The sequence below is a fragment of the Dongia deserti genome (genome assembly GCF_003574735.1).
Taxonomy (GTDB): Bacteria; Pseudomonadota; Alphaproteobacteria; order Dongiales; family Dongiaceae; genus Dongia_A; species Dongia_A deserti.
The window spans coordinates 1-115,343 of record NZ_QORW01000002.1; the positions used below are offsets into that span (position 1 = coordinate 1).

Here is a 115,343-nt window from a genome sequence, read left to right on the forward strand (position 1 = left end):
AACTCGTCCTGTCGATGCCGTGACTTGCAAGGAAAGGAGTAGATGGTGGGATCGATCGATCCGGGACGAAAGACAATCCGTGCCATCCACCGGCGCTTCGACGCCGCACTCGTGAACGAACTTTCCTCGCGGAAACCATCTTGGCCCGCGATCAGTCACGATCGCACCAACAGGCCGGACATATGGACGCAAGCGATCGGACCTGCTCAACCAATCAACCTTGCAGGCAAAGGGCCGTCCACATATGGATGGTCGCACCAAGTGCAACCATGACGAAGGGAGAACGACGGCGCGAATCATGCGTCAGTGCTTATGCGTTTCCGCGAACGCCTTCTTCTGCTCGCCGCTGGCTTCCTTCTGGTGCTTCGCCTTCCACTCCTCGTACGGCATGCCGTAGACGATCTCGCGCGCTTCCGGGTCGCTGAGCGTCACACCTTTTTCCTCGGCGGCGGCGCGGTACCACTTCGACAGGCAGTTCCGGCAGAAGCCGGCAAGGTTCATCAGGTCGATATTCTGCACGTCGGTGCGCTCGCGCAGATGCTGAACCAAGCGCCGGAACGCGGCGGCTTCGAGTTCAGTGCGGGTCTTGTCATCCATCTTGCGCCTCATTCGAAATCTTGGTCTCTGCGATCAGCTGATCCACCACCATGCGCAGCGCCTGCGCGCGCTCGATCCCGTCATCGATCGCCCGGTTATAGAGTGCCACCTGGCGGTGGGCGGAGGTGCCGCGTGCGATGATGGTACGGGCATGCAGCACTTCCTTCTCGCACCCGAAGAATTGGGCATCGGGCGCCACCAGTTCAATGATCTCCTCGATCAGTGCCGGGACCGGCACGATCTCCCCCTTGCCGAAATCCACCAGCCCCTCGTCGATGCCGTAGCGCTGCGCGCGCCAGCGATTCTCGTTGATCAGCATCGCGGCATAGCGCCGCCAACGCTGGTTGGAGTGGCGCAGGCGGTAGAGCATCCGGACGATGCAACGATAGATCGCTGCGACGCACAGCGTATCCTCGAGCAGCGTGCAGGCATCGGTGACGCGCAACTCCAAGGTCGGGAACCGCGCGCTCGGGCGCAGATCCCACCAAAGCTTGGTGCCGTCCTCGATCAATCCAGCCTTGATCAGCACTTTCAGATGCCGTTCGTACTCGCCCCAGGAATCGAAGATCTCCGGCAAGCCAGTGCGCGGCAATTCGTCGAACACCGCCAGGCGAAAGCTCTTGAGCCCGGTATCCTCTCCTTGCCAGAACGGCGAGGAGGTCGACAGCGCCAGCAGATGCGGCAGGAAATACGAAGCCTGGCTCATCAGATCGATGCGCAGCTCTGGATCTTCCAATCCCACATGCACATGCATGCCGCAGATCAGCAAGCGGCGCCCCAGCGCCTGCAGATCGCGCGCCAGCATGTTATAGCGCTCCTTGTCGGTGTGCATCTGCCGCGCCCAGTTGGCAAAGGGATGCGTCGAGGCGGCGATCGGCGCCAGGCCGAAACGCCCGGCCAGCTCCCCCACCACTGAGCGGAACTCGCGAAGCTGCTGGCGCGCCTCATCGAGTGTTTGACAGATCGACGTTCCAACCTCGATCTGCGAGCGCAGGAACTCCGGTGTCACGCGTTCGCCCAGCGCGATCTTGGCGGCCTCGAACAGTTCCGGCGGCGGATTAGCGACCAGATCGCGGGTCTCGCGATCCACCAGCAGATACTCCTCCTCGATGCCCAGTGTGAAGCCAGGCTCCTTGATCATGACGCTGCCCCCGATTGCAGGCGCATTTCGTGCAAGGCCGGATTGTCCAGCACATCCTTGAGCACGCGATGCAGGATGCCGGCCCATTTCTCCTGCCCGCTGTCATCGGCGATCAGGTCCTGCCGGATCTCCAGCAGGGCATGCGCAAGCCCGAGCGCCTCCGCATGCGCCTTGATCGAGTAGCCGTGCCCATCGCGCCCCGAGTAAGGCTCGTTGTCCCCGACCACTAGATCCGGCTCCTCCGCCAGGCGACGCATCAGCGGCACCGGCATGCGCGCATCGTTGTTCCACAAGACCCCGACATGCCACGGTCGCTGGAACCCATTCATCACCGGCGTGAAGGAGTGCAGCGAGATGATGACGGGAGTGCGCCCCGACGCGATGCGTCCCTGGATCTCTTCAGCCAAGCCCCTGTGATACGGCAGGAAGATCTCCTCCTGCCGCCGATGCCGGTCGGCCGCACTCAGCCCGCGATTGCCCGGCACCGGCACCCGGTCGCTTTCCTGGGCGATCGAGGTCGGATCATCCAGATGACGATTGCAATCGATCACCAGTCGCGAATAGCCGGTCATGAAAAACGGCGCATCGAGCGAGTGGGCGAGCCGCCGCCCCAGTCCCGCGATCCCGATGTCCCAGGCGATGTGCTGATCGAGTTCACGCTGGCCGAGGCCCAGCGTGCCCAGCGCTCTGGGAAAGGCACGGCCGGCATGGTCGCAGAACATCACCAGTTCCGCGCGTCCTTCGCGATGAAACACGGAGAATGGCGGCGGATCGTCCGGACCCAGCAATGTGGATGGCGCTGATGTGGGCTGAGCGTCCTGCATGACCGCAAGATTGACCGATCTACGGCGGCAAGCATAGAAGATGCGCACCGCCTTGTCGATCCGACCCGCCCCTTCCTGGATGAATGCTCAGCAACCCCTCGCCGATCGGCCCCTTACCGATCAACTGGCGCTGCCAATTCTGCTGCTTGGCGCGGTCTCGATCTCGTTCTCGGGCATTTTCGTCAAGCTGTCGGAGGTCGAACCGATTTCGACCGCCTTTTTCCGCATGGCTCTGCCGTTGCCCGTGATGGCGATCGGGCTCTGGATGTCCGCGCGCCAGCGCCCTGATGGCAGGCTGCCGCGCATCGGCTGGCGCGGCTGGGCGGGCATCCACGTCGCGGCATTCTTCCTCGCTTTCGATCTCATCGTCTGGCACTGGTCGCTCAAGCTGATCGGCGTGGGGATCGCGACCTTGCTCGGCAACACGGCGCCGATCTGGGTTGCGCTCGCCGGCGTCGTCTTCTTCAAGGAGCGGTTCTCGTCGCACTTCCTGATCGGTCTTGCCGTCGCGCTGGGCGGCGTCTTGCTGCTGGTGCTGGGCGGCGATCGACCGCTGGCGATCGGCGACTGGCTTGGCCTGATGCTGGCGACGGCAGGGGCGATCGGCTACGCGGGCTACTTGCGCGGCGTGAAGGCGGCGCGCAACACAGTCGGTCTGGCCCAGGTGATGTTCTGGACCTCGGCCTGCACGGCGCTCTGGCTGTTGCCGGCCGCCCTGCTCACCGAAGACAGGATCGTGCCGCAAACCGTGGATGGCTGGCTCGCCGTCGCCGGCCTTGCCTTCATCAGCCAGACTCTCGGGCAGGGCCTGATCTCCTGGGCGCTCGGCCATCTGCCCGCCGCCTTCTCCTCGGTCAGCCTATTGCTGAATCCGGTGGCCTCCGGCATCTTCGCCTGGATCATCCTGGGCGAGGCTCTGACTGCGGCCCAGATCGGCGGCGGTTTCGCCGTCCTGCTGGGCATTTTCGTCGCGCGGCCGCGCCCGCAGAGCCGCGCGCCGGAAACCGTCCAGGGCGCACCGCCGCCCAAACCTGTCGCTCCTTCGACTTGACCAGATAGCCTGCACCCATAGAGTGCCGGACGCAGACGAAGGGGAGCAGTCGTGACCGACGATCGGGACATTTTGCGGCGCTTGTTCGAAGCGGCGATCGGGGCGGTTGACCCGCTGAAGATCCTGGCGCCCCATCTGCCCCCTCCGCCCAAGGGTCGCACCATCGTGCTCGGTGCCGGCAAGGCGGCCGCCGCCATGGCCAAGGCCGTGGAGGATCATTGGCCCGGCCCTTTGTCGGGCCTTGTCGTCACGCGCTACGGCCACGGACTGCCCTGCCAACGGATCGAGGTGGTGGAAGCCTCCCATCCGGTGCCCGACGCGGCGGGCCAGCAGGCCGCACGGCGCATCTTGGCGATGGCCGAGGGCCTCCGCGAAGATGACCTCGTTCTGTGCCTGATCTCAGGCGGCGCATCCGCTCTACTCGCCATCCCGGGCGAAGGGCTGACGCTCGCCGACAAACAGGCAGTCAACAAAGCCCTGCTGAAATCCGGCGCCAACATCGGCGAGATGAATTGCGTGCGCAAGCATCTGAGCGCGATCAAGGGTGGCCGGCTCGCCGCCGCGGCGCACCCGGCAAAGGTCGTCAGTCTCCTGATCTCCGACGTGCCCGGCGACGACCCGTCCGTCATCGGTTCTGGCCCGACGGTCGCGGACCCGTCGACGCGGCTCGATGCCCTGGCCATCATGCACAAACACGGCATCGACAATGCGGCTGCGCTGCGGCTCCTGTCATCGCCCGCTTCGGAGACGCCAAAGCCGGATGATCCGCGCCTCGCGCGCTGCGAGACCCGGATGCTTGGCACCATGCAGGCGGCGCTGCAAGCCGCTGCCGAACTGGCCCGCAAGGAAGGCCTCACACCGATCGTCCTTGGGGATCTGGAGGGTGAGGCGCGCGACGTGGCGCTGGTCCATGCCGGCATCGCGCGGCAGGTCGCACGCTTTGGTCAGCCCATGCCCGCCCCCGCTGTGATCCTCTCCGGCGGGGAAACCACTGTGACGGTTCGGGGTCAGGGCCGCGGAGGGCGCAACGCAGAGTTCCTGCTCGCTTTGGCGGTCGCGCTTGACGGTCATCCCGACATCTCTGCAGTGGCCGGAGACACCGATGGCATCGACGGGACTGAAGACAATGCCGGCGCCCTGCTCACCCCCGACAGCCTGCCGCGCGCTGCGGCAAATGGAATTAACGCAAAGGCAATGCTTGCCAACAACGATGGCTATGGGTTCTTCTCCCAATTGGGGGACCTGATCGTTACCGGGCCGACGCGGACCAATGTCAACGACTTCCGCGCCATTCTGGTTCGGTCATAGGCACAAGAACTGGGCAGCAGTCAGCAATGAGACGACAACGCAAAGCTAAGATCGTGGCCACACTGGGACCGGCCAGCTCGACGCGCGAGCAGATTGCCGCACTGTTTCGTGCCGGCGCCGACGTCTTCCGTCTCAATTTCAGCCACGGAACGCACGAGGATCATCAGAAACGCTACGAGGTGATCCGCGAAGTGGAAGAGGAAATGGGCCGCCCGATCGGCATCCTGATGGATATGCAGGGGCCCAAGCTGCGGGTCGGAACCTTCACGGACGGCTCGGTAGAGCTCAAGAGCGGCTCCACCTACCGCCTGGACCTCGACGAGGCCAAAGGCAACGCCAAGCGCGCACAACTGCCGCATCCGGAGATCTTCGAGGCCGTCCAGCCTGGCACCAACCTGCTGATCGATGACGGGCGGCTGCGCCTGCGCGTGAAAAAGGCCGGAAGCGATTATGCCGAGTGCGAGGTCGTGGTCGGCGGCAAGCTCAGCGATCGCAAGGGCGTCAATGTGCCCGATGTCGTGCTACCGCTCTCGCCCCTCACACAGAAGGATCGCGTCGACCTGCATTTCGGCATCGACCTCGGCTGCGACTGGGTGGCGATGTCGTTCGTGCAGCGGCCGGAAGATGTCGCCGAATTGCGCAAGCTGATCGGCGGCCGCGCCAAAGTGATCACCAAGCTGGAGAAGCCTGCCGCCATTGACCGGCTGGAGGAGATCGTCGACCTCTCCGATGCGGTCATGGTCGCGCGCGGCGATCTCGGCGTCGAGATGCCGCCCGAGGATGTGCCGGCCATCCAGAAGCGCATCGTCGCAGCATGCCGCAAGTCGGGCAAACCGGTGGTAGTGGCGACCCAGATGCTGGATTCCATGGTGCATTCGCCAGCGCCGACGCGCGCCGAAGCCTCTGACGTGGCGACCGCGGTCTATGACGGCGCCGATGCGGTGATGCTGTCCGCGGAAACGGCCTCAGGCCAATATCCGGTCGAAGCCGTTGCGATGATGAACCGCATCATCGAGCGCGTGGAGCGCGACCCGACCTATCGCCGCATCATCGAGGCGCAGCATCCGGATCCGCAGGCTACGGGCCATGATGCGATCAGCGCCGCGGCAGCCCAGGTGGCGCACACTCTGTCGGTTTCGGCCATTGTCACCTATTCGACCTCCGGATCGACCGTGCTGCGCGTGGCGCGCGAGCGGCCGGAAGTGCCGATCCTTGCCCTCACGGCGTCGCTTTCGACCGCACGGGCCCTGTGCCTCGCCTGGGGCGCGCATTGCGTGCTGATCTCCGACCTCAAGCGTTTCTCCGAGATGGTCGACAAGGCGTGCAGCATCGCGCTGAAACAGGAAATGGCGCGGCTGGGCGACCGGGTGGTGATCACCGCCGGTGTGCCCTTCGGGACGCCCGGCTCCACCAACATCCTGCGCGTCGCCTGGGTCGAGGAATAAACCAGGCGTGCTCAGGGTCGCTGTCTTCAATGATACCGCTCCCTCCCGCCATTTCGGATGCGAAGCGGTCATGGCGGCGATCGAGGCCAACGTCGCCGTCCGTGGTGCCCAGATTTGCTTTCGCAATCCCGTGAACACGGCCTGGCAGTCGGATCCCGCCGCACTCGCAGCCATCGAAGAGGCCGATCTGATCCTGGTGAATGGCGAAGGCACGATCCACCATGGCAAGCACGCGGCCGTGAACCTCGCGCAGCTGGGCCCGCATTGTAGGGCTCGTGGCAAACCCTGTTTCCTGATCAATGCAACGCTGCAGGCCAACAACCAGGCGATCGTGACCGATCTGGCCGCCTTCGACGCAATCTGGGTGCGTGAAGGACGATCGGCCCAGGATGCGAAGAGCTGGGGCCTCACGGCCGAGGTCTGCGGCGATCTCTCCTTTTTTCATGACCTGCCGCATCATGAGGGCGGAGAAGATCGCGGGCTCGTGCTCGATTCCGCCGATCCTCGGATCACGGCTGAGCTGGCTGGGGTCGCAGCCAGGCTCAAGGCCGATTTCGTCGCCATGCGTCATAATAGGAGGGGCATGAAGGCTTACAAGAAACAGCCGCTGCGCTGGCGCTATGAGACCAGCAAGCCGACGGCGACTTTTCCCGGCATCGTCACGTTCCGGCAATTCGCCGCCCATCTCGCGCGCCGCCCATTCCTGGTGACTGGCCGCTTCCATGGTCTCTGCTTTGCAGTGAACAGCCGCATTCCCTTTTCGGCGGTGTCTCTGGGTGTTTGGAAGAGCGATGCGGTGCTCGCAGACATAGGCCTCCATCCGGCTCGGCTCTTCCAGCCTGGTGCCATTCCGCAGCCTTTCACGTCAAGCGAACTGGATCAGTTGGACGCTTATCTCAGCGATGTCCGCGGTCGTATTGCGGCAATGTTCGATCGCATCCTGCCGAGCGGGGAACAGGTTCGATGAAGCTTCCCTTTGACTGGAAAGACTGGCTTGCCGATCATCGGCCGCAGCGGGCGATCGCGCCACTTCTGGAATATTTGGACGGCAAATCCATCGCCATCGTTGGAAATGCCTCAAGTTTGATCGGACACTCGTTTGGCGAGTTGATCGACGAGCACGAGATCGTGGTGCGAATGAATCTTGGCTTCCCGATAAATCCGCGTGCACAAGGCCGGCGCTTCGACCTCTGGTGCTTCTCTCATTATCGGGTTTTGTGTCAGGTGCCGGAAGGTTTCGTAGCACCTCGTTCGGTCTGGATGTCACCCAAGTTCCGCGAGAACCAGGCCGGCATTGATTGCCATTTCTACCCCCAGTCCTGCTGGCGTACGCTGTACAAGCGCCTTGGAGCACGCCCCTCTGTAGGCGCGATGACCATCGATCTCGTCGCGCAAGCTCAGCCGCGCGCGGTCACCGTCGTCGGCTTCGACTTCAAGCGGACCGGCACGTACTACCTGAGAGACAACCATATCGGCCCACACGATTTTCAGGCCGAAGCACGCCACATCATGGACCTTACTGCGCGCCGCTCCTGGCGGTTCATCGCTACATGAGCTTGCTCGGCTGACTTTGCGGCGGCAGATCCAGGCTCGCCAGCGGCGCGAGGTCGAGGGCCTGCGGACGACCCCGAAGGCGCCCGTTCTCACCCTCAGCCTTCCGCGCGCCGCAGCATGCGCTGGTAGAGATAGCCGAGCGCGACCAACGTGAGGCCGAGCCCAAAAAACGACGCGAAGCGATAGAGCCCGGTCAGGCCGCTGGTATCGCCCAGAAACACCTTGAATACGACCAGCACGACGATGCCGGCCGCCGCGTGGCGCAGGGCCGCCAGCCGCCGCCAGATCGCGAGGGCGAGGATCAGCCCGCCATAGATCAGCCACGCGACCGAGTAGCCATAGAACTCGGCATCGCTCCACAACGGATAGCCCCGGTTGAGATCGATGATCTCGCCCTGGAAGAGATGGCGATTGAGCGCGGCGACGCCAATCAGGCCATCAATCAAGGCGATCCCAGCGGCCACGCCCATCGTGGTATTCCTTTGCGCAACATCGAGCTTCGAGCGGCCCACCATGGCCGCCATCGCCATGAACAGCGCGAACCCGCTGCCGAACACGTAGAGGGCGGTGTTGAGGATGGGCAGGCCGTAGACCGGGATGGGATTAAGGAGCGGGTTGGCGAAGCCCCACACCACGATCACCGTAAGCACTGCGGACAGCGCGGCCAAGCCATAGGCGATCCAACGCAGCCGCGCTTCGCCCCGGCGCTGCGCAACGCGCCAGGTGCCGAGCGCCAGCACACCCCACAGCAGGACCAACGTGCCCGCCTCCGCAAATCCGAACGCCGCAGTCTTGAACGCCGCGCCGTGGAACAGATGGCGGATCTCCAGTGTGACCAGCAGGAACCCGAGCAATAGCGCGCCTGCCTGCAGCATCAGCATGAGCCGAAGGTCGCTCGCCCGGCGCGCCAACCAAGCCGTCGCGGCGAAGCAGAGGGTCGGCACGCCGAGCCCATAAGCCAGCCAGTTGAAGATCGGCCGGTCACCCGCCGGGAATCCCGAGTCCAGCACCGCGATGAGGATGGCAGGGGCTGCCACCCAGAGGCCACGCCGCAGCCATGGCTCGTCAATCTTGTTGGCGACCCATGCGATCAGGGGCATCAGCAACGACCACAGGGCCGGCAGCCATTCTCGCTCCACCCACAGCGGCACAGCGGCAGCCAGGAAGCCTGCGCAGGCCAGCACGTGGACACCGAACGCACGGCGATGAAGCCGGTCTTTGAACCGCCAGTGCCGCAGCCGCTCCGCGAAAGCGAGATGCACGGCCGAGAGAATGAGGCAGATGATCGACCAGGGCAACAGCAGGTCGATATCGCGCAAGCGCCAATACGCGATGGCGAGGACTGCTGCCCCATAGATCGCGGAAAGGAGCGACCAGCGTTCGGGATTGCGCGCGCCCCACAACAGGACATAGCCGCCGCCGGTTCCCAGCGCGCCGATGATGACAGCCATCCACAGATAGAGATCAGGATCGAAGGCTGGCTGGAACTGGGCATTCCACGCCAGCAACCCGAGCGCCGGCACTGAGGCCAGAGCGAAGGCCGCGATCTCGTGCACCGGCCGCAGCCGGCCGCTCACCGCGCCGACAATCGCCAATAGGAGAACGAACGCCCAGTCACCCGCCTGGAAGCCCTCGTTCGACAACCAGAGCAGCATCAGCAGCGCAGCGGCAACCGCGCTGCCCAGTCCGACGATCCGTGATTGTGGCCAATCGGTCTCTGTTGACACGCGTGGTGAGAGCCAGAACACGCTCGCCGCTACGACGATCAGATAGACGGGAGCAGCCAGTTGGTCGATGCCACCCATGAGCGCCGCGTCCGATAGCGACACCACCAGGAACGCCCAGCCAAGCCCACCGGCATTTGCGATCGCCGGCAAGTACCACCATGCTCGCTGCCCTTCCAGCCACAGCGCGCCCAACTGCAGCAGATAGAGATAGCTCAACAGAATCGCCGGATGAGGTTCACCGGTCGAAACCACTGCTGGCGTGATGAAGCCGCCCGCCAGCCCGACCAGACCGACGAACGGTCCATGCCGCAGGGCCAAGCCGATCGCAACGAACGTGAGTGCCGCGAGGATCACGAACGCCAAGGCCGGCGCAATCAGCTGGTAGAGCGCTACCGCAGCGAAGAGGCTGGCATAGAGGGCCGCGATACCGGCCGCCGTCAAAGCCTGCCCGATCGTGCCAGATTTGCGGCGCATGAAATCGCCGGCAACCAGCAGCGCAATGCCAAGCAGGATACCGAGCACGACGCGCAGACCCGGCCCCAGCAGGCCCTCTTCGATCGAGTATTTGACCAGAAAGAAGCTTGCCAGCGCGATGCAGATACCGCCAAGCCAGACGAAGCCACGCGCGCCCAGCCGCTGCTCGAGCCCGCGCGCTTCAGGTTCGGCGGGAGGCAGCGGGATGTCAGGCGCCGTTGGTTCCGGCGGCACCGAAGGAGCAGCCTTGAAGGCAGGTTCGGGCGCAATCGGTACTTCGGGTGCGGGCGGCTGCGTGGGTGCCGGTGGAGCCGGCTGCGGCGGTTCTTCTACCGGATGCGATGGGCGATGCGGCATGTAATCCGCTGTCGCTTGCCGGTCGCGCAGGTTTCGCAACTCGTGGCGCAGCAGGGCGATTTCGCGCTCCAGGCGCTGAGTCGCGCGAAAAGCGAGGACGCTGAGCGCCGGCACCACGAGCACAAAGAAGATCGCGCCCCCGACCAGGATCAATCCCCACAAGGACTCGAAGATCACCACTGATTGCGCCCCCATGATCTTCGGGCGACTCGCCACCACCCCGGCGGCAGCCCGGCTCAATCATGGCGCGGCGGGCGGCACTTGCGCAACCGTCGCCTGCGAGTGCCACTCACAGGCGGCACGGTCGATCGCTACTTGTTGTTGCCTTGCCGAGCCGGCGCAGAGCCGCCACCTTCCTGCTGCGCGATCAGCGTCGGGACAGTCAAACCGGATGGGATGGTCACGCGCGGATCGCGCTTGTAGACGTCGTTGCGGAAATTGGCAACGCCCTGCTCGTCCACCCAGGCCGTCATGTAGACAATGTGCAGCGGGATCGGCCGCGCCAACTTGGCATACGTAGTCTTGCCGCCTTTCACGATGTCTTCGACGCGCTCGCGGTTCCAGCTGGAATCGTCCTGCAACAGGAAGGTCGCGAGGCCAAGCGGATCGTCCACCCGCACGCAGCCGGAGGAGAAGAACCGGTCCTGCTTCGCGAACAGCTTGGGCGCCGAAGTGCCGTGGATGAACACCGAATGGTCGTTCTGGAAATCCAGCTTCATCGGGCCTAGCGCATTCTCCGGGCCGGCATCCTGCTTCAGGCGATAGGGGAAATGGCCGCCCTGCTTCACCTCTTTCCAATTCACGGTGCGCGGATCGATCTGGCGACCGTCGGAAGTATAGACGCGCACATTCTTGCTGGCGAAATAGCCCGGCTCATCGAGCTCGTGCTTCAGCATATCGATGGCGGCAATCTTCGCCGGCACCGACCAATCGGGGTTCAGCTTCGCCTGGAAGATGACGCTCCTCAGCAGCGGCGTCTTGCGCGACTGCTTCCCGACGATCGCATTGGCGTGATAGGTCGTCACGCCGTTCTCGATGACCCGCAGTTCCGTGCTGGGAACATTGACGAATACGAAGCGGTCTTCCATGTCCGGGCTTTCGGCACGCATGCGCTCGAGATTCAGCAGCACCATCTTCAGCCGCTGCTCGGCCGAGACATTCATCTCCTCGATGGTGCGCTTGCCGATCACGCCGTCGTCGTTCAGTCCATGCGCCTTCTGGAAGACCCTCACCGCCACCTCAAGCGCCGGGTCGTAGAGCTCCGGATCGGTGCCAAGCGTCCGCAACTCGCCTGTTGCCAGCAGCCGCTCAGCGACTTGGCGCACCCGCGGCCCCTTGTCGCCCGGCTCGATCTTTTCGGTACCCGATACCGTCGGCCAGCCACCGCGCTGGTAATAATCGACGTAGGTCGGCAAGACGGCATGCAGCCGCCAAAACATGTGGAAGCTCGGGAACTGCATTGCGACCGCACGCGCAGGATCCTTGGCATTGCGCAGGCTGCCGAGGAGCTCGACGCCAGGATTGGGCTGGTTGCCGAGTACGCTCGTCGCGTCATAGGCGCCGGCGATGTAGAGCGCACTCATCATCGCCTCGATGTCGGCTGCACGCTCGACCGGCGCGACCGGCGAAAGCAGCGGTGGCAGCCCGGCCCATGCCGCCTGGATGTCAGCCGGTACCGGCATGCCGGCGGCGAGCGCCTTCGGCACCTGCTGCTGCAGCTGGGAGCCAAGCGCGCTATAGCCCGTCGGCCCGACCCACAGGGCCGGTGCGCCGGCTGCGTAGAAGGATTTCAAACCCGGCCAATCAATTGAGAGCCCAGCCAGACGTTGACTCTGCTGCAGGCGGTCGACCGCCGCTTCAATTCCGGAGATCGCAGGCGCGACAGCAGCGGGGGGCGGTGTCGACATTCCCTGCCGTCCCGGCACAGGGACATTGCGCTCGTCCTTATCGGCTAGGGCCGCGTCGGAAAGACTCGCCGCAACGAAGGCCAGGCAAAATGTACTGACTATCAGACCTCCCCAATGTGAACGCAGCATTCAGCCCTCTGCTATCTTATTGAAATTCAGCTCAAAACCGCCCGATACCTGACTCGTAAACAGACAGGTCGGGAAAATAATAGGTGGCGGTTACGGAATTGTCACCGGAACGGCCCCGATATCCGGTGGAACTGTGCCCGGGGTCACACTATCAGACCGTCAGGCCGGGCCGCCCGAATGCAGTGGCCGCGATCGTGGATTCGATGAAGATTCTGAGGCCGGTCGGCTCCTCGAACACCTTGTCAGCACGCTCGGTCTTGACCTGGATCTCCACCGCGCCGGCCCGACTCGCCATATGCGCGGCTTCCACCCCGACCAGTTCGGTGCAATAGCGCGCCGCCTCCTCCAGATCGACGAAGTCCTTGATGCCCGTCGCGTGGTGCGCGCGGAACAATCCTTCCTGCGGTTGCGTGATGGTTGCCGTCGCGCGCTGCAGCACGCCGCCTGCCACTGCGCCGACGGCGTTGGAGACATCGGCATGTGGCGGGATGACGAGACGCGTACGCAGCCGCTTGGCGATCTCGGGATAGTAGCTCGCGACCGGCGCGCCGATCGCCGCCAGCGGCGCATTCAGCCTCAACTCGGACACGATGAGCGCATCGGCTGGTTGGCTCGGCGACAGCGACCGGCGGATCAGATCACGCCCGAGCTGTCCCCAGTGATGGGGATCGACGCCGCTGGTCTCGCGGATCGCGGCGTCGAGGATGACTTCGCCCGACTGGCGCACCACCTGCTCGATGACGTCGCTGCACAGCTGCTCGTGATCGGCCGGTGGCTTCCAGATCGGATTGGCCGGGCGGCGCAGGAACTGTCGCGCAGCAAGCTCTGCTGCCTCACGGTTCCAATGGTTCTGCAACCCGAGCACATGCGCCGCGTCGCTGGGCGTGAAGCCGCTGATTGCCACCAAGCCGCGATCCAGCAGACGTCCCAGGTGCCGCTGCGTCGCGGGGCTGTAGAGCAGATCAGCAAGCGCGACCGGTCCCGCTTCCAGCTTGTCCCACAACTCGAGCTGCCCAGCGCTCAAGCTGCTGCGGCCCGCATCAAGCGGACGCTGGCGGAGCGCGAACTGTCCGCGATGAGGCACGATCTCCTCGGTCGCATCCTGCGCTTTCAGCACGAGCAGAACGGAGGGAAACTGCGTCGCCAGCAGGCTAACCGGAACGGCGCGGCGCGGGCCCACCACGAAGCCATGATGATCGTCGATGCGGACCTCGCTGTCGCCACCGAGGCCATAGGTATGGACGGCCACCGCTTCGACCATGGTCTTCCAGCCGCCGACCGTTGCCCCCTCTTTGTTCAGCACGGGGCGACCGCCGCGCAGCATTGCGATATCCGTCGTGGTCCCGCCCATGTCTGCGACCAGGATGTCGTCCTCGTGCGCCAGATGCCGTGCACCGACTAGGCTCGCGGCGGGTCCGGAGAGGATGGTCTCGACTGGGCAGGTGAGCGCGAGATCCGACTTGATGAGCGAGCCATCGCCCTTCACCACCATCAGCGGCGCCTTGATGCCCTTGCGTGCCAGCAACTGCTCGACTGCCTGGATCAGTTGCTGTAGCTGGGGAATGAGGCGTGCATTCAGCGCGGCGGTGAGTGCACGACGCGGCGCATCGAGCTTGGAGGTGAGTTCATGGCCGCACGTAACCGGCTCGCCCGTCAGCTCGCGCACCAGGGCGCGCACCGCGATTTCGTGCGCCGGGTTGCGGACGGAAAAGTAGCCGCTGACCGCGAAGGCTGCGACCTTTGGCGCATGCTCCAGGATCGCGGCGCGCACCGCCGCCACATCCAGCTCGGCCTGCTGCTCGCCCGTCGGCTTATGGCCACCGGCAACCATGACAACGGGATCGCTGCCCATTGCCTGGCGCAGGCCGGCCCGCTCCAGCGCCTTGGCATCGTAGCCCACGAGGATGAGGCAGATCGGCGCACCATGCTTTTCCACGATCGCGTTGGTGGCGAGTGTGGTGGAGATCGAGACCATCGCGATATCGGCAACGCCGTGGTCCTGCGGCAAATGCGGCAGGATCGCTTCGACGGCACCGGTGAGGCCGATGGAAAGGTCGTGCTTGGTGGTGAGCGCCTTGGCTTTGGCGATCACGCCACCATCCTGGTCCCCGCGCGCGGAATCGAACAGGACCGCATCGGTATAAGTTCCGCCCGTATCGAGCCCCAGCAGGATTGGCAAGTTTCGCTCCAAAGGACATGGCCCCGCTGTTCCTATCCGGCTTGCGGAGCCGGCGCAACATGGCGGAACAGCGCATCGGCTGGCTTGCCCAAAAAACGCCGCGCAGCTGCTCGAATTGTGCAAGAGCGGGGTGTCGTCGACCAACTGCCTACAGTTGTTTCACGGTCTCTGCCGTCTCCGCGTCCGCCGGAAAGAACGACTCCAGCGCCAGCTCCGACAGCGTGATGTCCACGGGGGTTCCGAACACGGTTGTGGTGCTGAGGAAGCTCAGCACGCGATCGCCGTGGCGGAATCGGAAGGGTACTGCAATGGCCGCGCCGTTCACGTGCGCAGTGCCCGGCGACGACGGGCTAGAATAGGACCGCAGTTCCTTCAGCAACTCCACCAGCACAGTATCGGCGCTGACGTCGATCTGCTGGCGCAGCCGCTGCAGCAGATGGGCGCGCCATTCGGCCAGGTTGACGATGCGCGGGGCTAGACCCCCGGGATGCAGGCTGAGGCGCAGGACGTTGATCGGCGGCTTCAGCAGCGCGGCGTCCACACCCGCCAGCAGCGGCGCCACGCTGCGATTGGCCGCGATCAGGCTCCAATGGCGATCGATCGCGATCGCCGGATTCGGTGCGTGTGCTGCCAGCACCTGTTCCATGGTTGCCCGCGCCGCCTTGAGCTCGGGATCATCGATGGACCGCTCCCGGAAGACTGGTGCGTAGCCCGCCGCGACCAGCAGCTGGTTGCGCGCGCGCAGCGGAACGTCCAGCCGATCTGCCAGATGCAGCACCATGTCGCGGCTGGGCAGAGCGCGGCCGGTCTCGAGAAAACTGAGATGGCGGGTTGAAACCTCCGCCTCGGTCGCGAGCGCGAGCTGGCTGAGGCGCCGGCGCTGGCGCCATTCGCGCAGCAATGCGCCGATTGGCTGAACCATCTGTGTCATATGCCGACCATAGCGCAGCCGCCTGAACGGCTCCAATTACCTCCGACGTAATCGACCAGCTGCCGGAATCGCGCGAGCATCCGGCCGCGCCGCACCGATGCGGTTCGAAAGAACGGAGGATACGATGTCAAGCTCTACAAACTGGTCCTTGCTGCGTCTGGCACTACTGGCGGACGCGATTGCCAGCGGCGCCATGGGCGTACTGTTGGCGGCCGCCGCAGCGCCGCTAGCCGACTGGCTCGGCCTCCCGCTCGTGCTATTGCGGCTGGTCGGCCTGATCCTCATCCCCTACGCCGGCCTGCTCGCCTATCTCGGCACGCGGCAAGCGACATCGCGCCTGCCCGCGCAGTTGATCGTCGCAGGCAACGTGCTGTGGGTTGCGGGCAGCATACTGTTGCTCGTGACGGACCTTTTCTCACCGACCACGCTTGGCATGGCCTTCGTGATCGCGCAGGCCCTGGTCGTGGCGATTCTCGCGGAGGCGCAGTTCATCGGCTTGCGGCGGCAGCACCGCCTCGCCGCCGGCTGAGCGGTCACGGCAGCGGACGCGGTGTCGCCACGCTCCTGCCGTCGTAGGTGCCGGTGAGCGTCATTGCGTCCGTCGTCGTGTTATGTCGGTATGTGATCTGCCCGTGGTGCGATCCGCTGATCGCGAGATCGAGCGTCAGCCCGACATCTTCCGCGCCGTCTTCGATTCGCGTCGCGCTGCCATCCACGATCAGGCCCGGCCACCAAGCACACTTGCTGAAGGTATAAGCGGCGCCCTCTTCCGCCGCGCTCGCCTCTAGCGAGCCGCCGAAATCGCAGCCGATCGCGAGCGGCTCGTTGCCGTCCCAGCCGGCGAGTTCCGGCGAGCGTTCGATCTCCGTCTCCACGGCTCGGGCCACCTCAAACGCATCGCTTGCAGCGGACAGCTCTCGTAGTGTGAGCGGCGTGTAGCCGCCGATCAGGTCCTGGCTGCAGACCTGCTCTTTGGCTTCGGGCAGGGTGCCGTGGAACATCAGACCGAACACGATCTCATCCGGGCAGGCCAGCGCGCGGCCCCAGATGACATGCGGGCCGTTCTTCATCGAAACCATGTAGGTGTCCTGCGCTTTGTCGAGGACCGCATAGGACATGGTGATCGGCGTGATCGGATCGGCATCGGCGTTGAGGATCAGGGTCGGGAACGCGCCGCCGACATATGGCTTCGGCCGCTCCTTGGGGCCGCGCTTCGGCCAGAAGGCACAGGCAAGCCTTTCTGCGAAATAGGCCCGCAGCAGTCGCGGTGCCTGCGGCGCGAAGGCCTTGGCACGCTCGATGACCTCGCGCGCCGCCGCTTCACCGTCTTCCGGACCTTCGCCGTAGTCGCTGCACGTGATGGCGTAATAGGCGGCGCCGAACCAGGCCGGGTCAGGCGCGCCCTGCTCGGTGGCGGGATCGATGGCGAGATTCGAATAGGCCAGCCGCAACATGGGCAGGTACTGTCCCCGGGACGCCGCCGCCAATGCGCGCAGGAAGGAAGCGCGATCGTCCGGGCCGTACAGCGCATAGAACGCATCGGCCTCCAGCATCGCTGCGGTCAACTGGCGCTTGGCGATCGTCCCATTGCCCAAGGGGAAATCGACGTCGATAGGTAATTTCGCTGCGAGCGCGTCGTAGGCCGCTGCGGCATCGCCCTGCATGTCTTCGCGGCAGGCGATGGTCTCGGCGCACGCCTTGAGAACGCGCGCCAGGATCTTCTCCGCGGCATCGGTATAGGCGGCATAATAGCCGTCCAGATCCAGCGCCAGGTCGACCACGCCGTCAACCACGACGCCTTTGATCGCCGTCGGATAGAGCATCGCATATTGCTGGACGAGCTGCGTGCCGTAGCTTTCGCCATAGACCCACACCTTCGGCGCGCCGATCTTCTGGCGAAAGATCTCAAGGTCGCGGACCGCCTGCTCGGTATCGACAAAATCGAGCAGAGCGCGCGATTTCAGCTCCGTCACGCAGTTGGTCGCGAAGGTCCTGGCGGCCGCAATCGCCGCATCGGGGCGATCGACACTGACCTCCGCCAGATCGAACACGGCCTGCGCGTTCGGGCATGCCATGCCATGATCCGGCCCGACGCCGCGCTGGTCGAAGAACACAATGTCCATGTTCTGAGCCAGACGCTCATCGAAGGCGGCAAGGTAATCGTCCGCGACCTGGATGCCGCTGCCGCCCGGCCCGCCGACCGCGTAGAAGAGAATGCCTTTGCTCTCTACGCTGGCGAAGCTGATGGCATATTCGATCTTGATCGTGGGGCCGATGTTCGCGCGGTGATCGACCGGCACTTCCACCGACACGCAGGTCAGGTTGCTGACTCGGCAAGGCTGGCCGCCCATGTTCTCTATAGTGGTTTTCAGCGTGTCGGCGGCTTCCGCCGCGCCGCCGAGCCATGAGATGACCGACGCGACCAGAATCGCCAGCTTGCTGCCGTGCATGATGTCCCCTAAACCCCAGATCCCGCTGTCTTCAAACCTATCCTGCAACCGGAATGGTCGCAACGCAGGCTTGCACCAAAGGGCATTTCATGGCTCAACTTCTGACCTGCGTTCGCAGCCGCCCCGCCCCGATCGTTCCCTAGCCCACTCACGGAGTCCTGCCCTGTTCCAGTTCGATCGCGACTATAGCCAGCCGCGCCGATCCGCAGTCATCGCGGAGCGTGGCGCTGCGGCTACCGCCCATCCGCTTGCCACCCTGGTTGCGATCGACACGCTGCGCGCCGGCGGCAATGCAGTGGATGCCGCCATTGCCGCAGCCGCCGTCCTCGGCGTGGTCGAGCCGGCCATGACCGGGATCGGCGGCGATTGTTTCGTGCTGATCGCGCCCAAGGGCAGCGATCGCGTCATCGCCTACAACGGCGCCGGCCGTGCGCCCGCCGCCGCCAGCGCCGATTGGTTCCTGGAGCGCGGCATCACCGCCATCTCGCCCGACAGCGTGCATTCAATCACCGTGCCCGGTGCCGTGGAGGCTTGGTGCCGCCTCGCGGAAGATCATGGCAAGCTCGGCATAGACCGGCTGCTGCAGCCTGCGATCCAGCTTGCGGCCAAAGGCTTCACCGTTGCGCCCAAGGTCGCAGCCGACTGGCGCCGCAGTGCCGAGCGGCTGCGCGCCGACCCGGTTGCGCGCGCAACGCTGCTGCCCAAGGGCAAGGCGCCCAATGTCGGCGATCGCATCGCGTTCCCCGCCTTGGCCAAGGCGATGAAAGCGATCGCCCGCGACGGCGCCGATGCCTTCTATCGCGGCTGGATTGCCGAGGACATCGTGCGCAGGCTGAAGGCCGAAGGCGGCTTCCATACACCGGAGGATTTCGCGCGTCATCGCGGCGACTACGCCGCACCGATTTCGACCAGCTATCGCGGCGCGCGGGTCTGGGAATGCCCGCCGCCCGGCCAGGGCCTGACCGCGCTGCTGCTGCTCAACATCCTCAGCGAATGCGCTCAGGCTGATGGCCCGTTTTCCGTCGCGCGCTTTCACATGCAGATCGAGGCGAGCAAGCTGGCCTACGCCGAGCGGGACCGGCACATCGCCGATCCGCAGCACGTCGATGTGCCCGTGAAGCGCCTGCTGTCGCGCGCGCATGCCAAGCGCCTCGCTGCGGCGATTGATCCCATGGGCGCGATGTCGACAGTGCCGTCAAACGCATTGCTGCCGCACCCGGACACAACCTATCTCACGGTTATAGACAAGGACCGCACCGCGGTCAGCTTCATCAACTCGATCTACTGGTCCTTCGGCAGCGCACGCATGGCGCCGAAGAGTGGGGTCGTGCTGCAGAATCGCGGCGCCTGCTTCGTGGTTCAGCCGGGTCATCCCAACTGCATCGCGCCCGGCAAGCGGTCGATGCACACCATCATCCCGGCGATGGTGACCAAGGGCGGCCGGGCGCTCATCTCCTTCGCCGTCATGGGCGGTCATTATCAGCCGGTCGGTCAGGCCCATGTGCTCGGCAACATGCTGGATTTCGGCATGGACCCGCAGGCCGCCTTGGATTGCCCGCGTCTCTTTTTCGAGGATGGCGGAGTGACCGTAGAGTCCGGCATTGCCGATAGCCTGCGCAGGGAGCTGGCGAGCCGCGGCCATATCATCGTGCCTGCGGAGCCGGACGATCCATTGGGCGGTGGCCAGGTCATTGCCATCGACTGGAAGCGGGGGGTGCTGATCGCCGGGTCCGAGCCGCGCAAGGATGGGCTGGCCCTCGGCTATTGAGCCTTCGCCGTCAGGTTCGGCTGTCCGTGAACCGCGCCACGCTTCGTTAACCAGACCATAGGCTTTTTTAGGTTGTAATGGTGCCAGGCCTATGGCACGGTTCGTGAACGAGAACGCCGGAGGCGCATTCTCCAGTTGAACCAAAAGGTTAGGCTCCGATCCTGAAAAGGGTTCGAGCTGTGGTCGCAAAGTCGGGGGACGTTTTGCGGCCGGGCCATCCGATCTTCACACACTGCTTCGGAGCCAGGCGAGCGGCACCGGGGCCGAGGGAGAATGGGACGTATGACCGACCACACTCTGATCCCCGATTCCGAGGATTCGACTCTGTCCAAGGCGCTGGTGGGACGCCGGCGTGTATTGGCCTTTGGCCTTGGCACCGCTGCGCTGGTCATCGCGAGTCCGCTGAAGGGCGCCCTGGCTGCCCTGCCCCAGAGCGGCACGCGCACCTTGGGTCTGGTCAGCACACACACCAACGAAAAGATCATGGCGACCTATTGGCGCGACGGCGTCTACGACAAGGGCGCGCTGAAGGACATCAATTACGTGCTGCGCGATTTTCGCACCGGCGACGTCGCCGTGATGGATCCGCAGCTTCTCGATCTCCTGGTCGAACTGCATCGCCGCACCGGCAGCCGCAAGGCGTTCCAGGTCATCTCGGGCTACCGTTCGCCGAAGACCAACGCCATGCTGGCCTCAGGCAGCGGCGGCGTCGCCAAGCGCAGCCTGCATATGGAAGCCAAGGCGATTGATATCCGGCTCTACGACGTGGCTCTGAGCGACCTGCGCCAGACTGCCATTGCGATGAAGGCCGGCGGCGTTGGCTACTACAAGAAGTCGGACTTCGTGCACGTCGATACCGGGCGCGTTCGGCAGTGGTGATCGGCCCCTGGTTGCGCTCCGGCGGTAACAGGCTGATTTTCCGCGCGCTCGCGTTGCATCGTTAAGACATTAACGATCTTTTCACCATGCCCTGCCATGATTCCACTGGGATTCCAGGGATTTCAGAGGCAAGGTTGCGTTCATGGATGATCTGACGGAACTCCAATCGCGGGTGGCCGCGGCACAGGAGCGCCTACAGCAAAGCGCCGAGGAAGAGCGCCGTTATGGCTTGCGCCTAAACGACATCGTCTCGATCGTCGAAGGCTCGCTCTCCCGTCAGCGTGAGGAAGTCGACAAGCTGAAAGCGGAAGTCACGGAGCTCCGCACGATCGTGGGCAAGCTTAGCTCCGAGCGCGACGAAGCGAAGGGTGCCCTCATCCAGGCCCACGCCGCCTTGAGCGCCGCGCAAGCGCGCCTTGGCCAGCGCGAAATGCAGAACGAGCAGCTGCGCCGCATGCTGATGGAACTGCTGGCCGTGGTCGAGGGACGCCAGGCCAGCGCCGTGCACGATGTGGTGCGCCGCCTCGAAGGCGGCATCCAAACCCTGATCAAGCAGGAGCACGCCCAGCAGCCGGAAATGGCGGCCGCCGCACCGGATGCGATCCCGCCGCGCACTTCAACCGCAACGACGGCGCCGCGCCGCTTGACTGTGGTGGCCACCGTCACAAAGCCGAACGAGACGACGGGACAACTCGCCCTCGCGCAACAGCCGATCAACGAAGAAGCGCAGATCGCCCACGAAGTGGCGCAGGAAAATTTCGAGGAGCCGGCTGCCGAGACCGAGAGCGAGCCCGAATCCCTGTCCGAGGTCGTCATGAGCGAAGCCGGCGACATCGTCGCCGATCCGGATGCCGAACAGGCCAAGGTCAAGAGCGAAGCGAACCCGCAGGAACAGCAGCTGGTCAACGCCTTGCTCGATGCTGAGCGCAAGCTGATCGAAGCCGAGGCGCTAGGCGCGACAAGCGCCAGTTCTCCCGTCGCGGAAATCATACGCCGCATCAGCCAGCGCACGCGCGAGATCAACGAGCAGGCGCCGCAGGGCTGAGCACCGGCCCGCAGCCGGAACATCCGTTCTTCCGATGCGTTGACCAAGGCTATCGCGCCTGATGCTGCATTTGCGCGCGCGACCGCGTAGAGTCGCGTCCGTGATCTGGACGAAAGGATTCGACGATGCTGTGGAAAGGCCGCAGGCAGAGCCGCAACATCGAAGACCGCCGTGGCATGGGCGGCATGCGTTTCCCCGGCGGGCTTGGGGGCGGGCTAGGCGGCGGCTATCGACGCGGCGGGATGCGCGGCGGTGGGCTTGGGCTCGGCGGCATCATCATTCTCTTCATCATCGCCTGGGCGCTCGGCATCAATCCGCTCGCGCTGCTGTCCGGCGATTTCGGTTCCGGCAGCTATATCGAACAGCAGACGGCAGGCGGTGGCACGTTCTCGAGCCCGCAAGAGGAGGACCTGAAGCAGTTCGTCGCCGTTGTGCTCGCCGATACCGAAGACACGTGGCATCACCTTCTGCCCGAGATCGGCGCGCAATATCGCGAACCCAAGCTCGTACTGTTCTCCGGCGGCGCACAGTCCGGGTGCGGCTTCGCGCAATCGGCAGTCGGACCCTTCTATTGTCCAGCGGATGAGAAGGTCTATCTCGACTTGACGTTCTTTGATGAGCTGTCGCGGCGCTTCGGCGCGCCCGGCGACTTTGCACAGGCCTACGTGATCGCGCACGAGGTTGGCCATCATGTGCAGACGGTACTTGGCATCGAGGAGCAGGTGAGCCGAGCTCGCGCCGGTATGAGCCAAAGTGAAAGCAATGCCCTTTCCGTGCGCGTCGAGCTGCAGGCCGACTGCTTCGCCGGCGTATGGGCCAATCGCGCCCATCAGGAACGCGGTCTGATCGAGCGGGGCGACATCGAGGAAGCGCTCACCGCAGCGAGCGCCGTTGGCGACGACACGCTGCAGAAGCGATCCAGCGGCCGGGTGGTGCCCGACAGCTTCACCCACGGTTCTGCCGCGCAGCGCGTGCGCTGGTTCGAGACTGGATATCGCAGCGGCAACATCACCGACTGCGATACCTTCAGGGCAAAGACTCTCTAGGCTGTCGCCGCGTCCGGGAAGGCGCGGATCTTAGTCATTGTCAGCGTCACCAGCTTGTCGGGAGCGATCAGTTCCCCGGCGGGCGAGCCATGCGGCACTTCCGCTTCGAGCATTTCGCCGTTGGCCAGCAATGCCAGCTCCACCCGGATCGCGGGGCCGGCAACGAAGATCTGACGTACCCGGGCTTCCAATCCTTCCGCGCGCGCATCACCGATGATGAGGTCGTGCGGCCGCACGAATGCAACACCCGTCGCATCGCGCAGCTCAGGATGCTCCGGCGCGGGCAGAACAAGCGATCCGACCATCGCTCGGCCCCGGTCGATTCTGCATGGCAGCCGGTTTGCATTACCGAGGAACTCGTACACGAACGCGGTCGCCGGACGCTGGTAGACCTCAGCAGGCGTGCCGATCTGCTCGATCCGGCCATCGCTCATGACCGCGATGCGATCGGCCAGCTCGAGCGCCTCCTCCTGGTCGTGCGTGACGAACAGCGAGGTCAGCTGCATGTCGTCATGCAGCCGCCGCAGCCAGCGCCGCAATTCCTTTCGCACCTTGGCGTCGAGCGCGCCGAACGGCTCGTCCAGCAGTAGCACGGCCGGCTGGATCGCGAGGGCGCGGGCCAGAGCCACGCGCTGGCGCTGACCGCCCGACAACTGGCTGGGATAGCGGTCGCCCAAGCGGTCGAGCTGGACCAGGCGCAGCAACTCATTCACTTGCTTGTCGATCACGGCCTTAGGCGGCCGCTTGTCGCGCGGCTTCACGCGCAGGCCGAAGCTGACATTCTCGGCGACGGTCATGTGCTTGAACAGAGCATAGTGCTGGAACACGAAGCCCACGTTGCGCTCGCCGGCACCCTGCGAAGCCACGTCCCGGCCGTTGAACAGCAGGCGCCCGCTGTCGGCGAACTCCAGCCCCGCCAGGATCCGCAGCAATGTGGTTTTGCCCGAACCTGATGGGCCGAGCAGAGCGACGAACTCGCCACGCGAAGCGGAGAGATTGACGCCGCGCAGAGCCGGGAATCCATTGAAGCTCTTGTAGATACCGTCGGCAGTGATGGTCATCCTTCGCTCCCTCTAGTGCTTGCGTCCGCCGGCAAGCCGGTCGCCATAGCGCCATTCCAGCAACGACTTCGCCACCAATGTCACGATCGCGAGCCCCGCCAGGAGCGATGCAACCGCGAAGGCGCCGACGAAGTCGTATTCGTTGTAGAGAATCTCCACATGCAGCGGCATGGTGTTGGTGAGGCCACGGATATGGCCCGACACGACCGACACGGCGCCGAACTCGCCCATCGCACGCGCATTGCACAGCAGCACGCCGTAGAGCAGGCCCCATGCCACATTCGGCAGGGTCACATACCAGAAGGTCCTCCAGCCGCTCGCCCCCAACGAAATCGCGGCTTCTTCCTCGTCCCTGCCCTGCTCCTGCATCAGCGGGATCAGCTCACGCGCGACGAACGGGAACGTGACGAAGACCGTCGCCAGCACAAGGCCGGTAACGTTGAAGATGATCTTGATGTCCAGTTCCTTCAGGGCCGGTCCGAACCAGCCGTTCGCGCCATAGAGCAGCACGTAGATGAGGCCGGAGATCACGGGCGACACTGAGAACGGCAGGTCGATCAGGGTCACCAGCAGGCTCTTGCCGCGGAAATCGAACTTCGCGACGGCCCAGGCTGCCGCCAGTCCGAACACCACGTTGAGCGGTACGGCAATGGCGGCGACCAACAACGTCAGCCGCACGGCCTGCCAGGTATCCGCATTGCCGACGGCCTGGAAGAAGGTCGCGAAGCCGCCGCTCAGCGCCTCCATGAAAACGGAGATCAGCGGCAGCACCAGAACCAGCGCGATGAACAGCATGCCCGTTGCGATCAGCGCCCAGCGCACCAGTGGCGACTCAGTGGTTGCACGGCGCACTTTCGCGGCCGTGGCCGGTCCAGCCGTTTGGGTTTCCATGCTTAGTGCTCTTCGTGCCTGCGCGACCATCTCTGCACCAGATTGATGAGGAGGAGGATGAGGAACGATGCCGCCAGCATGATGACGCCGATGGCGGCTGCACCGGCATAATCGAACTGTTCCAATTTGATGACGATGAGCAGCGGCGCGATCTCCGACACCAGCGGCATGTTGCCGGCGATGAAGATGACCGAGCCGTATTCGCCGACCGCCCGCGCGAACGCGAGGGCGAAGCCGGTCAACAGTGCCGGCAGGATGGCCGGCAGGATGACGAGGCGAAAGGTCTGCCAGCGGCTCGCGCCGAGGCTGACCGCGGCCTCTTCGACCTCTTTATCAAGATCCTGCAGCACCGGTTGCAGGCTGCGCACGACGAAGGGCAGCCCGATGAAGATGAGAGCTACCAGCACACCCAGCGGCGTGAACGCAATCTCGATGCCAAGCGGTTTGAACAGGCTACCAACCCAGCCGTTGGGCGCATAGATCGTGGCAAGGGAGATGCCCGCCACCGCGGTCGGCAGCGCGAACGGCAGATCGACCAGAGCGTCCACGATGCGCTTGAAGGGGAAATCGTACCGCACCAGGACCCAGGCGACGATCAAGCCGAAAAAGGCGTTGACGACGGCCGCGATGAAGGCCGCGCCAAAGCTCAGCCTCAGCGCGGCCAGGACGCGGCTGTCCATCAGGACTCCGAGGAAGCCCGAAATCCCCAGCGTCGCCGGCCGCAGCACCAAGGCGGAAAGCGGCAGCAGCACGATGATGCTGAGATAGGCGACGGCGAAGCCGAGCGTGAGACCGAACCCCGGCAGAACGCTCGGCCGCTTGAAGCCGCCGCTCAAAGAAGTGGCGAGTGCAGTCATCTATCGGCCTATGCTTACTGACCGGGTCGATAGATCTGGTCGAAGATTCCGCCGTCGGCGAAATGCTTCTTCTGCGCTTCCTGCCAGCCGCCGAACGTATCGGCGATCGTCACCAACGGAATCTCCGGAAACTGGCTCTTGTATTTCGTGGCGACTGCCTGATCGGTCGGGCGATAGAAGTTCTTCGCCGCGATTTCCTGGGCCTCCGGGGAATAGAGATATTCGAGATAGGCTTCCGCAACCTTGCGCGTTTCGTGATCGTCGACATTGCTGTCGACCAATGCAACGGGCGGTTCGGCTAGGATGCTCGCGCTCGGCACCACGATCTCGATTTTGTCGGCGCCAAGCTGCTTGACCGCGAGATGGGCTTCGTTCTCCCAGGTCAGCAGAACGTCGCCAAGGCCGCGCTGAGCGAAGGTCGTCGTGCTGCCCCGCGCGCCGGTATCGAGCACGGGCACACGGCTATAGAGATTGCCGACGAACTGCTTGGCCTTGGCTTCGTCGCCGCCGGATTGCTGCAAGGCATAGGCCCAGGCCGCCAGATAGTTCCAGCGCGCACCACCCGAGGTCTTCGGGTTCGGCGTAATGACCTGGATGTCCTCCTTCAGGAGATCCGGCCAGTCCTTGATGTTCTTGGGATTGCCCTTGCGCACCAGGAACACGATGGTCGAGGTGTACGGAGATGAATTGTGCGGCAGTCGCTTCTGCCAGTCCTTGTCGATGAGGTCCGAATTCTGCGCGATGGCGTCGATGTCATAGGCGAGCGCCAGGGTTACCACGTCCGCTTCGAGGCCGTCGATCACCGCGCGGGCCTGCTTGCCGGAGCCGCCATGGGATTGTTCGATGGTGACGTCCTCGCCGGTCTCCGCTTTCCACTTGGCGGCGAAGCCTTCATTGATTGCCTTGTAGAATTCCCGCGTGGGGTCGTAGCTGACATTCAGCAATGTGGTATCGGCGCGAGCTGCGCTCACTCCGGCAAAGAGTCCAATCGCAAAGGCGCCGCCGCAGACAAGGCGGTTCAGTCGGTTTGCCATCGTTGCTCTCCCTTAGTTTCAGCACATCCCGTTCGAATTATTCATTCATTCCAATGATCGCCTCGGCCGACCGCGCCGAAGTCTGACACCTCCTTAGATTCCTGCGCCAATGTCTATTCGGTGATGAGGCCGGCGGATGGCCTCCGCCAGGGTTGAACTGTCCAGGACGCGCGCAACCGCGTCGCGGGTCTTGCGCATGGTGTCCCGGATGGAGCACTCCGATTCGCTCAGGCAATCCTCGCACCGTCGGTACGCCGTCTTGCTTGCACATGGTACCAGCGCCAACGGCCCGTCGATGTAGCGCACGACCTGGCCAAACGTGATGGATTCAGGCGACTTGGCGAGTGTGTAGCCGCCATGCTTGCCTCTGATGCTCCGAACCACCCCATGACGTTTGAGTTCCAAGAGGATCAGCTCCAGAAACTTGCGCGGCATATGCTGGCTCTCGGCGATCTCCGCAATCTGCGTCGGCTCGCCGACTGGCTGGTCCGCCAGATAAAGCAGCGCATGCAACGCGTATTTGGCTTTCTGCGAGAGCATCATTACTCCGTAAACTCGATAGACATTATCGGTTTACGGCCCCCTGTCAAGCCAGGGCCCCATTCTGAAGGATAGCCACACGGGCGCCATGGAATTGCCAACTTATTGAATCCGCATTCAATTTGTCTGTTAAGGCGCTTATACTGATGGTGGGTCGGCGCATTTATTATGCTGTTTTTAACCAGACTGATCCTACAAAGCCCGCCATGCTTGCGCGTCCTCCCGCTTTCGGACTGAAGGTCAAGATCGTCGTTGCGCTGTCCGTCGCAGTGCTGGCGATCCTGGCGGCGTTCGTCTCTTACGAAATGGAACGCTTCCGGGTCGAGCGGATGGGCGAGCTGCGCGCCACCGCCCAGAACCTGGCCAACCTCTATTCCGGTGCGGTCGCCAGTTCGGTCTGGGAGTTCGACAAGGACAATACCCGCTCCCAGCTGGAAGCTTTGAGGGTCGTCGAGGGCTTTCAGCGGGCCGTGATCTGGGAGACTAACGGCCCCGAGTTCGTCGCCGTCTCGAACCGCATCGCCGACGGCCCGCATGTCGAGGGCAAGGCCAAGATCTTCGTGAACGGCAAGGAGATCGCCTGGATCCTGGTGCGCCTGTCGCGCAATGTCGTGGTTGCTGCGGAAGAGCGCCACCTGCAGCAGATCCTGTATACCGTGGGCGCGTTGGCAGTCGCCCTGCTCACCAGCGTCTTCGCCGCGCTGCATTTCCTGACACGTCCGCTCGACCGCATGACAAACCTGATGCAGCGCTTTGCGACCGGTCAGTTGGGCGGCCAGATCCCCTTCGTGTCGCGCCATGACGAGGTCGGCCGCATGGCGCAAGCGCTCGCTGTCTTCCGCGATCATGCCATCGAGCGCCGCAATGCCGAGCTGGCGCTGCAGCGGCGCACCGAAGAGCTCGATGCGCTCAACAAGGACCTGCTGAAGGCGCGCGACGCCGCCGAATCCGCGAACCGCATCAAGTCCGAGTTTCTGGCGTCCATGAGCCACGAGATCCGCACGCCGATGAACGGCATCGTCGGCATGGTGCATGTGTTGATGTCGACGCTGCTGCAGCCGGACCAGCGCGAGAAGCTGAGCACACTTGCGAGCGCGGCCTCCACCCTGCTCAGCATACTCAACGACATCCTCGACATCTCCAAGATCGAGGCGGGCCGGCTGGAGCTTGACGTCGCGCCGTTCCGGCCGCGGCGCATGCTCGACGACATGATGGCCTTGTGGCGCCCATCGGCCCTCAACAAAGGGCTGGGATTGAAGAGCCATGTCGATCCCGGCGTCCCGCCGCTCCTGATGGGCGACGCCAACCGCATCGGGCAGATCGTCGCCAACTACCTGGGCAATGCCATCAAGTTCACCGAGCGCGGGACCGTCACGGTGCACCTGTCCGGCGAGCCACGCGGCGAAAGGCTGTATCGCCTGCGTGTCTCCGTCACGGACACCGGCATCGGCATCGACCCCGATACGATGCCGCGGCTGTTCCAGAAATTCAGCCAAGCCGACACGTCCACCACGCGCAAGTTCGGCGGCACGGGCCTCGGCCTGGCGATCTGCCGGGAACTGGCACAACTGATGGGCGGTCAGGTCGGCGTCGACAGCGCGCCCGGCAAAGGCTCGACCTTCTGGTTCGCAATGGACAGCCCCATCGCCGATGCCACGGTCCTGCCGATGCCGGAGGCGGGTACGCGCTCGCGCCTGCTGGCGCTGCCCGGCGAGCGCAGGCTCAATCTACTGGTGGTCGAGGACAATCACGTCAATCAGGTCGTCATCGCCTCCATGCTGCGTACCGCCGGCCACGAATGCGACATCGCAAAGGACGGCGCCGAGGCGATCGCGTCCGTGCAGAACAGCCGCTATGACGGCGTCCTGATGGACATCCAGATGCCGGTGATCGACGGCGTCGAAGCGACCCGGAGTATTCGCAAGCTCGGCGGCAAGTATATGACGCTGCCGATCATCGCCCTGACTGCGAACGCGATGGCGGGCGATGAGGAGCGTTACCTCGGCCTCGGTATGAACGACTACGTGCCGAAGCCGATCGACCCCGATCGCTTGACCCTCGCGCTGCGCCGCTCCATTGCGACCGATGCCGCCCCCATCCGCCGCGCCGACCTGCGAACAGTGCCGGAACCCGCTGCAAGCAGCGAAGATGACGAAGACCTGAAACGGCTGCTCGGCTCGCTGTAACACCTACATCCTGAGACGCTTGCCGTCCGGATCATAGGGCGCATCCTTCAGCATGCGCGCCGCGCGCCGTTCGCCAAGGATCTCGATCTCCAACGCGCGAGAGTCATTGGCGAATTCGCTGCGGATGTAACCGAGACCGATGGCATGTTCCACGTGGAACGCAAAGCCGCCGGAGGTCAGCCGGCCTACGACTTCGCCGTCCGCCAGGATCGGCTCATTGCCCATCGGATCGACGTCGCCCTCAGCGAGCGCGAAAATCGCGAGGCGGCGCTTCGACGGCTCCCCTAGAACGCGTTTCGCGGCGTCATGCCCGATGAAATCGCCCTTGTCGAGCCGCACGAAGCGGCCGAGACCCGCCTCCGCCGGCGTATAGTCGACGCTGTATTCGCGGCCCCAGGAGCCGTAGCCCTTCTCCAGGCGCAACGCGTTGAGCGCGCGCATGCCGCAGAGCCTGAGCCCGTGCGGCTTGCCGGCTGCACGAAGCCGCTCCAGCACATGCAGCTGCAATTCCGGCGCGGTGTAGATCTCGTAACCCAATTCGCCCGTGAAACTGACGCGGATCACGATCGCGTCCGCCAAGCCCGCCTTCATGCGCCGCGCCGACAGGAACGGGAAGGCCTGCTGCGAGATATCTTCGCTGACAAGCTCGGCCAGAACGTCACGCGCCTTCGGCCCCGTGAGCGAGAAGCCGGTCCAATCAGCCGTCACGTCACGGATCGTCACGTCCTTGCCACCCCGATTCCGGTCGAACCAGCGCTGGTAGTAGACGATGGCAGTCGGCGATCCGATCATCAGGTAATGGTCTGCCGCAAGACGCGTAACCGTCAGGTCGCCGAACACCTGGCCTTTGGGCGTGAGCAACGGCGCCAGCGCCGTCTTGCCGTCCGCTTGCGGCAGCCTGTTGCATATCAGGCGATCGAGAAACGCCGTGGCGCCGGGCCCCGCCACATCGAACTTGGCGTAGCAGGAGGATTCGAACAGGCCGACTGCTTGGCGCACGGCCTTCGCTTCCTCGCCGACCCGCGCAAAAGCATCGGATCGGCGGAAGGCCGGCGTCTCTTTCGCCTGCTTGCCCTTGCCCGCGAACCACAGCGGGTATTCCCAGCCATAGAGCGCGCCGAAGGCGGCACCCGCCTGCTGGAAGGCGCCATAGGCCGGCGTGGTCTTGAGCGGACGCGCGGCCGGCAATTCTTCGTTCGGGCAGGTGATGGTGAAGCGGCGGCGATAATTCTCCGTCGTCTTCTCGAGCACGTACGCAGCGTTTACGTGTTCGCCGTAGCGCGCGACATCCATGGCAAACACGTCCATGCCCGGCTCGCCCTCGACGATCCATTGCGCCACGGCGAGACCGACGCCGCCACCCTGGCTGAAACCGGCCATGACACCGCACGCGAGGAAGTAGTTATGTAAGCCGCGTACCGGGCCGATGATCGGGTTGCCGTCCGGCGAGAAAACCATGCCGCCATTGATGACGCGCTTGATCCCGCCGTCGGCGAGGCAGGGATAACGCTCCATGGCGATTTCGAGCGCGCTCCAGATCCGGTCGACATCATTGGGCAGCAGCTCGTGGGCGAAGTCCTGCGGCGTGCCGCCGACCGCCCAGTGCTTGCAGCCATGCTCATAGGTACCGATCAGCAGGCCTTTGCCTTCCTGCCGCAGATAGGATTCGCCGTCGAAATCGATCGACATCGGCAGTTCGCGGTCAAGCGCAGCGACGGCGGGAATGTCGTTGGTGACGATATACTGGTGCTCCATCGGAATGATGGGCAGCTCCACGCCGGCCATCCGCCCGACCTCGCGCGCCCACAGGCCACCGGCATTCACGACATAGTCGGCTTCGATGGTGCCTTCCTTGGTGACGACCAGCCAGCCGCCCTTCGCCGTCTGTTTTAGCTCGACGACCGGGTTGCGCAGATAGATCTCTGCGCCTTTCGCTTTCGCCGCCTTCGCATAGGCGTTGGTAACGCCGGAGGGATCGACATGGCCATCATTGGGGTCGAAGAGCGCGCCGATGAAGCGCGACGTGTCGATCAACGGATTGAGCTTTTTCACTTCGTCCAATGAAACGAAGTCGAGATCGAGGCCGAGATGGCGCGCTCGCCCCCGCTCCATCCGAAAGTAATCCATACACGTCTCATTCGCGGCGACATAGAGGCAGCCCACGCGATGCATGCCGCAGACCTGTCCCGACTCCTTCTCCAGTTCGTCATAGAGGCGCACCGTATAGGCCTGCAGTGCCGACATGTTGGTATCGCCGTTGATGGTGTGCATGCCGCCTGCCGCATGCCAGGTCGAGCCGGAGGTCAGCTCCGAGCGCTCGATCAATACGACATCGCTCCAGCCGAGCTTGGTGAGATGATAGAGCACGCTGACGCCGACCACGCCGCCGCCGACCACCGCCACGCGTACATGCGATTTCATGAGAACGAGTCCTTCGCGAATTCGGAAAGCCTCGCGAACTCTGCCAAGCACACCGGAGCCCGGCAACGCGCCAAATGGTCAGTAGCCCCGTGAGATTTAGTCATGTTCGCTGCCGGACTTTGCCGCCAGGTCCGCGGCGCTGCGCCAGCGATAGCCGGCGAGCACCAGCCGCCCATCACGATCGGTTTCCACCAGCACCGACGACAGCCTGGCGCCGATCCGCTCATAGAACGACCGCGCCGATCCGTTGCTCGCCAGCGACCAGAGCGCAACTTCGCCCGCACCGTGCCGGGCCATCGCGTCGCCCAGCGCATGCATCAGCTTTCGCCCCAGGCCGCGGCGCAGATGCGACTGCAGGACGTAGAGGACGGGCACCTTGAAAGCCGGGCCGAACATCACGGGCCTGGCGCGCACGCCGCCGACGAAGCCGACGATCCCGGCAGCCGGGTCGATCGCGACGAAGGTCCAGCGGCTGCCGGGCGGATCCTTCAGCAGCCCGGCCCACATCCGCAAACGCGTCGGCACGGACTGCCGGTCCAGCACGTGCTGCGGCAACTGCCCGACATAGGCCTCCTGCCAGCCCTTCACGTGGACCTTTGCGATCCCTTCCGCATCGTCCGGAATGGCCGGCCGGACAAACGGCTCGATGGGCGTTTCGGTGTTCATGACTTCCTAGCCCATAGCCGGCCGGGACGCAGCTCGCCCCTATCGAGAACGACCGTCATCATGCGCCAATCTTCGATGAAATGGTCACGCATCTCCGCGCCCAAGCTTTGCGTCATGAGGTCAAAAAGCTCGCCCCACATCCGAGCCAGCTCCCGCTTGGCGAGATCGCAATACCAGGCGTTTGTATCAACCAGCTTCACGTCCTCGAAGCCGAATTCGTGCAGCATTAGCCCGTAGTCCGTGAGCGTGGTCGGATGATAGGGAATACCCTCCAACTCGATGAAATAGAGCATGTCGGCGCTGAAGGGCCCCGGCCCCTTCATCCAGTCGCCGCCCGCGAGGCGACCGCCCGGCTTCAGCACGCGGTGCACCTCGCGCAGCAGAGCCCGTTTGTCGATCACATGCAGCCAGGCATCTTTGGTAAAGACGATATCGAAGCTGGCATCGGCAAAGGGCAGCGGCTTCTCCGGCGCGATCACCTTGAAGGAAATCCGGTCGTCTGTGACGCGCTGTCGCGCCCGTGCGATCAAAGGCGCTCCGACATCAACCCCCATCACATTCGCAGCGCCGAGTTCCACCAGCACCTGATCGAGCCCGCCGATGCCGCAGCCGATGTCGAGCACGCGCTTTCCGGAGAGGTCGATACCTCCCATGATCTCGCGCACTGCCTGCGGACCGCCGGGCGACAGGCACCCCTCGCCCCAGATGATCTGGAGCATGTCCAGCATCGCGGTGTCGTAGTCGTGAGAGATCTGGTCAACCATGGCCCTATCAGAGCCCAGAGCCCGGCCTTTGACCAGAGGGTGCCGGCTACGCCTTGATCCGCGTCATCTTCGGATCGTAGAGCGGCTCTAGGCTGACTTTGGCGGGATAGCGCGCGCAGGCGATTTCCAGCTCGTACGAACCGGAGAGCACGTCCTCCAGCGTCACGCCGTTCTCCTTGTCGCGCACATAGCCGATGCCGATATTGGTCTCGAGCGTATAGCCGTACCCGCCGGAGGAAAGCCAGCCGACTTGGCGGCCGTTGCGGAAGATGGTCTCGCGCCCAAGCAGCACGATCGACGGATCGTCGACCGTGAAGCAGGCAAGCAGCTTGGGCAGTTTCTTCATCGCTTGCCTGGTCAGCGCCTCGCGCCCCAGGAACGGGATGTTCTTCTTCAGCTTCACCGCCCAGCCCATGCCTGCTTCCAGTGGCGAATGATCTGGTGTGATGTCGCTGGACCAGGCGCGATAGAATTTCTCCAGGCGCAGGCTTTCGATCGCGCGATAGCCCGCGTTGCGGATGCCGTGCACCACACCTGCCTGCATCAGCGCGTCATAGACGCTGGCGAGCGAGTCCAGCGGCATGTGGAGTTCCCAGCCCAGCTCGCCCACGTAGGTGACGCGCAAGGCGCGCACCGGCACGCCGGCGATCGTGATCTCGCGATGCTGGCCGAAAGGGAAAGCAGCGTTGCTCACGTCCGCCTCGGTGACAGCAGAGAGAACGTCGCGCGCCCTCGGTCCCATCAGGCTCAATACCCCGTTGGACGAGGTCATGTCGATCAGCCGCGCATCGAGGCCCTCCGGGATGTGGCTGCGGATCCAGTGAAAATCGTGGATCGCGAAGCCTGTTCCGGTCACGATGTAGTAGCAATCGTCATCGAGCCGCGAGACAGTGAGGTCGCATTCGATGCCGCCACGCTCGTTCAGCATCTGGGTATAGACGAGGCGCCCTGGCCTCACCGCCACATCATTTGCGCAGATCCAGGAGAGCGCCGCCTCCGCGTCCTTGCCGACCATCAGGAATTTGGCGAAAGACGTCTGGTCGATCACCACCGCGTTTTCGCGACAAGCATTGTGCTCTGCGCCCACATGGGGGAACCAGTTCTGCCGGCTGTAGGTGTAGACGTCTTTCGGCTCCACTCCTCTCGGCGCGAACCAGTTCGGCCGTTCCCATCCCAGCTTCCACCCGAACACTGCGCCCTGTTCCTTCAGGCGACGGTAGAGTGGCGAGGTGCGGACCGGTCGCGCGCTTTCCAGCTCCTCATGTGGCCATGCCATGGAATAATGGTGCGCATAGGCTTCGAGCGTGCGGGTGCTCACCCAAGTGCGGTCGCGATGCACCTGGCCGAAGCGGCGGATGTCGACCGGCCACAGATCCATCGGCGCCTCGCCTTCCGCCACCCACTCGGCGAGCGCGCGGCCGGCGCCTCCGCCTGACGCGATGCCGAAGGCGTTGAACCCGGCGCCGACATAGAAGTTCTCCAGCTCCGGTGCCTCGCCCAGGATGAAATTGCCATCGGGCGTGAAGCTCTCCGGGCCGTTGATCATCTGCTTGATACCGGCCGTGCTGAGCGCCGGCACACGTGCGAGCGCCTGTTCCATCAGCGGCTCGAAATGGTCTGTGTCGGTGTCGAGCAGCTGGAATGCGAAATCCTCCGGCAATGGATGGGCTTGCCAGGGCTTCGGGTTGTGCTCATAGCCACCCATGACGAGCCCACCGACCTCCTCCTTGAAATAGATCAGGCGGTCGGGATCGCGTAGAGTCGGCAGATTCTTCGGCACGCCGGCGATCGGCTCCGTCACGAGATACTGGTGCTGCACCGAAGTGAGCGGCACGCTGACACCGGCGAGCTCGCCAATGCGCCGCGCCCACTGGCCGGCACAGTTCACAATCACCTCGGCCTTGATCGTGCCTTGGCTGGTCTCGACACCAACGGCACGGCCTTTCTCGATCAAGATGCCGGTGACCGCAACATCTTCGATGATCTTGACGCCGCCCTGCCGCGCCCCTTTCGCGAGCGACTGCGTCAGATCGGCGGGATTGACCTGTCCATCGGTCGGCAAGAAGGCCGCACCAACCACGTCAGAAATGTCCATGACCGGCCAAAGCTTCTGCGCCTCCTGCGGCGAGAGCAGATGCATCTCCAGCCCAAAGGAGTGCGCGGTGGTCGCCTGGCGCTTGATCTCTGTCATGCGCTCCGCATTGCAGGCGAGCCGCAGGCCGCCATTGCGCTTCCACCCCGTCGCGAGGCCGGTCTCCTGCTCCAGCGTGTCGTAGAGCTCGACCGAGTATTTCAACAGTTGGGTGATGTTGGCCGAGGTGCGCAGCTGTCCCACCAACCCCGCCGCATGCCACGTGCTGCCGGAAGTCAGCTTGTTCCGCTCGATCAGCACGACATCCTTCCAGCCCAGCTTGGCCAGATGATAGGCCGTCGAGCAGCCGATAATGCCGCCGCCAATGATGATAGCGCGGGCTTGGGTGGGAAGTGTGGTCATGCGTGGAGCCTGTTGTTCGAAAGGGGCATGGAGCCCCCGCTCGCTTCCACCGCCCCGACCCTCCCCCATGCTGGGGGTAGAGGAAGGTAGCTGAGTTCAGAGCTGCGATCCCCTCCCCCGACACCGGGAGAGGCTAGGGAGGGAGAACCCGCCGTACAGTCGTCAGCCATTGCGCACCGCCTGCAGATGCTTGCCGAACTCGGCGCTGCCCATGAGCGTCTTGCAGCGTTCGAAGCGGTTGACGGCGTAGGCCCAGAAATCGTCGGCAGGATTCTGATTCACATGCTGGATGATGCCCCAGAGCGTCCAGAGCAAGTCGCACATCGCCTTGTAGAGCACCATGCGGCCACGATCAGCGGCGGGCGGCTTGCCGCCGAAATAGGCTTCCAACAGCGCCTCGTCCTGCTCCGGTCCGAACGCCGCTTCGACCGAAACATCACCAAGATCCCACATCGGATCGTTGTTGCCGGCATATTCCCAGTCGATGACATAGGCGCGGGCACCGGTATCCAGAAAATTCTCCGCCAGCGGATCGCAATGGCACGGCCTGATCGGCAACGGGCGCGTACCCAGAGCCGCGCGCACGGCTTCGGCCTCGCGCTTCACATCGTGATAGCCGTCGGGCAGCGGCGCGTTCTTCTTGGCGAGGATGTCCAGATACTCGTCCACCATCTGGAACAGCTCGAACCGATTCAGGAACGGCGCTGCTTGCTCATGCACGCGCTTCAACGCCAACGCGGAGCGCTGGACGGAGCCGAGGTCCTTGAAGCGGTCGGCATTCAGGGTGACGCCGCCATCGATATAGCGGCACAGCATGACGCCTGTGACTTCGTCGAAATGCACGACCTCGGCATTGACACCGACCGCCGCCGCCGATTTGGCGGCGTGCGCCTCGTTCCTGCGGTTGATGTATTCGCTGGTGCCGGCACCGGGGATGCGCAAGACATGACGGCCGAGCGGCGAATCGATGCGGAAGTTCCGGTTCGTCAAGCCGCCCAGCCGCTCCAGTTTGATCGCGTTCTCCGGCACGTCCTTGAACAGGTCGATGCCGCGCATCGCGGTCAGCACATCCTTGCGATCGATGTCCGCGCTCATGTGGCCCGCCTCACGCTTTCAGCCGCAGATTCTCGGGATCGTAGGCGGCCTTTGTGGCGATTCTCGCTTTGCTCACTTTGCCGAAGGCTTCGATCTCAACGTCGCCGCGCGCGATCAGATCGACCGGCAGGTAGCCGTAACCGATCGCCTTTCCCACCGTGTAGCCGAAATTCCCGCCGGTGGTGACGCCGACGACCTTGCCATCCAGCATCACCGCTTCGCTGCCATAGAGCGGTAGATACTCATCGAGCAGGAAAGTGACGAGGCGCTGCTTCACGCCTTCCTCCTGCTGTTTCAGCAGCGCAGCGCGGCCGATGAACTCGCCCTTGTTGAAATTGACGCGGAAGCCGAGGCCGGCCTCCAGCGGCGTGTAGTCCGGGGTGATATCGCTGGACCAGTAGAGATAGCTTTTTTCCGTACGCAGGGAATCGATTGCGCGATAGCCGACATCGGCGATGCCGTGCGTTTCTCCCGCTTCGCGCAGCAGATCATAGACATGGGCCGCATATTCCGTCGGCACATGCAGCTCCCAGCCGAGCTCGCCGACATAGCCGATGCGGATTGCACACACCGGCGCCGCGCCGACCGTGATTTCGCGCATGGTCGCGAACGGGAAAGCCGCGTTCGAGACATCCTCTTCCGCCACCTGCGCCAGCACGTCGCGCGCCTTGGGACCGCAGAGATTGATCACCGCCCGCGCCGAAGTCACGTCGACCAGCTGCACCGAGCCATCCTTACGCAGCTGGCCTTCGATCCAGTGCGCATCATGCTTGCCGAAGGCCGCGCCAGTCACGAAGTAGTAGCGATTCTCCCCTACCCGCGTGAAGGTCAGATCGCATTCGATCCCGCCGCGCTCGTTGCAGAGCTGCGAATAGATGACGCTGCCGATCGGCCGGTCCATGTTGGAGACGGCGATGCGCTGCAGAAACGGCACCACGCCCGGCCCGATCAGCTCGAACTTTGAGAACGAGGTCTGGTCGATCAGCGCCACGCGCTCGCGCACGACTTTGTGCTCCTCGCCCACGTGCTGGAACCAGTTGGTCTTGGCCCGATCGAAATCCGGCTTGTCCTTCGGCTCGATGCCTTTAGGCGCGAACCAGTTCGCGCGCTCCCAGCCGCCACGCGAGCCGAACACGGCGCCACGCGCCTTCAGTGTTTCGTAAAGCGGCGAGCGGCGGATGCCGCGCTGCGTCCCGTGCTCTTTGGCCGGAAACGCGAACATGTAGTGGCCGCCATAGAGCTCCACGGCGCGCGCGTACATGAAGTGCCTGGTCGCGTGGTGAAAGGAGAAGCGCCGGATGTCGAGCGGCCACAGATTGAGGCTCGGACGGCCTTCCAGAATCCATTCCGCCATCATGCGACCGGCGCCGCCACCCGCCGCGATGCCGTAGAGGAATCCGGCGCAAACGAAATAGTTGACGAGCTCCGGCGCCTTGCCCATCACGAAATCGCCGTCGGCCGAATAGGGAATCGGCCCGTTCAGCAATTGCCGCACACCGACTTCGTTGATGATCGGCGTGCGCTTGGCGGCAAGCTTTGCCAGCTGCTCGAAGCGATCGAAGTTGCCGGCCAGCAGCTCTTGCGCGAACTCGCGCGGAATTCCGTTCGGCGCGAACGGCAGCGTATTCGGCTCATAGCCGCCGACCACCAACCCGCGCACCTCCGGCTTGTAATAGACGAGATGATCGGGATCGCGCATGGTCGGCATGCGCTTGGGTGCATCGGGGATCGGATCGGTGATGAGATATTGGTGCTCCACCGCGAAGGACGGCACGCGTACGCCGGCAAGCCTGCCCACCTCGTGCCCCCACATGCCGCAGGCATTTACCAGCAAGTCGCAAGTCCATTCGCCCTTGTCGGTCTCGACGCGGGTCACGCGATCATTCTCGACCTTGAAGCCGATGGCGCGCTCGCCGATCACGATTTTCGCGCCCTTGTCCTTCGCGCCTTTCGCCAGCGCCTGGGCGACGCTGGCGGGATCGATATAGCCATCGCTCGGGATATAGATCGCGGAGCGCACATCTTCCATGCTCATCAACGGAAAGAGCTCCCGCGATTGCCGGGGCGAGAGCCACTGCATCTCGAGGTCGAAGCTCTTCGCCATGGTCATCAGGCGGCGATTCTCCATCTCGCGCTGATCGGAGCAGGCAAGCCTCAGCGATCCGTATTTCTTCCAATCGATCGCCTGGCCGGTTTCCGCTTCCAGCCGGTCATAGAGCTCGACCGAGAATTTCAGCATGCGCGTGGTGTTACGCGAGGAGCGAAGCTGACCTACGAGGCCAGCCGCGTGCCAAGTCGCGCCATGCGTCAGCCCGCTTTTTTCGAGGATCACCACATCGCGTTTCCCGGCGCGCGTCAGGTGATAGGCGATAGAGCAACCGAGAATGCCGCCGCCCAGGATCAGGATTTCGGCATGGCGGACAGTATTCGCGAGTTCGGACAAGTTGGTGGGCTCCCGGGGTCGCAATTCGTCAGCACGAAACCACACGACTCGCAAAATTTCCAGCACCAAAGCCAACTAAAACCGCATGCACCCCACAGAATTTTAACATTTCCCTTGCGAACGCCTTGAAATCCATGTTGGATTTCGGGGCGAGCGAGCAATCAGCAAATAGGGGTGAAGCTCGGCCCAACGACAAAGTTGAGAGTTGGAGGAGGCATAGATGCGCAAAGCGTTTCTGGGAGGCGAGAAGCTGGCATGCTTGGCGGCGCTGACCCTGATTGCGACGGCAGCGCCCGCCGTCGCCGAAAGCCCGGAAAGCCCGGATCCGATCAAGATCGCCAACTTCGATTGGACCAGCGGCGTTCTGAACACCAAGATCATGGAAGTCATCCTCAAGCAGTATGGCTACAACGTCGAGATCGTGAACGCCGACTATCTCGCGAGTGTCACGACCGGCATCCCGACCGGCGACCTGACGCTGGGCCTGGAATACTGGGACACCACCGCGGGTGAAGCGATGGCGGAAGCGGACAAGACCGGAAAGGTGGAGCGCCTTGGTCCTCTTGGTCCATCTGCCAAGGAGGAATGGTGGTATCCGGCTTATATGAAAGAGAAGTGCCCTGGCCTGCCCGACTGGAAGGCGCTGAACGACTGCGCCGAAGCTTTTTCGACGCCGGAAACGGCGCCCAAGGGGCGCTACCTCGGCGGGCCCGTGACTTGGGGCGGCTACGATGACGAGCGTGTCGAGGCATTGGGGCTGAACTACGAAGTCGTCCACGCCGGTACGGATATGAACATGTTCGCGGAGCTGGAATCGGCCTATCAGCGCAAGGCGCCGATCCTGCTCTGGATCTATTCGCCGCATTGGGCGGTCGCGAAGTACGAAGGCGAGTGGGTAGAGTTTCCGGAATACACCAGCGAGTGCTACAACGATCCGAAATGGGGCATGAATCCAGACTTGGCCTATGATTGCGGCAAGCCGTTCGGCGAGATCTGGAAATATGCCTGGGCGGGCATGAAGGACAAATGGCCGACGGCCTACCGGATCGCCAAGAACTATCAGTTCGAAGCGGCGGAGATGAATGCTTTGATCTCCCAGGTCGACCTGGACGGAAAGAGCCTGGAGGAGGTTGCGACCGCCTGGGTCGCCGCGAACCAGGACAAGATCAAGAAGTGGGCGAGCCAATAGCACCCAGCTGGTGACGGCACACCACGGGGCCGGCAAGTGTGGCACTTGCCGGCCCGTTTCGTCGCAGACAAACTGACCCTGGGAGGAACGCGGTGGGGGCAGCGGACATGCCGGTGGTGGAACAACAGAGATCGAGCGCCGAAACCGGTCATCCGGTGAAGCTCTCCTGCCGCCATGTCTGGAAATTGTTCGGTCCCGAAGCCGAGACCTTTCTGGCCGGCCACAGCATGTCGCCGGACGCCGAGGCATTGGCCGCTGCGGGGCTGGTCGGGGCGGTGCGCGATGTCAGCATCGACGTCGCGGAGGGCGAGATCTTCATCGTCATGGGCCTCTCGGGCTCGGGCAAATCCACGCTGCTGCGCTGCCTCTCGCGCTTGATCGAGCCGACGGCCGGTGAGGTGCTGTTCGAGGGGCGCGACCTGCTGAAGGCCGGCGAGCGCGAGATGATCGAGATCCGGCGGCACAAGATGGGCATGGTGTTCCAGAACTTCGCGCTGCTGCCGCACCTCAGCGTGCTCGACAACGTCGCCTTCCCGCTCGCGATCCAGGGCGTCCCCAAATCCAAACGCATCGCCCGCGCGCGTGAGGTGATCGAGCTGGTCGGCCTCAAAGGCCGCGAGCTCTCCTATCCGCGCGAACTGTCCGGCGGGCAGCAGCAGCGCGTCGGCATCGCGCGCTCGCTCGCCGTAGGGCCAGATCTGTGGTTCCTGGACGAGCCCTTCTCGGCGCTCGATCCGCTGATCCGGCGCGAGATGCAGGACGAGCTGCAGCGCCTGCAGGCCGTGCTCAAGAAGACCATCATCTTCATCACCCACGACTTCGACGAGGCCATCCGCCTGGCCGACCGCATCGCCATCATGAAGGACGGCGCGGTAATCCAGGTCGGAACGCCGGAAGAGCTGGTGCTGCACCCCGCCACCGATTATGTCGCGGAGTTCACCCGCGACGTGCAGCGCAGCAAGGTGATGTCGGTGAAAAGCCTGATGCAGCCGCTCAACAGCGCCCACACCCTCATCGGCCAGGTGCGTGACACCGACAAGATCGGCGCCGTCGCCGGGCGCATCATCGAGACCGGCAAGCCGTTCGCGGTGGTCGATGCCGAAGGGCGCCTGGTGGGCGAGATCGCGCCACGGCCCGTACTTGATATGCTGCTCGGCCGCGGCAACGGAAGTGCTCCATGACCGACATCGCGCTCGGCAGCGCGCCGCGGCGCACCATCGGGCCGACGATGATCTGGGCCGTGCTGCTGCTCGGCACGCTGGCGGTCGGCATGCAGCACCAGCTGGTACCGTGGGCTGCCGACTTTCCCAAGGCATGGGTTCTGCCCCTGGCGCGCGAGATCACCGCCCTCTCGAAAGCCATCATCGACTCCGTCATGCCGGTGACGCGCGCGATCTCCGCCGTGCTGCAGGCGCCGCTCGACGTCGCAGTCGGGCTCTTCGCAAAGGGGTTCACCTTCGGCACCGGCGCGACCGCGACCGCCATCCCGCGCCTGTCGTGGATCGGTGTGCTGGCCGCGGTCACGCTGATGGGGCACGCGTTCGGCGGCAGGCGAACCGCCCTGGTCGCGTTCTTCTGCTTCTTCTATCTGGCACTGTTCGGGCAATGGGACCGGGCCATGCTTACGCTGGCGCTGGTTGTGGTGTGTGTTCCGGTCGGCGTGCTGCTGGGGCTCGTCATCGGTGTGGCCGCCTACCGCCATCCGCGGTTCGATATCTATTTCGTGCGGCCTCTGCTGGATCTGATGCAGACGGTCCCGGCCTTCGCCTACATCATCCCGACGCTGTTCCTGTTCGGCTTCACGCCGGTCACGCCGCTGATCGCCACGGTCGCCTTTGCGATGCCGCCGATGGTGCGCGCGACGACCCTGGCCCTGCATCGCGTGCCGACGGATATCCAGGAACTGGGCCGGATGACGGGTTGCACGCGGCGACAGATGCTGTGGCGCATCCTGCTGCCCAGCGCCCAGCCGACACTGATGATCGGCGTCAACCAGGTCATCATGCTGACCCTCAACATGGTGATCATCGCTTCCATGGTTGGGGCGGATGGCCTTGGCTACGATGTGCTGTTCGCGCTGCGGGGCCAGAAGATCGGCGCCGGGCTGGAAGCGGGCCTTGCCATCACCGCCCTCGCCATCGCGCTGGACCGGCTGAGCCACGCCGCGGCCGAATCGAAGGTCGATCACTATCGCCCGGGCACGCCGTTCCATCGCCGGCACCCCTATTTCCTGGCCGGCATCGCGGTGCTCATCGTGACGACCCTGCTCGGCCGCGTCGTTCCGCTGTTCGCTGCAGTTCCCGATGCGATGACCGTGACCACGGCGCCGATGTGGGACGCGCTGGTCAAATGGATCAACATCAACTTCTTCGACTATTTCGACGCCATCCGCACGATACTGCTCCTGCACGTGCTGAACCCGCTCAAGCAGACCCTGCTTGCCCTGCCGTGGGCGGGGGCTGTGCTGATCGTGGCTTTTGCCGGCTGGCGGCTGCGGGACCGCAACCTCGCGCTCTTGTGCGGCGCCTTGATCGCCTTCATCGCCGCGGTCGGCATGTGGGAAAAGGCGATGACGACGGTCTATCTCTGCGCGATCTCGGCCGCGATCTCGGCCGCCATCGGCATTCCGCTGGGCGTGGTCGCGACCCGCAGCGACTGGTTCGACCGGGTGCAACGCGTCGTCGTCGACACCCTGCAGACCCTGCCATCGTTCGTCTATCTCATTCCAGTGGTGATGCTGTTCCGCGTGGGTGACGTCACCGCGCTAATCGCTATCGTCGCCTTCGCGGTCACGCCGGCGATCCGCTACACGATTCACGGCATCCGGCAGGTGCCGCCGCATCTGATCGAGGCGGCAGTCGCGACCGGCTGCACGCGGCGGCAGATCCTGTGGCGTGTGCAACTGCCGCTGGCGCTACCGGAAATCATGCTCGGCATCAACCAGACCATCCTGTTCGCGCTCGCCATGCTGGTGATCACCGCCTTGGTCGGCACGCGCGATCTGGGGCAGGAGGTCTATATCGCCTTGACCAAGGTCGACATGGGGCGCGGCATCATCGCGGGGCTGTGCGTGGCGTTCCTGGGGATCGTGGCCGACCGCCTGCTGCGCGCCGGCGCCGATCGCTTCCGCCGGCGGCTCGGCATCGCGCCGGGTGCGGATATCAGCTAGAGGGCATTCAGCTAGAGGGCACCTACATGGCATCGGAAGAAGGCTGGACATCGCTCCGCCTCAATCCTCGTCAGGAGGATCTGGTAGAGCGCTTGCGCCGGGATCGCGTGATGAGCGTCAGCGCGCTCGCCGACGCGCTGCAGGTCTCGACCGAGACCATCCGGCGCGATGTCCGTACCCTCGCCGCCAAAGGCATCCTGGTCAAGCAGCATGGCAACGTGCTGTGGCCGGAGAGCCGCGATGACGAGCCGCTGCAGCGGCGCATGGCGGCCAACATGGGCGCCAAGAAGCGCATCGCCCAGGCGATCGCGCGCGAGATCAAGGACGGCGAATCCCTGCTGATCGACAGCGGCAGCACCACGCTCTACGTCGCCGAGGCGCTGCGCGGCCACCGCAACCTCACCATGGTCACGATCTCCGCCCCCGTCGCGCAGATGCTGGCGTCGGGCGAAGGCAACCGGGTCTATCTCGCGGGTGGCGAAGTGCGCGCCGACGATTGTGCTGCCTACGGTCCCGCTTGTCTCTCTTATCTCGCGCAATTCAGCGTGGAGACAGCGATCATCTCCGCCGCCGCCATCAGCCGCGAGTTCGGCGTGATGGACCACCATATGTGCGAGGTGGAGGTGTGCCGCATGCTCGTCGACCGCGCCGAGCGCGTGATCCTAGCCGCCGACGAGAGCAAGTTCACCGCCAAGGGCCTGATCGCCGCCTGCCCCCTGGCGGACATCGACCTCATCGTCGCCGATGGCCCGCCACCCGCAGAGCTGGCGGAAGCCCTGGAGGCGGCGGATGTCGAGTTGATGGTGGCTTAGACGGTGTAGTTGAAGGTGAAGTTCTCCAGATTGCTGCTCGTCAGGTTGACGTTCAGCAAGGATGCGAGGAGGACGGCATTGTCTCCGCCGCCATCGGCATCGAACATGACGTTCGTCGTCGTACCGTTGTAACTGAAGCTCAGATAGCCGTCGCCAAACACGTCGTTGCCGGCATAGGCGACGCTGTCGAGCAGGTCCGAGATGTCGAGCACGTCACCTCCGGCGCCTTTAGTGAAATCGGTGATCGTGTCGCCGGCTTCGCTTAGCGCGTCGAAGTCGAAGGTGTCGCGCCCGGCCCCGCCGGTCAGCCTGTCGATTCCGGCGCCGCCATGCAGGGTATCATTGCCGGTAGCGCCGATGAGGGTGTCGTTGCCGCCGCCGCCCACCAGCGTGTCATTGCCGGCACCGCCGTCCAGGATGTTGGCGCCACCGTTTCCGGTGACCGCGTTGTTGAGCGCATTACCGGTGCCGTTGATGTTCCCCCCGCCGCTCAAGGTCAGATGCTCGATGTTGGTGCGCGTCGCCAGGCTGAAGGTGACGGAACTGATGACCGTATCCACGCCGCCGCCAGCGCTGTTCAGCACGGTCTCGTTCACCACGTCCCCGACTGAGTTGACGATGTAGGTGTCATTCCCCTTCCCACCAGTCATCGTGTCGTTGCCGGCCCCGCCATCGAGGACGTTGTTACCGTCGTTTCCAATCAAGGTGTTGTTGAGATTGTTGCCGGTACCGTTGATGTTGGCCGTCCCGGTCAGAGTCAGTTTCTCGACATTGGCACCCAGCGTGTAGCCGATGGAGCTGAGCACCAAGTCGATTCCGCCGGCTGCTCCGCCCGTCGTCTCTTCGACCATGTCGTCGATGTTGTCGACGACGTAGGTGTCAGCGCCATTGCCTCCGATCATGGTATCGGCGCCCGCGCCACCGTCCAGCTTGTTGGCGCCACTGTTGCCGGTCAAAACGTTATCGGACGCATTGCCCGTCGCATTAATAGCGCCGGTTCCGAGCAGGATCGCATGTTCGATCGCGCCGCCGCCCAGCACCGCCAGATTGACGGTTACAGTGGAATGGACGACGTCGTTGCTGTCGTTGTTACCCTCTTCATCAATGGTGTCGCCCGGAGCATTGACGATGTAGGTGTCGTTGCCCGCGCCACCCCTCATCTGGTCATTGCCGACACCCCCATCGAGCCGATCGTTGCCATTGCCACCGATCAGCAGGTCATTCCCGCCGTTGCCGAGCAGCGTGTCGTTGCCGTCGGCGCCATTCAGAGTATCGTTATAAGCGCCGCCGCTTACCTTGTTGTCCAACTCGTTGGCCGTGAAGCTCCAGACTTTGGTGCCGATATAGGTGTAGTTCTCGACACCCGTGAAGCCGGCGGCGATCGAAGCCCGCGTTCTGACCTCATCGGCGCTGTCCGTGTTGCCCTCCTCGTCGACGAGATCGCCGAGGTGGTCGATCAGATAGATGTCATTGCCAGCGCCGCCCCTGAGCATGTCCACGCCGCCGCCGCCATCCAGCACGTTGTTGCCGGCGTTGCCGAGGATCAGATTGGCCAGCGCGTTGCCGGTGCCGTTGATGTTGGCGGAACCGGTAAGAGTCAGGTTCTCGATATTGGTCCGAGTTGCCAGGGTGAAGGTGATGGAGCTTTCGACCGTGTCGGTTCCACCGCCGGCGTTGTTCAGCACGGTCTCCTGCACCACGTCGCCGATCGAGTTGACGACGTATGTGTCATTCCCTCTACCGCCGATCATCGTGTCGTTGCCGGCCCCGCCGTCCAGCCGGTTGTTGCCGTCATTGCCGGTGATGAGGTTGTTCAGGTTGTTGCCCAAGCCGTTGATGTTGGCGCTGCCGATCAAGGTTAGCTTCTCGAGATTCGCGCCCAGCGTGTAATCGATGGAACTCAGGACCAGATCGATGCCGCCGGCCGTGCCGCCCAGCTCTTCGAAAACAACATCGCCGATGTTGTCCACCACATAGGTATCCGCGCCCCGCCCGCCGATCATGGTATCGGCGCCCGCGCCGCCATCCAGCTTGTTAGCCCCGTTGTTTCCCGTGAGAGCGTTGTTCGAAGCGTTGCCGGTCACATTGATGGCACCGGTGCCAAGCAGGATCGCATGCTCGATCGCGCCGCCCCCCAGCACCGCCAAGTTCACCGTGATGGTGGAGCGGACGATATCGTCGCTGTCGCCGCTGCCCTCCTCATCGATCACATCGCCCGCGGCGTTGACGATGTAAGCGTCGTTTCCGGCGCCGCCACTCATCTTGTCGTTGCCGATCCCGCCATCAAGCAAGTCGTTACCGTCATTGCCGATCAGCAGATCATTGCCGCCATTGCCGAGCAGCGTATCGTTGCCATCGCCGCCGCTCACCGTGTCGTTGGCGCTGCTGCCGGCAACGTTGTTGTCCAGTTCGTTGGCTGTGAAGTTCCAAGCCTTGGCACCGGCGTATGTATAGTTCTCGACCCCCGCGAAGGCAGCGAGGATCAAGGCACTCGACCTCACGCTGTCATTGCCGTCGGTGTTACCCTCCTCATCGACAATGTCGTTGGAATTGTCGAGGATGTAGGTGTCATTGCCGGCACCGCCCTTGAGCACGTCGGCCCCGAGCCCGCCGTTCAGCATGTTGTCGCTCGAGTTACCGATGATCGTGTTGGCGAGGGCATTCCCGGTGCCGTTGATCTTGCCCGTGCCAGCCAGTGTCAGATTCTCCACATTCGCGCCCAGGGTGTAGCTGATGGTGGAGATGACCGTATCGATGCCTTCGCCTGCGGCCTCGATCACCCTGTCCAGGGTATTGTCGACATAATGAACGTCGTTGCCTTTTCCGCCGGACGTCGAGTCCGCACCGGTGCCGCCATTCAGTGTGTCGTCGCCGGCTCCGCCGAAGAGCATGTCATTGCCGGCGCCGCCTTCCAGCAGGTTGGCGACGCTGTTGCCCGTGATTTTATCATGCCCCTTGCCGCCAATTGCGTCCTCGATCGTGACGTTGAAGGCGATCGCTACATTGCCGACCGCCGTCTGGCCGTTTCGCTTGACGCCAATAGAGCTGAAAGTGCCGGCGTTCAGGTCGATAACCTGGTTGCGGGTCTGGTTGGAGAGGTCGATGGTGTCATGCCCACCGGCATCCCAGATGCACTCCAGGTATTCTTTGTTCGTCTGGAAGGTGTAGACGGTATCGTCGGCGCGGGTCGTCATATTGGCGCCGTAGAGGTACTGGATCGCCAAGATGTCGTACAACATCGGGCCGTACGCTTCGATCGTGGCGCCGCTGTACAGGCTGTATGCCATGATCGTGTAGCGCTGGTTGTTCTGCGCCGCCGGCAATACCGGTTTCTGGGGATCAAAGGGGTCGTAGAATGGGTGGTTGAGCCCTAGAGCATGACCGATCTCGTGCACCAGCGTTGAGAATCCATACTGGCCAGGATTGAGCTGGAAGTTTGGCGGGTAGTAGGTATCGACCCAGACATCACCCGCGAGAGGTGCGGCCGGCCAAGGGTAGTAGGCCCATGCAGCGGAACCTTGGTCTCCGACAAAACCGCTATTCGCGAAGCGCAGATCACCAACTTCAGAGGCTGACTCAAGGGCCACCTCGGAGAAGGTAATGTTGGCGACTTCCGCCCAGGTCGCAAGCGCTGCGCGCGTTGCCGCCTTCTGTGCCTCCGTCATCGGGCTGAATTGTGACAATTCCCACTGCTGGTTCCCGTACCCGACATTGGGATCGGTCGAGAACAGCGCCGGATTCGTCGGAAAACTGTAGGTCAGCGTAACGCTCGATCCAACTCCGCCGCCCCACTTATAGAACCCCAACAACGAATCCAGAGAACGATTACCAGTAAACGGAATATTGGAGACGGCGCTACTTGTATTCGGCGTCGGCATCCTTGGCCCTCAGTAGAAGTTGCAACAAATATGGCAAGATCCACTGACGGTCCGGCCACTTCGCGGAATAAGTGCCCCGCGATTGTCGGCAACCTACCACTTAAATGCAGTTAACGGCAACTATGCCTTGCGGCAATTCTGCCAATGACAACTCAAAGATCGGGTCGTGTCTTGGCGCTGCCATACCACCCGCCGGCCGCCGTCTCGTAGGCCATGCCGGCCTGGAACACGTCGGCGTCGCAATAGGTGCGGCCGACGATCTGGATGCCGGTCGGCACGCCGTTCGCGGCGCGGCCCGACGGCACCGACAGGACCGGGCAGCGGCTCATGGTGTTGAACGGCGTCGTCATGCACCAGGCAATGACCGGCCAGACCTCCACTTTCTTGCCGTTGATCTTCACGTCATGCAGCGTCGGGTCGAAATCCGCCCGCACGGCGGGCAAGGCGGTGGTCGGGCAGACCAGCACATTGTATTTCTCGAGGATCGGACCCAGTGTTGCATACATCTTCGTCGCGACTTCCATCGCGCGCAGGAAATCGGCGGCCTTGGATTTCGCACCCTGCCTGGCGAAGTCGACAGCATAGGGCGTCATCAGCTTGCGATGCTTCTTCGCATAGCCCGCCATCAGTCCACCGAACAGATGATTGAGGTGATCGACGCCCGCCTTCAGCGCGTCGATGGTCCAGCCGAGGTCGACCTCTTCCACCGTCGCGCCGAGCGAACGGAAGACATCGAGCGCCGCCTTCGTATTCGCGACGACATCCTTGTCCACGTTGTAGAAGCCGAGATCCATGGAGTAGGCGATCCGCCAGCCCTTGATCGGCTTGTACTGCATCGGCAGGCGCAGCTTGGGCCGGAGGCTCGCGATGTCCATCGGGCTCGGCCCGCACATCACGTTCTGCAGCAGGATCGTATCGGCGACCGTCCGTGCCAGCGGCCCGGTATGGCAGTAGGGATCGAGATTGAACGGTGGATCATCGGGGTTGCGGCCGTATGGCGGCTTGTAGCCGACGACGCCCGCGCACGACGCGGGAATGCGGATCGAGCCGCCGATATCGGAGCCGGTCGCGATCGCCGACGTGCCCGAGGCGAGGCTCGCCGCCGAGCCGCCGGACGAGCCGCCCGGGGTGAATTTCGGGTTCCAGGGATTGCGCGTCATGCCCCAGAGCCGCGTTTGGGTGACCGACGAGCAGGAGAATTCCGGGGTCGCGGTGCGCGCATGCACGATGCCGCCGGCCTTCAAAATGCGCTCGTTGTTGGGCGAGGTGACGTCAGGCACGAAGTCCTTGTAGATGAGCGAGCCGTAGGAGGTCGGCTTGCCCTTGATCCAGCTCTCGTCCTTGATGGCCACCGGCAGGCCTTCGAGCGCGCCGAGACGCGCGCCGTTCTTGGCATACTTGGCCTCCGCCTTGCGCGCGGCTTCCAGCGCCTCGTCGAAGTGGGTGAAGGTGAAGGCGTTCACCTTCTTGTTCACCTTTTCGGCACGAGCGATCACGGCCCGCATCAGCTCGACCGGCGATAGCTTGCGCGACCGGAACCGCGCCAGCGCTTCGGTCGCGGGCAGATAGCAGAGATCGAGATCGCTCATGACGGAGTGTCTCCAGGGAGATGAGGAAGGCACAAGAAAAGCCCCGGCAGAGGACCCGCCGGGGCTTCGAGATAAGAGCTACTTCTGCAGCTCGGTCCAGATCCTGGTGTAGAGGTCGTTGACCTCTGGCGGGCAGACCTGGGAGAAGCTCCCCGCATTCTCGAACTCCGCCGGGATGTCGATTTCCGGCGCGTTCTTCATGTCTTCGGGCATGAAGGCCTCCGACCCCTTGATGCCGTTCGCGTAGCGGGCGAAGGCGGAGATCATGGCCGCATTCTCCGGATCCATGATGAAGTTCTGGAACAGCTTGGCATTCTCCACGTTCTTGGCGTCCTTCAGCACCGCCACGTTGTCCATCCACAGGGGATAGCCCTCCTTCGGATAGCCGTAGACGATGGTCGGGTTCTTCAGGCGCGCGCGCAGCGTGGAGCCGTTCCAGTTGACGCCGACGATGATGTCGTCCTTCTCGTACTTCTCCTGGTTGCCGTAATCCATCGACATCCAGTGCTGCTTGGCCTCCATCAGGATGTCGCGGGTCTTCTTCAGAATCTCCTTGTCGCCGGTGCAATAGTCGCCGCCGGCATAGTTGATCGCCAGGGACATGACGTCGGACATTTCCGGAACGACGTTGATCTTGCCCTTCAGCTCATCCGGCGGATCCAGGAAGATCGCGGAAGTGTTCGGATCGGCCTTCGAATATTTTGTGTTCAGCAGGATGCCGGTGGAGCCCCACTGCCAAGGCACGGTGTAGTGACGACCCGGGTCGAACGGCACGTCGACCCACTTCGGATCGACGTTCTTGAAGTTCTCCATCTGATCCGGTCGCGTCTCGAGCAGCAGCCCCTCCTCGATCCAGATCGGCAGGACGATGTGGGTCGGAACCACGATGTCGAAGCCGTGGCCGCCAGCGCGAACCTTCGCCAACGCCGTGTCGTTCGAATCGTAGTCGGTGACGGTGACCTTGACGTTGTACTTCTCTTCGAATTTCTTGATCAGATCGGGGCTCGTGTAGTCGCCCCAATTGAAGATCTGTAACTCTCCCGCCGCGAGGGCGGCGCTTGCCGACGCGGCCAGGCCAAGGCCGGCTGCGGCGCTCAACAGTCTCAACTTCATGACCTCTCTCCCTTGTTAAACCCTCAAATCACTTCTTCCGATTGAGGAAGAAGAAGAATGTGACCAGCAGAACCGACAATCCGAAGAAGATCGCGGACACCGCGTTGACTTCCGGCGACATGGAGCGGCGGAGTTGCCCCAGCATGAAGGTGGGCAATGTCTCCATTCCGGCCGATTTGATGTGTTCGGTGATGACTACGTCATCCAGCGAGATCACGAAGGCGAGCATGTAGCCCGCCATGATGCCGGGCCACAGCAGCGGCAGCGTGACGCGGCGGAAGGCCTGGAACGGCGAGGCATAGAGATCGGCCGCCGCCACCTCCAGGGTCGCGTCCATGGATTCCAGCCTGGCCCGGATCGGCAGATAGGCGAACGGGATGCAGAAGGCGGCGTGCGCGGCCACCAGATAAGCGCCGCCGGTATAGCCGGTCGACACCTTGATCCAGGCGAAGAAGATCAGCAGCGCGACGGCCGTCACGATCTCCGGCACCATCAGCGGCATGTTGATCATGGCATAGACGGTGGTCAGCCCGCGGAAAGGCCCAGTACGCGTGGTCGCGATCGCCGCCAGCGTCGCCACCATCGTCGCGATGGTGGCAGCGGATGCGGCGAGCCACAAGGAACGGAACGCCGCATCCTTGATGGCGCGATTGTTCCAAGCGGCCTCGTACCACCGGAACGAGAAGCCGCCCCACACGGCGAGCGACTCGCGCTCATTGAATGAGAACACCACGAGCAGGAAGATCGGCGCATAGAGCATGAAGAACATGGCGATCGCCATGGTGCCGAAGCCCGGCATGCGGTTGATGACGAAGGGCTTGCTCCTGGTCGTCATGATCTTCCTAGTGAGTCCGGGACGAGGCGCGCGAGGCGTTGCGGACATAGATTAGCAGGGCCGCCATCACGATCGCCATCAGAGTGATGGAAAGGGCAGCACCCAACGGCCAGTTTCGCCCTTGCCCGAACTGCAGGGAGATGAGGTTGCTGACCATCATCTTCTTGCCGCCGCCGAGCAGCGCCGGCGTCACGAAGGCGCCGATCGAGGGGATGAAGACGAGAATCGAGCCGGCGATGAGGCCGGGCTTCACCAGCGGGATGATGATCCGCCGCAGCACGGCAAGCCGGCCGGCATAGAGGTCGTAGCCGGCCTCCACCATGCGGAAGTCCAGCTTCTCCATGCTGGCATAGACCGGCAGCACCATCAGCGGCAGGTACACATAGACCATGCCCAAGGCGATGGCAAAGTCGGTGTTCAGCATCTGGATCGGCTGGTCGATGATGCCTGCCCACGTCAGGATGTTGTTGATCACGCCGTCGCGCCGGATGAGCTCCTGGATCGCGAAGGTGCGGATCAAGAGGTTCGTCCAGAACGGGATCGTCACCAGGAACAGCCAGATGTCGCGCTGGCGCTCCGGCCGCGTGGTGATGAAGTACGCGATCGGGAACCCGAAGATCAGGGTGAGGATGGTCGTGATCCCGGCGAGCCGCACGCTGCGCCAGAAGACGATCATGTGCGCGTCAGCAAAGCTCAGCGCATCATCGAAGATGTCACGCTCCAGGAACACGCTGACCCAAGCGTCGGTGGAGAAATCCCAGATCACGCCGCCGTAGCTGCCCTTCGCCAGGAAGGAATAGACCGCCATGATGAAGAGCGGACCGATCGCTGCCACGATCAGGATCACCAGGGACGGTGTCATGAGGTACCAGCGGTTCCGGATGTCCCGGCGCTCGGCGGCCTCTGCGACTTCGCGTGCGGTCAGCCGATGCCGGCCCTCACGGCCTTCAATGGTATCGGCGACTTCGTACGCGGTCGGCATGGTCAATCCCTCAGGACCTGGGCGGAGTTATCGCCGATCACGATACCCGCCTGGTCACCCTGTACGAAGGTATGTGGGTTCGCCCGGCTGTTCTGCTGGCGGACGATGAATTCGTTGCCGTCCTGGAGCCGGACATGGAAGTGCGTGTCGGTCCCGAAATAGACCACGTTCTCCAACGTGCCCCTGAGCGTCGCCCGGGCGCCGTTGCCGACGATCTGCGCATGCTCGGGCCGCACCACCACGGTCACCTCCTCCTTGGGCGTGAAGCCCTCCGGTAACGTTGCCGTGATCGCGGCGCCGCCGCAGCTGAGGCGCACATTGGCGCTGCCACCGGAGGTTCCGGCCAGTTCGCCCTGCAGGAAGTTGGTCTCGCCGATGAAATTGGCGACGAAACGCTCGGCCGGGTGATCGTAGATGTCGCGCGGCGAGCCGACCTGCAGGATGTGCCCCTTCGACATGACCGCGATGCGGTCCGACATGGTCAGGGCCTCTTCCTGATCATGTGTCACGAAGATGAAGGTGATGCCGGTCTCGTTCTGCAGGCGCTTCAGCTCGATCTGCATGTCCTTGCGCAGCTTGTAGTCGAGTGCGGACAGGGGCTCGTCGAGCAGCAGGACCTTCGGCTGCGGCGCCAGGGCGCGGGCCAGCGCCACACGCTGCTGCTGGCCGCCGGAGATCTGGCCGGTCTTGCGGTTGCGCAGCTCCTCCATCCGCACCAGGCGCAGCATCTCGGTGACGCGCGCGTCGACCTGGGCCCTGGGTTTGCGGAGCATCTCCAGCCCGAAGCCGATGTTCTGGCCGACGGTCATGTGGGGGAACAGCGAGTAGTTCTGGAACACCGTGTTGACCGGTCGCCTGAAGGGCGGCAGCGGCGCGATGTCCTCCCCGTAGAGCAGTATCTCGCCTTCGGTCGGAAAATCGAAGCCGGCGATAAGACGGAGTAAGGTCGTCTTGCCGCAGCCAGAGGGGCCGAGCAGTGTGAAGAATTCGTTCTCGCGGATCGTGACGGAAACGCCATCCAGCGCCCGTACACCCTCTTGGCCCACGCCAAACACTTTGGTGACGTTCTTTGCTTCTACGGCCGCGGCCGAGGCCATCATGTCCCCCGCAAGAATATAGTCTCTGGGTTTTGTTTTTGTCGTTTTAACGCAAAGCCTCGGCACTACTGTGCCGGGCCGGTTCCACGACTGTCAATGCCGGGCGCGTCAAGAAGATACGGCTGACCCAAATGGTTCAGCGGACCCGTTGTGCCAGATCGCTTTCCCGCGCCGGACATATGCCCGAAATCTCCATCACCATCTTCTCGCGCAGGGCACGGGCGAAGTCCGCGCGACTGCTGGCGGCGATCGCAAACGCGCCGAACCCGCCGATAATGGTTCGCTCGTAGGCCTCGACCAGCCAGGGGCGCCCCTCGGGGCCCAGCCTGCCATCCTGCAGGATGGCGAGCGCGTTGATGGTCACACCCTGCGCAACTGCCGCATCGCGCGCCAAGGGCGCAGGAAGATGACTGCGGTTGTCCGGATTGTCTCCGGAGACATCGATCACCCGGCGCGTCGGCCGGCACGGGCAGGTCTCGAACAGCTTGACCGAGAGGTCGATCGCATCGCCGATCGCGTTGTAGCTCTGGATCGAGCGCGGCGCTTCGAGAACGGCATTGCCGAAATCCGAGGCACTTGCCTCGTCGTTGACCACCATCCAGTCGACCACCAGCTGCGCGCCGCCGGGTGAGCCCCATTCGACATAGGCGATGGCGATCCGGCCGTTGCGGCCGGACTTGATGGTCGACAGCACTTCGGGAGCGGCCACCGCGCTGGCGATGCCCTCCTTCTGCAGCTGGAACTCCTCGGTATCGATGCTGCCGGAGGCGTCGACCGTCAGCACGAGGGCGACATCGACCCGCGGCACGTCCGCGCTTTGCGCCAGACAGTCAGCACTCCACAGACAACAGGCCAGCGCCAGAGCAAGACGGATTCCGTGCATTGCGCCCCATCCCTTGCAGATGCGGAATGACCTAGCCGGTTAGTCTGGCCGGAAACCCCGGCGCACGCAAATCGGTTCCGAGCGCATCCTCCAACAGCTTCACGATCTGTGTCGATTGTGCGTCACCGCCATAGGCGGCGCGGCCCTGCTGGAAGATCTCCGCCGTGCGGCGCGCCAGCTCCAGCGGGACGCCGAACTCATCGCTCATGCCCATCGCGAAGCCAAGGTCCTTGCAGGCAAGGTCCATGGTGAAGCCGACATCGTAGCTGCCGTTCAGGATCAGCTGGCTTTCCGTCTCATGCACGAAGCTGTTGCCGGAACTGGCCCGGATCGCATGGAACGCCTGAGCGAGGTCGAGCCCACCTTTCTTCGCCAGCATCAGCGCCTCCCCGGCCGCCACCAGATGGATGAAGGCGAGCATGTTCGTGATCACCTTGATCACCGCCGCCGATCCCAGTGGACCCATGTGGAAGATCGCGCCGCCCATCGCTTCGAGCGCCGGCTTGTGCAGGGTGAACAGCTCCTCGTCGCCGCCGATCAGGATGGTGATATCACCTGCTGCCGCGCGATGCACGCCGCCGGTAACCGGACATTCGAGCACGGCAACACCGCGCGCCTCAGCGAGGTTCGCGAGGCGCAGGATCTCATCGCGACCCAATGTGCTCATTTCGATCCAGGTGCTGCCTCTCTTGAGCCCAGCCAGAATTCCGTCCACACCGGCAAGCACGGCTTCGCTCGCCGCCGGTGACGGCAGGCAGGTAATGACGGCGTCGCATTGTTCAGCGAGCGCTCTTGGATTCGGCGCATAGATAGCGCCTTTCCCGACGAGCGCGTCGGCAGCAGTGCGGCTGCGGTCGTGCACCGTCAGCGCAAAACCATGCCGCAGCAAGCTCGCCGCGAGATGCCCGCCGAGGTGACCCAGACCGATGAAGCCGTACCGCATGCTCACGACACCGGATGATTGGTCATCTCGAGATGCAGCCGGTCGCCCGTGTAGGGGTGCGCGAGTGCGACGTCTTCATTGAGCTCGATGCCAAGACCAGGCTCGCTCGACGGAATAATGTAGCCCTCTTCCCACCGGATCGGCTTCTTCAATAGCTGCGCATGGAAGCCGCCCCAGGTCTGGATGCTCTCGAGGATCAGAAAATTCGGCAGCGAGGCCGCGAACTGGATGTTCGCGGCACCTTCCACCGGGCCGCAATAGAGATGCGGCGCGATCTGCGCGTAGTGCGTCTCGGCCATGGCGGCGATCTTCTTGGCTTCCCAGATACCGCCGACCCGGCCCAGCGCCATCTGCAGGATGGAGGCCGCGCGCAACTCGAGCACGCGGGAGAACTCATACTTGGTGCAGAGCCGCTCGCCGGTCGCGACCGGGATGGAGGTGCCGCGCGCGACCAGCGCCATCTCCTCGGGCATTTCCGGCGGGGTCGGCTCCTCGAACCAAAGCGGATCGTAGGGCTCGATGCGCTTGGCAAGGCGGATGGCGCCGGACGCGGTGAACTGTCCGTGGGTGCCAAACAGCAGATCGGCCTTGCTGCCCACGGTTTCGCGCAGCAGCCGGCAGAACTTCTCCGCGCGGTCCAGCGCTTCCAGCGACGGCTGGCGCGGATCGAACGCGGTGTAGGGCGTGACCGGATCGAACTTCACCGCGGTGAAACCCTGCTTCACGTACTCCGCCGCGCGCTTCGCCGACAGCTCCGCATTGTGATAGAGGCTCTCATCCTCATCGCCCTGCGGATAGATATAGGTATAGCTGCGCAGGCGTTCATGCACGCGGCCACCCAGCAACTCGTAGACAGGCTTATCCGTCGCCTTGCCCAGGATGTCCCACAGCGCGATCTCGATGCCAGACAGCACGCCGATCAGGGATGGATCGGGGCGCTGCGTGTAGCCGCTGCTATAGACCTGGCGCCACAAGCTTTCGATGTGGAACGGGTCCATGCCCGCGACGTAACGGCCAAACACGTCTTCGGTCATCGCCTTGATCACTTGCGGCCCGAACGTCGCACAATAGATCTCGCCGATGCCGGTGATGCCGTCATCCGTCGTCAGCTTCACGAACACGAAATAGCGTCCGCCGAAGCCGGGCGGCGGATTGCCCACGATGAAAACCTGGATGTCCTTGACTTTCATGGCCTGCCAGACGCCCCTCTGAACCGCGCTGTCAGCGACCCTAGGACAAGCCCGACCCTGGTGCAAACCGGCCTTCGGAAACGACGCTAACGGGTCGTGGACAGTCGGTCTCAGGCGAAAAATCCGCCGGAATCGTGCGACGGAGGACCGGTTTCGACCCTTGGGCTGCTGGCAAAGCCGGCACTCGCCCCCTATATGACAGGACCTCGGCCGCGCCGGCTCCCAAGGGCTGGCGCGGCTGCCTTGATATTTAAGGGATGGAGACACACGGAAATGATGGCAGAGCTTTTGACGGGCGAGGCCTTGGCCGCGTTCCTTACGCTGGCCGCGCTCGAGATCGTGCTCGGCATCGACAACCTGATGTTCGTGCAGATCGTCGCCTCGCGCTGCAGGCCGGAGCTGCAGGATTCCGCACGACGCTGGGGGCTGGTGTTCGCGCTGCTGACCCGGCTGGCGCTCTTGTTCTCGATCGCCTGGGTCGCCGGCCTGGTCAGACCGATCGCCGATCTGTGGGGCTATGAGCTTTCCTGGCGCGACATCATCCTGGGCGGCGGTGGCATCTTCCTGCTGGTCAAAGCGACCATGGAGATCCATCACTCGGTCGAAAGCGGCGAGCACGGGGGGGCCGCGCGGCCCCATCTGTCGTTCCTTGCCGCCATCATCCAGATCGCGCTGCTCGACATCGTGTTCTCACTGGACTCGGTCATCACCGCCGTCGGCATGGCCGATCACATCGCCATCATGGTGGCGGCCGTCGTGGCCGCTATGATCGTGATGCTGGTGGCCGCGGCGCCGGTCGGCCGCTTCGTGCACAATCACCCGACGGTCAAGATGCTGTGCCTCTCCTTCCTGCTGTTGATCGGCACGGCACTGATCGCCGAAGCGCTGCACTTCCATATCCCGAAGGGCTACATCTATTTCGCCATCGCCTTCTCGGCTGGCGTCGAAGCGCTCAATATGATGGTGCGCCGCAAACAAGCGCGGAAAGCCGACACTGGAGAGCGGGTGGTCTAGAGGGGTATTTCTGACGCGTCAGTGCACGATCGCAGGCACGCGGTCGGCGGGCGGCGTGTTGCGCGAGCGCTGGCAGCGCACCACTCCGTCGATCACCACCATGCCGATTCCGGGCAGATCGCCCTTGCGCACGGAATCCAGCAGATCCCGGCCGGAGCTGTGCTGCGCCTTGTCCATGAACACGAAATCCGCAGTGCGGCCCGGCTCCAGCAGCCCACAATCGAGATTGCGGATGCGCGCCGTGTTGCCGGTGGCAAAGCAGAACACCTGTTCGGCGGGCAGGTCGCCAAAGCTCGACAGCATGGCGATCACGCGCAGGATGCCGAGCGGCTGAACGCCGGAACCCGCGGGTGAATCCGTGCCGAGGATGACACGGTCGAGCTGGCCCAGCTGCTTTGCGATCTTCACGGCGTGCAGGCCGGCCATCTCGTTGCCGTTGTGCACGATCTCGATGGCACGGCTGCATTGCTCGCACAGGCACTCGATCTGTTTGAGGTCGAGGGCCGTGTGGCCGCCGTTGATGTGGCCGATCACGTCTGCGTCGGCCTCCAGCACTACGTCCTTGTCGATGTAGCCAGAACCCGGAACAGACGGGCCACCGGTATGGATAGTCGACTGGATGCCGTGCTTGCGCGCCCAGGCGACCATGCGCTTGGCTTCGTCGCCCGCCTTCACCGAGCCGAGGCCCACTTCGCCCAGCAACTTGACACCGGCCTTTGCCATTTCGGCAAAGTCGTGCTCCTCCATGCCCTTCTCGATCACCGGCGCACCGGCATGCACCTTCACGCCGCCGGGGCGGAACGCATCGAAGCTGCGCTGCGCGGTGATCGCGAGCGCTTTCAGGCCCACGATGTCTTTGGGCCGGCCGGGCAGATGCACTTCGCCGGCCGAGATCATGGTGGTGACGCCGCCGTTCAGGAACGAGTCGATCCAGCCAAGCTGGCTCTGCCGCGGTGTCCAATCGCCGAACACCGGATGCACGTGGCTGTCGATCAGGCCGGGCGACAAAGCGCAGCCCTTGGCGTCGATCGTGACTTGCGCGCCGGAGGTGTCGAGATCGTGCTCCTTACCCACCGCGACGATGCGGCCCTTGTCCGCGATGATCGCGTCGGCATCGAGGATCGGGCGTTTCAGATCGCCGGACAGCATCAATCCGACATTACGGATCACCATCTTCCCTGCCGATCCGCCGGCTGCCGTCGGTTCCGCCATGATCGCCTCCCTTAGCGCAGTCCGTCTTCGCCCTTGATCTCGTGCTTCTGCAAGCCGCCGACGCGCGGGAACGGCCGGCCGGAATCCGTCACCACGATCGCGACCAGGATCTCGTTGGCGCGCGGTGCATCGGCGATGCGCACCTCCATGCCGTCGAAATGGCTGCGCACGAAGGCGGCGTCCTTGTGACCCAACGGCACGTCGACCGGCGTGCCGATGCCGCCCATCTTCTTGGCGGAGGGGATAAGCGCCGCGCCCTTGCTCAGCACCTCGCGCACCGGCTTGCCGAGCTTCGGATGCAGGATAGCCGCGGCATGCTCGAGTTCCCCACCCTCACCCACGATTGCGGCCTTGCCGTAGCTTTCCGCCTTGCCGCCTTCGATGCCGAGCGCCTCGACCGCCTTCTTGGTGAGATAGCCGCCCAATTCCTCGCCGATATCCATGAGCGGCGTCAGATCGCCGACAAACTTGCCGGCGAATGGATTGGCAATGACGGCGATGGCAGCTGCTTTGCGCGTGACTGGGTTGACGGTCTTGCCGCTCTCGCGATGGGTTTCTTCGACCGTGACAACGATCTTCCTGATGTCGCTTTTCATGATCAGCCTCATCCCATCTTTTGCAGGATTGCCCGTAGGCTTTCGCGCTGAGCGCTTTCGATCGGCTCAAGAGTCTGGTCCGTCACGCGCCCGATGCGCTGCATCGCCTCGGCCAGCAAGCTCTCCCCACCTGGCGTCAGCGCGATGATGCGCGAGCGTTTGTCCAGCGGGTCGGGCTTATAGAGCACAAGATCGCGCTTTTTCAGCCGCGCGACCACGCCGGAGATGGTGGCACGATCCATGCCGGTCAGGCGCCCCAATTCGGTCTGCGAGACCGCCTTCAACTCGTGCAATTTGACCAGCGCCGCGAATTGCATGGAGGTGAGGTCGAGATCGCTCATCACGCCGGCGAAGATCGCCATGTGGCGCTGATAGGCACGGCGCAGCCAATAGCCGACCTGGTCCTCCAGCCGATAGGAATCGGCGGGATCGCTGACTTGAAGCGTGCGCTGCTCCGGCTTCATCTAGCGCTGCCCGTCTTCACCCTTGATCTCGTTGGCTTTGAGGCCGCCGGCGCGGTCATGCACGCGCGCGCCGGTTCCCATCGCCAGGATGTAGATGATCTCGTCCGGTTTCGGCGCGTCGTTGATGCCGACCTCGATCGCATCAAAATGGCTGCGTACATAGGCGGCATTGATGTGATGCAGCGGCACGTCGATGCGCGCACCGGCCGCGCCGACCTTCTTGGTCGATGGGACGATCGCCTTGGTGCCGCCCAGAACCTCGCGCATGGAATAGCCGCCCGGCGCGTGCCACAGAGCGCCATGCTCCAGCTCGCCCGCCAATCCCACGAGCGCCGCCTTGCCGTAGCTCTGCACCGCCTTCGGCCCACCCAACGCCTCGGCCAGCTCGCGGGCCATGCCAATCCCGAGCTGCTCCAGCGGCTTCATGAAGGGCTGGATGTCCTCGACATAGCGGCCGGCGAACGGGTTCTTGATCACCGTCAGGATCGCGCCGCGCAGGCGCGGCTCCTTCAAGGCCGGCCCGCCATCGTGCCAGATCTTGTCAATGATGAGTTGCGACTTGCGGATGCTGATCTCGCCCATACCGATTCCTTTCATGCAGCGCGTGACGGCACCGGCTGGTGCACGGCGCCGACCACACGCACCTGGTCCTGCAGCTGCAGATAAGCCGCGGCGATAAGTCCGCGCGCCTGCAGCTCGGCCGCGCGCCGGGCACCGTTCTCCAGCGCCTGCGCGACCTTCTGCGACGACAGCAGTCCCACCGCGACAGTGACCGGCAGGTCGCCGAGATCGCTATTGTCGCGTACCTCGCGCGCCGGTAGTCGCCCGATCACTGGGTCGTCGACGACCACGTCATTGGCGATCATGGTCGCGGCGGCGTCGGCCATCGCCGTGTTCTGAGCCAGGACGGTAACCGAATCCGCAATGCCCAGCGATTGCGAACGGCCGCGCCAGCCGGAGGTGGCAATGCCGCGCACCGGATCGGTGCTCGCGATCTCGATCGTCGCATCCATCCTGGGCAGCGACAGATCGCCGATCACGCCGGCGCGCACGGATTGCCCATCGGCCAAGTGGATCGCGATGTCACCGCCATTATTGACGATGACGCGCCGCAACGGCGCCGCTTCCACCATCATGTCCAAGACATGGTCCGCCACCGCGCCGGCAACCGCCGCCATCGGCGTGACGAACACGTTGCGATAGGGCCAGACGGCGTCCACCATGCGCCGCGCGATCGGATACATGATCATCGGCTTCACGTCATCGATGGGCGCGCGCAGGATCGCGAGCTTCGCCACGAGTTCCGGCAAGATATTCGGAAACATCGCCGCGGCGACCTGATAGGCGCGACGCACGTCGTGCGCATCGCTATCGGCCGAGATGACGAGGTCGATCGGCCCGTGGTTTAGATGCAGCCGGTTGCCGGGCAGAAGCGAGGCTTGTGCGCTCATTCCGCACCTCTAGGCGGTTTCATCGGCCAGGGATTCTCCGCATGCGGCGCAACCGCCTTCTTGCGCTGCTCCGCCAGCACCTGGTCCACCGGCACGATGTTGGTCACATGCCCGCCCATCAGGCGGTAATCCTCCAGCCGCATGGTGAACTCGATGGGGAAAACGAGCGCCGGTGTCGGCACGTAGCCGGTGGACCTGTCGGGCATGCGCGCCACGTCCACCATCACCGTGATGCCGCCGCCCGGCCATACGTAGGCCGGTGCGCCGCCACAGGTGACGCGGGTCAACTTGTCCTTCACCGACATGGTGAGGCGCACGGGATTCTCCGTGACGCCGGCGCGCAAGCTGCCACCGGCACCGCCCATGAACAGCACCGTGCTGAGCGCCGGCTCGCAATTCTCCGCAATGCGGGCGACCAGCTTGTCGATCTCCGACGGCGGATCAGCGGGGCGCGGCTTCAATTCCTCGTCTAACACGTACCAGGCATAATGCTCGCCGGTGGTCGAGACCATGAACAGGCGCAGGCCCGGCCATGCAGTTTTGGGATCGAATCTTTCGACGATTTCCAGCGGATCCTTAAGATCGGTGCCGCCCCAGCCCAGACCCGGCTTCGCGACCTGGAAATAGCGGCCAGGCGTCGACTTGCGGCCGCGAATCTTGATGCCACTCGGCTTCGCATCGAGCATGCGGCCGGCCTGGTGCTCGGTGAAGATGCCGGTAATGTGCTCATCCACCACCACGACTTCATCGGCCAGGCCAAACCATTGCTTGGCGAAGATGCCGGTGACAGCCGAGCCGCAGCCAACGCGCATGCGCTCTTCGGCGTGGCCGTCGACGATCGGCGGCTGGTTTGCCTGCACCACGATGGTGGAGCCGCCGTCGATCGCCATCTCCACCGCTTCCTTGTTGCACAGCCGCATCAAGGCATCGCAGGTGACATTGCCTTCGGCTTTCGAGCCGCCGGTCAAGTGCCGCACGCCGCCGAGCGACAGCATCTGCGAGCCGTATTCGTGCGTGGTCACGTGGCCGATCTGCTCGCCCTTGACGCGGACCGGCGCCTGCTCCGGACCGACATAGCGGTCCGTGTCGATCTTCACCTTGACGCCGCAATAGCTGAAGATCCCTTCCGTCACGACGGTGACGCAATCGACGCCGTCCACCTGGCTGGAGACGATAAAGGGCGCTGGCTTGTAGTCGGGATAGGTGGTGGTGGCGCCGATGCCGGTCACGAATGCCTCCGGCTGCCGCAGCAACTCGCCGCTCCAGTCGCGTGCGCCTTCGAGGAACCGCACCGCGCCGCGCCCGGATTCGACCGAGCGGTCCAGCAGGACCAACGGGTCGGTGCGCACCAGCTTGCCATCGACATTGCCGTAGCGGTCGCAGGCGCCGAGCTTGCCCGGCCGGATGCGGCACAGGACCGGGCACGCATCACACCGTACGATGCCGTCAGCTTCAGCAGTCGGTGCGACCTCGTTCATCGCGTCCCTTCCTTGGCGCGGATCGCGGCGCGCAGCCGGTGCGGCAGTACCGGAATTTTCGTGACCCGCACGCCGGTGGCACGATAGATGCCACCGAAGATTGCCGGCGCGGTGGAAATCAAGGCCGGCTCGCCGACGCCTTTCGCGCCATACGGTCCATGCTGCGTCGGCGCCTCGATGATCCTGCAGATCATCTCCGGCATGTCGCCAAAGGTCGGGATCAGATAATCGTGCAAATTCTCGGTACGGCCGGGGATGTATTCTTCCATCAGCGCGAGGCCGATGCCCTGTGCCGTGCCGCCATGGATCTGGCCTTCGACCTGCTGCGGATTGACCGCCTTGCCCACATCGTGCGCGGCGGCGATCTTCAGGACCTTGGTCGTGCCGAAATCGAGATCGACCTGCACCAGCGCCACCTGGGTCGCGAAGCCGTAGCAGGCGTACGGCACGCCCTGCCCCTTCTCGTCGAGCATGGTGGTCGGCGGATCGAAGCGGCCATGGCCGGTCAACACGTCGCCATGATTGTCGACCGGCATATTGCGGAGTGCCGCACGGTCCTTCACCTGCGCGAGCTTGGCCTTGAGATCCAGGGCCGCCAGCTCGCACGCCTTGCCGGTGACGAACGTCTGGCGCGAAGCGGAGGTCTTGCCGGCATCGAGGGTCAGCGCCGTGTCGCCCATCACCAGCTTGATGTCGGACGCCGCGATGCCAAGCGTGTCCGCCGCGATCTGGGTCAGGACCGTGTTCGAGCCTTGACCGATATCGACCGCGCCGCAGTAGAGCGTGATGCGGCCATCGGGCGCGATGCCGATCTTCATTTCCGACGGATTGCTGAGCGAGGTATTGCCGATGCCGTACCAGGAGCAGGCAATGCCGACGCCTTGCTGCACGCGCGGCGAGCCTGCGTTGAACACGGCCGCAGCGTTGTTCCACGTGCGCCAATAGGGTTCGACCGCATCGATCGTCTCGACGATACCGACCGAATCGTCGAGCACTTGGCCGGTGATCGTCTTGTCGCCGGCCTTGAGCGCATTCCGACGCCGGAAGTCCAGCCAATCCGTCCCGAGCGCGTCGGCCAGCGTGTCCATCGCCGCCTCGCTGGCGATCGCGCTTTGCGGGACGCCGAACCCGCGGAACGCGCCCGAGGGCGGACAATTGGTGAAGTAGGCCGTGCCGCGCGTCTTGGCATGCGGCACGATATACGGTCCCGGCGCATGGACGGGCACGCGATTGGCGACAGTCGGACCCCAGCTTGCATAGGCGCCAGTATCCAGCTCCGCATGCGACCAGAAGGCGCTGAGCTTGCCGGACGCGTCGCACGCGGCCTTGGCCTTGACGCGCGCCGGGTGGCGCTTGGTCGACGCCGCCATGCTTTCGGGGCGCGTATAGATATAGCCGACCGGCTTGTCGCAGAGCCACGCGGCCAGGGCGACCAGCGGATGGACGTTGAGATCGAGTTTGCCACCGAACCCGCCGCCGACGGCGCTGCTGATCAGGCGGACGGCCTGCTTCGGTAGATTGAGGATCTGCGCCAGATCATCGCGATGCTGGAACGGATTCTGGGTCGAGACATGGACTTCCAGCGTGTCGCCCTTGCGCTCCGCCCAGCCGGCTTCCGGCTCGATATAGGCGTGCTCGACGAAGCTGGTCTCGTATTCGACTTCAGCGACATGCGCGGCACTGCCGAAGACGATCTCGATGTTGCCGCACGTCACACCGCCATCAGCCAGGACGTTCTGATCCCTGCCGGCATGGAGCGGCGATGCAGCCTTGGCCGCATCAACCCCGACGATTGCCGGCAAGGGCTCATAGGTGATCGGCACCTCCTCGTCGCGAATGGCTTCGATCGCTTCGCGCGTGCCGACGAAGGCAACCAGCGGATCGCCGCGATAGCGCGCTAGCCCATCTGCCAGAACCGGCTGATCCTTGATGTTGGGATAGATGCCGTAGGCGTTGAACGGCACGTCGCGCGCCGTCAGCGCCCGCACGAGTCCCGGCCGCGCGGCGACAAACGCCTCCAGATTGCCCGGCGCGAATTTGGCACAAGGATGCGGCGAGCGGATCGCACGGACATAGAGCGCATCAGCCGGAATGCCATCGGCGCCGTAGCGTTCCGTCCCCATGAGTTTCGCCGGCCCATCGACCTTCGCCGCGCGTGCTCCGACATTGCCATCGCGCACAATGTGCGCCGGCCGCGCTACGTCGAGCACTGCCTCCACGATCTTCTGATAACCGGTGCAGCGGCACAGCACGCCCCCCAGCGCATCCTCCACTTCGGAGCGCGAAGGGCTGCTGCTGCGCGTCAGCAGATCGCTCGCGGCCATCAACATGCCGGGCGTGCAGATGCCGCATTGGGCCGCGCCGTGGGCCAGGAAGGAACGCTGCAGGTCGCTGAGCCTCGAGGCTCCGCCCAGTCCTTCGACCGAGGTGATGGCAGCGCCATCGCATTGGCCGACTGGCACCAGGCAGGCGCAGATCTGCGCGCCATCCATCAGGACCGTGCAAGCGCCGCAATCGCCCGCGTTGCAGCCGATCTTGGTGCCCTTGAGCCCGAAATCGTCGCGCAGCACGTCAGCCAGCCGCCGCAAGCCATCGCCCCGATAGGCGCGCGCCGTGCCATTGACGGTCAGCGATACCGTGTCCGGCGAGAACTGAACGGCGCTGACCTCGTTCATGCCGACAGCTCCTCGAGCAGGCGCCTTACCACCGTGAGCGCAGCCTCTTCACGGTATTCCGCGCTGGCCCGCACATCGTCGATCGGCTTGAGCGGTGCGAGATGCTCCGGCTTCACAAGACGCGAGAGGCTCGAGATGGCGACCTCGCCTTTCAGCGCGGCCTCCAGGGCCGGCAGGCGCTGCGCCACCGGAGAACAGGCGCCGACCGCGATGCGCGCCTCGGCGATACGGCTGCCGACCACGTCGAGATAGCCGGCTGCCATGACGATGGAAATGACGAGATACTTGCGCGCGCCGAGCTTGACGAAGCTGCTATGCGCCGCGCCCTTGGGCTTCGGGATGACGACGGCGGAGGCGATCTCGTCCGCGCGCAACGCGATCTGGCGCGGACCACGGATGAACTCCGACAGGGGAAGCACGCGCTTCCCGGCGCGGCTCAGCAACTCGATCTCCGCGCCCAGCGCCAGCAGAGCCGGCACGCCGTCCGCCGCCGGCGAGGCGTTGCACAGGTTGCCGCCGATGGTGCCGCGGTTCTGGATCTGCCGACCGCCGACCTCGCGCGCGACTGCCTGCAGGCAATAGAACTGCGCCGGCAAAGGGGCCTCGGCGATCTCGGTCCAGCTGGTCAGGGCGCCGATTCGATGGCAGCCCGCTTCGTCCTGGATTCCCCGCAACTCTGCCAGAGCCGTCAGGTCCAAGACGCACGGGACATCACGATCATAAAGCGGCCGACCGACCCGGGCGGGATAGAAGTCCGTGCCGCCAGCGATGATCTGCGCACCGCCGTGGCGGAGAGCCAATGCCTCGTCCAGCAGCCTCGGCCGCGCATAGCGCGGCGGCAATATTTCCGGCCCAGATGGCGTGCGGGATCCCAGCATCCCCGGCTCCCGATCGGTGATCGTTCGTATACGAACGATCTGGCCATTCTGCACCCGTGGCGGCCAGAGTCAACGCTGCAGTGAGGCGGAACGGATCAGCCGATGTGGCTGGAATCGGTCACCGTGATGCCAGCCTTGATCATCTCGCCCCGGGCGGCAGTCAGGCTGCCATTGAGGTCGATCGCCCGGCAGGCATCCTCGAGGACGACCACCGGGAAACCTTCCCGTCTGCCGTCGAGGGCCGACCATGCGACGCAGAAATCCGTGGCTAACCCGCACATGAAGAGGCGTTTCAGGCCACGGTCCCGGAGATATCCACAGAGGCCGGTCTTTGTCGTGCGGTCGTTCTCGTAGAACGCCGAATAGGAGTCGATCTCCTTCCGAAAACCCTTGCGTAGAACCAACTCGCTCGGCCGGATCGCGAGATCGCGGTGGAACTCCGCCCCCTTTGTCCCCTGCACGCAGTGATCCGGCCACAGGGTCTGCTCGCCATAGGACAGTTTAACGTTGGTGAAAGGCTTGCCCTTGTGAGTGGAGGCGAACGAGGAATGGCTGCGCGGGTGCCAGTCCTGGGTCAGGATCACATGGTCGAACCGGTCGATCAGTCGATTGACCAGCGGCACGATCTCGTCGCCTTTGGGGACGGCGAGCGCGCCGCCCGGGCAGAAATCGTTCTGCACATCGATGACGATCAGCGCATCTTCCACCGTCGGCGTGACTTTCCCGGCCATGGCCGTCCTCTCCCACTTTTGTGGGAACTATAGGAGGGCACCGGGAGGGGCGCAACGCGCCCCCGGAGTCAGCTTGCGTGCAGCCGCTCGGCGTGCCAACGGACGTGTTCGGCCATGAAGGTCGAGATGAAGTAGTAGGAGTGATCGTACCCCGCCTGCATGCGCAGGGTCAGCGGGACGCGCCGTGCCTTGCAGGCCTCGGCGAACAGTTCCGGACGCAGCTGCTGGGCCAAGAACTCGTCGGCATCACCCTGGTCGATCAGGATGTCGCGCGACCAGCCGCGGCTCGCCATCAGGGCGCAGGAATCATAGTCCGCCCAAGTCTTCTGATCCGGTCCCAGATAGGCCTGGAAAGCCTTCTGGCCCCAGGGCACCTGGCTCGGCGCAACGATCGGCGAGAAAGCGGAGACCGACTTGAACCGATCCGGGTTTTTCATCGCAATGGTAAGCGCGCCGTGCCCGCCCATGGAATGGCCGGTGATGCCGAAGCGCGCGAAGTTGACCGGAAAGGCCCGCGCGACCAGTTCCGTCAACTCCTGCACGACGTAATCGTACATCTTGAAATGCTTGGACCAGGGCGCCTGCGTCGCATTGAGATAGAATCCCGCGCCTTTGCCGAGATCATAGCCCGAATCGTCCGCAACATCGTCGCCGCGTGGGCTGGTGTCCGGCGCGACGATCACCATGCCGTGCTCCGCCGCGGCGTGCTGGAAGCCGGCCTTGGTCGTGACGTTCTCCCACGTGCAGGTGAGGCCGGACAGATAGAACAGCACCGGCCAGGGCTGTTTCGCGGCCTGCGGCGGCACATAGACCGCGAATTCCATGCGCGTGCCGGTCGCCTTGCTGTCATGCGCGAACACGAGCTGGTCCCCGCCGAAACTCTTCCAGCGCTTGATCGGCGACAAGCCAGCTTGCACCCAGGGTTCCGTGGCCATCCAATCCTCCGCCATTTCGAAAATACCATGCATCCGCAGAAACAAGAGCGGCGGAGCCTTGCTAGCTCCGCCGCCAGGGGCAGACAGGCTGAGGTTAATAAACGACGACGCTGCGGATCGACTTGCCCTGATGCATCAGGTCGAAGCCCTGGTTGATGTCCTTCAGCGCCAGTTTATGGGTGATCAGATCGTCGATATTGATCTTCTTCTCCATATACCAGTCGACGATCTTCGGCACGTCGGTGCGGCCACGCGCGCCGCCGAACGCCGTGCCCTTCCAGACGCGGCCGGTCACCAGCTGGAAGGGACGGGTGGAGATTTCCTGGCCCGCGCCCGCAACGCCGATGATGACCGAAACGCCCCAGCCCTTGTGGCAGCACTCGAGGGCCTGCCGCATGACCTTGACGTTGCCGATGCACTCGAAGCTGTAATCGGCACCACCCTTGGTCAGGTTCACCAGGTACGGGACGATGTCGCCTTCGACCTCTTTCGGATTGACGAAATGGGTCATGCCGAACTTGGTCGCCAATTCCTTGCGCGCCGGGTTGACGTCAACACCGACGATCATGTTGGCGCCGGCCAGGCGCGCGCCCTGGATCACGTTGAGGCCGATCCCGCCAAGGCCGAACACCACGACGTTCGCGCCGGGCTCCACCTTGGCGGTGTTGATCACGGCGCCGATGCCGGTGGTCACGCCGCAGCCGATGTAGCAGACCTTATCGAACGGTGCGTCTTCGCGGATCTTCGCGAGCGCGATCTCCGGCAGCACGGTGTAGTTCGAGAACGTCGAGCAGCCCATGTAGTGGTAGAGCTTCTTGCCGCCCATGGAGAAGCGGCTGGTACCGTCCGGCATCAGGCCCTGGCCCTGGGTGGCGCGGATCGCTTGGCAGAGATTGGTCTTCTGGCTCAGGCAGTATTCGCATTGCCGGCATTCCGGCGTGTAGAGCGGGATGACGTGGTCGCCCTTTTTCAGGCTGGTGACGCTCGGTCCCACATCGACAACGATGCCGGCGCCTTCGTGGCCCAGGATGGTCGGGAACAGGCCTTCCGGGTCCGCGCCCGACAGCGTGAATTCATCGGTGTGACAGATGCCGGTCGCCTTGACTTCGACCAGCACTTCGCCGGCCTTCGGGCCTTCCAGATCGACTTCTTCGATCTCCAGCGGCTTTCCGGCGGCAACGGCTACGGCAGCGCGGGCTTTCATGGTTCCAACTCCTCCTCGATCTCAATTCGTACGTAGCCGAGAGGCAGGCTGTCACCTGCCCCTCGACTGCAACCCCAGTCGCCGGTTAATAGGGCTAGGCCGCCAGCTTGCCGGACTGCTTCGCAACGTGCGTCGCAATCGCGTCCATCAGCGCCGGTGACAAGCAGTCATACGGCTCCAGCCCCAGCTCACGGAGCCGCGCCCGGACCGCACCCATCTCGCTCGGCTTCGCGCCCGATTCGATGATCGAGGACACGAACGCGGCGAATTGCGGCTCCTGCCAACCTTCGTCCTTCGACAGCTCGGTATGGACGAAATCGAGCCCATAGAACGGATGGTTCTTGTTCTCGATCCGGCCGAACATATGGACGCCGCAGCCGGTGCAGGCATACCGCTGGATCGTGGCGCTCGGATCGACGATCTTCAGCTTGTGCTCATTCTTCGTGACCGCCACCTTGTCGCGCGGCACGACCGCGACGACCGAGAACAGAGCGCCCTCGGGCTTCCAGCACTTCGTGCAACCACAGGCGTGGTTGTGTGCGGTCTGCGAACTCAAGCGAACCTCGACCGGGTCGCTCGCGCACCTGCAGGTCAAGGATCCGCCGGCAAAGTCGGCTTTCCCCTTCTTGATTCCGCTATCCACTGATGGATGAATTTTGACTGCCATTTCATCGTCCTCCCGTTTTGCCTGGAACGAGCCTCGTGAAGCGAGGCGATCTTAAAAGTACTCAGATCCCTAAGGCGTGTTGTGCCGGCGCAGCTTGGTCACCCCTGCAACCCTCGGAAAGGTTTCGCAGCCCGTCATCACTTCTTAACGACTAAGAGTGCGCCAAACCGCGGTAGCCTGGATATTGTCCTTAGGTAGCATTGGAGGGTCGAAACCGGCTGAGGTTTTTTCGAGGAGAAGATTAGAACAGTTTGAACAGTTCACGCCAGGACCATTTCAGTCCGCCGCGAACCAAGCCGCTACCTTTTGCCCTGGCCAACGCAGATCAGCAAGGCAGTCGCATCGTCGCGACACTTGAGCCGTGGATAAGCGGCGCTTAACGGGTCGCCCGCCTCAATGGCGCGCAATTGTTCGAGCAGCGCGTCCGCTCCCCGCGCGCGGGTATGGCGAACCAATTCGGCGTCGGTCATCGCACCGTAATGATCGACTAAGCGATAGTAGCCATCGCTGGCCAGCAGCACGCTGCGCAGCGCCTGCAAGGGTATGCGATTCACATGCACCATCGCGATGCAGTCTTGTTCCGCTGCCAGGACGCCATACCCATCATTGCGATTGCGACGCCGGCGCTGCGCGCGCAGCATGGGCGTCATCCTTTCAAAGAGCCGTCGCCGATCGGTCATGCCGGCCGCGCGCAAGTCTAAAATTGCGCGCCTGGTTTCTGCCTCGATCTGATCCAGCACCGGATGGTCCATGACGCTGACGGCACCGTCCGCTCCTTCGAGCAGCACCAGGCAGTCGCCAAGGCGCGCGATCTCAATGTCTGCGCCGAGAAGGCGCACCAGAGCGAAGCTCGCCGCCGGCGTTTCCCAACCGTCCGCGCCGCGTGGGTCTATCCACGATTCGGCTTGGCGCCGCTCCATCTCGTGAACCAAGGCGCCAACCAGCTCGCCAATCGGCATGTCCGGCGATTGCGACAGCAAAGTCGGCAGCGCCTTCTGGACCTGCGCAACGAACCAGGCCGCATCGCTCGGACCGGGCAGCAGGGCGCGGTCGTTGATGCCCGTCACGCCATCCAGAACCCACGCCGCCCGCGGCGCCTCGGGCGGCCACAGGCCATAGCCGTCTTCATTGGTTTTCGAACCGGCTTCGGTGGCGGCGGTCAGCAGCGTGAAGGCGGAAATCATGCGGAAATTCGCGTTGCTATTACTAAGGAAGTCGGGTCAATGATCGGACATGCACGCTCGATCGACATAAGGGCTTTTTCATGACCGGACTGATCTCGGAAATCTGCATTGATTCGGTGGATGGCGCCATCGCGGCGGCTGAGGCCGGCGCCGATCGCGTCGAACTCTGCGCCAATCTGCTGGAAGGCGGCACGACGCCCAGCCTCGGCCTGCTGGAAACCGCGATCGCGCACACCAAGCTGCCGGTGCAGGTGATGATCCGGCCGCGCGGCGGTGACTTCCTCTATTCGGACATCGAGATCGGGATCATGTTGCGCGACATCGCCGCAGCCAAGGCGGCCCGGGCTGGTGGGGTGGTATTCGGCTGCCTGACGGCGGACGGGCGCGTGGATGCCAAGCTGAGCGAAAGACTGATCGCGGCGGCGCGGCCGCTTTCCGTCACCTTTCATCGTGCTTTCGACGCGGCGCGGGATCCGATCGAGGCGCTGCAGACGCTGATCGGCCTGGGTGTCGATCGCCTGCTCACCTCCGGCCAGGAACCGAGCGCGCTGGAAGGCGCTCCGCTGATCCGGCGTTTGATCGAGCTGGCGGCGGGGCGCCTGATCGTCATGCCGGGCGGCGGCATCACCGCACGCAACGTCGCGCGCATCGTGCACGAAACCGGCGCCAGCGAGATTCACTTCGCGGCCTTGAGCGAAGCACCGAGCGGCATGCATCACCGCAACCCGCACGTCTTCATGGGCGGCGAATTGCGGCCGGCCGAATATGCGCGGCTGGTCACTACCAAGGACGGCATACGGTCCGTCCTCGACGCCGCGCATTAGGCGTCGAGGCGCACGCCAGCGCGCCAGATCGCCTTGGCCTTCAGATCGTCGTCGATGTGGACAAGGTCGGCGCGCGCGCCCGCGGCGATGCCTCCGAGCTCCGGCCGCTTCAGGAACTCCGCCGGATAGGTTGACGCCATGCGCAAAGCTTCGCCCAGTTCGACCCCTACCTGCTTCACCAGGTAGCGCACGCCCGACATCATATCGAGGTCCGAGCCGGCCAGGGTTCCGTCTTCCAGTTCCAGCGCGCCGTTCCGGCGCCAGACGGTGCGGCCGTTGAGCGTGATGGTCTGCTGACCTGAACCGACTGTGGACATGGCGTCCGTCACCAGGAAGATGCGGCCCGGCTGCCGCTTGGCGCGGAGCGCGATCCCGATGGCCGCCGGATGCACGTGGTGTCCGTCCGCGATCAGCCCGCACCACAATTCACCGGAATCGAGTGCGCCGCCCACCACACCTGGGGCGCGATGGGTCATCGGCGACATGGCATTGAAAATATGCGTGACGCCGCGCGCGCCCGCATCGACCGCCGTCAGGATCTGGTCATAAGTGGCATTGGAGTGGCCGAGGCTGACAATCGCGCCACCATCGACGAGGCGGCGGATGATCGCCGGCGCGATCCGCTCCGGCGAGACGGTGATGAGCAGCGTCTCGATGCCGAGGGACAGGATCTCATCGACATCGGCATCAGTCATGGTGCGAATGAGGCTCGCGTCATGCGCGCCGCGCCGCTCCGGTGAGAGGAACGGCCCTTCCAGGTGCAAGCCGAGGCAACCGAGCGTTCCATTCGCGATGGCCTGCTTGACGGAAGCAACCGCCTTCGCCGTGATTGCTGGCGAATCGGTGATCAAGGTCGGCAGCAGCGCCGTCGTGCCGAACCGTCCGTGCGCATCGCAGATCGTGCGCACACCATCCGCCGTCGGTGCGTCGTTCAGCAGGACTCCGCCGCCGCCGTTCGCCTGGGCATCGATGAAGCCGGGCGCCAGCACACCGCCCGGCAAGCGCTGGACCGGCAGATCGCCTGGTAGGACGGATTCCTGCACGACATCGAGAATGCGCGCGCCGTCGACGACTACCGCATGAAGCGGCCGACGCTTGGTGCCATCGAAAATTTCCGCGCCTGCGATCGCGAACCGGGTCATAGGGTTTCCGTGACTTTCTTGAGGAGAGGCGGCGTGTCGGGATCGAAACCGCGCGCCCGCGCGATGCGATCGACCGTCGCGTAGCACGAGACCATTGCGGAAATGAGCTCGGTCGCTGGATGGTTGGAGGATGCGACAGGCAAATGTGTGAAGTCCTTCGCGCTGCCGTTGGCGGCGCCGGCCACGAAAACCTGTGCACCTGCATTGGCGAGCCGGGCGGCACAGTGATCGAGCGAATCGCCTGCCGCGTCGCGCTGGCGGAACAGTAGCACTGGGAATCCCTTCTGCACGATCTGGATCGGCCCATGCAGCACTTCTGCCGCGCTGTACGGCTCGGCGTGCAAGGACGCCGTCTCCTTCAATTTCAGCGCGGCTTCCATCGCGATCGGATAGCCGACGCCGCGTCCGATGATCAGGGCAGAGCGCGTAGCCACGAGCGGCGCCACCATCTCCGACCAATCGGCAGCGACGGCAGCGCGCAGCGCACCCGGCAATTCGGCAAGCGCACTGTTGAGCACGCCATCCCGCGACCAATCCGCCAGCAGCGCCAGGCCGGCTGCCATCGACGCGATGCAGGACTTGGTTGCCGCGACGCTCTTCTCAGGGCCGGCCTGCAGCGGAATCGTGAGATCGGCTACCTCCGCCGCCGGTGACGCAGCGTCGTTCACGAAGGCAATGATCTTCGCGCCGCCTTGTTGTGCCGCCTTGGCCATCGCCAGCAGATCCGGACTGCGGCCCGATTGCGAGATCAACAGCATGGCCGTGCCACTCAGGCGCAGCGGTGTCTGATAGACCGAAGCGATCGATGGCCCGATCGGCACGACCGGCAGTCCAATCTGTGTCTCTGTCGCGTATTTGAAAAACGCCGCGGCGTGGTTCGAGGAGCCACGGGCACAAATCGCAACCAGCCGCGGATCGAGATCGCGCAAGAGCTTGCCTGCGGCGCGGATCGCATTGCCCGACTGGTCGAGCAGCCGCGCGACAGCGTCGCCGGACTCCGCCGTCTCGCGCGCCATCCAGCTCGCGGAATTCGCGGCGTTCACGACTGGCCCCCGCTGTTCATCTGTTCGGTCGTCAGCTCGACCACGAAATCATAAGTGTCGCCGCGGTAGTGCGATTTGGTGAATTCCACCGGCCGGCCATCCTTCAGGTAAGAGATACGTTCGATATAGAGCGCCGGCGCACCCGGCTCGACGCCGAGCACCTGCGCATCCTCCGCGCTCAGGCTCTCGGCCGACAGGCGTTGCAGAGCGCGGACGGGCCGGATGCCTGCGGCCTCCAGCGCGACGTAGAGCGAGCTGCCGATCGCTTCCGGGTTCGGCAATAGCCGCGCCGCCACCACCGCCTGCTCGAGCGCCATCGGTTGATCGTCCGCCAGGCGCAGGCGGCGCAGGCGCACCACGCGCTCGCCGGTCGAAAGGCCCAGCACCATTGCCTCTTCCGGCGTCGGCGGTGCAACGGCCTTCAGCAGCCAGCGCACACTCGGCGTCAGGCCGCGCGCCAGCATGTCCTCCGTGAACGAGGTGAGGCGCGACAGCCTCTGTTCCACGCGCGTTGCGCCGCTGGTGACGAAGGTGCCGGAGCCGCGCCGCTGGGTGAGCACGCCTGCCTCCACCAGATCGGTCAGCGCCTTGCGCACGGTGACGCGCGAGATGTCCAGCATGCTCGCGATCTCGCGCTCCGACGGCAGCGCATCGTTGGCCCGCAGCCTGCCATCGTGGATCGCGCCCTGGATCAGCGCCTTGAGACGCAGATAGAGCGGCCCCGCGGCGGCATCGCCGAAGCCGCCCGGCGTGAAGACGGCATGCGTATCGGTCATGACCGCACCTCCGCGCTTGGGGCGCAGCGGCCGCCGGCGAGCAGGATCGCGCCGTCCAGGGGATCATGGCGTGGCGCGGTCAAGTAAGACTCGAACCGCGCGGGGAGATAGGGCCGATAGGCATTGCCGATGCTGCCGAGAAGGCAGATGCGTACGATACCGAGCTTCACGATGTGGTCCAGCGCCAGCGTGACTCCGGTCTGGCCGCGCTCGATGATGAAGCGCGCGATCGGGTCCGCCTGCTCCGCATGCTGGAAGAGTAGGGGCGCCAAGGCACCGTAATCGCGAGGCTTCGCGTCCTCGACAAAGTGCTGCAGCTTTTCGACCGAATGATCGAAGCGCGCCCATACCGCGTCGGTGAAGGGCGTCGATTCGATCAGGCCGTCGCGCGCATAGAGCGAGCGGCGAAGCGCCTCGCGCCCGAGATCGGCGCCGCTGCCCTGGTCCGACAGCATGAAGCCCCAACCGCCGAAGGTCTGCAGCTTGCCGCCGATGGAAACGACGTAAACCGCGCCGGTCCCAATCGAGGCGATCGCGCCGTCCTCTCCGGCATGGGCGCCGACGCAGGCGATGATTCCGTCGTGCTCGATGCGCAGCATCTGGAACGGCCAGGTGTGGGCCAGCACGCGCTCGGTTGCGCCCGCCATGTTGGCGCCGGCGAGGCCAAAGCAGGCGGAGCATTGCGAGAGACGCGCGGCGGGCAGCCCGCCTTTCACGAACGCAGCTTCCGAGACCTTGGCGATCGTGGCCATCGCTTCGATCGGGTCGGTGGCAATATTGGATGGGCCGCCCGTCGCCTCCCCGATCAGGCGACCGTCGGCGTCGCGCACCCGCGCGCGGCAATTGGTGCCGCCACCATCGATCCCGAGGAAATACGCCGCTGTCACAGCCCAGCTCGCCGACCTTCGTAGAAGAGGAGTAATGCCAATTAGCTACCAATATATGACCGTGCGCACGGGAACGCCAGTGAATAATCCATGGTCAATTTTGGACGCGAGAGCAGACACGACTTTGTCACAGCATGTTGGATTTGTTCTGGAATTTACAAGGAACGATGTCGTCCTGGGATTTTCGAATAAGGCAGTCGAGGCGACGGGAGAAAGGATGCAGATTCCGTCTCGACAACGGTGGTATTATTTCGGTATTATGACTTCCAAGGAAGTTTCTGAGGCGGGCTGATGCAGGGTCGGCAGACCGAACAGATGAGCGCCGAGTATGTGGGCCTCGATACCTGGCCCGACGAGCGCGCTTTGGCCGCGATGCTGGACGCGCAGGCCCGCGGCGTCGCATCGGTGCACAAGGCCTTTGCCGATATTTCGAAAGCCGCGACCCTGGTCGCCGACAAGATCCGCCGCGGCGGCCGGCTGATTTATGCCGGCGCCGGCTCCTCCGGACTGATCGCGAAACTCGACGCGCACGAGCTCCCCGCCACCTTCGGCATTCCGCACCAGCAGGCGCTGGCCCTGATCGCGGGCGGCTCCGGCAGCTTCGACAAGATCGACAACAAGATGGAAGACAGCGCGCCGCAGGCCGTCGCCGATCTGGCTTCGGTCGATGCCGGCCCCGATGACGTCGTCATCGGCATCGCGGCCAGCGGCAGTACCATCTACACCTGCGCCGCCTTGGCCGAAGCGCGCCGCCGCGGCGCCGCGACCGTCGGCATCGCTTGCAATGAGAGCGCGCCGATCTTCGAAGGCGTCGACGTCGCCATCCGCCTGCTCAGCGGGCCGGAAGTGGTGGCCGGCTCCACGCGCATGGCGGCGGGGACGGCGCAGAAGGCGGCGCTCAACCTGCTCTCCACGCTGGCGGCCATCAAGCTCGGCCATGTCTATGATGGCCTGATGGTGAACATGCGCGCCGAAAACGAAAAGCTGCGCGAGCGCGCCGCCCATATCGTGGCGCGCGCCGCCAAGGTCGATCTCGACACCGCACGCGCCAGACTGGTCGACGCCAAATTCGAACCAAAGATCGCAATTCTGCTTGCGGCCGGCGCCAGGGATGGCGTTCATGCCGCCCAGCTCCTGCAACAAGAACAGGGCAATTTGCGCCGGGCCTTGGCCTGTCTCGGCGCAGCGCCGGGCAAGGCGTAGTCACTTCAGGCAAGGCATGGCAACAGGGACCAGGGAGGTTACCCGATCATGGAACGCAAGACATTTCGCGCGGCCGCGCTGGGCGCCACCGCGCTGGTGGCCGGCATGGCGATGTGGTCGCTTTCGGCGGCGGCCGATGTGACGCTCACCATCGAGAGCTGGCGCAACGACGACTTGCCGATCTGGCAGGACAAGATCATCCCCGCCTTCGAAGCCAAGAATCCGGGCATCAAGGTCGTGTTCTCGCCGACCGCGCCGACGGAATACAACGCCGCGCTCAATGCCAAGCTCGATGCCGGCACCGCCGGCGACCTCATCACCTGCCGGCCGTTCGATGCTTCGCTCGAGTTGTTCAAGAAGGGCCATCTGGCGCCGGTGAACGATGTCAAGGGCATGGAGAATTTCGGCTCGGTCGCGCGCTCCGGCTGGACCACGGACGACGGCAAGACGACCTTCTGCGTGCCGATGGCTTCTGTCATCCACGGCTTCATCTACAATCAGGAAGCCTTCGACAAGCTCGGCATCAGCGAGCCGAAGACCGAGGACGAGTTCTTCGCCGCGCTCGAGAAGATCAAGGCCGACGGCACCTACATTCCGCTCGCCCTCGGCACCGCTGATCAGTGGGAAGCGGCCACCATGGGCTATCAGAACATCGGCCCGAACTACTGGAAGGGCGAGGAAGGCCGCCTGGCGCTGATCGCGGGCAAGCAGAAGCTGACTGATCCGCAGTGGGTCGAGCCGTTCCAGGTGCTGGCGCGCTGGTCCGCCTATATGGGTGACGGTTACAAGGCGCAGACCTATCCCGACAGCCAGAACCTGTTCGCCCTCGGCCGCGCGGCGATCTATCCGGCCGGCTCGTGGGACATCGCCCTCTTCAACCAGCAGGCCGAGTTCAAGATGGGTGCGTTCTACCCGCCGGTGAAGAAGGCGGGCGACCCCTGCTACATTTCGGATCATGTCGACATCGCGCTCGGCATGAATGCCAAGGGCGCGCATCCGGAGGAGACCAAGACGTTCCTGGAATGGGTGGCGTCGCCGGAATTCGCGACGATCTATGCCAACGCGCTGCCGGGCTTCTTCAGCTTGTCCGGTCAGCCGGTGACGCTGGAGGATCCGCTGGCGACCGAGTTCGTGGGCTGGCGCAAGGACTGCAAGACCACCATCCGGTCGACCTATCAGGTGCTGTCGCGCGGCACGCCCAATCTCGAGAACGAGACCTGGGGCGCCTCCGCCAACGTGCTCAACGGCACGGAAACCCCGGAACAGGCCGCCGCGCGCCTGCAAAAGGGTCTTGATAGCTGGTACAAACCCGCGCAGTAAGCGCCGGCGTTCCTCCCTGCTGCGCTCCGATCGGCCGCCTGGCGGCCGATCGGGCGGCGGGATTTCGAATACAGAAACTGGTCTCCAGGCTCGATCCGGCCATGACTCAGAGCGTGACGCTGCAGGACAGCCATAGCGCGACCGATCACGCGCCCATCCGCCGGCCCTGGCGCTGGCACATCGCCGTGTTCCTGGCGCCGGCGCTGCTGGTCTATTCGGCACTGATGATCATTCCGCTCGCGGAAACATTGCGGCTGTCGCTGTTTTCCTCCAAGGACCAGGTGATCAGCTTCGTCGGCCTTCAGAACTTCATCACCTTATTCGGCGATCCGCGCTGGTCGGAGAGTTTCTGGCGAGCGCTCTGGAACAACACTTACTTCTTTCTGATCCACATGCTGGTGCAGAACCCGATCGGCATCGCGCTGGCGGCGCTGCTCAGCCTGCCGAGGCTGCGCTGGCGCAGTTTCTATCGCACCGCTTTCTTCATGCCGACGATGCTATCTTTCGTGATCGTCGGCTTCGTCTGGAAGCTGATCCTGAGCCCGCTCTGGGGCGTCGCCCCCAGCATTCTGGCCGCGATCGGCCTCAAGTCGCTATTCGGGCCGTGGCTCGGCCAGGAGGCAACCGCCCTCACCGCGCTCTCGCTGATCTCCGTCTGGCAATATATCGGGATACCGATGATGCTGATCTATGCGGCGCTGCTCTCCATCCCGGACGAGGTGATCGAGGCAGCGGAGTGCGACGGCGTCACCGGCTTGGCGCAGTTCTGGAAGATCAAGCTGCCGCTGGTGCTGCCGGCCATCGGCCTGGTTTCGATCCTGACCTTCGTGGGCAACTTCAACGCCTTCGATCTCATCTATGTCTCGCAAGGCGCACTGGCGGGCCCCCAGTTCTCGACCGACATTCTCGGCACGTTCCTTTATCGCACCTTCTTCGGCTACCAGCTGCAGCTGGGCGATCCGCACATGGGTGCCACCATCGCAACCGTCATGTTCTTCATCATTCTGGCAGTCGTCAGCTTCTACCTGCTCGTGGTCCAGCGGCGGATACGCCGCTATCAGTTCTGAGGCGGCGATGAAGCAGGCACCGATCCTTCGCATGCGGCGTGTCGCGGTCCACACCGTGCTGGGCGCCTATACGCTCGTCGCGATCCTGCCGGTCCTGCTCATCATCATGAATTCCTTCAAGGACCGGAAATCGATCTTCGCCCAGCCGCTGATGCCGCCCGACGCAAGTTCGTTCAGCTTGATCGGCTACGAGACGGTGATGAGGCAAGGCGACTTCCTCGGCTATTTTCAGAACAGCCTGATTGTCACCGTCGGCTCTATCTTTTTCATCTTGCTGTTCGGCGCAATGGCCGCCTTCGCCCTCACCGAATACCGGTTTCGCGGCAACATCTTTCTGTTTCTGTTCCTCGCGCTTGGTGTCATGGTGCCGATCCGCCTCGGCACCGTCGGGATCCTCGAGATGATGGCGAAGTCAGGCCTCGTGAACACGCTCACGGCGCTCATCCTGGTCTATACGGCGCAGGGCTTGCCGCTCGCGGTGTTCGTGCTGTCGGAATTCATGCGCACGGTCAGCGACGATCTCAAGAATGCCGGGCGCATCGATGGGCTGTCGGAGTATGTCGTGTTCTTCCGCCTAGTGCTGCCGGTGGTGCGGCCGGCGATGGCGACGGTCGCGATCTTCTCGATGATCCCGATCTGGAACGACCTGTGGTTCCCGCTGATTCTGGCCCCTTCGGAAAGCACGAAGACCATCACCCTCGGCGCGCAGGTCTTCATCGGGCAGTTTGTCACAAACTGGAACGCCGTGCTGGCGGCGCTCACGCTGTCGATCACGCCCGTCCTCATCCTCTATGTGCTGTTCTCGCGGCAATTGATCCGCGGCATCACGGCAGGAGCCGTCAAATGAGTGCAGCGAAAATCCGCGTCCTGGTCGTCGGCCTCGGCAACATGGGCCTCAGCCACGCCCAGTCCTATCACAGCAATCCGGGCTTCGAGGTCGTCGGCCTCGCCAATCGGTCGGAGGTGAAGCTCCCACCGGCGCTGCAATCCTATCCGCGCTTCGGCAGTTTCGAGGACGGGCTCGCCAGGACCAAGCCGGACCTTGTCTCGATCAACACGCTGACGGATTCGCACGCGGAATACGCGATCCGCTCCATGGAAGCCGGCGCACACGTCTTCATCGAGAAGCCGCTGGCCGCAACTGTCGAGGAGGCCGAGCGCGTGGTCACCACGGCCAAGCGCCTCAAGCGCAAGCTGGTGATCGGCTACATCCTGCGCCATCACCCGTCCTGGATGGAGTTCATCCGCATCGCGCGCGAGATGGGCGGGCCCTATGTCATGCGAATGAACCTCAACCAGCAGTCTCACGCCGTGCAATGGGCGACGCACAAGCGCCTGATGCAATCCACCTCGCCGGTCGTCGATTGCGGCGTGCACTACGTCGATGTCATGTGCCAGATCTGCGATGCCAAGCCGAAACAGGTCCGCGGCATGGGCGTGCGCCTCTCCGACGAGGTCGCGCCCGGGATGTACAACTACGGCCATCTGCAGGTCCTGTTCGAGGACGGATCTGTCGGCTGGTACGAAGCCGCGTGGGGCCCGATGATTTCCGAGACGGCCTTCTTCGTGAAGGACGTCATGACGCCGCGCGGCTGCGTCTCCATCGTCATGAAAGAAGGCGCCAAGTCTGCCGACATGGAGACCCATACCAAGACCTCGACCATCCGCACCCACTGGGCCGAGCTCGATGCGACGGGCCATTACGTCCGCCCGGATCGTGACATCTCCATGGCCGACGAGCCGGGTCACCAAGCCCTGTGCGACCGCGAGCAGGCGTATGTGCTGAAGGCCATCCGCGAGGACATCGACCTGACCCAGCACATGGCGGACGGCATCAATTCGCTCAAGATCGTGCTGGCGGCCGACCAGAGCGTGCGCGAAGGGCGGGCAATAGATTTGTGATGCGAGGAATCTGACGTGGGGTCGTTGAGTCTACAAGGCGTGCGCAAGTCGTTCGGGGATTTCGAGGCCATCAAGGGCGTCGATCTGGACATTCCCGACGGCGAGTTCGTGGTGTTCGTCGGCCCCTCCGGCTGTGGCAAATCGACCCTGCTCCGGATCATCGCTGGGCTTGAGGAACACACCACCGGTCACGTGCTGATCGATGATCGCGTGGTTGACGTCGTGCCGCCGGCCAAGCGCGGCATTGCCATGGTGTTCCAGACCTATGCGCTCTATCCGCACCTGACCGCGCGCGGCAACATGGAGCTCGGCCTGAAGCAGGAAGGCACGCCGCGCGCCGAGATCAGCGCCCGGGTGGCGGAGGCGGCGCGCATGCTGGCGCTGGAGCCGCTGCTCGACCGGCGGCCCTCCGAGCTTTCCGGCGGTCAGCGTCAGCGCGTCGCGATCGGCCGTGCCGTCGTGCGCAAGCCGCGCCTGTTCCTGTTCGACGAGCCGCTCTCCAATCTCGATGCCGGACTGCGCGTCAACACGCGGCTCGAGATCGCGCGCCTGCGGCGGCTGCTGAAGGCGACGATCATCTATGTGACCCATGATCAGGTCGAGGCGATGACCCTGGCCGACCGCATCGTGGTGCTGAACCACGGCAGGATCGAGCAGGTCGGATCGCCGCTCGAGCTCTATCGCCGGCCGGCCAACCTGTTCGTCGCGGGCTTCATCGGCTCACCCAAAATGAACTTCGTGCAGGGGACGGAAGCGGAGACGCTGGATGCGCACACCATCGGCATCCGGCCGGAGCACATCGAGACCAATCTAGAAATTGGTCACTGGCAAGGTGAGATCGCGCACATCGAGCATCTCGGCACGGATACATATTTGTATGTCGATGTGCCGAAGATCGGCACCATGACCGTCAGGCTCGATGGCGAGGCGGATTATTCGCTGGGATCCTCGATCTTTCTGACGCCGCGCCGCACGCACTTGCATCGCTTCGACGCCAGCGGTCAGCGCATCGCCGCTTAGCGACATCGAATTCGCGCCAACTTCACGAATCCTTGAGCGAACAAAGCTTGACCCGCGTGGCATCGCGGCAGTCAGATTGTGTGCCTTGCTTATTGTCAGCAAATTGACCGTCGCCACTCCCCTGTGTGCTTGAGGAGGCATTCCATGGACCAGAAGATCATTGACCTCTACGACACATATACGCACGGCGGCATGAGCCGGCGCACCTTCTTCGACAAGCTCGTCATGCTGACGGGCGGCATTGCGGCGGCGACCGCTCTGCTGCCGATCCTGGAAAACAACTATGCCAAGGCCGACATGGTCCCCGAGACTGATTCACGCATCAAGACCGAACTGGTGACCTTCAAGGCCGGCGCACAGGACGTGAAAGGCTATCTCGTGAGGCCGGCCGCCGATGGCAAGTACCCATCCGTGGTCGTGGTGCACGAGAATCGCGGCCTCAATCCGCATACCAAGGATGTCGCACGGCGTCTTGCGGTCGCGGGCTATCTCTCGATAGCGGTCGACTTCCTGTCGCCGATCGGCGGCACGCCGTCCGACCAGGACAAGGCGCGCGACATGATCGGCACGCTCAACGCATCGGACGTGACGAACTGGGCCCAAGGGGCCGTCGCCTATCTGCGCGGCAATGCATCCAGCAACGGCAAGGTCGGTGCGGTCGGCTTCTGCTGGGGCGGCGGCGTGATCGGGCGCTTGGCAGTGGCAGAGCCATCACTCGATGCCGCTGTCGTCTATTACGGACAGCAGCCGCCCGCCGAGGAGGTCGCCAAGATCCAGGCGCCGTTGCTGCTGAACTATGCGGGCCTGGATGAGCGCATCAATGCCGGCATTCCCGCCTTCGAGGACGCATTGAAAAAGAGCGGCAAGGAATACACGCTCCATATATACGAAGGCGCGCAGCACGCCTTCCTCAACGACACCAACGAGGCCCGCTACAGCAAGGAAGCTGCCGATCTGGCCTGGAGCCGGACGCTGGACTTCTTCAAACAGCATCTGGCCGGCTGAGCGGCCTAGGACCATGTCCGGCCCGCTGATCACGATTTCGTGATCGGCGGGCCTGCCGGGTTCGGGCGGGGACCGCGTTCAAGCCTTGGAAAGCCCGCAATTTCGCGGGCTTGTCGCTTGAACGAAACTCGCGGGTTTTATAATGTGCCGCCAATGAAACTCGAGAGTTCAATTTTCGATGACTCTGCCGCTTCCCGCAACCAACCGCAATGACCGCCGCCAGCGCATCGTGCTGGCCGCCTCGCAGATGTTCGCGGAGCGCGCTTATGTCGAGGTCCAGATGGACGAGTTGGCCCGGGCCGCGGCCGTGGCGAAACCGACCATCTACCGCTACTTCAGTTCCAAGGAGGACCTGTTCCTCGAAGCGCTCGATGGCACGATGAGCGAGCTGGTGGCGGAGGTCTGTCGGGTTGCCGACGAGAAGGTGCCGGCGCCCATGGTCCTCCAGCAGATGATCGGTGCCGCGCTGAGATCCTTCGCACGATGCACGGCCGCGATCCGCGCCCTTGACGGCAGCGATGCGGCGCTCGGCGAGCGTGGCCGCGCCATGCTCCGCCGCCGCGGCCGGCAGATCCGCGAAGAGTTCGAGCGCGTCCTGCAGCGCGGCGTCGCGGCGCGCGAGTTCCGCGGCCTCGATCCCGATCTTGCCTCGCGCGCCATTCTGGGCGCGGTGCGCCTGACGGCGACCGCCGAGGATGCGCCGAACGATGAGCAAGCTGCGCTGTCGTTGACCGATCTGCTCCTCAACGGCATTTCGCCGCAAGGAAGCCAAGGCTGAAGCGATGCGGATGCGCTCTGTCCTTCTGATCTGCGTCGCGCTGGCCGCTATCGGCGGCGTGTTTGTGTGGGGCAAGTATCTCCGCACCGATCCCGTGCGCGCGGAGGCCGCGATGCAGCAGGGTCCCCAATCCGCCCCGGCGCAAAACCCAGGACAGGCCCCGGAGCAGGCACGGGACAGCGGCAAGCCCGCCATCGCGGTAAAAGTCGTGCAAGTCACGCAGGACTCGATGCCAATCCGCCGCCGGACCATCGGCTGGGTCGAGCCTATCGCGACCGTGGCGGTGAAATCGCGCATCAACAGCGTGATCATGGAACAGCACGCGCAGGACGGCCAGTTCGTGGAAAAGGGAGACTTGCTGTTCTCGCTGGACGATCGCGAAGTGAGGGCAGCCATCGCGCGCGACGAAGCGGCGATGGCCCAGCACCAGGCGGAGCTGGAGCGCGCCCGCGCCGATCTCGAGCGCACCAAGACCCTGGTCTCCAAGCAGACCGCGTCGAAGCAGACCCTTGATCAGGCGATGGCCGACGCCCGCGTCGCTGAAGCGGCGGTTGCTGCCGACAGGGCGGTGCTGCAGGCCGATCGGCTGACCCTGTCCTACACCACCATCACCGCGCCGATCTCGGGACGGCTCGGTTCCATCGGCGTCACGCCAGGCAACCTGGTCCAGGAGAACGGCGAAATCGCGTTCGTTACGATCACGCAGATGCAGCCGATCCGCGTTACCTTCACCCTGCCCGACCGCGACCTCGACGCGCTGCGCACGGCGCTGGCGCAATATCCGCCGGCACCGGTTCAGGTCTTCACCAAAGGCGACAAGATTCCGCGGGCGAAGGGCAGCCTCACTTTCATCGACAGTGCGGTCGATGCCGCCTCCGGCACCATCACGGCCAAAGCCAAATTCGCCAACGATAATCTGGCGCTCTGGCCCGGGCAGTATTTCGATGTCGAGGTGGAGCTCGGCGTGCAGGCCGAGACCGCGATCATTCCGACCGTCGCCTTGCAGGTGGGCCAGGAAGGAATGTTCGTCTACGTGATCACGCCGGAGAACACCGCCGAGATGCGCAAGGTCGCGGTCTCCGTCAGCGACGGGGACAGGAGCGCGATTTCGTCCGGTCTGCAGCCGGGCGAGCGCGTAGTGGTGGATGGGCAGCACCGCCTCTCTCCCGGTGCCCGGGTGATGGTGGTGAAGTGAGGCTGATCGCAGCGGCGTGCGTCAAACGCCGCCACAGCTAGGACATTGGATGAACATCTCCGAGTTCTGCATCAGACGCCCGATCGCGACCCTGTTGATGTCGGTCGCTCTAATCGTCGGCGGATTGTTCGCGTTCGGTCTGCTGCCGGTCGCCGCGCTGCCGCGCACCGACTATCCCGTCATCAACGTCTCGGCCGACCTGCCCGGCGCCTCGCCCGATACCATGGCGAAATCGGTCGCGACGCCGCTCATCAAGCAGTTCACGACGATCGAAGGCATCACGAGCATCAGCGCCACCAGCACGCAGGGCGACACCGACATCGTCATCGAGTTCGACCTGGATCGCGACATCGACGACGCCGCGGCGGACGTGCAATCGGCGATCTCTCGCACCACGCGGCGATTGCCAGAGGACATGGAGGAGCCGCCGAGCTACCGCAAGCTTAATCCCGCTGATCAGGCGATCCTCCTGCTGGCCTTGCGCAGTAACGTAATGGCGCTGTCGCAACTGGATGACTTCGCCCAGCAGGTGATGTCGCCGCGCCTATCGACGCTGACCGGCGTGGCTCAGGTGCTGGTGTACGGCAGCCAGAAATACGCCGTCCGCATCCAGGTGGATCCGAATGCGCTCGCCTCGCGCGATATCGGGATCGACGAGCTGCAGGATGCCGTTCGTGTCGCCAACACCATCACGCCAGTCGGGGTCATCAAGAACCAGGATCAGTCCCTAACCATCCAGGCGGAGACCAACCTCAATAACGCAGCGCAGTTCGCCGATCTCATCATCGCGACGCGCGATGGAAAGCCGGTCCGGCTGCGCGACGTCGCCAAAGTGATCGATTCGGTCGAGAACAATGAAAGCGCAAGCTGGTTCGAGGGCACCCGTTCGATTGTGCTCGCGATCCAGCGCCAGCCTGACGCCAATACCGTCGAGGTGGTGGATCGGGTCAAGGAGATGCTGCCTCAGTTCCGCGAGGAGCTGCCGCCGACCGTCTCCATCGACCTGCTGAACGACCGATCCAGATCCGTCCGCGAGGCGGTCCATGACGTCGAGTTGACGCTGATGCTCACCATCGCGCTGGTGATTCTCGTCATTTTCCTGTTCCTGCGCCGGTTGAATGCGACTTTCATCGCGAGCGCGGCCGTTCCGATCTCCCTGATCGCAACGGTCGGCGGCATGTATCTCCTCAATTTCTCGATCGACAACATCTCGCTGTTGGCGCTGACGCTGGCTGTGGGTCTGGTGGTGGATGACGCCATCGTGATGCTGGAGAACATCGTCCGACACATCGAAGAAGGCATGCCGCCATTCGAAGCGGCTTTGAAGGGTAGCCGCGAAATCGCCTTCACGATCATCTCCATCACCGTTTCGCTGGTCGCAGTCTTCATTCCCGTGCTGCTGATGGGCGGCGTAGTGGGCCTTATCTTCCACGAGTTCGCGGTCGTGGTGACGATGGCGATCGCAGCCTCGGCGTTTGTCTCCCTGACACTGACCCCGATGCTGTGCGCGCGGATGCTGAAGCCCCTGCGGCATGGCCCAGTGCGGGCCGGGCTGTTCGACCGGGCACTCGAGGGCGGCTTCAACGCCATGCTGGCGGTCTATGATTCGATCCTGAAGTTCTGCCTGCGTTTCCGGCCGTTGATGCTCATGGTATTCCTGGCGACCGTAGTGGGGACAGCCTGGTTCTACGTCACCATTCCCAAGGGCTTCTTCCCGCAGGAGGACATCGGCCAAATCTATGTCTCGACCGAGGCGCGCGAGGACATCGCCTTTCCTGCAATGGTGGCGCTGCAGCAGCAAGTGGAAAGCGTGTTCCGCCGGTCGCCCCATGTGACGCAGGTCGCCAGCATCGTCGGCAGCGGCGGCGGGTCGCCCAACAGCGGCCGCCTGTTCGTGGAACTGAAGCCGAAGGGCGAGCGTCCCGAGCTCGACACCGTCCTCAACGAGCTGCGCCGCGAGCTCTCGCAGATCGCGGGTATTTCCGCCTACATGTCGCCAGTCCAGAACCTGCGGCTCGGCGGACGAACCTCGCGCAGCCAATACCAGTTCGTATTGCAGGCCGTGGACCAGGATGCCTTGTTCTCGTGGTCCGAAACGATGGCGGAGGCTATGACCCGCGACCCGCATTTCGCGGACGTCAGCAGCGACCTGGAAGCGAGCGCGCAGCAGGCGACCTTGATTGTCGATCAGGACAAGGCCAATGCCCTCGGCATCTCGTCGGACCAGCTGCGTTCGACGCTCTATTCCGGCTTCGGAACGCGGCAGATCTCTACGATCTACGCCACCGGCGACAATTATTCAGTTGTGGTCGAGTTTGATCCGAGCATTTCCTGGAGCCCGGACTTGCTCAACACGGTGTATGTGCGCTCCGCATCCGCAAAGCTCGTTCCCATCGGCGCTTTCGCCGAAGTGCGACGCACTGTTGGCGCGCTCAGTATCAACCAGTTGGGCCAGCTGCCAGCCGTCACCATCTCGTTCAATCTGCCGCCGGGAGTCTCTCTGGGCGACGCCGTCGAAAGAACGGAGCAGCTGCGCACTGAGATTGGGCTGCCCAGCACCATCACCTCCACCTTCTCAGGTAGTGCCCAGGTGTTCCAGGACGCGCTGGACAACCAGGGACTGCTGATCCTGGCAGCCGTGCTGACGATCTATATCGTCCTCGGCATGCTGTACGAGAGCTTTGTCCACCCGTTCACGATTCTAACCGGCCTGCCCTCCGCCGCCATCGGCGCCTTCATCGCCCTGCGCATGGTGGATATGGACCTCAGCGTGGTGGCGGTCATCGGCATCCTGATGCTGATCGGCATCGTCAAGAAGAACGCGATCATGATGATCGACGTCGCCTTGACCCTGCAGCGCGAGGGCATGGATTCGAAGGAGGCGATCTATCGCGCCTGTATCTTGCGTTTCCGCCCAATCATGATGACGACCTTTGCCGCCATCATGGGCGCCCTGCCGATCGCCCTCGGCGCCGGCGCGAGCGCCGAGCTGCGCCAGCCGCTCGGCATCGCGGTCGTGGGCGGCTTGGTTCTATCGCAGATCCTGACGCTATTCATCACACCCGTCCTCTACCTCTACATGGAGAGGGTCTCCGAACTGCTGCGTGGTCTGCGGAAGACGGGACTGGACCGCCGGACGGCCTAAGCCGATTGACAGAGGCAACAGCTCGCGTCGCGTAACCGAATCTTATGCATTCCACCTCGATTCTGGGTGCACTCGGCGCGCGGCAACAGTTTGGCGAATCAATATAGATGACGGTCATTTCCCAGGCATCGGACATTATCCCGGCCGCTGCGGATTCATCGGCGGATCCCCGTGGTCCGGCTCCTGTGCCAGCGGTGGCGCAGCACGACCCCAGCGTCATCTTCAACGCTTTCGATGCCTTGCAGTCGCAAACGGCGGTGCTCGGCCACGACGGCAAGATCCTCTACGTCAACGAAGCCTGGCGGCAGTTCGGCCTGCAGAACGGCTATGCTGGGGATGATCTCGGCGTTGGTCGCAGCTATCTTGACCATGCCGATGTCTCGATCGTCGATGAGACCGGCAACGAGTTCAATGTACGCACAGCGCTGGAAAAGGTGCTGAACGGCGTCTCCTCCGGATTCTACGGAGAATACGTCTCCGACTCTCCGCGCGAGCGGCGGTATTTCTCGGTCTATGCCGGACCGTATGTCGCTGGCGATGAGATCGGCGCGGTCGTGGTCCATACGAACATCACGTCCCGCCGCTCCGCGATGGCCGAGCTCGAGGCAGAGCGCGAGATCCTGCAATCCATCGCCGCCGGCGGGCCGCTCGATGAAATCCTGCACGACCTTACCAAGACGTTTGAGAACCTCCTGTTTGGCAGCCAGTGCGCCATCGCGGCAGTCTTGCCGGAAATCGCGTCGTTCCAATCGGTCACCGGCACGCCGCGGGCGGCGCGGGTGTTCGACAGCATCTCTCGCCTCACGCTCGCCAGGCGCATCCACTTGACGGGCGATCTGTGCGCGCAGTCGGATGTTCTCGACCTTGCCAGTCTCGGCGAAGTGTGCGGCGAGGCGGGGAGCAAGGTGGCCAATGAGCTTGCTGCCACCTCCGGCATGCTGCTGACCATCCGCGGCATGGACAAGCGCCCGATCGGCCTGGTTGCCATGCTCGGCCGCACGATCTTCACCATGTCGGTCACGGAGAGCGCCCTGATCCAGCGCCTTTGCGCGGTCGCCGGTATCGCCATTCTGTCCGCAAGGAGCCGCACTGCGCTGAAGCAGAGCGAGGAGCGCTATGCCCTCGCCTTCGAAGGCGCCAACGATGGGCTATGGGACTGGGACATGCGCAACAACGAGGTGTTCCGCTCTGCCCGCTGCTACGAGATCCTCGGCTACAAGTCCGATTCCGAAAACGCTAGCCGGATGGACAATGTCGGCTGGTGGATAGCTCAGATTCATCCCGACGACCTGGCGGCCACATCCGCCATCGTCGAAAAGTGCCTGGAGGATGGCGAGAGCGCCTTCGCGATGGAATATCGCATGCGTCGGGCGGACAACAGCTATTGCTGGATCTCCGATCGCGGCGCGGTGATCCGCGATGCCGAGGGCCGGGCCTGTCGTGCCGCCGGCTCCATTACCGACATTTCTCCCCGCAAGCTCGCGGAGCAGCAGCGCCGCGCGCTCGAGGAGCAGCTGCGGCAGACGCAAAAATCGGAGGCGCTGGGCACGTTGGCCGGCGGCATCGCGCACGACATCAACAATACGTTGGTGCCGATCCTCGGGACCGTCGACTTGATGCTCTACGATGCCTCCGACGAGCAGATGACGGAGTCTCTCAAGGACATTCAGAACGCGGCAACCAAGATCAGGGATCTGGTAAGGCAGATCCTGGCCTTCAGCCGCAATGGCGGTTCAGAGCGGTCGGAGATCGACCTGGTCGCCGAGGTCGGCGTCGCGCTGCGTATGCTGCGCTCCATGGTGCCGACGACCATTTCCCTCGACTTCGACCCCAGGATCGAGCGTTTCGACGCCGCGGTGAATCAGACCCAGCTTCATCAGGTGATTATGAACCTGGTGAGCAACGCGGCGAGCGCGATCGGTTCGAACAAGGGCGCCGTCCGGATCTCGGTCGACGAGATCGAGGTGAATGATGCGCGCAAGACCGCCGAGCAGCACGTATCCGCCGGCAAATTCTGCCGCATCTCGATCGTGGACAGCGGGTCAGGCATCGCACCTGACGTCATGGCGCGGCTGTTCGATCCGTTCTTTACCACGAAAGGAGTAGGTAAAGGCACTGGCCTTGGCCTGTCCGTCGTCCAAGGAATCGTGCGCGAGCATCACGGCTTTATCGAAGTCAGCAACGAGCCGGGAGCAGGTGCAAAATTCGATGTTCACTTTCCGAGCTGCTAGCCATGCAGCACTGGCCTGGAGAAACTGACATGCATGTTCTGCTGATCGACGACGAACAGATGGTGCGCAAGATCGTGCGCAAGATGCTAGAGCGGAGTGGCCATCAGGTGACCGAAGCCGAGAACGGGAAGCTCGGCCTGGAGCAGCTGAAGACTGGCGGCTTCGATCTGGTCATCACCGACATCATCATGCCGGAGATGGAGGGAGTCGAGACGCTGGTGACCGTGCGCGAGCAATACCCGGACGTAAAGGTCATCGCCATGTCCGGCGGCGGGCGAACCGGCAACATCGACTTCCTGGGCGCCGCGGAGAAGCTGGGTGCCTCCGCCATCCTGCACAAGCCGTTCACGCTGGGTTCGCTGACCACCGCGATCGAGACCACCTTCGGCGCGCAGAAGGCGTCCTGATCTCCGGCTACTTGTCCTGGCTCTGCTGCAAGCGCTGAGCCTGTCGCTGCAGATAGAACCCTTCGGTCGACAGCGGATAGACTCCGAGCGGCACCGGCGTGCCTTCGCCGATGGCGGTCCCGGACAGATGCCCCAGGCCCGCGCAGACGGCGGCGATGACCATACTACTGCTGTTCAAGCCGCTGATGGAGGAGCGCAGCAATGCCTTGGCGGCGCCGTCGGCAAAGGTGTTGAGCGCACTGAGGGTCTGGCGTTCGGGCCAGTCGTGATCGGCCAGATCGCCCGCGACCGTGTTTGCGCCGGTGGCGGCCACCTGCTGAAAGTCCTTCTGGTCGAGGCTAAGCCGGATCGCGACATTGCGGCACACGCGATGGATCAGCGCGATGCGCGGCGCCAAGGTCGGCCATGAGCCGAAATAGGCGTCTCCAATTTCCAACACGACAAGCTGGCGCTCCTGTTCGCTGAGCAGGCTGAGCTGGTCCAGGACCAGACGCAGTCCGCTCTCGTCGTCAATGAAACGCCGATTGATCGGCGCAACGATAATCGCCCGCTTCTTCTCCCCCCGCATCTGCTGGATCTGGCCGACCAACCTGCGGAGGATCACTGAATTCAGCGTCGCTTGCAGCTTCGGATCGTCATAGGTTACGCAGAATTCGCTGAGCCCGAGCAGTTCGCCCGCGACCTTCAACGTGACCTTCATTCGATAGGCGGTTACCGCCTGTCGCCGCACGTCCCAGATCGGCTTGTAGAGCAGCTGCAGATCCTCGATCTCGACCGGCGTGGCTTGCGCGCCCTGATCGCTCGCAGCCGTGCTCGCAGCGTAGCCGCTATCCGCAGAACCAGCAGCCTGGTCGCCTAGCGGCCGAGTGATCGGGACGGCCTTGAATTGCGCGGGCTTGCCGGCCAGTGAATCCAGCCGCGCTGCAAGCGCCGGCACAATGACGCCGCCACCGCCAATCGGCGCCGGCGATTTCACATCGGACGCGCTTTGCGCCTCATGGGCCGAAGAGAAGTCCGCCATTCTTCCATGCGGCCGCGGGGCACCTTCTACCAGGTAGCTTCCGTATCGCTTCGCCATCTTGATCGGGACGACCGGATAGCCGTCAATCTGCAAGGCAGACTCATTCTGCACCTGCACTTTGGCAGAGGGCGATTGCGGCGTTCCGCCAGTGGCATGGTGAAGATGGGCTTCCTTCACAGCGGAAAAATCGGGCAGGCGACGGTTCGGACGCGCAGGATTCTGGACCAGACCCACGCCTGTCTTGTCTGCGCCCGTGGTCAGCGCGACCGGGTAGCCCAGAGGCGGCAACGGTTTCCCCAGCGCACGCCCTACCTCGCGCGCCGCATCGCCAGCGGTTTCAGTGGTCGTCGCCTGCGCCCTGTCGGCAAGACCCGAGAGATCCAAGGTCGGCCCGCCCGCCCGCTGGGCGTCGGCGACCATCCGACCTCGAGTCATGCGGCCGCCCTCGACGGGAAGAATCTTGTACTTGTCTGTCCAGGGCGTGAATGGCGAGCTCAACGGTTGCTCGTCCGACGTCTCGGCAGCGCCGGCCTGCGCCGGCTTGCCGAGCAGGGTCGCCTCGTGGATCGCGGTCACGGCGTCGGGCGGCGTGTCCAAGGTATCGCGACCGACGCGGGTCACGGTGGCGTTCAGGCGGATCTCCGCGAACGCCGCATCGTAGCCGAAGAGCTTCTGTCGGATTTGCGCCGCCGCCACGTACATCAGAGCGGAGGCCTTCTGTTCCGTCAGGTTCGGAAAGATCACCAGATATTCGTAGTCGCTAATCTGCGTGAAGATGTCCGACTCGGTCAGCATCCGGCGCAGCGTCGCCTCGACCAGCATGTGGACCTGGTGCTCGACCTTGGACCATCGATCGCCAAGATCAGCGCGCACGCTCTCGATGTTCAGCAGCTGGAGCTGACCCGCGGAGAACTGATCCAGCGATTGACCTTTCGGCAGCATGCTGAGGACCGCATTGGCGGCCGCAGGCGACAAGGCCGGCCCGGCCGTGCCGGTTTCATCGGCAGTGTCGCCTGTCCCTTGCTCCGCTTGCTGCGGCTGATCGTCCCGCCGTTCGTCCTTCGGACTCTTCTCGTCAGCGATCAGCGAGGAAAGCTTGTCCCACAGCTTCATTGTCTAAAATGCCCAGCATGCCCCAACGCAACGACCAGCGCCAATTCTCGACGCAGCGCTGGGTTGCCAATAACTGTAGCGCCTAAGAGGAACCCTATCTCAATAATACTGAAGAATGGCCTAATACATTCCTATGCCGAATGGCCTACTCGGCTCCATGCGTGGCGAGTCGCCGAAGCGCGTTAGAGTTCGCTGCGCCTCGGCATGTCCGCGCCGCGGCGGGAGCAAGTGATCGACGCGGCGCGCGCGGCAAAGGTCAGGAGCGCATTCAGGTCGTCCGCCGACAGCGTCGCGAGGCCGTCCGGCGACAGGCTGCCATGCTCGGCAAGCCATGTCAGCAACGCCGCCTGGAAAGTGTCGCCGGCGCCGACCGTGTCGATTACCTTGACTGCGCGCGCGCTGACGCGTGCCGCGACACCCTGCTTGGTGGCTGCCATGGCGCCGACCTCGCCCATGGTCGCGATCGCGATGCCGGCGCCGCGCGCCAGCCAATCGGCCAGCACGCTTTCCACAGACGCCCCTGGATAGAGGAACTCGATGTCCTCCACACTGGCCTTCACGAGATGCGCTTGCGTAGTCAGGGCTGCGACCCGCCGGCGCCACAGCTCCGGGTCGGGAACGATCGAGGGGCGGATGTTGGGATCGTAGGAGATGAAGCGTCGCGCTCGCTCGCGGCTCACCAATGCTTCGAGGCTGGAGGCGGTTGGCTCCAGGGCCGTCGTGTAGGAGCCGATATGAACGACACGAACGGCATCGGGCAGCCGTGCCGGCAACTCCGGTCCCTCAAGCGAGCGGTCTGCGGTCCCGCTGGTATAGAAGGAATAGGTCGGCACGCCCTTGTCATCCAGCGCCACGATCGCCAGCGTAGTCGGGGCGTTGGTCCGCACGATCAAGTCGACGTCGATCCGCTCGCTCTCGAGGTAGGCGATCAGCCGACGGCCGAACGGATCGGTCGAAACCTTGGAGAAGAAGGCGGTGGACTGGCCGAGGCGGCTCAGGGCCACCGCAACGTTGAGCGGCGATCCGCCGACCCGCGCGTCGAGCGCGATGCTCGAACTGGAGCTGCTGGGGTTGGCAAAGACGTCGAACAGTGCATCGCCGCAAGTCAGGATCATTCGGCAGCCTGCGGCTTAGAGCTTCGCGTAGTCGGGCACGATCAACCGGTACGGCGGCTCATCCTCCTCGACATCCGGGAAACGCGACACCATGTCAAGGAAGTAGTTGTCGGTCTCGTCGTCATTGACGGTCGAGACCTCGCCGACCAGGCAGTCGCCCCCCGCCGCCCAGAACGAATGGACATGGCCTGGCTCCAGCGTGATCGAGCTGCCGGGATGAATCTGTACCACGCCACCCGCCGGCACTTCGTGGTCGATGCCGTCCATGCGCACCTTCACCGGCGCGTTGTCGTCGATGCCCTTTCCCGGCTCGCCATTATAGAGCCGCACTTCGAGCGGCGCGCCGCCGCGCACGATGATATCCTCGGTCTTCACCTTGTGGGTATGGAATGGCGTCACCTGGTTCTCGCGCGAAATCATGATCTTCTCGGCATAGACCATGCCCTTGCCGGTCTTCAGATTATCGGCACTGCCGTTGCGCACCGTGAAGAGCAGCAAGCCCAGGTTCTCGAAATCGCCGCGGCCGAAATCGGTGATATCCCAGCCAAGGCGCGCGCGAATGACCTCAGCGGCGCGATGCCTGTTGCGCTTCCAATCATCCGGCGACCAGGTAGCAAACTCCGGCAGCTTGAAGCCGAAGGAGGCAATGAATTTCTCGCCTTCGCGGATGATCTCATTCAATTCGGAGCGTTTCATGCGGCATCTCCAAATCATGCAGCCGGTCGGCCGGCAGTTCATGCGGCATCATATAGACGAGCCCAGGCCGTGGCGCCACCCTCAGGCGATCCGCAGCTCGCTCTCGGGGTCGAAAAACACCGCCTTGTCCATGTTGAAGGCGAAGGGCACCGTGCTGTGCGGCGCCACATGCATATCCGAGCGCATGCGGCCGATCACTTCGCGCCCGCCGAGGCGGGTCACCACATAGGTATCAGCGCCGGCAGGCTCCACCACTTCGACATGGCATTCAGCGTTGACCACGCGCGGCGAGGTGCGATCCGCCCCGCTCAGATCCGTGATCGCTTCGGGCCTCAGGCCGAAAATGACGTCGCGGCCGGCGTGGGCGCTGAGCTTGCCGTCAGCCACCTTGAGCTGCAACGGCTCGGATCCATCCCGCGTCATCACCACCGCGACTCCGCCGCCATTGGCCTCGATGCGTGCCGGGATCAAGTTCATGGCGGGCGAGCCCATGAAGTCGGCGACGAAGATGTTGGCGGGATTGTTGTAGATCTCGTGCGGCGTGCCGAACTGCTGCAGCACGCCGTCCCTGAGCACGGCAATTTGCGTAGCCAGGGTCATCGCCTCGATCTGGTCGTGCGTCACATAGACGATGGTGGTCTTCATCGCCTGATGCAGCCGCTTGATCTCGGTGCGCATGTCGACGCGCAGCTTGGCGTCGAGGTTGGAGAGCGGCTCGTCGAACAGGAAGACTTGCGGGTTGCGCACCAGGGCGCGGCCCATCGCGACACGCTGGCGCTGGCCGCCTGACAATTGGCTGGGCTTGCGGTCCAATAGATGGCTGATCTGCAGGGTCTTGGCGACCTCCGCCACCGCCTTCTCGCGCTCGGCCCTCGGGACGCCGCGCATCTCCATGCCGAAGGCGATGTTCTGCGCCACCGTCATGTTGGGATAGAGCGCGTAGGATTGGAACACCATGGCGATGTCGCGCTGCGACGGATGCAGGTTGTTGACCGCGCGGTCGTTGATCCGGATCTCGCCCGACGTGATGCTCTCCAGCCCGGCGATGGTGTTGAGCAGAGTCGATTTGCCACAGCCGGATGGCCCGACCAGCACCAGGAAACCGCCCTCTTCCACCGCGAGGTTGATACCCTTCAGAGCATCGACCGCGCCGAAGCGCTTGTAAAGATCGCTGATCTCGAGGAATGCCATGGCTCTACTCCATCAACCCTTCACGGCACCGGCCATCAGACCGCGCACGAAGTAGCGGCCGGAAACGATATAGACGATCAACGTCGGCAATGCCGCCAGGACCGCGCCCGCAAAATGCACGTTGTATTCCTTCACGCCTGTCGAGGACGACACGAGATTGTTGAGCGCAACCGTGACCGGCTGTGAATCCACGTCGGAGAACGACACGCCGAACAGGAAGTCGTTCCAGATGTTGGTGAACTGCCAGATCACCGTCACCACGATAATAGGACCCGAACTCGGCAGCAGGATGCGCCAGAAAATGCGGAAGAAGCCCGCCCCGTCGATCTGTGCCGCCCGGATCAGTTCGGTCGGAAAGGCGTCGTAGTAGTTCCGGAAGAACAAGGTCGTGAAACCGAGGCCATAGACCACATGCACCAGGACGAGGCCGGACACCGAGCCGGCGAGGCCAACCAGCCCTAGGAGGCGTGCCATCGGGATCAGCACGATCTGGAACGGAATGAAGCAGGCGAACAGCAGCAGGCCGAACACGATGCCGTCGCCGCGGAACCGCCACTTGGTCAGCACATAGCCGTTGAGCGCGCCAAGCAGGGTAGAGATCGCGACCGCCGGCACCACCATCACGATCGAGTTGATGAAATAGGGCTTGAGGCCAGTCGGCTGCACGCCGATCTGCGCCGTCGACCAGGCGCTGTACCACGGATCGAGGGTGAAGAGCGCCGGCAGGGACATCATGTCGCCCTGCCGGATCTCGTCCAGCGGCTTCACCGAATTGACCAGCATCACATAGAGCGGTACCAAGTAATAGCCCGCGAAGAAGAGGAGGCCGGTATAGATAAGCGCACGCACCACCACATTGGTGCGCACCGCCGTTTCCTGGGTCGCGTGAGCCATCAGCGCTTCCCTCTCCTCAATTCGCTGTAGAGATAGGGGACGATCACGCTCGCGATCATCATCAGCATGATGACGGCCGATGAGGCGCCGATGCCCATCTCGTTGCGCGTGAAAGTATAGGAGTACATGAAGGTCGCCGGCAGCTCGGTCGCGCGGCCCGGGCCGCCGCCGGTCAACGCGATCACCAAGTCGTAGGATTTGATGGCAAGATGCGCCAGCACCACGAAAACCGACAGGAACGCCGGCCGCAGTATCGGGATGATGATCCGCCGATAGAGATTGAAATTAGAGGCGCCGTCGATCTGCGCCGCCTTGACGATCTCGTTGTCGATGCCGCGTAAGCCAGCCAGGAACATCGCCATCACGAAGCCCGAGGACTGCCAGATGGCGGCGATGACGATGCAGTAGATCGCCATCTTGCCATCTTTGATCCAGTTGAAGGCGAAGCTCTCCCAGCCCCACTGATGCATGGTGTTCGCGAGGCCAATGCCGGGGTCGAGGAACCACTTCCACGCGGTTCCGGTCACGATGAAGGACAAGGCCATGGGATAGAGATAGATCGGCCGCAGGAGCCCTTCGATGCGGATCTTCTGGTCGATCAGGATGGCGAGGAACAAGCCGATCGCCGAGCACAGCAGGATATAAAGCGAGCCGAAGATCGCGAGATTCTGCAGCGCGGTGATCCAGTTCCTGAATCCCCACAGCTTCACATAGTTCTGCCAGCCCACCCAGTTGAAGGAGGGCAGGATCTTGGAATCGGTGAACGAAAGAACGCCCGTGAACAGGATGAAGCCGTAGACCACGATCAGGATGATGACGAAGCTGGGCGCCAGCACGACCTTCGGCAAAGCGCGCTGCAGCCATTCAACCGTTCCCGCTGAAGCGCCGGCCGCAGCTTTCGCCGCCGCGACCGGAATCTCCTGGGACACACTCATCCCGTCCTCCAAACCTCGCCTGAAACGCCGGTTGTGCTCGTCGGAGCGGCAGAGCTGGACTTGATCCAGCTCTGCCGCTCTCATCGAGTGTCGGTTCTTGTTACTGCGCGCCCGCGACGGCGTTCGCGAGTTCTTCAGCGGCGGTCTTGGAATCCATTTCGCCGTTGAAATGCGCGGTGATCACGTCATAGGTCGCGACCTTGACGGCCGCAGGCGCAGCATGGCCATGAGCCATCGAGCCGAACAACGTGCCGTTCTGGCTCGCTTCCGCCAGTTCCTTCATGCCCTTTTGGCCGCAGGCATCGAGACCCGATCCTTCAGCGTCAGTGCGGGCCGGAACCGAGCCCTTGATCTTGTTGAAGGCCACCTGGAAAGACGGGTTCATGATCGCGCTCGCCAGCTTCTCCTGCGCTGCCTTGCGATCCTCACCGACCTTGAACATCACGAACTGGTCGGAATTGAAGGTGACGGTGCCCTGCGTTCCCGGGAAACGGAAGCACAGGAAATCCTTTTCCGGCACCTTGCCGGCATTCAGGAACTCGCCCTTTGCCCAGTCGCCCATGAACTGCACGCCGGCCTTGCCTTCGATCACCATGGCCGAAGCCAGGTTCCAGTCGCGACCGGAGAAATTATCGTCGACATAGGTGCGCAGCTTTGCCATGCGATCGAACGCCTGCACCATCGTGTCGGAGTTGAGCGCGGACTGATCCAGATCGATGAAGGCCTTCTTGTAGAATTCCGGACCGCCGGTTGCCACCACGACAGCGTCGAAGATGGTGGCTTCCTGCCAAGGCTGGCCGCCATGGGCAACTGCCGTGTAGCCGGCGCCCTTGATCTTGTCGAGCGCGGCGATCAGCTCGTCCCAGCTCGTGGGCTGCTTCAGGCCGAGCTCATCGAAGATCTTCTTGTTGGCCCACACCCAGTTGGTCGAGTGCACATTAACCGGCGCGGCGACCCACTTGCCTTCGTATTTCGAGAACGCCTGCAGGGCCGGAGGCACCACCTTCTCCCAGCTTTCTTTGGCGGCAAGATCGTTGAGATCAGCCACCACACCCTGCTTTGCCCAATCAGTGATGTCGAAGCCCAGCATCTGCACGGCAGTCGGCGGATTGCCCGCGGTGACGCGCGCACGGAGCGCCGTCATCGCCTGCTCGCCGCCGCCACCCGCGACCGGCATGTCCTGCCAGTTGACGCCTTGCTTTTCGAGGTCTTCCTTGAGCACGTTCAGCGCCGCGGCCTCGCCGCCTGACGTCCACCAATGCAGCACTTCCACCGACTCCGCCGCGGCCGCCGTCGCCGAAAAGAGTGCGACACCGGCCACCAGGGCCGACGTCGACAGCAGTTTTGAAACCTTCATTCTGTCCTCCCACAGTCAGTTAAAATGGATGGTCATGTATCCGGTTGCCCTTGAGCACGCTCACGCGGAGCCACCAAGCTGACCTCGGCCCGGTGTCCATGGTTAGGGGCTCTGGCTTGTCATTTGTTCCTGCCCGCCTCGCAGCTGGGCTGTCTTCCAAGACCTGTATTGACGGTATCCACCGCCCAGCAACACTGCAACGGGCAACACGGCAACACGCCGGCTCGTGTCATGCCCGCTTCTCCAAACGTTCGGAGATTGGGCCGCCACAGCTTTCCCGCACTGCGAGATGAACCGCGCCGATATGGTCTTCGGCGCTATTGCGGCCAGTCTCGATCATCCTGAGGACGCTCTGGGCGGCTCGTTCGCCCAGGCCCATGACATCAACGGCGATAGTGGTGAGCGGCGGATCGGCATGCATCGCGTCCTGCACATCATCGAAGCCGATGACGGCAAAGCCGCGTCCAGGCTGGATGCCGCGGCGCCGCAACGCCAAGCACACGCCGAACGCCACTATATCGTTGAAGCACACAGCCGCGGTTGGCGGATTGCGCTGCGCCAAGGCCATCTCCAGCGCCTGAGCTCCCCCTTCCCGCGTGGCGGTGGTCGGGGCATGGATCGCGCCGGCAGGGTCGAGCCCCGCATCTACCAAGGCAGCGAGGAAACCTTCGAGCCTTTCGGCCCGGACCACGGAATCGGCGTAGCCGCCGAGAAAGGCGATCCGCCGATGTCCCAGCTCAAGCAGGCGCTCCACGGCCAGTCGCGCGCCACGGCGATTGTCGGGCCCGACGACCGGGATGCGGCGGCCTTTGAGACGGCGCATGGCAAGCACGACGGGAACGCCCACCGCGACCAAGCCATCCAGCGCATCGTCCGGTGTGCCGCGGGCTGCCGAGACGATGAGGCCGGCCACCCCTTGCTCGCGCATCAGCTTGATCACCTCCGCCTGCCGAACGGGGCTCTCGGCGGTATTGGCAATGAAAGGCACGTAGCCCGCAGCCTGAAAGCTGCGTTCAATTCCGACCGCCAGCTCGGCGCAGAATGGATTGATCAGGTCATGAATGATCATGCCGACCATATTGGAATGTGCCCGGCGCAGGTTGGCGGCACCGCGATTGTAGACGTAGCCGAGGTCGCGGATGGCGGCGTTGACCCGGTCACGCGTGGTGGGACGGACGCTTTCGCTGCCTTTGAGAACGAGCGAGACGGTGGACTTGGAGACACCTGCCGCAGCGGCGATCTCGACAATGGTCACCCGATCTTTCGGGGAACCTGCTGTCATTCTGTCCTCCCTGGACGCCGTCGTTTGCGGCTGCCGCTGATTTTTGGAACGTTCTATGTATGCCCGAGAGATGTGTCAACCGCCAATCGCCGCGGGCGCTGCCTTTCCTCACAGTAATGTATTGTGAGAAATGATAAATATGGGCAAAGGGCAGATCCAGTCTCGAGAGCGCTTCCTCTGACATTAAGTCATACATAATTTCTGGAACGATCCAGTTTTGGGCATTTGCGCGGGCAGCACTGCGTTTGCTCAGAACCACTGAACAATAAAGTCTGACAAATTGTGTCGAAATGCGTGTGCAGTGACAGACTATTAACCCTCGCCACCCACAATGCCGGCCTTGTTTCTGTGTGCGGGGGAAACGTTACCATGAGGATTCGGTTGAGCATTGGCAGGGCCGTCAACCTGTTCGGCCTGGTCGTGACCTTGGGCTGCGTCGCAATTCTTTGGACCGGCGTCAGCGCCCTCAATCAGCTGAAAGTCAATGGCCCGGTCTATCGCCAGATCGTGCTCGGCAAAGACCTCATCGCCGACATTCTGCCGCCGCCGGAATATGTGATCGAATCCTATCTTGAGACGACCCTTCTGCTGAACGATCCGCCGAGCCTGAAGCAGCGCCGTGAACGGCTGACACAGCTTCACAAGGAGTACGACATCCGCCACACCTTCTGGAAGGAGCTGGAGGATTTCGACCCCGTCAACAAGCAGTGGATCGTCGAGGAATCGTATTCCCACGTGTCGCGCTTCTGGAAGGCGATCGAGAGCGTTTTCCTGCCCGCGATCGAAAAGGGCGACATGGATGCGGCGCACAAGGCGTACTCAGAGATCGCCAACGCCTATGCCGATCATCGCACTGTTGTCGACAAGATGGTGGCGCGCGCCACGGAACTGAATGCGGCCACGGAAGTGGCGGCCACCGAAAGCGAGACGTCCTACACCATCATCGTCTGGTCCGTGGCGGGCGTGGTGCTCGCCACGGTCATTGGTGGCGTACTGGCAATCGGGTTCGGCGTGATGCGGCCGCTCACCCGCATGACGGGGGTCATGAAGCAGCTGGCAGCCGGCCAGATGGACATCGAGATTCCGTCCGCCGGTCGACGTGACGAAGTTGGATCGATGGCAGAGGCGGTGGATGTCTTCCGCCGTCAGGCGATCGAGGCCGAGCAGTTGCGCCAGCAGCGGGAAGCCCAACGCCGGGCATCGGAGGCGGAAAAGCAAGCCGCGCTCGTCGCGATGGCCGACACCGTGGAGCGCGAAACACACAAGGCCGTCGAAGCCGTCTCCAATCTCACCCAGCGGATGTCGGGCGACGCCAGCCACATGGCGACCTCGGCCCGCGCCGTGAGCGAGAATAGTCAGACCGTTGCCGCCGCTTCGACTCAGGCTTTGGCGAATGCGCAGACGGTTGCCTCCGCTTCGGAGCAGCTCACCGCCTCGATCCGCGAGATTTCTTCGCAGGTTACCTCGGCTCGCAAAGTGACGCTCGATGCCGTCAAGTCTTCGAGCGAAGCCGAAGGCACGATTGCCGCCTTGTCGGATGCCGTGCGCAAGATCAACGCGGTCACCCAACTGATCAACGAGATCGCGAACCAGACCAACCTGCTGGCGCTCAACGCCACGATCGAAGCGGCGCGCGCCGGTGATGCGGGCAAGGGCTTCGCGGTGGTGGCTAACGAAGTGAAGTCGCTGGCCAACCAGACCGCACGCGCAACCGAGGACATCACCCAGCAGATCGCCGAGATCCAGAGCGCCACCGACAAGGCCGTGACGGCGGTTCGCACCATTACCAACTCGATCCGTGAGGTTGAAGGTGTCTCTTCCGCGATTGCCTCGGCGATCGAAGAGCAGAGCGCCACCACGGCGGAAATCGCCCGCAACGTCACGCAAACCTCGCAGGCGGCCCAGGAGGTTGCCACACGCATCGCGCGTGTCTCCGATGAGGCGGTGCAAACCGGCGACCGGGCCAGCGAGGTGCGCAAGCTGTCAGGTGACGTGGCAACCGGCGTCGACCAGTTGCGAGACGTCCTCATTCGGACGGTGCGCGGCGCGGCCGCATAAGGGCCTTGCGCCCGCCTTATAGTAAAAATCAGCGTCCCTTATCAGGGTGTGATGAAAGGCAGCGCTTTATACTAGAAATCCACGGTCCCTCGTGGGAACATTGTCGTCGTTGGTCGGTTATTCCCTTCGAGGTGCAGAATAATGTCGGCAACGGGTGGCAACATCCTGATCATAGACGATGACGCGGCCGTCAGCCGAACCCTCTCCCTCATCCTCACGCGCGCAGGTTACCAGGTCAGCACCGCCACCAGCGGGCGCAAGGGGTTGGAACTGTTGGCGGACGAGAATTTTGACCTGGTTCTGACCGATATCATCATGCCAGAGCTGGACGGCATCGAGGCAATCCGCAAGATCCGCGCGGACCATCCCGGACTGCGCATCATCGCGATGTCGGGCGGCGGTCAGATCGACAAGGCGGACTTCCTGCATATGGCGGACGCGCTGGGCGCGGATCGCGTGCTCGAGAAGCCGGTCCGCAGCGAGCAGCTGCTAGAGCTGGTGAGCAGCGCCATGGCCAGCCCGCCGCGCACGCTGCCGGAGCGCGGCCAGGGCAGCTAGCGCAACGCCCGGTCCTAGGCGTCCTTGCTGACCTTGAGCTCGATCACATTGCTGGCGGCCGGCCCGGTCGAATTGGCGGACTGCAGCAACGTCGGCAGACGGTGCCGCTCCAACTTGGCATCTTCCTGGCGCAAGCGAAGAACCGTACGCACAGCGATGTCGGCGATTGCCGCGATCGGCTGCGCGACCGTGGTCAGGCGCGGCGTCACCAGCTTCGCCAGGCTGATCGCGTCGAACCCCATGATCGACACATCATCCGGCACTTTCAGATCCAGATCGGCCGCCGCGCGCAGCGCGCCGATGGCCTGCTGGTCGGAACTGGCGAAGATCGCGCTCGGCCGATCGGGCCGCGCCAGCAGCTTGAGCGCTGCCTCGTAGCCGCAATCATAGTCGAACCGCGTGACGATGGTGTCGCCTGCAAAGTCGAACCCGTTCTCGCGATAGATCGGCGCGGTGACCGACCGATAGCCCTCATAACGTTCGCGCGCCACACTCAAGTGTCGCGGGCCCGCAATGCATCCGATCCGGCGGTGGCCCAGCGAGACGAGATGCTGCACGGCGGCAACGGCCCCGGCACGATGATCGCTTGCCACCAGCGGATAGCCACGCATCGGCCGATCGACCACGACAATGGGAACCTTGGTCTCTCGCGGCAATTGCCGGGTCTGCTCGGACGGAACGATCAACAGCCCATCGACCTGACGCCCGACCAGAACCTTGATGTATTCCGCTTCAGCCTTCGGATCGTCGTTCGAATTGGCCAGCATCACGGTGTAGCCCATGCCGGCCGCGACCTGCTCCACATGCTTGGCGAGCTCGCCGAAGAACGGGTTTGTTACGTCCGGCACGATGAGGCCCAGGGAATGCGTGCGGCTGCTGCGCAGCGCCCGGGCCAACACGTTCGGCCGATAGTCCAGTTCCGCTGCGGCGGCCAGCACGCGCTCGCGCAATTGTGGTGAGACCGCTGGATTCCCGTTGATGGCACGGGAGGCCGTTCCCAGCGAAACCCCCGCCCGCTTCGCCACATCACCGATCGACGCCATGACCGTCATCCCCGCAGCAGACCCGCCAAAGAGCTAACCCCAATCCAGCATCCTTGTCACGGAGATTGGCCTTTCGCCCGCGATCTGTAGAATTCTTCTACACTTGCGGCGGGAGCCCTCCATGAATCACATCACCCTCTTTGGCGCCTCATACAGCGTCTATGTCCGCATCGTTCGGCTGGTGCTGGAGGAGCTTGGCATCCGGTACGATCTGGCCGAAATCGACATTTTCTCCAAGAATGGCGTGCCGCCGGAATACCTTAAGCGCCATCCGTTCGGGCGCATCCCTGCCTTCGAGCATGATGGTTTCCACCTGTTTGAGACCGACGCCATTGTCTTCTATATCGTCGAGCGCTTCGGTGGCGAAGCCCTTCTGCCAGCCGACGTGGCGGAGCGGGCGCGCATGCGCCAGATCATGCGTATCATCGACAATTACGGCTACAGGGCGCTGGTCTGGGGCATCTATGTCGAAGAGACGGAGCGCGATCGTGCCGGCCGTCTTGAGCAGGATGAGCTGGAACGCGCTTCGATGTGCCTTGGTGTTCTGGAAGACCTGACGGGGCCCTTGTTCCTGGTGGGCGCGCATCTGTCGCTTGCGGACTTATGGGTTCTGCCGATGCTCAGCTATCTCAAGCTGGCGCCCAGCGGCGCGGCCATGCTGCGCAACCAGCCGAAGCTGAGCGGATGGCTGGATCGGATGCACGATCGGCCATCGGTGCACGCGACCCGCTTCCTTGCCGAGCGCGCGGCAAGCTAGTCGCGGTCATGATACCCTCCGGCCGAGACGGCAGATGTATGGGAGCATTCTGGCATGGCGAAATGGGCGTATGAGTTCCAGGCTGCTCCGCGGGAGCCAATCGAACGCGGCGAACTGGACGCCGGGAGCGAAGAGGAGGCCCGCCGCAAGTTGCGCGTCCTGCTCGCCACGCCGCGCCTGCCGCCCGGCACCAAGCTGGTCAACCTGGGGGCCGAAAAGGCGGCGGCCGCCAGCCAGCGCTCGGCCAAGCTGCGCACGCTGTTGCGCGTGATCGCGGCGCATCACGCCTGGCTCAAAGGCAAGCCGGAGGGCGGGCGTGCCAATCTCAGCCGTCTGAGCTTTGCCGGCCTCAACCTGCATGACGCCGATCTCAGCAATGCCGAGATGAGAGAGGTCGATCTGTCCGGCTGCGATCTGCAGCGCGCGAACCTGCGGCGCGCCAACCTTGCCGGCGCCAACCTGCAGGACGCGAATCTCGCCAAGGCGGACCTGAGCGAAGCGGATCTGAGCGACGCCGACCTGCGCAATGCGGACTTGCGCGGCACCGATCTCAATGGCGCCGATCTCTGGCGCGCCAATCTGATCGGCGCATGCATCTCTCCCGAGGCGCTGCACAAGGCCCTGCAATGCCGCAAGAAATAGCCATTCGCGGCAGGGACCCTAGGTCGACGGCAGCTCGATCGCGATAGCGAGGATACCGGCCGCACCGAGCAAAGCCGCCACCGCCAGCATCGACCATCCGTATTCGACGCTGCCGATCGCTGCCGCTATGCGGGCGCATCATAGGGGCGGCACGCCCTGCGGCGATAGTGACGCGGCCTTCTGCGTGCCGCCGAATTCGACGGCGGCGGCCGCCAGCACCAGGATTGTTCCAATGGTTTCCCGCGCGCCAAACGGCTGACCCGCCCACAAGGCAGCCGAACCTACACCCACGCACACCTCGGCCATGAAGATCAGCGTCGCGCGCGCCGGCGAGACGCTGCGAGCAGCCCACAAAGATAGGAGCCAGAGCGGCAGCACGAATCCCAGACCTGCGACCAGGATCCAAGGTCCTGCAGCAATGATCGCGTCTGCGCTGGGCGGCGGCGCACGCTCCAGCAGCAGCACCATCGTGACCGCGCCGATCAGGGCGCCGACCGCGAGCGCAGCCGACTGCGTTGCGAGTGTTGGCCCGGTGCGGCGAAAGACGAACAGCAATCCGACCGACCAAAGCATGCCGGACATGAGCGCCAGAACGTCGCCGAGGTTCATGACGAACCGCAGATCGAGCCCGATGCCGAGAATGGCAATGAGCCCCGCCGAACCCAGACCGAGCGCGGTAGCCCGCCGCAGCGTCAAGGGCTGGCGCAGGACAAACACCTCGAGCAAAGTGCCCCACACCGGCGCGATATAAAACAGCAGGATGGCGCGCGCGACCTCGGTTGTCGTCAGGCTCGCGGTATAGAAGGCCCAGGCAACGCCGATCAGCGCGGCGATCCAGAAGAGGCCGACCAGATCGCGCCGGGTCAGATCACGGAATCCGGCGAGGCCCGGCGCCAGCGGCACGCACGCGACGGCGACCACCGCCAAGGCAACCCACAGCCCGGCGATCCCGTTGCGCTCGATCGCGTGGAGCGGCAGCCAAGTAAGACCTGAGATAACGGCAGCCAGCAGCAAGCCGGCCGTGGGCAGGAGCGCATGCGATCGCAAAAACAAGGACATCCCCGAAGAGTGAACGAGTTCGGCTGGCATCGTCGCGGCCGCGCCTCCATGCGTCAAGGGCCACTCGATCTTGTTATATCCACTGTTGGAGAATTCATGGATCCCGACCAAGGAGCCGATTGCCGGCGGTGTTTTGCCGCGCAACAATTGATCCATGTCATTGCACGGCGGCATCGGGAGCCGGGCACGAGGGATCGGACATGAGTCAGCGGACACAGGTGGCGATCATCGGGTCGGGCCCGGCCGGCTTGCTGCTCGGTCAGCTGCTGCACAAGGCCGGCATCGACACCATCATCCTGGAGCGTCACACCCGCGATCACGTGCTGGGCCGCATCCGCGCCGGCGTGCTTGAGCAAGGAACCGTCAGCCTCATCGACGAAGCCGGCTGCGGCGACCGCATGCATCGCCAGGGACTGATCCATCACGGCATCGAGCTCAGCATCCGCGGCGTCCGCCACCGTATCGATTTCAAAGGCCTGACGGGCAAGAGCGTCATGGTCTATGGGCAGACTGAGATGACGCGCGATTTGATGGATGCGCGCAGCATGGCCGGCGCACCAACGGTGTACGAAGCGTTGAACGTCATGCCGATCGGCTATGACGGCACGCGGCCAATCGTGCGTTACGTCGAAGACGGCGAACCGAAGGATATCGCCTGCGACTTCATTGCCGGCTGCGACGGTTTCCACGGGATAAGCCGGCAAAGCGTGCCGGATAATGCGATCTCGATCTTTGAGCGCGTCTATCCCTTCGGCTGGCTCGGCCTATTGGCGGATGTGCCGCCGGTCTCTCCGGAGCTCATCTACGTCAACCACGAGCGCGGCTTTGCGCTCTGCTCCATGCGCTCGCATACGCGCAGCCGCTATTACATCCAGTGCGATGCGTCAGAGCATGTCGACAATTGGCCGGACGATAGGTTCTGGAACGAATTGCGGCGGCGGCTGGATAAGCAGGCCGTCGCGCGCTTGGTGAGCGGCCCCTCGATCGAGAAGAGCATCGCGCCCCTGCGCAGCTTTGTCGCGGAGCCGATGCGTTTCGGCCGGCTGTTCCTGGCGGGCGATGCCGCGCACATCGTTCCGCCGACTGGCGCCAAGGGGCTCAACCTGGCGGCAAGCGACGTGCACTATCTCGCGGAAGCCTTCATCGATCACTACCGCGGGGGATCGGACAAGGGCCTGGACCACTACTCGCCCCGTGCGCTGGCACGGGTATGGAAGGCCGAGCGTTTTTCCTGGTGGATGACATCGCTGCTGCACCGCTTTCCGGATACTGGCCCGTTCGGGCAGCGCATCCAGCTCGCTGAGCTCGACTACCTGGCCGGCTCGCGCGCGGCACAGACTACCCTCGCGGAGAACTATGTCGGACTGCCCTATTAGTTTTGCGGTATAATTGACTAGTTATGTCTGACCGCGCATTGTTCATTATACATAACCAGTTCACCTAGTATCCTATAACCAGGATGGACTGAGCCGACAGATGCTCAGCCAGAAAAGAGCCTGCTCGCGCCGCTGGCTACGAGCAGCATGGCGGGAGGAAGAACCAATGCGTTTATCCAGACGAGCCTTGATCGGGATAAGTGCGGCGGCCGTGGCTGCCCCGACGCTGCTGCGCATGCGATCGGCGAAGGCGGCGGAGATCACGCTGCGTCTGCATCACTTCCTGCCGCCCAAGTCCAACGCGCATGCGCGGCTGCTCGATCCGTGGGCCAAGAAGGTCGCCGAGCTGTCGAGTGGCAAGGTCGAGATTCAGATCTTCCCGGCCATGCAGCTCGGCGGCAAGCCGCCCGAACTGTACGACCAAGCGAAGGACGGCGTCGTCGATATCGTCTGGACGCTACCGGGTTACACGCCTGGCCGCTTCCCGCGCACCGAGGTGTTCGAGCTCCCGTTCATTGCCTCGCCCCGCAGCATCGTGAATGCCAAGGCCTCGCAAGAGTACGCGGAAGCGCATCTTGGCGAAGAAACCAAAGACGTGAAGGTCCTGGCCTTCTGGTCGCACGATCACGGCGTGATCCATTGCCGAAGCAAGATCGAGACCTTGGCCGATCTGCAAGGCAAGAAGCTGCGCTTTCCGACGAGGCTTGCCGGCGAGGCGCTGAAGGCGGTCGGCGTCGCCGCCATCGGCATGCCGGTGCCGCAAGTGCCGGAAAGCCTGGCGCAAGGCGTGCTCGACGGCGCCGTGGTGCCGTGGGAGGTCGTGCCGGCCATCAAGCTGCACGAGCTGGTCAAGTTCCATGCAGAGATTCCGGGCACGCCGACCTTCTATACCGCGTCATTCTTCGTCGTCATGAACAAGGCGAAATACGAAGGCCTGCCGGAGGATGCGCGCAAGGTGATCGACGAGACCACCAGCATGACGCTGGCGACAGAGGCTGGCAAGATGTGGGACCAGGCCGGTGCCGACGTCCGGAAGATGGTCGAAGGCCAGGGCAACACCATCCTGACTCTCAGCGAGGCCGACAAGGCCGCCTGGATGAACGCTTCGGAGACCGTGACGGAAGCTTGGGTCGCGGAGATGAAAGGCAAGGGCATCGACGCGCCCATGCTCATGGAATCGGCCAAGAGCCTGCTTGCCAAATACGAGAGCGCCTGACAACGTTCTCCCTCTCGAGCCGGCGGGACCAAACCCGCCGGTTTCTCACTTGAGCTGACGCGCCACCGGCATGGATGACACCGTCATGCCCCAGACTCCGGAGCCGCCGCGGGTGCCGCGCTTCATCGCGCAGATCGCCAAAGCGTTGGCTGTGTTCGGCGGCGCGGTCGCACTTTCCGTTGCGGCAGTCGTCGTCCTCAGCATCCTGAGGCGCTGGCTGTTTTCGCAGCCTATTCCAGGCGATTTCGAGCTGGCGCAGATCGGCACAGCGGTCGCGGTCTTCGCCTTTCTGCCGTACTGCCAGGTCGTGCGTGGCAATATTGTGGTCGACGCATTCACCAGCGGCTTGCCGGCAGGATTGCGCGGCCGCATCGACGCGCTGTGGGACGTCGTCTATGCCGTAGCCATGGCGTTCGTTGCGGTCTGCCTCGCTCGCGGAACAGTGGACACCTTCGCATCGCACGAGGTGTCGATGGTGCTGCGCATTCCGGTATGGCCGGGCGTCGCGTTCGGCGCGCTGTCCTGCGCGTTCCTCGCCATCGTGTCGCTGGCGACGGCGCAGGGCCTGCTGCGGAGCAAGCCATGAGTGGCGCATGGATCGCCCTTATCGGCTTCGGCGGCATGTTGGCGCTGATCGCGCTGCGGCTCCATGTCGGCATCGCGATGTTCGTGACCGGCTGTCTCGGCTACATTTACCTATCGAGCGGATCGGCGCTGTTCGCATTCCTCAAGACCAACGCCTACAATCTTTTCGCGAGCTACACGCTCTCCGTCATCCCGCTGTTCATCCTGATGGGCGCGTTGGCTGAGCAATCCGGTCTCTCCACTGCACTTTTCCGCGCTGCAGCCGCCCTCATGGGCCAGGTGCGCGGCGGGCTCGCCATGGCGGTGGTCGCGGCCTGCACGGCCTTCGGTGCGATCTGCGGATCGTCCGTCGCCACCACCGCCACGTTCGGCCGCGCAGCATTGCCGGAGCTGCTGCGGCACAAATACGATGGCGGCCTCGCAACCGGCACGATCGCGGTCGGCGGAACGCTCGGCATTTTGGTTCCGCCCTCGATAATCCTGGTCATCTACGCGATCACCGTGGAGCAGAACATCAGCCTATTGTTCATGGCGGCTCTGGTGCCGGGTTTGTTGGCGACTCTGTTCTATCTCGTCACGATCTCCTTCGTGACGCGGCGAACGCCCGATCTGGCGCCATCCCACGATCCGCATGCGAGCGGCAGGCGTTGGCGGCATTTCAAGGCGGTCTGGCCGGTGCTGCTGGTTGCGGTGCTGGTGGTCGGTGGCATCTATGGCGGTGTTTTCAGTCCCACAGAAGGTGCCGCAGTCGGCACCATCGCACTCCTGGTCATCGGCCTCGCCCAGCGAACACTGGGCTGGGCCGCCTTGCGGACCAGCATCCTGAACACCGCTTCCACCACCGCGATGATCTTTGTGATCCTCATGGGATCGGAGATCTTCAACGCCTTCCTCGCCCTGTCCCAGATGCCGATGCAGGCCGCCGCGTTCATCACGTCGCTGGGATTGCCGCCATACGGCGTGCTCGCCGGTATCCTGGCGCTCTACATCCTGCTAGGCGCGGTCATGGACGAGCTGGCGATGATCCTTCTGACGCTGCCAGTGTTCTTTCCGATCGTTTCGGCACTGGATTTCGGCATGCAGCCGGACGACCTTGCGATCTGGTTCGGCATCCTGCTGCTCATCGTGGTCGGGATCGGCCTGACCGCGCCACCGATCGGGCTCAATGTCTTCGTCATCAGCGCCATCGCCAGGAACGTCTCGATCGTGCAGACCTATCGCGGCGTTCTGCCTTTCATCGCGGCGGATGTCGTGCGGCTTGTTCTGGTCTTGCTGTTTCCCGGCCTTGCGCTCGGCCTCGTGCATCTGTTGTCCTGACCGGCACGCGGTCCAACGCTTGGTCGCTCTTGCCAGCCGCTTCGCGGATGGTCTGCATCAGCATGACCGACGGCAGGCTTGGCGGGCTGTCGGCGCGGGTGGTCAGGCCGACCGGCCCGGTGGTCCCCTCCGTTTCCACCGGCAGCTCGGCCAGCATCCTGTCCGCCAGATCGTCGAGCACAACGCCGCGAGAAATGATCCAGACCGCATCGGTCATGCGCGTATAGCGGCGGCCGAACGCCATGGACACGGTCTCGATCTGGTCTGGAATGGTGGCAATTCCATGCGTAATGAGGAACCGGTCGACCATCGGCCGGATGATCGACCCTTCGGTCGGCATCAGCACCGTGTAGCGCGCTATCTTCGCGAGGTCGAACGGCGTCTCGCCCAGCAGCGGATGGCCCGGCCGCACGATGAAAGAGACGCGCTCGGAATAAAGATGCTCGAAGCTGAGGCCGGTCATCAGCTCCGGATCGGCGAGCCTTCCGACCACCAGATCGAGATCGCCGGTGCGCAGTTGCGACAGCAGCACGGCGTTGTCGCCCGTCACCACGCGCACCACCGTGCCCATGTTCTCTTGCTTGAACAGGCTGACGGCGAGCGGCATGACCCGCGTTGAAACCGTGGGCAGGGCGCCGACCTTGATTGCCATGCCGCCTTTGGTGCGCGCCTGGGTGATGGAATCGATCCCCTGGCGCAGTGCCGTCACGCTCGCGCCAGCATAGCGCAGGAACACGTCGCCGAAGCGGGTCAGCACCACGCCGCGCCCGCGCCGCTCGAACAAGGCAACGCCAAGCAGTTCTTCCAGTTCGCGGATGGTCTTGGAAACGGCCGGCTGGGTGACGGACAGGGCGGCCGCCGCCTTGACCACGCTGCGTTGGCGCGCGATTTCCAGGAAGCACTGCAGATGGCGATACTTCACCCGCTGATCGAGCGCCATTCACCCCTCGAGCCATATCCAAATGATTATGCTTCGAGCATAAATCGTTACTATACATAACTGATCGGCGCGGCCAAGATCGCGGGAGGTGCGGCGGAACGGGAATCAGAGCCCACATGGCCTTCGGCCGGTTCAACCACCAAATGCTTCATTTCCGGGACGAAAACCCGCGGCAAGAGCGGACCTTTGTATTCGTGAACTCGCTCGGGACCGACTTGCGGATTTGGGACGACGTGGTTGCATATTTCGGCGCCGACTTCCGCACGCTGCGCTACGACCTGCGCGGCCACGGCCTGTCGGATGCGCCTCCTGCGCCTTACTCGATCGAGGACCACGTGGCCGATCTTGCCGCATTGCTCGATGCGCACCAAATCAAGAACGCTGTCGTGATTGGGCTCTCCGTCGGCGGCATGGTCGCGCAAGCCCTGGCTTCGCAGAGGGTCGACTTGGTGCGCATGCTTGTACTCTGCGACACCGCCCACAAGGTGGGGACAGCGGAGATGTGGAATGCGCGCATCGACGCTGTGCGCAAGGATGGGCTCGCCTCCATCGCTGATGCCGTCCTCGAGCGCTGGTTCTCAAGCGCGTTCCGGCAGACGCGTCCTGCGGATCTGGCGGGTTATCGGAACATGCTCACCCGTGCACCAGCGGAGGGCTATGTCGGCACCTGCGCGACCTTGCGTGATACTGACCTGACTGCGGCGAGCGCCCAGATCACACAGCCAGCCTTGTGCCTGGTCGGAGAAGAAGACACCGCTACGCCGTCAGACCTGGTCCGGTCTTTGAGCGAGCTCATGCCCAACGCAGCGTTCGAGACGATTGCAGGTGCCGGGCATCTGCCGTGCGTCGAACAGCCGAAACCACTGGCCTTGCGGATCGAGTCCTTTGTCAGGAGAAACTGGAGTGCCTAGCCGATCGAAGCAGGGCCTCTTCGAGCAGGGCATGGAGACGCGCCGCGCGGTCCTGGGCGACGCCCATGTCGATGGCGCGGAGGCGAGCCAGACCGACTTCGATGCGCCGTTCCAGGCCCTGATCACCGAGGGTGCTTGGGGCTCCGTCTGGTCGCGGCCGCACTGGACTAAGCGCGAGCGCTCGATGGTAACGATCGCGCTACTGGCTGCCCTCGGACACGATGAAGAATTGGCCATGCATGTGCGCGCGACGTGCAATACCGGCGCGACCCAGAAGGATCTGCGCGAGGCGATGATGCATGTCGCAATCTATGCCGGCGTGCCGGCCGCCAATCATGCGATCAAGGTCATCAAGCAGACCTATGCCGACATGGCGAATGAGCCGGCAAAGCGAAAGAAGCGCAGATGAGCGAGCTTACCGAATTCCGGCCGCGCGATCGCAACTGGCACCCCGCCGCCGATACGCCAGCCTATCGATCGACCACCTATCGCGCGCCGCGTCGGTCGCTTCTGGCGGTGCCACAATCGATCGGTGAGCTGAGCGGACCCGTGTTCGGCGACACGCCCTTGGATCCGCTGGGCAACGATCTGATCCGCAACTACGCCACCACCGGCGACGCGATCGGTGAACGCATCATCGTGCATGGCCGCGTGCTGGACGAGAACGAGCGGCCGATTCCCGGCACACTGATCGAGATCTGGCAGGCCAATGCCGGCGGCAAATACCGTCATGTGAACGACACATACGTGGCGGCACTCGATCCCAATTTCGGCGGCTGTGGCCGCGTGATCAGCGATGCGGACGGGCGCTACTCGTTCCGCACGATCCGGCCCGGCCCCTATCCGTTTCCGAATGAAGGCTGCGACTGGCGACCTGCCCACATTCACTTGTCGATCTTCGGCCACGCGTTCGTGCAGCGTCTCGTGACGCAGCTCTATTTCGAGGGCGATCCGCTGATTCCGCGCTGTGTGATCGTCAACACCATCAAGGACCCGAAAGCGATCGACAGCCTGATCGCGAAGCTCGACATGGATGCCATGCATGCCTTCGATTGCCTGGCCTATCGCTTCGACATCGTGCTACGCGGGCACCAGGCCACCTACTTCGAGGACCGGGGCTCCTGACATGGCGCTGAAGGAGACACCGTCCCAGACCGCCGGGCCATTCGTCCATATCGGGACGCTGCCGGAAATCGCAGGTCTCAAGGCAAAGGCGTCCGAGCGGCGGAACATCCTCGCGCGCGACGGCACGTTGGGCGAACGCATCCGCATCGAAGGCGTCATCTACGATGGTGCCTGCGCGCTGGTGAAGGATGCGGTGCTGGAGATCTGGCAGGCCAATGCGAACGGGCAGTATGGCTCCAACGACTTCGTCGGCTGGGGCCGCGCCGCCACGGATTTCAAGACAGGCCTCTATGTTTTCGAGACCATCAAGCCCGGCGCCACGCCTTATCGCGACGGGCGAGGGCAGGCGCCGCACATCTCGCTCTCGATCTTCGCCCGCGGCATCAACACCCACCTGCAGACACGCCTCTATTTCTCCGACGAGGCGACGGCCAACGCCGCCGATCCTGTGCTTCAGCTGGTCGGTCAACCCGATCTTATCGCCACCCTGATCGCGCAGCGGGACGCGAGCCGGCCGGTCTACCGGTTCGATATCCGCCTGCAGGGTGAGCGGGAAACGGTCTTCTTCGATTTCTAGCGCAATGCGGTGAAAGCGGTCTAAAGTACCAGCATGAGCGTTTCTGTCTTCGATCATCCCTGGCTCTCCGCCCTGCTCAGCGACGCGGAGGTCGCGCGGCACTTCACGGCCGAGGCCGAGCTGCGGGCGATGCTCGAATTCGAGGTCGCCCTCGCCATGGCCGAGGCCGAGGCCGGCATCATCCCGATGGAGGCGGC

Annotated in this window: 98 protein-coding genes (1 of these 98 running past the window's edge); 42 read left to right on the top strand and 56 right to left on the bottom strand. The window is 63.8% G+C overall.

The genetic code is table 11. The features are described 5' to 3' along the window. Nucleotides 1-303: 303 nt before the first annotated feature. The 3 genes from DTX69_RS03070 to DTX69_RS03080 are packed head-to-tail and all read right to left on the bottom strand — an operon-like array spanning nt 304 to nt 2,610. A complete protein-coding gene (locus DTX69_RS03070) occupies nt 304-597 on the bottom strand; it encodes a DUF1244 domain-containing protein (protein WP_119300048.1) in 294 nt (97 codons plus the stop codon). Then, complete coding sequence (locus DTX69_RS03075) at nt 590-1,735, bottom strand: carboxylate-amine ligase (RefSeq protein WP_162916689.1); 1,146 nt, start codon at nt 1,733-1,735, stop codon at nt 590-592. Before DTX69_RS03075 ends, DTX69_RS03070 begins: the two co-directional genes overlap by 8 nt. Beyond that, nucleotides 1,735-2,610: an N-formylglutamate amidohydrolase gene (locus DTX69_RS03080; protein ID WP_284735518.1), complete on the bottom strand. Its 876-nt coding sequence runs from the start codon at nt 2,608-2,610 to the stop codon at nt 1,735-1,737. Before DTX69_RS03080 ends, DTX69_RS03075 begins: the two co-directional genes overlap by 1 nt. On the opposite strand from DTX69_RS03080, the gene DTX69_RS03085 reads away from it, so the two are divergent. From DTX69_RS03085 to DTX69_RS03105, 5 genes are all read left to right on the top strand, one after another. Beyond that, nucleotides 2,603-3,613 carry a DMT family transporter gene (locus tag DTX69_RS03085; RefSeq protein WP_119300050.1) on the top strand — a complete coding sequence of 337 codons (1,011 nt, stop codon included), beginning with the start codon at nt 2,603-2,605 and terminating at the stop codon, nt 3,611-3,613. The two genes, DTX69_RS03080 and DTX69_RS03085, sit on opposite strands and share 8 nt — an antisense overlap. A gap of 51 nt (nt 3,614-3,664) precedes the next feature. Then, nucleotides 3,665-4,921, top strand: a complete 1,257-nt coding sequence (locus DTX69_RS03090) for a glycerate kinase type-2 family protein (protein ID WP_119300051.1) — start codon at nt 3,665-3,667, stop codon at nt 4,919-4,921. Between the two features lie 26 nt (nt 4,922-4,947). After that, nucleotides 4,948-6,366, top strand: a complete 1,419-nt coding sequence (gene pyk / locus DTX69_RS03095) for a pyruvate kinase (RefSeq protein WP_119300052.1) — start codon at nt 4,948-4,950, stop codon at nt 6,364-6,366. A 70-nt stretch (nt 6,367-6,436) separates the two neighbouring features. Further along, nucleotides 6,437-7,333 (top strand): polysaccharide pyruvyl transferase family protein, encoded by an 897-nt coding sequence (locus tag DTX69_RS03100; RefSeq protein WP_119300053.1) that lies wholly within the window; start codon nt 6,437-6,439, stop codon nt 7,331-7,333. Further along, nucleotides 7,330-7,920 (top strand): glycosyltransferase family 29 protein, encoded by a 591-nt coding sequence (locus tag DTX69_RS03105; protein WP_119300054.1) that lies wholly within the window; start codon nt 7,330-7,332, stop codon nt 7,918-7,920. Before DTX69_RS03100 ends, DTX69_RS03105 begins: the two co-directional genes overlap by 4 nt. A 95-nt stretch (nt 7,921-8,015) precedes the next feature. On the opposite strand, the gene DTX69_RS03110 is transcribed toward DTX69_RS03105, so the two are convergent. The 4 genes from DTX69_RS03110 to DTX69_RS03125 all read right to left on the bottom strand — a co-directional run bounded on the left by DTX69_RS03110 (nt 8,016) and on the right by DTX69_RS03125 (nt 15,624). Beyond that, complete coding sequence (locus DTX69_RS03110) at nt 8,016-10,673, bottom strand: DUF2339 domain-containing protein (RefSeq protein ID WP_119300055.1); 2,658 nt, start codon at nt 10,671-10,673, stop codon at nt 8,016-8,018. A 116-nt stretch (nt 10,674-10,789) separates the two neighbouring features. After that, nucleotides 10,790-12,385, bottom strand: coding sequence for a L,D-transpeptidase family protein (locus tag DTX69_RS03115; RefSeq protein WP_162916588.1), 1,596 nt, complete (start codon nt 12,383-12,385; stop codon nt 10,790-10,792). Nucleotides 12,386-12,665: 280 nt separating this feature from the next. Next, nucleotides 12,666-14,693 (bottom strand): hydantoinase/oxoprolinase N-terminal domain-containing protein, encoded by a 2,028-nt coding sequence (locus DTX69_RS03120; protein ID WP_162916590.1) that lies wholly within the window; start codon nt 14,691-14,693, stop codon nt 12,666-12,668. A gap of 148 nt (nt 14,694-14,841) precedes the next feature. Next, complete coding sequence (locus DTX69_RS03125) at nt 14,842-15,624, bottom strand: helix-turn-helix domain-containing protein (RefSeq protein ID WP_119300417.1); 783 nt, start codon at nt 15,622-15,624, stop codon at nt 14,842-14,844. Between the two features lie 124 nt (nt 15,625-15,748). Between DTX69_RS03125 and DTX69_RS03130 the strand changes: the two genes are divergently transcribed. Beyond that, nucleotides 15,749-16,153 (top strand): hypothetical protein, encoded by a 405-nt coding sequence (locus DTX69_RS03130; RefSeq protein ID WP_119300418.1) that lies wholly within the window; start codon nt 15,749-15,751, stop codon nt 16,151-16,153. A gap of 4 nt (nt 16,154-16,157) precedes the next feature. On the opposite strand, the gene DTX69_RS03135 is transcribed toward DTX69_RS03130, so the two are convergent. Continuing rightward, nucleotides 16,158-18,074, bottom strand: a complete 1,917-nt coding sequence (locus DTX69_RS03135; RefSeq protein ID WP_119300058.1) for an alpha/beta fold hydrolase — start codon at nt 18,072-18,074, stop codon at nt 16,158-16,160. A 211-nt stretch (nt 18,075-18,285) separates the two neighbouring features. On the opposite strand from DTX69_RS03135, the gene ggt reads away from it, so the two are divergent. From ggt to ypfJ, 4 genes are all read left to right on the top strand, one after another. Beyond that, nucleotides 18,286-19,842, top strand: coding sequence for a gamma-glutamyltransferase (gene ggt, locus DTX69_RS03140; RefSeq protein WP_284735553.1), 1,557 nt, complete (start codon nt 18,286-18,288; stop codon nt 19,840-19,842). Between the two features lie 282 nt (nt 19,843-20,124). Continuing rightward, complete coding sequence (locus tag DTX69_RS03145) at nt 20,125-20,721, top strand: DUF882 domain-containing protein (protein WP_119300059.1); 597 nt, start codon at nt 20,125-20,127, stop codon at nt 20,719-20,721. Between the two features lie 142 nt (nt 20,722-20,863). Beyond that, nucleotides 20,864-21,766: a hypothetical protein gene (locus DTX69_RS03150; protein ID WP_119300060.1), complete on the top strand. Its 903-nt coding sequence runs from the start codon at nt 20,864-20,866 to the stop codon at nt 21,764-21,766. A gap of 125 nt (nt 21,767-21,891) precedes the next feature. Then, complete coding sequence (ypfJ, locus tag DTX69_RS03155; protein WP_119300061.1) at nt 21,892-22,812, top strand: KPN_02809 family neutral zinc metallopeptidase; 921 nt, start codon at nt 21,892-21,894, stop codon at nt 22,810-22,812. Here ypfJ and DTX69_RS03160 read toward each other — a convergent pair. The 5 genes from DTX69_RS03160 to DTX69_RS03180 all read right to left on the bottom strand — a co-directional run bounded on the left by DTX69_RS03160 (nt 22,809) and on the right by DTX69_RS03180 (nt 27,195). After that, nucleotides 22,809-23,873 (bottom strand): sulfate/molybdate ABC transporter ATP-binding protein, encoded by a 1,065-nt coding sequence (locus DTX69_RS03160; RefSeq protein WP_119300062.1) that lies wholly within the window; start codon nt 23,871-23,873, stop codon nt 22,809-22,811. The genes ypfJ and DTX69_RS03160 overlap by 4 nt on opposite strands. Nucleotides 23,874-23,885: 12 nt before the next feature. Next, nucleotides 23,886-24,764, bottom strand: a complete 879-nt coding sequence (gene cysW, locus DTX69_RS03165) for a sulfate ABC transporter permease subunit CysW (protein WP_119300063.1) — start codon at nt 24,762-24,764, stop codon at nt 23,886-23,888. A 2-nt stretch (nt 24,765-24,766) separates the two neighbouring features. Then, nucleotides 24,767-25,621: a sulfate ABC transporter permease subunit CysT gene (cysT, locus tag DTX69_RS03170; RefSeq protein ID WP_119300064.1), complete on the bottom strand. Its 855-nt coding sequence runs from the start codon at nt 25,619-25,621 to the stop codon at nt 24,767-24,769. A gap of 14 nt (nt 25,622-25,635) precedes the next feature. Next, the gene (locus DTX69_RS03175) at nt 25,636-26,655 is read right to left on the bottom strand and encodes a sulfate ABC transporter substrate-binding protein (RefSeq protein WP_119300065.1); all 1,020 of its coding nucleotides are present in this window, start codon (nt 26,653-26,655) and stop codon (nt 25,636-25,638) included. A gap of 93 nt (nt 26,656-26,748) precedes the next feature. Next, nucleotides 26,749-27,195, bottom strand: coding sequence for an RrF2 family transcriptional regulator (locus tag DTX69_RS03180; RefSeq protein WP_119300420.1), 447 nt, complete (start codon nt 27,193-27,195; stop codon nt 26,749-26,751). 206 nt (nt 27,196-27,401) lie between these two features. On the opposite strand from DTX69_RS03180, the gene DTX69_RS03185 reads away from it, so the two are divergent. After that, complete coding sequence (locus DTX69_RS03185; RefSeq protein WP_162916592.1) at nt 27,402-29,381, top strand: ATP-binding protein; 1,980 nt, start codon at nt 27,402-27,404, stop codon at nt 29,379-29,381. Between the two features lie 3 nt (nt 29,382-29,384). Here DTX69_RS03185 and DTX69_RS03190 read toward each other — a convergent pair whose 3' ends face one another. The 6 genes from DTX69_RS03190 to DTX69_RS03215 all read right to left on the bottom strand — a co-directional run bounded on the left by DTX69_RS03190 (nt 29,385) and on the right by DTX69_RS03215 (nt 39,264). Further along, on the bottom strand, nt 29,385-31,802 hold the full coding sequence (locus DTX69_RS03190; protein ID WP_119300067.1) for a GcvT family protein: 2,418 nt from the start codon (nt 31,800-31,802) through the stop codon (nt 29,385-29,387). 96 nt (nt 31,803-31,898) lie between these two features. Further along, on the bottom strand, nt 31,899-32,468 hold the full coding sequence (locus DTX69_RS03195) for a GNAT family N-acetyltransferase (RefSeq protein ID WP_119300068.1): 570 nt from the start codon (nt 32,466-32,468) through the stop codon (nt 31,899-31,901). Continuing rightward, nucleotides 32,465-33,232, bottom strand: a complete 768-nt coding sequence (locus DTX69_RS03200; protein WP_119300069.1) for a methyltransferase domain-containing protein — start codon at nt 33,230-33,232, stop codon at nt 32,465-32,467. Before DTX69_RS03200 ends, DTX69_RS03195 begins: the two co-directional genes overlap by 4 nt. Nucleotides 33,233-33,278: 46 nt before the next feature. Then, nucleotides 33,279-35,726 carry a GcvT family protein gene (locus tag DTX69_RS03205; RefSeq protein ID WP_119300070.1) on the bottom strand — a complete coding sequence of 816 codons (2,448 nt, stop codon included), beginning with the start codon at nt 35,724-35,726 and terminating at the stop codon, nt 33,279-33,281. 162 nt (nt 35,727-35,888) lie between these two features. Continuing rightward, on the bottom strand, nt 35,889-36,821 hold the full coding sequence (locus tag DTX69_RS03210) for a choline kinase family protein (RefSeq protein ID WP_284735519.1): 933 nt from the start codon (nt 36,819-36,821) through the stop codon (nt 35,889-35,891). 10 nt (nt 36,822-36,831) lie between these two features. Continuing rightward, nucleotides 36,832-39,264, bottom strand: a complete 2,433-nt coding sequence (locus DTX69_RS03215) for a GcvT family protein (RefSeq protein WP_119300071.1) — start codon at nt 39,262-39,264, stop codon at nt 36,832-36,834. 220 nt (nt 39,265-39,484) lie between these two features. On the opposite strand from DTX69_RS03215, the gene DTX69_RS03220 reads away from it, so the two are divergent. The 4 genes from DTX69_RS03220 (at nt 39,485) to DTX69_RS03235 (ending at nt 44,434) form a co-directional block, all read left to right on the top strand. After that, entirely contained in the window at nt 39,485-40,453 is a 969-nt protein-coding gene (locus tag DTX69_RS03220) for an ABC transporter substrate-binding protein (RefSeq protein WP_119300072.1), read from the top strand. 92 nt (nt 40,454-40,545) lie between these two features. Further along, nucleotides 40,546-41,634 (top strand): quaternary amine ABC transporter ATP-binding protein, encoded by a 1,089-nt coding sequence (locus DTX69_RS03225; protein ID WP_284735520.1) that lies wholly within the window; start codon nt 40,546-40,548, stop codon nt 41,632-41,634. Then, a complete protein-coding gene (locus DTX69_RS03230) occupies nt 41,631-43,622 on the top strand; it encodes an ABC transporter permease (RefSeq protein WP_119300074.1) in 1,992 nt (663 codons plus the stop codon). The genes DTX69_RS03225 and DTX69_RS03230 overlap by 4 nt, the downstream gene beginning before the upstream one ends. Before the next feature lie 26 nt (nt 43,623-43,648). After that, nucleotides 43,649-44,434, top strand: coding sequence for a DeoR/GlpR family DNA-binding transcription regulator (locus DTX69_RS03235; protein ID WP_119300075.1), 786 nt, complete (start codon nt 43,649-43,651; stop codon nt 44,432-44,434). Here the strand turns inward: DTX69_RS03235 and DTX69_RS03240 are convergent. The 9 genes from DTX69_RS03240 to DTX69_RS03280 all read right to left on the bottom strand — a co-directional run bounded on the left by DTX69_RS03240 (nt 44,431) and on the right by DTX69_RS03280 (nt 56,944). Further along, nucleotides 44,431-48,240 (bottom strand): M10 family metallopeptidase C-terminal domain-containing protein, encoded by a 3,810-nt coding sequence (locus DTX69_RS03240; RefSeq protein WP_162916594.1) that lies wholly within the window; start codon nt 48,238-48,240, stop codon nt 44,431-44,433. The two genes, DTX69_RS03235 and DTX69_RS03240, sit on opposite strands and share 4 nt — an antisense overlap. A gap of 224 nt (nt 48,241-48,464) precedes the next feature. Further along, nucleotides 48,465-49,901: an amidase gene (locus tag DTX69_RS03245; RefSeq protein ID WP_119300077.1), complete on the bottom strand. Its 1,437-nt coding sequence runs from the start codon at nt 49,899-49,901 to the stop codon at nt 48,465-48,467. A 78-nt stretch (nt 49,902-49,979) separates the two neighbouring features. Further along, nucleotides 49,980-51,014 carry an extracellular solute-binding protein gene (locus tag DTX69_RS03250; RefSeq protein WP_119300078.1) on the bottom strand — a complete coding sequence of 345 codons (1,035 nt, stop codon included), beginning with the start codon at nt 51,012-51,014 and terminating at the stop codon, nt 49,980-49,982. Nucleotides 51,015-51,042: 28 nt separating this feature from the next. After that, entirely contained in the window at nt 51,043-51,849 is an 807-nt protein-coding gene (locus DTX69_RS03255; protein WP_119300079.1) for an ABC transporter permease, read from the bottom strand. Between the two features lie 7 nt (nt 51,850-51,856). Beyond that, on the bottom strand, nt 51,857-52,831 hold the full coding sequence (locus DTX69_RS03260; protein ID WP_119300080.1) for an ABC transporter permease: 975 nt from the start codon (nt 52,829-52,831) through the stop codon (nt 51,857-51,859). Nucleotides 52,832-52,833: 2 nt separating this feature from the next. Next, complete coding sequence (locus DTX69_RS03265) at nt 52,834-53,931, bottom strand: ABC transporter ATP-binding protein (RefSeq protein WP_284735521.1); 1,098 nt, start codon at nt 53,929-53,931, stop codon at nt 52,834-52,836. Nucleotides 53,932-54,064: 133 nt separating this feature from the next. Next, nucleotides 54,065-54,811 carry a DUF1194 domain-containing protein gene (locus tag DTX69_RS03270; protein ID WP_119300082.1) on the bottom strand — a complete coding sequence of 249 codons (747 nt, stop codon included), beginning with the start codon at nt 54,809-54,811 and terminating at the stop codon, nt 54,065-54,067. 31 nt (nt 54,812-54,842) lie between these two features. Next, on the bottom strand, nt 54,843-55,754 hold the full coding sequence (locus tag DTX69_RS03275; protein WP_284735522.1) for an NAD(P)-dependent oxidoreductase: 912 nt from the start codon (nt 55,752-55,754) through the stop codon (nt 54,843-54,845). 2 nt (nt 55,755-55,756) lie between these two features. After that, nucleotides 55,757-56,944, bottom strand: coding sequence for a mandelate racemase/muconate lactonizing enzyme family protein (locus DTX69_RS03280; protein ID WP_119300084.1), 1,188 nt, complete (start codon nt 56,942-56,944; stop codon nt 55,757-55,759). 273 nt (nt 56,945-57,217) lie between these two features. Between DTX69_RS03280 and DTX69_RS03285 the strand changes: the two genes are divergently transcribed. Beyond that, the gene (locus tag DTX69_RS03285) at nt 57,218-57,958 is read left to right on the top strand and encodes a TerC family protein (protein WP_322090875.1); all 741 of its coding nucleotides are present in this window, start codon (nt 57,218-57,220) and stop codon (nt 57,956-57,958) included. An 18-nt stretch (nt 57,959-57,976) separates the two neighbouring features. Here DTX69_RS03285 and DTX69_RS03290 read toward each other — a convergent pair whose 3' ends face one another. The 13 genes from DTX69_RS03290 to DTX69_RS03350 form a co-directional block, all read right to left on the bottom strand. Then, nucleotides 57,977-59,170, bottom strand: coding sequence for an amidohydrolase family protein (locus tag DTX69_RS03290; RefSeq protein ID WP_119300085.1), 1,194 nt, complete (start codon nt 59,168-59,170; stop codon nt 57,977-57,979). An 11-nt stretch (nt 59,171-59,181) separates the two neighbouring features. After that, complete coding sequence (locus DTX69_RS03295; RefSeq protein WP_119300423.1) at nt 59,182-59,766, bottom strand: amino acid synthesis family protein; 585 nt, start codon at nt 59,764-59,766, stop codon at nt 59,182-59,184. A gap of 8 nt (nt 59,767-59,774) precedes the next feature. After that, entirely contained in the window at nt 59,775-60,230 is a 456-nt protein-coding gene (locus DTX69_RS03300; RefSeq protein ID WP_119300086.1) for a MarR family winged helix-turn-helix transcriptional regulator, read from the bottom strand. Beyond that, the gene (locus DTX69_RS03305) at nt 60,231-60,812 is read right to left on the bottom strand and encodes an amino acid synthesis family protein (RefSeq protein ID WP_119300087.1); all 582 of its coding nucleotides are present in this window, start codon (nt 60,810-60,812) and stop codon (nt 60,231-60,233) included. Between the two features lie 11 nt (nt 60,813-60,823). Further along, nucleotides 60,824-61,681, bottom strand: coding sequence for a UPF0280 family protein (locus DTX69_RS03310; RefSeq protein ID WP_119300088.1), 858 nt, complete (start codon nt 61,679-61,681; stop codon nt 60,824-60,826). Continuing rightward, nucleotides 61,678-63,159, bottom strand: a complete 1,482-nt coding sequence (locus DTX69_RS03315; protein WP_119300089.1) for a 6-hydroxynicotinate reductase — start codon at nt 63,157-63,159, stop codon at nt 61,678-61,680. Before DTX69_RS03315 ends, DTX69_RS03310 begins: the two co-directional genes overlap by 4 nt. Then, the gene (locus DTX69_RS03320; RefSeq protein WP_119300090.1) at nt 63,156-65,834 is read right to left on the bottom strand and encodes a molybdopterin-dependent oxidoreductase; all 2,679 of its coding nucleotides are present in this window, start codon (nt 65,832-65,834) and stop codon (nt 63,156-63,158) included. The genes DTX69_RS03315 and DTX69_RS03320 overlap by 4 nt, the downstream gene beginning before the upstream one ends. After that, nucleotides 65,831-66,712: an FAD binding domain-containing protein gene (locus DTX69_RS03325; RefSeq protein WP_119300091.1), complete on the bottom strand. Its 882-nt coding sequence runs from the start codon at nt 66,710-66,712 to the stop codon at nt 65,831-65,833. Before DTX69_RS03325 ends, DTX69_RS03320 begins: the two co-directional genes overlap by 4 nt. A gap of 95 nt (nt 66,713-66,807) precedes the next feature. Further along, the gene (pncA, locus tag DTX69_RS03330) at nt 66,808-67,443 is read right to left on the bottom strand and encodes a bifunctional nicotinamidase/pyrazinamidase (RefSeq protein WP_119300092.1); all 636 of its coding nucleotides are present in this window, start codon (nt 67,441-67,443) and stop codon (nt 66,808-66,810) included. Nucleotides 67,444-67,511: 68 nt separating this feature from the next. After that, nucleotides 67,512-68,378 carry an S-formylglutathione hydrolase gene (gene fghA / locus DTX69_RS03335; RefSeq protein ID WP_119300424.1) on the bottom strand — a complete coding sequence of 289 codons (867 nt, stop codon included), beginning with the start codon at nt 68,376-68,378 and terminating at the stop codon, nt 67,512-67,514. A gap of 94 nt (nt 68,379-68,472) precedes the next feature. Further along, a complete protein-coding gene (locus tag DTX69_RS03340; protein ID WP_119300093.1) occupies nt 68,473-69,582 on the bottom strand; it encodes an S-(hydroxymethyl)glutathione dehydrogenase/class III alcohol dehydrogenase in 1,110 nt (369 codons plus the stop codon). Between the two features lie 94 nt (nt 69,583-69,676). Further along, the gene (gfa, locus tag DTX69_RS03345) at nt 69,677-70,249 is read right to left on the bottom strand and encodes an S-(hydroxymethyl)glutathione synthase (RefSeq protein WP_119300094.1); all 573 of its coding nucleotides are present in this window, start codon (nt 70,247-70,249) and stop codon (nt 69,677-69,679) included. Nucleotides 70,250-70,548: 299 nt separating this feature from the next. Further along, the gene (locus DTX69_RS03350; protein WP_119300095.1) at nt 70,549-71,433 is read right to left on the bottom strand and encodes a protein phosphatase 2C domain-containing protein; all 885 of its coding nucleotides are present in this window, start codon (nt 71,431-71,433) and stop codon (nt 70,549-70,551) included. An 80-nt stretch (nt 71,434-71,513) separates the two neighbouring features. Between DTX69_RS03350 and DTX69_RS03355 the strand changes: the two genes are divergently transcribed. Beyond that, the gene (locus tag DTX69_RS03355) at nt 71,514-72,257 is read left to right on the top strand and encodes a copper homeostasis protein CutC (RefSeq protein ID WP_119300096.1); all 744 of its coding nucleotides are present in this window, start codon (nt 71,514-71,516) and stop codon (nt 72,255-72,257) included. Here the strand turns inward: DTX69_RS03355 and nagA are convergent. From nagA to DTX69_RS03375, 4 genes are read right to left on the bottom strand one after another with little or no spacing between them, the layout of a single operon-like run. Further along, nucleotides 72,254-73,399, bottom strand: coding sequence for an N-acetylglucosamine-6-phosphate deacetylase (nagA, locus tag DTX69_RS03360; protein ID WP_119300097.1), 1,146 nt, complete (start codon nt 73,397-73,399; stop codon nt 72,254-72,256). The genes DTX69_RS03355 and nagA overlap by 4 nt on opposite strands. Continuing rightward, the gene (locus DTX69_RS03365) at nt 73,396-74,442 is read right to left on the bottom strand and encodes an SIS domain-containing protein (RefSeq protein WP_284735523.1); all 1,047 of its coding nucleotides are present in this window, start codon (nt 74,440-74,442) and stop codon (nt 73,396-73,398) included. The genes nagA and DTX69_RS03365 overlap by 4 nt, the downstream gene beginning before the upstream one ends. Further along, nucleotides 74,439-75,218, bottom strand: a complete 780-nt coding sequence (locus DTX69_RS03370; protein WP_119300098.1) for a GntR family transcriptional regulator — start codon at nt 75,216-75,218, stop codon at nt 74,439-74,441. Before DTX69_RS03370 ends, DTX69_RS03365 begins: the two co-directional genes overlap by 4 nt. Next, nucleotides 75,215-76,105, bottom strand: coding sequence for a BadF/BadG/BcrA/BcrD ATPase family protein (locus tag DTX69_RS03375; protein ID WP_162916596.1), 891 nt, complete (start codon nt 76,103-76,105; stop codon nt 75,215-75,217). The genes DTX69_RS03370 and DTX69_RS03375 overlap by 4 nt, the downstream gene beginning before the upstream one ends. Before the next feature lie 291 nt (nt 76,106-76,396). Here DTX69_RS03375 and DTX69_RS03380 point away from each other — a divergent pair, with 291 nt between their 5' ends. From DTX69_RS03380 to DTX69_RS03435, 12 genes are all read left to right on the top strand, one after another. Continuing rightward, nucleotides 76,397-77,308: an N-acetylmuramic acid 6-phosphate etherase gene (locus DTX69_RS03380; RefSeq protein WP_119300100.1), complete on the top strand. Its 912-nt coding sequence runs from the start codon at nt 76,397-76,399 to the stop codon at nt 77,306-77,308. Nucleotides 77,309-77,356: 48 nt separating this feature from the next. Next, complete coding sequence (locus tag DTX69_RS03385) at nt 77,357-78,628, top strand: ABC transporter substrate-binding protein (protein WP_162916598.1); 1,272 nt, start codon at nt 77,357-77,359, stop codon at nt 78,626-78,628. Between the two features lie 101 nt (nt 78,629-78,729). Beyond that, complete coding sequence (locus tag DTX69_RS03390) at nt 78,730-79,695, top strand: carbohydrate ABC transporter permease (RefSeq protein WP_119300101.1); 966 nt, start codon at nt 78,730-78,732, stop codon at nt 79,693-79,695. A 7-nt stretch (nt 79,696-79,702) separates the two neighbouring features. Further along, complete coding sequence (locus tag DTX69_RS03395) at nt 79,703-80,542, top strand: carbohydrate ABC transporter permease (protein ID WP_119300102.1); 840 nt, start codon at nt 79,703-79,705, stop codon at nt 80,540-80,542. Continuing rightward, on the top strand, nt 80,539-81,597 hold the full coding sequence (locus DTX69_RS03400; RefSeq protein WP_119300103.1) for a Gfo/Idh/MocA family protein: 1,059 nt from the start codon (nt 80,539-80,541) through the stop codon (nt 81,595-81,597). Before DTX69_RS03395 ends, DTX69_RS03400 begins: the two co-directional genes overlap by 4 nt. A gap of 15 nt (nt 81,598-81,612) precedes the next feature. Continuing rightward, complete coding sequence (locus DTX69_RS03405; RefSeq protein ID WP_119300104.1) at nt 81,613-82,617, top strand: ABC transporter ATP-binding protein; 1,005 nt, start codon at nt 81,613-81,615, stop codon at nt 82,615-82,617. Between the two features lie 144 nt (nt 82,618-82,761). Further along, nucleotides 82,762-83,622 carry a dienelactone hydrolase family protein gene (locus DTX69_RS03410; RefSeq protein WP_284735524.1) on the top strand — a complete coding sequence of 287 codons (861 nt, stop codon included), beginning with the start codon at nt 82,762-82,764 and terminating at the stop codon, nt 83,620-83,622. A gap of 178 nt (nt 83,623-83,800) precedes the next feature. Continuing rightward, a complete protein-coding gene (locus DTX69_RS03415) occupies nt 83,801-84,400 on the top strand; it encodes a TetR/AcrR family transcriptional regulator (protein WP_119300106.1) in 600 nt (199 codons plus the stop codon). A 10-nt stretch (nt 84,401-84,410) separates the two neighbouring features. Further along, on the top strand, nt 84,411-85,595 hold the full coding sequence (locus DTX69_RS03420) for an efflux RND transporter periplasmic adaptor subunit (RefSeq protein WP_162916600.1): 1,185 nt from the start codon (nt 84,411-84,413) through the stop codon (nt 85,593-85,595). Nucleotides 85,596-85,644: 49 nt separating this feature from the next. Continuing rightward, nucleotides 85,645-88,740 (top strand): efflux RND transporter permease subunit, encoded by a 3,096-nt coding sequence (locus DTX69_RS03425; RefSeq protein WP_119300108.1) that lies wholly within the window; start codon nt 85,645-85,647, stop codon nt 88,738-88,740. A 107-nt stretch (nt 88,741-88,847) separates the two neighbouring features. After that, on the top strand, nt 88,848-90,971 hold the full coding sequence (locus tag DTX69_RS03430) for an ATP-binding protein (protein WP_119300109.1): 2,124 nt from the start codon (nt 88,848-88,850) through the stop codon (nt 90,969-90,971). 29 nt (nt 90,972-91,000) lie between these two features. Further along, the gene (locus DTX69_RS03435; protein WP_162916602.1) at nt 91,001-91,378 is read left to right on the top strand and encodes a response regulator; all 378 of its coding nucleotides are present in this window, start codon (nt 91,001-91,003) and stop codon (nt 91,376-91,378) included. A 7-nt stretch (nt 91,379-91,385) separates the two neighbouring features. Here the strand turns inward: DTX69_RS03435 and DTX69_RS03440 are convergent, their stop codons facing one another. From DTX69_RS03440 to DTX69_RS03475, 8 genes are all read right to left on the bottom strand, one after another. Further along, complete coding sequence (locus tag DTX69_RS03440; RefSeq protein ID WP_119300111.1) at nt 91,386-93,512, bottom strand: hypothetical protein; 2,127 nt, start codon at nt 93,510-93,512, stop codon at nt 91,386-91,388. 182 nt (nt 93,513-93,694) lie between these two features. Beyond that, entirely contained in the window at nt 93,695-94,627 is a 933-nt protein-coding gene (locus tag DTX69_RS03445; protein ID WP_119300112.1) for a carbohydrate kinase family protein, read from the bottom strand. Nucleotides 94,628-94,642: 15 nt separating this feature from the next. Then, a complete protein-coding gene (locus tag DTX69_RS03450) occupies nt 94,643-95,323 on the bottom strand; it encodes a D-lyxose/D-mannose family sugar isomerase (RefSeq protein ID WP_119300113.1) in 681 nt (226 codons plus the stop codon). An 81-nt stretch (nt 95,324-95,404) separates the two neighbouring features. Continuing rightward, complete coding sequence (locus DTX69_RS03455; protein ID WP_119300114.1) at nt 95,405-96,514, bottom strand: ABC transporter ATP-binding protein; 1,110 nt, start codon at nt 96,512-96,514, stop codon at nt 95,405-95,407. Between the two features lie 12 nt (nt 96,515-96,526). Continuing rightward, entirely contained in the window at nt 96,527-97,408 is an 882-nt protein-coding gene (locus DTX69_RS03460; RefSeq protein ID WP_119300115.1) for a carbohydrate ABC transporter permease, read from the bottom strand. Further along, a complete protein-coding gene (locus DTX69_RS03465) occupies nt 97,408-98,343 on the bottom strand; it encodes a carbohydrate ABC transporter permease (RefSeq protein ID WP_119300116.1) in 936 nt (311 codons plus the stop codon). The genes DTX69_RS03460 and DTX69_RS03465 overlap by 1 nt, the downstream gene beginning before the upstream one ends. A gap of 100 nt (nt 98,344-98,443) precedes the next feature. Further along, nucleotides 98,444-99,700, bottom strand: a complete 1,257-nt coding sequence (locus tag DTX69_RS03470; RefSeq protein ID WP_119300117.1) for an ABC transporter substrate-binding protein — start codon at nt 99,698-99,700, stop codon at nt 98,444-98,446. A gap of 229 nt (nt 99,701-99,929) precedes the next feature. Next, nucleotides 99,930-100,982 (bottom strand): LacI family DNA-binding transcriptional regulator, encoded by a 1,053-nt coding sequence (locus DTX69_RS03475; RefSeq protein ID WP_119300118.1) that lies wholly within the window; start codon nt 100,980-100,982, stop codon nt 99,930-99,932. A gap of 369 nt (nt 100,983-101,351) precedes the next feature. On the opposite strand from DTX69_RS03475, the gene DTX69_RS03480 reads away from it, so the two are divergent. Both DTX69_RS03480 and DTX69_RS03485 read left to right on the top strand, forming a co-directional pair. Beyond that, nucleotides 101,352-103,040 carry a methyl-accepting chemotaxis protein gene (locus tag DTX69_RS03480; RefSeq protein ID WP_119300119.1) on the top strand — a complete coding sequence of 563 codons (1,689 nt, stop codon included), beginning with the start codon at nt 101,352-101,354 and terminating at the stop codon, nt 103,038-103,040. 141 nt (nt 103,041-103,181) lie between these two features. Then, entirely contained in the window at nt 103,182-103,598 is a 417-nt protein-coding gene (locus tag DTX69_RS03485) for a response regulator (RefSeq protein WP_119300120.1), read from the top strand. A 14-nt stretch (nt 103,599-103,612) separates the two neighbouring features. Here DTX69_RS03485 and DTX69_RS03490 read toward each other — a convergent pair whose 3' ends face one another. Next, the gene (locus DTX69_RS03490; protein WP_162916604.1) at nt 103,613-104,641 is read right to left on the bottom strand and encodes a LacI family DNA-binding transcriptional regulator; all 1,029 of its coding nucleotides are present in this window, start codon (nt 104,639-104,641) and stop codon (nt 103,613-103,615) included. Nucleotides 104,642-104,762: 121 nt separating this feature from the next. On the opposite strand from DTX69_RS03490, the gene DTX69_RS03495 reads away from it, so the two are divergent. Together DTX69_RS03495 and DTX69_RS03500 are read left to right on the top strand one after the other, a co-directional pair. Beyond that, the gene (locus tag DTX69_RS03495; protein WP_119300122.1) at nt 104,763-105,398 is read left to right on the top strand and encodes a glutathione S-transferase family protein; all 636 of its coding nucleotides are present in this window, start codon (nt 104,763-104,765) and stop codon (nt 105,396-105,398) included. 54 nt (nt 105,399-105,452) lie between these two features. Continuing rightward, on the top strand, nt 105,453-106,040 hold the full coding sequence (locus DTX69_RS03500) for a pentapeptide repeat-containing protein (protein WP_119300123.1): 588 nt from the start codon (nt 105,453-105,455) through the stop codon (nt 106,038-106,040). Between the two features lie 138 nt (nt 106,041-106,178). Here the strand turns inward: DTX69_RS03500 and DTX69_RS03505 are convergent, their stop codons facing one another. Next, a complete protein-coding gene (locus DTX69_RS03505; RefSeq protein WP_162916607.1) occupies nt 106,179-107,093 on the bottom strand; it encodes a DMT family transporter in 915 nt (304 codons plus the stop codon). 206 nt (nt 107,094-107,299) lie between these two features. Between DTX69_RS03505 and pobA the strand changes: the two genes are divergently transcribed. From pobA to DTX69_RS03525, 4 genes are all read left to right on the top strand, one after another. After that, nucleotides 107,300-108,475 carry a 4-hydroxybenzoate 3-monooxygenase gene (pobA, locus tag DTX69_RS03510; RefSeq protein WP_119300125.1) on the top strand — a complete coding sequence of 392 codons (1,176 nt, stop codon included), beginning with the start codon at nt 107,300-107,302 and terminating at the stop codon, nt 108,473-108,475. A 166-nt stretch (nt 108,476-108,641) separates the two neighbouring features. Further along, nucleotides 108,642-109,691, top strand: coding sequence for a TRAP transporter substrate-binding protein (locus DTX69_RS03515; protein ID WP_119300126.1), 1,050 nt, complete (start codon nt 108,642-108,644; stop codon nt 109,689-109,691). 85 nt (nt 109,692-109,776) lie between these two features. Further along, nucleotides 109,777-110,277: a TRAP transporter small permease gene (locus tag DTX69_RS03520; protein ID WP_162916609.1), complete on the top strand. Its 501-nt coding sequence runs from the start codon at nt 109,777-109,779 to the stop codon at nt 110,275-110,277. Continuing rightward, a complete protein-coding gene (locus DTX69_RS03525) occupies nt 110,274-111,593 on the top strand; it encodes a TRAP transporter large permease (protein ID WP_119300128.1) in 1,320 nt (439 codons plus the stop codon). Before DTX69_RS03520 ends, DTX69_RS03525 begins: the two co-directional genes overlap by 4 nt. Here DTX69_RS03525 and pcaQ read toward each other — a convergent pair. Next, on the bottom strand, nt 111,511-112,533 hold the full coding sequence (gene pcaQ / locus DTX69_RS03530) for a pca operon transcription factor PcaQ (RefSeq protein ID WP_119300129.1): 1,023 nt from the start codon (nt 112,531-112,533) through the stop codon (nt 111,511-111,513). The two genes, DTX69_RS03525 and pcaQ, sit on opposite strands and share 83 nt — an antisense overlap. A 143-nt stretch (nt 112,534-112,676) precedes the next feature. Between pcaQ and pcaD the strand changes: the two genes are divergently transcribed. The 5 genes in view from pcaD to DTX69_RS03555 are tightly spaced (at most 33 nt apart) and all read left to right on the top strand, a layout consistent with a single transcriptional unit that may run on beyond the window. After that, nucleotides 112,677-113,444, top strand: coding sequence for a 3-oxoadipate enol-lactonase (gene pcaD, locus DTX69_RS03535; protein ID WP_284735554.1), 768 nt, complete (start codon nt 112,677-112,679; stop codon nt 113,442-113,444). Next, nucleotides 113,437-113,853: a 4-carboxymuconolactone decarboxylase gene (gene pcaC / locus DTX69_RS03540; RefSeq protein WP_284735525.1), complete on the top strand. Its 417-nt coding sequence runs from the start codon at nt 113,437-113,439 to the stop codon at nt 113,851-113,853. The genes pcaD and pcaC overlap by 8 nt, the downstream gene beginning before the upstream one ends. After that, nucleotides 113,850-114,569: a protocatechuate 3,4-dioxygenase subunit beta gene (gene pcaH / locus DTX69_RS03545; RefSeq protein ID WP_119300132.1), complete on the top strand. Its 720-nt coding sequence runs from the start codon at nt 113,850-113,852 to the stop codon at nt 114,567-114,569. The genes pcaC and pcaH overlap by 4 nt, the downstream gene beginning before the upstream one ends. A 1-nt stretch (nt 114,570) precedes the next feature. Continuing rightward, a complete protein-coding gene (gene pcaG / locus DTX69_RS03550; RefSeq protein ID WP_119300133.1) occupies nt 114,571-115,146 on the top strand; it encodes a protocatechuate 3,4-dioxygenase subunit alpha in 576 nt (191 codons plus the stop codon). A gap of 33 nt (nt 115,147-115,179) precedes the next feature. Further along, a protein-coding gene (locus tag DTX69_RS03555; protein WP_119300134.1) for a 3-carboxy-cis,cis-muconate cycloisomerase crosses the window boundary here: on the top strand, nt 115,180-115,343 show its 5' portion. The gene runs 898 nt beyond the window's last position; the window shows 164 of its 1,062 coding nt (coding positions 1-164); the start codon lies at nt 115,180-115,182; the stop codon falls past the right edge of the window.

What these genes read in the sequence shown, in the direction of transcription:
- DTX69_RS03070 (WP_119300048.1), bottom strand. Translation starts at nt 597, where the DNA reads ATGGATGACAAGACCCGCACTGAACTCGAAGCCGCCGCGTTCCGGCGC.
- DTX69_RS03085 (WP_119300050.1), top strand. Translation starts at nt 2,603, where the DNA reads ATGCGCACCGCCTTGTCGATCCGACCCGCCCCTTCCTGGATGAATGCT.
- pyk (WP_119300052.1), top strand. Translation starts at nt 4,948, where the DNA reads ATGAGACGACAACGCAAAGCTAAGATCGTGGCCACACTGGGACCGGCC.
- DTX69_RS03100 (WP_119300053.1), top strand. Translation starts at nt 6,437, where the DNA reads ATGGCGGCGATCGAGGCCAACGTCGCCGTCCGTGGTGCCCAGATTTGC.
- DTX69_RS03105 (WP_119300054.1), top strand. Translation starts at nt 7,330, where the DNA reads ATGAAGCTTCCCTTTGACTGGAAAGACTGGCTTGCCGATCATCGGCCG.
- DTX69_RS03110 (WP_119300055.1), bottom strand. Translation starts at nt 10,673, where the DNA reads ATGGGGGCGCAATCAGTGGTGATCTTCGAGTCCTTGTGGGGATTGATC.
- DTX69_RS03115 (WP_162916588.1), bottom strand. Translation starts at nt 12,385, where the DNA reads ATGTCGACACCGCCCCCCGCTGCTGTCGCGCCTGCGATCTCCGGAATT.
- DTX69_RS03125 (WP_119300417.1), bottom strand. Translation starts at nt 15,624, where the DNA reads ATGACACAGATGGTTCAGCCAATCGGCGCATTGCTGCGCGAATGGCGC.
- DTX69_RS03130 (WP_119300418.1), top strand. Translation starts at nt 15,749, where the DNA reads ATGTCAAGCTCTACAAACTGGTCCTTGCTGCGTCTGGCACTACTGGCG.
- DTX69_RS03135 (WP_119300058.1), bottom strand. Translation starts at nt 18,074, where the DNA reads ATGCACGGCAGCAAGCTGGCGATTCTGGTCGCGTCGGTCATCTCATGG.
- DTX69_RS03145 (WP_119300059.1), top strand. Translation starts at nt 20,125, where the DNA reads ATGACCGACCACACTCTGATCCCCGATTCCGAGGATTCGACTCTGTCC.
- DTX69_RS03150 (WP_119300060.1), top strand. Translation starts at nt 20,864, where the DNA reads ATGGATGATCTGACGGAACTCCAATCGCGGGTGGCCGCGGCACAGGAG.
- ypfJ (WP_119300061.1), top strand. Translation starts at nt 21,892, where the DNA reads ATGCTGTGGAAAGGCCGCAGGCAGAGCCGCAACATCGAAGACCGCCGT.
- DTX69_RS03160 (WP_119300062.1), bottom strand. Translation starts at nt 23,873, where the DNA reads ATGACCATCACTGCCGACGGTATCTACAAGAGCTTCAATGGATTCCCG.
- cysW (WP_119300063.1), bottom strand. Translation starts at nt 24,764, where the DNA reads ATGGAAACCCAAACGGCTGGACCGGCCACGGCCGCGAAAGTGCGCCGT.
- cysT (WP_119300064.1), bottom strand. Translation starts at nt 25,621, where the DNA reads ATGACTGCACTCGCCACTTCTTTGAGCGGCGGCTTCAAGCGGCCGAGC.
- DTX69_RS03175 (WP_119300065.1), bottom strand. Translation starts at nt 26,655, where the DNA reads ATGGCAAACCGACTGAACCGCCTTGTCTGCGGCGGCGCCTTTGCGATT.
- DTX69_RS03180 (WP_119300420.1), bottom strand. Translation starts at nt 27,195, where the DNA reads ATGCTCTCGCAGAAAGCCAAATACGCGTTGCATGCGCTGCTTTATCTG.
- DTX69_RS03185 (WP_162916592.1), top strand. Translation starts at nt 27,402, where the DNA reads ATGCTTGCGCGTCCTCCCGCTTTCGGACTGAAGGTCAAGATCGTCGTT.
- DTX69_RS03190 (WP_119300067.1), bottom strand. Translation starts at nt 31,802, where the DNA reads ATGAAATCGCATGTACGCGTGGCGGTGGTCGGCGGCGGCGTGGTCGGC.
- DTX69_RS03195 (WP_119300068.1), bottom strand. Translation starts at nt 32,468, where the DNA reads ATGAACACCGAAACGCCCATCGAGCCGTTTGTCCGGCCGGCCATTCCG.
- DTX69_RS03200 (WP_119300069.1), bottom strand. Translation starts at nt 33,232, where the DNA reads ATGGTTGACCAGATCTCTCACGACTACGACACCGCGATGCTGGACATG.
- DTX69_RS03205 (WP_119300070.1), bottom strand. Translation starts at nt 35,726, where the DNA reads ATGACCACACTTCCCACCCAAGCCCGCGCTATCATCATTGGCGGCGGC.
- DTX69_RS03210 (WP_284735519.1), bottom strand. Translation starts at nt 36,821, where the DNA reads ATGAGCGCGGACATCGATCGCAAGGATGTGCTGACCGCGATGCGCGGC.
- DTX69_RS03220 (WP_119300072.1), top strand. Translation starts at nt 39,485, where the DNA reads ATGCGCAAAGCGTTTCTGGGAGGCGAGAAGCTGGCATGCTTGGCGGCG.
- DTX69_RS03230 (WP_119300074.1), top strand. Translation starts at nt 41,631, where the DNA reads ATGACCGACATCGCGCTCGGCAGCGCGCCGCGGCGCACCATCGGGCCG.
- DTX69_RS03235 (WP_119300075.1), top strand. Translation starts at nt 43,649, where the DNA reads ATGGCATCGGAAGAAGGCTGGACATCGCTCCGCCTCAATCCTCGTCAG.
- DTX69_RS03245 (WP_119300077.1), bottom strand. Translation starts at nt 49,901, where the DNA reads ATGAGCGATCTCGATCTCTGCTATCTGCCCGCGACCGAAGCGCTGGCG.
- DTX69_RS03250 (WP_119300078.1), bottom strand. Translation starts at nt 51,014, where the DNA reads ATGAAGTTGAGACTGTTGAGCGCCGCAGCCGGCCTTGGCCTGGCCGCG.
- DTX69_RS03255 (WP_119300079.1), bottom strand. Translation starts at nt 51,849, where the DNA reads ATGACGACCAGGAGCAAGCCCTTCGTCATCAACCGCATGCCGGGCTTC.
- DTX69_RS03260 (WP_119300080.1), bottom strand. Translation starts at nt 52,831, where the DNA reads ATGCCGACCGCGTACGAAGTCGCCGATACCATTGAAGGCCGTGAGGGC.
- DTX69_RS03265 (WP_284735521.1), bottom strand. Translation starts at nt 53,931, where the DNA reads ATGATGGCCTCGGCCGCGGCCGTAGAAGCAAAGAACGTCACCAAAGTG.
- DTX69_RS03270 (WP_119300082.1), bottom strand. Translation starts at nt 54,811, where the DNA reads ATGCACGGAATCCGTCTTGCTCTGGCGCTGGCCTGTTGTCTGTGGAGT.
- DTX69_RS03275 (WP_284735522.1), bottom strand. Translation starts at nt 55,754, where the DNA reads ATGCGGTACGGCTTCATCGGTCTGGGTCACCTCGGCGGGCATCTCGCG.
- DTX69_RS03280 (WP_119300084.1), bottom strand. Translation starts at nt 56,944, where the DNA reads ATGAAAGTCAAGGACATCCAGGTTTTCATCGTGGGCAATCCGCCGCCC.
- DTX69_RS03285 (WP_322090875.1), top strand. Translation starts at nt 57,218, where the DNA reads ATGATGGCAGAGCTTTTGACGGGCGAGGCCTTGGCCGCGTTCCTTACG.
- DTX69_RS03290 (WP_119300085.1), bottom strand. Translation starts at nt 59,170, where the DNA reads ATGGCGGAACCGACGGCAGCCGGCGGATCGGCAGGGAAGATGGTGATC.
- DTX69_RS03295 (WP_119300423.1), bottom strand. Translation starts at nt 59,766, where the DNA reads ATGAAAAGCGACATCAGGAAGATCGTTGTCACGGTCGAAGAAACCCAT.
- DTX69_RS03300 (WP_119300086.1), bottom strand. Translation starts at nt 60,230, where the DNA reads ATGAAGCCGGAGCAGCGCACGCTTCAAGTCAGCGATCCCGCCGATTCC.
- DTX69_RS03305 (WP_119300087.1), bottom strand. Translation starts at nt 60,812, where the DNA reads ATGGGCGAGATCAGCATCCGCAAGTCGCAACTCATCATTGACAAGATC.
- DTX69_RS03310 (WP_119300088.1), bottom strand. Translation starts at nt 61,681, where the DNA reads ATGAGCGCACAAGCCTCGCTTCTGCCCGGCAACCGGCTGCATCTAAAC.
- DTX69_RS03315 (WP_119300089.1), bottom strand. Translation starts at nt 63,159, where the DNA reads ATGAACGAGGTCGCACCGACTGCTGAAGCTGACGGCATCGTACGGTGT.
- DTX69_RS03320 (WP_119300090.1), bottom strand. Translation starts at nt 65,834, where the DNA reads ATGAACGAGGTCAGCGCCGTTCAGTTCTCGCCGGACACGGTATCGCTG.
- DTX69_RS03325 (WP_119300091.1), bottom strand. Translation starts at nt 66,712, where the DNA reads ATGCTGGGATCCCGCACGCCATCTGGGCCGGAAATATTGCCGCCGCGC.
- pncA (WP_119300092.1), bottom strand. Translation starts at nt 67,443, where the DNA reads ATGGCCGGGAAAGTCACGCCGACGGTGGAAGATGCGCTGATCGTCATC.
- fghA (WP_119300424.1), bottom strand. Translation starts at nt 68,378, where the DNA reads ATGGCCACGGAACCCTGGGTGCAAGCTGGCTTGTCGCCGATCAAGCGC.
- DTX69_RS03340 (WP_119300093.1), bottom strand. Translation starts at nt 69,582, where the DNA reads ATGAAAGCCCGCGCTGCCGTAGCCGTTGCCGCCGGAAAGCCGCTGGAG.
- gfa (WP_119300094.1), bottom strand. Translation starts at nt 70,249, where the DNA reads ATGGCAGTCAAAATTCATCCATCAGTGGATAGCGGAATCAAGAAGGGG.
- DTX69_RS03350 (WP_119300095.1), bottom strand. Translation starts at nt 71,433, where the DNA reads ATGATTTCCGCCTTCACGCTGCTGACCGCCGCCACCGAAGCCGGTTCG.
- DTX69_RS03355 (WP_119300096.1), top strand. Translation starts at nt 71,514, where the DNA reads ATGACCGGACTGATCTCGGAAATCTGCATTGATTCGGTGGATGGCGCC.
- nagA (WP_119300097.1), bottom strand. Translation starts at nt 73,399, where the DNA reads ATGACCCGGTTCGCGATCGCAGGCGCGGAAATTTTCGATGGCACCAAG.
- DTX69_RS03370 (WP_119300098.1), bottom strand. Translation starts at nt 75,218, where the DNA reads ATGACCGATACGCATGCCGTCTTCACGCCGGGCGGCTTCGGCGATGCC.
- DTX69_RS03380 (WP_119300100.1), top strand. Translation starts at nt 76,397, where the DNA reads ATGCAGGGTCGGCAGACCGAACAGATGAGCGCCGAGTATGTGGGCCTC.
- DTX69_RS03385 (WP_162916598.1), top strand. Translation starts at nt 77,357, where the DNA reads ATGGAACGCAAGACATTTCGCGCGGCCGCGCTGGGCGCCACCGCGCTG.
- DTX69_RS03390 (WP_119300101.1), top strand. Translation starts at nt 78,730, where the DNA reads ATGACTCAGAGCGTGACGCTGCAGGACAGCCATAGCGCGACCGATCAC.
- DTX69_RS03395 (WP_119300102.1), top strand. Translation starts at nt 79,703, where the DNA reads ATGAAGCAGGCACCGATCCTTCGCATGCGGCGTGTCGCGGTCCACACC.
- DTX69_RS03400 (WP_119300103.1), top strand. Translation starts at nt 80,539, where the DNA reads ATGAGTGCAGCGAAAATCCGCGTCCTGGTCGTCGGCCTCGGCAACATG.
- DTX69_RS03410 (WP_284735524.1), top strand. Translation starts at nt 82,762, where the DNA reads ATGGACCAGAAGATCATTGACCTCTACGACACATATACGCACGGCGGC.
- DTX69_RS03415 (WP_119300106.1), top strand. Translation starts at nt 83,801, where the DNA reads ATGACTCTGCCGCTTCCCGCAACCAACCGCAATGACCGCCGCCAGCGC.
- DTX69_RS03420 (WP_162916600.1), top strand. Translation starts at nt 84,411, where the DNA reads ATGCGCTCTGTCCTTCTGATCTGCGTCGCGCTGGCCGCTATCGGCGGC.
- DTX69_RS03425 (WP_119300108.1), top strand. Translation starts at nt 85,645, where the DNA reads ATGAACATCTCCGAGTTCTGCATCAGACGCCCGATCGCGACCCTGTTG.
- DTX69_RS03430 (WP_119300109.1), top strand. Translation starts at nt 88,848, where the DNA reads ATGACGGTCATTTCCCAGGCATCGGACATTATCCCGGCCGCTGCGGAT.
- DTX69_RS03435 (WP_162916602.1), top strand. Translation starts at nt 91,001, where the DNA reads ATGCATGTTCTGCTGATCGACGACGAACAGATGGTGCGCAAGATCGTG.
- DTX69_RS03440 (WP_119300111.1), bottom strand. Translation starts at nt 93,512, where the DNA reads ATGAAGCTGTGGGACAAGCTTTCCTCGCTGATCGCTGACGAGAAGAGT.
- DTX69_RS03445 (WP_119300112.1), bottom strand. Translation starts at nt 94,627, where the DNA reads ATGATCCTGACTTGCGGCGATGCACTGTTCGACGTCTTTGCCAACCCC.
- DTX69_RS03450 (WP_119300113.1), bottom strand. Translation starts at nt 95,323, where the DNA reads ATGAAACGCTCCGAATTGAATGAGATCATCCGCGAAGGCGAGAAATTC.
- DTX69_RS03455 (WP_119300114.1), bottom strand. Translation starts at nt 96,514, where the DNA reads ATGGCATTCCTCGAGATCAGCGATCTTTACAAGCGCTTCGGCGCGGTC.
- DTX69_RS03460 (WP_119300115.1), bottom strand. Translation starts at nt 97,408, where the DNA reads ATGGCTCACGCGACCCAGGAAACGGCGGTGCGCACCAATGTGGTGGTG.
- DTX69_RS03465 (WP_119300116.1), bottom strand. Translation starts at nt 98,343, where the DNA reads ATGAGTGTGTCCCAGGAGATTCCGGTCGCGGCGGCGAAAGCTGCGGCC.
- DTX69_RS03470 (WP_119300117.1), bottom strand. Translation starts at nt 99,700, where the DNA reads ATGAAGGTTTCAAAACTGCTGTCGACGTCGGCCCTGGTGGCCGGTGTC.
- DTX69_RS03475 (WP_119300118.1), bottom strand. Translation starts at nt 100,982, where the DNA reads ATGACAGCAGGTTCCCCGAAAGATCGGGTGACCATTGTCGAGATCGCC.
- DTX69_RS03480 (WP_119300119.1), top strand. Translation starts at nt 101,352, where the DNA reads ATGAGGATTCGGTTGAGCATTGGCAGGGCCGTCAACCTGTTCGGCCTG.
- DTX69_RS03485 (WP_119300120.1), top strand. Translation starts at nt 103,182, where the DNA reads ATGTCGGCAACGGGTGGCAACATCCTGATCATAGACGATGACGCGGCC.
- DTX69_RS03490 (WP_162916604.1), bottom strand. Translation starts at nt 104,641, where the DNA reads ATGGCGTCGATCGGTGATGTGGCGAAGCGGGCGGGGGTTTCGCTGGGA.
- DTX69_RS03495 (WP_119300122.1), top strand. Translation starts at nt 104,763, where the DNA reads ATGAATCACATCACCCTCTTTGGCGCCTCATACAGCGTCTATGTCCGC.
- DTX69_RS03500 (WP_119300123.1), top strand. Translation starts at nt 105,453, where the DNA reads ATGGCGAAATGGGCGTATGAGTTCCAGGCTGCTCCGCGGGAGCCAATC.
- pobA (WP_119300125.1), top strand. Translation starts at nt 107,300, where the DNA reads ATGAGTCAGCGGACACAGGTGGCGATCATCGGGTCGGGCCCGGCCGGC.
- DTX69_RS03515 (WP_119300126.1), top strand. Translation starts at nt 108,642, where the DNA reads ATGCGTTTATCCAGACGAGCCTTGATCGGGATAAGTGCGGCGGCCGTG.
- DTX69_RS03520 (WP_162916609.1), top strand. Translation starts at nt 109,777, where the DNA reads ATGCCCCAGACTCCGGAGCCGCCGCGGGTGCCGCGCTTCATCGCGCAG.
- DTX69_RS03525 (WP_119300128.1), top strand. Translation starts at nt 110,274, where the DNA reads ATGAGTGGCGCATGGATCGCCCTTATCGGCTTCGGCGGCATGTTGGCG.
- pcaQ (WP_119300129.1), bottom strand. Translation starts at nt 112,533, where the DNA reads ATGGCGCTCGATCAGCGGGTGAAGTATCGCCATCTGCAGTGCTTCCTG.
- pcaD (WP_284735554.1), top strand. Translation starts at nt 112,677, where the DNA reads ATGCTTCATTTCCGGGACGAAAACCCGCGGCAAGAGCGGACCTTTGTA.
- pcaH (WP_119300132.1), top strand. Translation starts at nt 113,850, where the DNA reads ATGAGCGAGCTTACCGAATTCCGGCCGCGCGATCGCAACTGGCACCCC.
- pcaG (WP_119300133.1), top strand. Translation starts at nt 114,571, where the DNA reads ATGGCGCTGAAGGAGACACCGTCCCAGACCGCCGGGCCATTCGTCCAT.